This window comes from Clostridium saudiense, from assembly GCF_000577815.1.
GTDB lineage: Bacteria > Bacillota > Clostridia > Clostridiales > Clostridiaceae > Clostridium > Clostridium saudiense.
The window spans coordinates 57,672-173,014 of the sequence record NZ_CBYM010000002.1 but is presented as its reverse complement, the minus strand read 5'-3'; the positions used below and the strand labels follow the sequence as shown (position 1 = coordinate 173,014).

The following is a 115,343-nucleotide window of genomic DNA, read 5'->3' as shown; positions in this document are numbered from 1 at the left end:
TTTTTAGTTAATTTAAAAAAGAATTTGTTTCATAATATACATATGATTAAAAATATAGTATTATCTTTAATGTAGATTATTACTTAGACTTTGCTATAAAAAATTTAAGCACTAAAAGCGAATAAAGTAATAGTAAGTAGTTTATTAAAATAAGATAATAAAAAAATTAAATAATAATTAATAAATTGTAATTTACATAAAAAACGAGGGAGATTTGCTATGAAAAAACCTGTAATTGAGTTCGTGGATTTTTCTTTTCAATACAGAGCTCAAGCAAAGCCAACATTAAATAACATAAATTTAACTATATATGAAGGAGAAAAGGTGCTTATAGTAGGGCCGTCAGGATCAGGTAAAAGTACTCTTTCGAATTGTATAAATGGGATTGTACCATTTTCTAATGAAGGTAAAATTTCTGGAAGTTTAAAAGTTAAAGGCAAAGAAACTAAGGAAATGAGTATATTTGAGTTGTCAAATTCAGTAGGAACTGTACTTCAAGACCCTGATGGACAGTTTATAGGATTGACAGTTGGAGAAGATATAGCTTTTAAGTTAGAGAATGATTGTGTATCTCAAGAAGAAATGAAAGAAAAAGTTAAAATTGTTTCTGAAATTGTTGGAATAGACACTCATTTAAATGCTGCACCATATAGTTTGTCAGGTGGACAAAAACAACGTGTTACATTAGCTGGAGTTATGGTTGGAGATGTTGATATACTTTTATTTGATGAGCCACTTGCAAGCTTAGATCCTGCAACAGGAAAAAGTGCAATTGAGTTAATAGATCAAATTCAAAAGGAAACTAAAAAGACTATATTAATAATAGAACATAGATTAGAAGATGTATTACATTGTGCTGTGGATAGAGTAATTGTTGTTAATAATGGTGAAATAGCTGCGGATATAACTCCAGCAGAATTATTAAGTTCAAATATTTTATCTGAAACTGGAATACGTGAACCATTATATATTACAGCTTTAAAATATGCAGGATGTACAATTACTCCAGAAATGAAACCAGAACATATTGATACTTTAAATATAGATTTATGCAGAGAAAAATTAAAAACTTGGTATGAAGAAACTTCTGAAGAGGAAAAGCAAACAACAGGTGAAGCTATCCTTGAAATGAAGGATGTAAAGTTCTCGTATGAAAGTGGAAAAGAAATATTACATGGTGTTTCATTTAAGGTTAATAAAGGTGAAATGGTTAGTATCGTAGGAAGAAATGGAGCAGGTAAATCAACTATTTCTAAATTAATATGTGGTTTTTATAAGCCAACAGAAGGTCAAATATTATTTGATGGTAGAGATTTAATAAATGATACTATTAAAGAACGTGCAGAAAAAATAGGTATTGTAATGCAAAATCCAAATCAAATGATATCTAAAACTATGATTTTTGATGAAGTAGCTTTAGGACTTAAGGTTAGAGGAGTTCCTGAAGAAGAAATTAAAAATAGAGTATTTGAGACGCTAAAGATTTGTGGATTATACGAATTCCGTAATTGGCCAATATCAGCTTTAAGCTTTGGACAAAAGAAACGTGTTACAATAGCATCAATATTAGTATTAAATCCGGAAGTTATTATTTTAGATGAGCCTACAGCAGGTCAGGACTTTAAACATTACACTGAAATTATGGAATTCTTAAAAGAATTAAATAAAAAAGGTGTAACTATAGTAATGATAACTCATGATATGCATCTAATGCTTGAATATACTAACAGAGCAATAGTACTATCAAATGGATTAAAATTAGCTGAGGATATTGCAGCTAATGTTCTTACAGATGAAGAAGTAATCAATAAAGCAAATTTAAAGGAAACATCTTTATATGAATTAGCTGTAAAGGCTAAACTAGAAAATCCAAGAATGTTTGTTAAGAAGTTTATTGATTACGATAGGAGGATTAGAAGAATATGAGTACGATGATTGGATATTCAGATATAGATTCACCGATTCATAGACTAACAGGGGCATCAAAACTAATTGCCTTAATTATTTGGGCAGTAGCTTCAATGGTTACATACGATACACGTGTACTTTTAGGAATGTTTGTTATAAGTATAATTGTATTTAAAATTTCAAAAGTAGAATTCAAACAAATTTCATTTGTTTTATATTTCATATTAATATTTTTATTACTAAATAATTTAGCTATTTTTATATTCTCGCCATATGAAGGGGTTGCGATATATGGAAGTAGAACTGATTTATTTAAGATTGCAGGACCATATACAGTAACTGCACAACAACTATTTTATCAATTTAACATAACATTAAAGTATTTTTCTATAATACCAATGGCCTTATTATTTATGGTAGCAACTAATCCAAGTGAGTTTGCATCATCATTAAATAAAATAGGTGTAAGCTATAAAATAGCATATTCGGTTTCTATAGCATTAAGATATATACCAGATGTTCAACGTGATTATCAAGATATATCATTTGCACAACAAGCTAGGGGAATAGATATGTCTAAGAAAGAAAAAATAGGTAAAAGAATTAAAAATTCAGCATCTATATTAATGCCATTAATATTCTCAAGTTTAGAGAGAATAGAAACTATAAGTTCAGCTATGGAATTAAGAGCATTTGGTAGTAATAAGAAGCGTACTTGGTATAATGGTAGGCCGTTTAAAAAAGGAGATTATATAACAATAATATTAGTTAGTATAATATTAGTAATAGCTATTATTGCAACAGTAATTAATGGCGGACGTTTTTATAATCCATTTATTTAAAGAATAATAAGTTAGCACTATTGAAAAAATAATAGTGCTAACTTATTCTATTATATAGGGAATATTAATGAGGAAAAATGCAAAAAAATATATAGGTATTTAAAAATAAATGCTAAATGTGATGTTTTTGTAACTATTTTGTAATTTAATTGTGTGTATATATAGTTATAATAAAGGTATAAATGATAGTAGAAAAAACTAGGGGGCAGTTTGAGTAATGAGAAATTCAAAGAGAATTACCAATAAAGATAGTAGTAAGAATCAGAAAATACTTATTGGAGTTTTAGCAATTACAGTAGTAATTTTAATTGGGGTAATTGCTTTGAATATTAATAAGGATGAAGCCAAGCAAGTAAGTGCGAAGCAAGGCACAGAATTAGGAATGGAAGAAAATGATGGAAGAGATTCAAATTCATCAGAAGAAAGATTAACATATACAAGTTATGAAAATGATATAAACGCAGATAATGCTAGAGAAATTGAAAATATGTTAAATAAGTGGAATTATCTAAGAACAGATGGAAAGAAAATTGCATATTTAACATTTGATGATGGTCCTTCAATTGAAACAACTCCAAAAATATTAGAAACTCTAAGAAATAATGAGATTAAGGCCACATTTTTTGTGTTAGGTAGTAATGTTGAAAAGAGTGATACTCAAAAAGAGTTATTAAAGGAGATGGTAAAAGAAGGTCATGCTATTGGAAATCATGGATATTGTCATAATTATAGTATTTTATATCCAGGAAGAGTTGCTGATACTACAGCATTTATAAATGATATGGAAAAATCAGAGAATGTAATGAAATCAGTTTTAGGAGATGATTTTAGTACTAAAGTGATTAGATTCCCAGGAGGGCATATGTCATGGAAGACAGGAAATCTTGATCCGGTTCTAGAACAACATGGATATACTTATATAGATTGGAATGTTTTAAATGGAGATGCTGAAGGAAATGGTAAAACTGTTGAGCAATTAATTAATAGATTAAAAGAAACAATAACCAATTTATGTGGAAATGATGATGTTTTAGTTGTTTTAATGCATGATACTGATGCAAAACCTACTACGGCAGAATCATTACAACAAAGTATAGACTATTTAAAGTCTTTAGGATATGAATTTAGAACTTTAAAATAAAAATGCTGGATAAATACAAATTTTATCCAGTATTTTATTTGCATAAAATTCAAATTATAAATAACAGATTATAATAATGTATATTTGTGAGGAAATAATGAAAAAGATATTAATAGTTGAAGATGAAGAAAGTATAAGAGGATTTTTAAAAATAAATTTGAAGAGAAATGGATATGAGGTTATTGAGGTAGATAATGGAGAGGATGGTATAAAAATAGCTATTAATGAAAAACCTGCAATAGTAATACTTGATGTAATGTTGCCAGGAATAGATGGCTTTAATGTATGTAAAAGAATTAGAGAAGAAGAAAAGAATATAGGGATTATTATGCTTACAGCAAAGAGTCAAGACATTGATAAAATAACAGGATTAGAATATGGAGCAGATGATTATATTGTAAAGCCATTTAATCCTATGGAGCTTTTATTAAGAATAAAGGCAATATTAAGAAGAATTGGTGATGAAGAAGAAAAAAGAACTATAGAGCAAGGAAGATTTAAAATAGATACTTATGCAAAAAAAGTATTTAAATCAGATAAAGAAATTGATTTAACACCTAAAGAATATTCTATAATAAAATTATTTTTAGAAAATCCAGAGAAGGCATTTTCTAGGGATGAATTAATGGATTTAATTTGGGGAGAAAATTATATTGCGGATCCTAAAATTGTTGATGTTAATATAAGAAGATTAAGAAGTAAAATAGAATCATCTTCATCAAAACAAGGATACATAGAAACTATATGGGGATTTGGATATAGATGGAGGGGCGAAGAGGTTGAAGAGCATAAGAAGTAAACTATTAAAAAACTTTTTAATAGTAATAGTATCTACAGTATTAGTCTTTGATGTATTAACGATTTTATGTCTTAAGGCATATTATTATAAAAATACCCAGAACACATTAATTAATCAATTAGAATCAGCTATAAACTTTTATCAAAAATATTTTTCTAATAATAAATTAATGGAAAACATTTATGATAATGTAGATATTTTTTGGAATACAAAAGAAGAGCAAATTGAAATTTTAGATTCAGATGGGAATTTATTAATGGATTCTTACGGAATTAGAGATAATCAACTTTTAAGTACCCCAGATATAGCAAAGGCCAAAAGTGAAAATGTAGGAATATGGAGTGGGCATATTGATTGGTATAATGAAAAGGTAATGATTATTTCCAAGGGAATTAATTCAAAAATTGATGCAGATGAAATGATAGGGATAGTAAGAATTGTATTTCCACTAACTGAAGTAAATAGAATATTAGATTCATTTAGCATTTTAATATTATTTGTTTCTGTTGTAGTTATAGTATTAGGAGTAATAATGAGCTTAATAATAGCTAGAGATATAGTTAAACCTATAAAAAAAATAACAAAAGTAGCTAAAGAAATGGCTGATGGAAATTTGGATATAAGAAGTAATATTACAGATAATATTGAAATTTCGCAATTGTCGAAAACATTGAACTATATGGGAAGCGAATTAGAGAAGAGAGAAAAGTTGAAAAATGAATTTATTTCATCTATTTCACATGAATTAAGAACGCCATTAACATCTATTAAGGGATGGGCTATAACATTAAAGTATGATTATAGTGATGTTGATACACTTGAATTAGGATTAGATATTATAGAAAAAGAAAGTGATAGATTAACAGATATGGTTGAAGAATTATTAGATTTTTCTAAGTTAATCAATGGAGTTATTACATTAAATAAGAGTAATTGTGATATAAAAGAATTTATGCTTTTTATAGAAAATAACTGGAAGCCAAGGGCTATAAAAGAAAGAAGAAAATTCACTGTGTTAATCCAACCTAATATAGGATATGGTTATTTTGATGAGAATAGGTTAAAACAAGTGTTAAATAATATTATTGATAATGCATTTAAATTTACTGATAAAAATGGTGTAATAATTATAAAAGCAAGTAGAGTAAATAATACCTTCCAATTAGATATAGAGGATAATGGAATAGGTATAAGCAAAGAAGACTTACCAAGAATTAAGGATAAATTCTACAAAGGGAAAAATAGTAAATCTAAAAATGGAATAGGATTATCAATTGCAGATGAGATAATTATGCTTCATGGAGGGAAATTTAAAATAAATAGTAAGGAAAATGAAGGAACAACAATACAAATAGAAATTCCCTTAAGTGAGGGGGATAATCTATGATGAAAGTAAAAAGATATATAATAATATTAATTACAATATTTATATCAATGTTCATAAGTTGTAAAAGCGTAAATAAAAAGCTAGAAAAAATGAACAGTTTTAAATTTATAGGTGTTTGGAAGATAAATTCTGTAGAAGTATTTGATGAAGATGAAGCTGACTATACTGATAATATGTTAAATAAAGAAATAAAAATAGGAAGTAATGAAATAAAAATATTAGATAATAATAAAAAGCAAGTAAGGTATAAGTTAAAAGCTGTTAAAAGTGACTATATGCTATCATACGAAAAGAATGTATCTATAAGTAAATATATGAATGGGAAAGAATTTATAGATTTGATTTCAGTAATAGATAATAATCAAGTGGTAGGAGAGTTCTTTTTAAATTCAGATACAGAAATGACATTTATATATCATGGATATTTATTAAATTTAACTAAGATTAGTGAAAATGTGAGCTTCAGAAGTGATGAAGAAGAGAAAGATATAAATAGTGAAATTAAGTATGATGATTTTGATACATTAGAAGGAGTTATGTTAGGGTTAAAGACTCCTAGAGAAGAATTAGATGATATGAGTTATACTGAAGAAAGTTATAGAACACTTTGGATATCACACCATAATTATAGATTAGGATATGTATATGCAAAAGAAAATATAATATTTCCAAGGTTAAGTGGAATTTGGAGCTTGAGAGTAAAGGAAAATAGTAAAGATGGATTTGTTATTGATGAATTTAAGGTAGGAGTATATGGGGAAGTAAGTAGTGAAAAAAATGAAATAAGTAATAATTTTGTTACAAATATATATAAAAGTATACTTTTTGTTGGGAATGATTATATAGCTATTCAAAAGTATGTAGGAGATAATTTTCAAGGAAATTATCCAATATATGAAATAATTCCAGTAAGCAATATTAATATAGATAGTGGATTACAAGTTAATGAAATATTTAATGAAAAAGAAAAGGAAAAATATCTTAATGAATTAAAAAATAAAATAGATAGTTTGTCAGATGAGGAAAAAGAAAGATTGAATGTTGGGACTTATGATGAAAGTAATGTTGCTATTAAAAGAGAACTTGGAAAGTGGAGATTTATAGGAAAGATTTTGCCTAAAAATATGAATGAAGATGGAGAAGAATTTAATATAGGAATATTGCCAGAGAAGAGATTTATTAATTATAATACTATGTATATTTCTTGGAAAGATTTAAAGAGTGAGTTAGGGTTATTTAAGGATGCATTTATATCTCCGTTAGGTAAAATAGCATTAATTCAGTTTGATAAATATATATCTATATATAAAATAGAAAACGGAATGTTAATTACTGAACCTATAGAAATGATTCCAATTGATGAAAATGAAGAAGTAATAATGGCGGAATGGTGTGATGGTAGTTATGTGGAACAATGGGAAAAGGTATTTCTTGATGGAGATGTAATTTTAGATGATAATTATTAATTAGTAATTATGTAAAATGTTTAATATACACTTACAAAAGTATTGTAAAAAAAAAAATATATGGTATAATTAAGGAGAAGTCAATTTTGACAATAACAAGATTTAAAGTAGATTAATAAAATTTCTCCTTATTTTTTAAGAGTAATATTATTAACCATGATAAATCTTAAGAAAATGGAGGAATTTATAATGGCAGATAAGACTATTGTATGCAGAGATTGCGGAAAAGAATTTTTATTCACAGAAGGTGAACAAGCATTTTACAAAGAAAAAGGATTCGATAACGAACCAGTAAGATGCGTTGAATGCAGAAGAGCAAGAAAAGCACAACAAAACAATAGAAAGTAATTGAATTTTCAAGACTGTAAGAATTAATCTTACAGTCTTTTTTTATAAAAAGATAAATATAGTATAAAATATATTTAGATAAATTGGTTTCATAAAATTGTAACAAATTAACACATATAATAAAAAATATGGTAAAATGTATAAATGATATATAGTGCATTAATAGGGGGCAATAAAATTGAGCGAAAAAACAGTAAATAAGAAAAAGAAACCTAAAAAAAGAACAATAATTCTTTCGATAATATTTATATTGGTGTTTGCTATGGTTGGGATATCTGCAAGCTATTATAGTTATGTTAAAAGTAAGATATATACAGAATCTAATGAAATAAAAATTAAAACTGTTGATAAGAAAAGTGAAGATGAAGTTAATTATAAAGAAGTTGAAGGAATTACTAATGTATTGTTAGTTGGAACAGATGGTAGAGATGTAAATGAAAAAGCAAGAGCAGATTCTATTATAATTGCAACTTTAGATAATAATAATAAGGAAATAAGATTAACATCATTGTTTAGAGATACGTTAGTTGATATTGAAGGGTATGGACCGCATAAATTGAATGCAGCTATGGCCTTTGGGGGAATAGATTTATTAAAAGATACAATACAGGAAACATATGATATAAGCATAGATAAATATATAATAATAAACTTTTGGGGATTTGAGGCTATAATAGATCAAATAGGTGGATTAGAGATAGATGTTAAAGACTATCAATTAGATGAATTAAATAAGTATATAGGTGAATCTACAGGTGGAAATGATTGTCCCGTTACAGAATCAGGATTGCAATTATTAAATGGAAAGCAAGCTTTATCTTATTCAAGAATAAGAAAAGGTGTTGGGGATGAATTTGAAAGAACGGAAAGACAGCGAGAAGTATTATTTAAAATTGCAGAAAAATTAAGAGAAACAAACCCAATAAAATATTTAGGAATTGTAAATAGTATGCTTGATTATTTAAATACTAATATAGATCCCTTGGATGCATTAGATATGGCATATACAATTTATAAATTTCCTAGTTTAGATACGAAACAAATTCATATACCAGTTACGGAATTATCAGATGATATGAACTATGGTGGAGAAGTAGGTTGGGTATTTATAATGGATAGAAAGCAAAATACGCAAATTTTACATGATTTTATATTTAATGATATAGAGCCAGATGAAAGTCAATTCGATTATAGTTCATTAAGAGAAGCGCTTAGTGAATACAGAACTGGTGAGTGGATTGAAAATTACCAAGATGATTATGAAGATGATAAATCGAGCGCAAGTGTAAATAATCAAGAAGATGATGAAGATATAATCTATACAGGTGATTGGGAATAATTAAGAAGGAAAATTGTTTATAATTAATTTAATAATTATGGACAATTTTCTTTTAATAAATAATAGTGGTTTACAATAAATTAAAATATATTAATAAAATTGCATTTGATTGTAGATAAGTCATAAAAAATAGTATAAAATTAAATATATGTTCGGAAACGTTTCCGAAAATTATAGTAAATGAATGAACTTTATGGTGGGGAGAGAGAGTATAATGAGTACTAAATTAAATTTTAATAATGATTTTGATAAAATATATGGTTATGATGGAGATTTAGGAGCTATTTATTCTAAAGATAAATGTAAATTTATATTATGGGCGCCAACAGCAGAAAATGTTCAATTAGCATTGTATGGTGATAATGGATATGATTTTGATTGTGAAGCTAAAGAAGTTTATACAATGAGTAAAGGTATTAATGGGACTTGGATAGTTGAAATAAATGGTGATTTTAATGGACAATTTTATAATTATTTAATTAATATAAATGGAAAAATTAGTGAAGTTGTGGATCCATATGCAAAAGCAGTAGGGGTTAATGGTAATAGAGGTATGGTCATTGATTTAAATACCACTAATCCAGAAGGATGGGAAAAGGATACTAAACCAGAATTAAAAAGTGCTACAGATTCAATAATTTATGAAGCTCATGTAAGAGATTTATCAATTGATGAAACATCTGGAATAAGTAACGAATATAAAGGCAAATTTAAAGCCTTAACTATTTGGGATTCATGTATTCCTGGAACAACTGTTAAAACAGTAGTAAATCATATAAAGGATATGGGATTTACTCACATTCATTTATTACCGGCTTTTGACTTTGGATCTATAGATGAAAATAAATTAGAACAGCCTCAATTTAATTGGGGGTATGATCCTAAAAATTATAATGTTCCTGAGGGTTCTTATTCTACTAATCCTTATTTAGGGGATGTTAGGATAAAGGAATTTAAAGAAATGGTTAAAGCATTACATGAAGCAGGAATAAGAGTGGTTATGGATGTTGTATATAATCATACTTATAACTTAGACTCTTGTTTAAATAATGCTGTACCAGGATATTATTATAGACAAGACGAAAATGGTGAATATAGTGATGCATCGGCATGTGGTAATGAAACTGCTTCAGAAAGATATATGTTTAGAAGATATATGGTTGATTCTGTTGTTTATTGGGCTAAGGAATATCACATTGATGGATTTAGATTTGATTTAATGGGAATACATGATATAGAAACTATGAAATTGATTAGGGAAGAGTTAAATAAAATTGATTCATCAATAATTATGTATGGAGAAGGATGGACTGGGGGTCCGAGTCCTTTAAAAGAAGAATTAGCAGCTTTAAAGAAAAATACTTATAAATTTGATAAGTTACAAATAGCAGCTTTTAGTGATGATTGTAGGGATGGTGTTAAAGGTCACGTTTTTTATGATGAAGAAACTGGCTTTGTAAATGGGAAAGATGGACTTGAAGAAACAATTAAATTTGCTGTAGTTGCATCAACACATCACAAGGATATAGACAAGGAAAATATAGTTTATTCTAATGAGTTTTGGGCTAATGAGCCATATCAAACAATAAATTATGCTTCAGCTCATGATAACTATACTCTTTGGGATAAACTTCAGATATCTACACCTAACTGTACAGAAGAAGAATTAATTGCTATGAATAAATTAATAGCAGGAATTATACTTACGTCTCAAGGAATTAGTTTTGTGCATGCAGGAGAGGAAATGGCAAGAACAAAAGAAGATGAAGAAGGAAAATTAGTAGAAAATAGTTTTGAGTCATCAGACAAAGTAAATAAAATTTATTGGGACAGAAAAGTTAAATATAAGGATTTATTTGAATATTATAAGGGGTTAATATCATTAAGAAAAGAATATAAAGCATTTAGGATGAATACAAATGAAGAAATTAAAGAAAATATTCATTTCTTAAAAAAAGGTGTAAATTTTAGTGAAAATAATTTAGTAGCATATATTATTGATGCTAAAAATATAGATATTAAGTGTGAGAAAATTGCAGTTATTATTAATGCTAATAATAAGGATGTTGATGTAGAACTTGAGGAAAGTAATTGGCATGTTATGGTTGATGAAAAAACAGCAGGAAATGAAATTATTGAAACAATAAAAGATAGCAAAGTAAATGTTTCAAGAAAATCAATAAAGGTATTAATTAAATAGGATATTATTTTAAAAAAATAAGAATAAATTGTATAGAATGCTTCTTTATTATTTATATAGTAGCATTCTATATATTATATTTAGGGAAAAAAGGAGTGAGATTTTATGGGAATGAACATGATTGTATATCAACTAGTTAACGAATTTAAGCGATTAAATGAAGTAGTTGCTATAGTATTAGCAGGTTCATGTGCAAGTGGAAGAAAGGACACTTATTCAGATATAGATATAGATATTATCATAGATAAAGAAATATCGATTAAGAAAAGGGAAGGTATTGCAAAGAAGTTTTCAGATTTAATGGAAATAAATAATACATTTTGGGGACCATCTGATGAATTTATAATTAGAAATTCATCAATAACGGTAGATATAGCATATTTTGAGTATGAATGGTTAGTTGATCAATTGAGAGATGTAGTTGATAATCATGTTGCACACATTGGATATACTACTTGTTTTTGGAATAATGTAATAAGCTCTTCTATAGTATATGATAGAGATAATAAGTTTAAAGATCTTCAAGAAAAATATACTATACCATATCCTGAAGAATTAAAGATAAATATAATAAAAAATAACTATCCAATTTTAAAAAATAATTTTTCAGCATACTATAATCAAATAGAAAAAGCGATAAACAGAAATGATATAGTAAATATAAATAACAGAATTTCAGCTTTTTTAGATAGCTATTTTGATATAATTTTTGCAATAAATGAAATACCACATCCAGGTGAAAAAAGGTTATTAAGTATTGTAGAAAAATCATGCGAAAAGTTGCCGGTTGATTTTGAAAGTAATATTAAGAAATTATTTGATAGTATAAGTAAGTGTGATATTAGTATATTGAGTAATATTGATAATATTGTAAAGCAGTTAGAAGTGATTTTAAAGGATGAAAAACTAATAAGTTAATTTGGGAATGTTTACACATGAAAGAGGAATTGGTATAATTAACTTTGAAATTGTTTTTAAAGAGGAGAGAAATATGGGAATTTTAAGAGAAGAAATGGAGAACAAAATTGATAATAAATCGATTTATATTTATACTTTAGAAAATAATATTTCAAAAGTTAGAATTACTAATTTCGGAGGTATAATTTTATCATTTGAAACAAGGGATAAAAATGGACAAAGTGATGATATTGTATTAGGATATGATAATTTTGAAGATTACAAAACAACTACAACATATTTGGGTGCTATAATTGGACGTTGTGCGAATAGAATAGCAAGTGCGTCTATAGACATTAATGGGGAAAAATATGAGTTAGCAAAAAATGATGGAAATAATCATCTTCATGGTGGAACTAAAGGATTTAATCGAGCAGTATGGGATTCTGAGATATTAGAAGATGATAATGGACAATATATAAAATTATCATATTTAAGCAAGGATGGGGAAGAAAATTATCCGGGAAATTTAAATGTTAATGTAGAGTATAGATTAACAGATGAAAATGAATTAGTTATTAATTATTTTGCAAAGAGTGATAAGGATACAATAGTAAATTTAACTAATCATTCATATTTTAATTTGAGTGGACATTCATCTGGAGATATTTTAAATCATAGAGTTAAGATTAATTCAAAAAAAATAACAGTATCAAATTCAGAAAGTATTCCAACAGGAGAAATAAGAGATATAATAGGAAGTCCTATGGATTTTACTGAATTTAAGTGTATTGGTAGAGATATTAATAAAGAATATGATCAATTAGTAAATGGTAATGGTTATGATCATAATTGGATTATAGATGATTATAATGGTGAACTAAAAAAGGTAGCAGAAGTTATAGATGATAATAGTGGAAGGGTATTAGAGGTATTTACAACTAAGCCAGGTATACAATTTTATACTGGAAATTTCCTGAATGAAAAAGAAGTGGGAAAAGGTGGGGTTAAATATAAAAAGAGACAAGGTTTATGTCTTGAAACTCAATATTTTCCGGATAGTTTACATCATAAAAACTTTACAAATGTAATATTAAATTCAGGAGAAGAATATAACCATACAACTATATACAAGGTTAGTACAAGATAAGAAAATAAAATAAATTTAAATGGCTCGTATCATAATTATACGAGCCATTTAAATTTATTTTTTATTTTTTTTACAGTTTTTACAGTAGCCATAAATTTCAAGTTTATGGTCAGTTACATCAAAATCCATATCATCTTTTAAATGTTTTTCATAAATGCATAAGGGACAATCGTTTAATGGAAAAACCTCTTTACACTGTTTGCATATTAAATGATGCATATGAGTTGAAGAGGTAATTTCATAAGAGGTTTTATTATCATCTCCTAATATACATTTAGATATAATGTTTTTATTTGATAAAGAATCAAGAATTTTGTAAATCGAAGATAAATTAATTGAAATTGAATTTTCTTTTAATTTTAGGTAAATTTCTTCAGCACTAATAGGCTGCTTACTTTCTACTATTATCCTAAGAACTGAAGTCCTATGTTTTGTAACCTTTAAACCATTTGATTTAAGGAGGTCACTAAAATTAATATCATTGTTCAATGTAATACCCCCATAAAAATGCTATATAAATTTACGTTTAGCAAGTAAAGTTATAAAGAATATAACTGATGCAACAAGAACTATAGTTGCACCTGTAACAGTATTAAGATAGTAAGATATTATTAGTCCAACAATTCCAGAAAAAATAGCAATCAATATTGAAAATAAATGATATTGACGAACGTTTTTTGAAATATTACGAGCAGCAGCTGCTGGTAAAACTAAAAGTGAATTTATAATTAATAAACCTACCCATCTTATAGTTATTGTTACAATAACAGCAATAGTACAAGTAAATATAATTTCTATTAATAATGTATTCATACCACGACTATTAGCAAGTGAGGTATTTAAGCTTGTAACAAGGAGTTTATTAAATATTAATACCCAAAGTGTAATTACAGCTATGAATACAAATATTAATAATACTATTTGCCCTTGAGAGATACTAAGTAAATCACCAACTAAATATGATGAAAATTTACTTAAACTACTTGAAAAACTCATAAGTACTAATCCTAAAGCAATAGACATAGAAGAGAATACCCCTATTATTGTATCGGTAGAAGAAGTTCCTTTATTTTTAATTACAGTTATTGCAATTGCAAAACAAACTGAAAATAAAGTAGCTCCCCACATAGGATCCATTCCACCTAAAAGTATACCAAGAGCTATTCCAGTAAATGCTCCATGTCCTAATGAATCTGCAAAAAAGGACATTTTATTACTTACAACCATCGTGCTTAATAAACCGAATAGTGGGGTAATAATTAAAATAGCTATAAAAGCATTTTTCATGAATGTATGAGAAAGCCACTGAAATGGTAAAAGAAAATCAATGGCATTATATAAACTGTCAAACATCTTTTAAAGTCCTCCTGTTTTAGATGAATCTTCATTTGAAGCATTAAATGATAATCCAAATATTTTTTTTGTAGCTGGATCATTAAATACTTGATTAGGAGTACCGGAACATACTACTGTACCGTTTATAAGTGCTACACGATCTGAATACTTATATACTAAATCTAAATCATGAGAAACTAAAATAATAGATAAATCATAATTCTTTTTAATATCTAGTAATATTTGATAAAATAAATCTAAACCATTTTGATCTACACCAGAAACAGGCTCATCAAGCAAAAGTATATTAGGAATAGGGTCTAATGCTAGTGCGAGTAAAACTCTTTGCAGTTCTCCTCCAGATAAAGCACCTAAACGTCTATCTATTAAATAGGGAACTTTAACTCTATTTAAACTTTCTAATACTTCTTCACGCAACTTTTTTTTAGGCTTAATCCATGAAGGTTTTGTTGTTTTACAACAGACAAATAAATCAAGCACGCTAATTGGTGTATTCTTATCAAAAGTTAAATATTGAGGTACATAGCCAATTATAGGTTGGTGATAAGTATTATCATTTTGACCAGTAAAGGTTAAGTTTCCAGTATGTTTAACTTCACCAAGTAAAGCTTTAAGAAGTGTACTTTTTCCAGCTCCATTAGGTCCAATAATGGAAGTAAGCTCTCCACAATGAATGTGGAGATTTACATCTTTAAGTATTTCATTATTACCAATAGTAACAGAAAAATTATCAATCTTTGTACAGCAAAAGTTATTACAGCTGTTATTTTTATTAAAGTTAGCTTTTTTTATCATTTTAACGCCTCTTTTAAAACATCAAGATTTTTTTGCATTTTATTTATATAATCATCATATGCATCAGAATTAGCATCCCCAGTTACTATAGGATCTAATTCATAAACTGTAGCTCCAGTTTCATTAGCTATAGTTTGTGCAACTTGAGATGAATATTGAGGTTCGGTAAATAGAGCCTTTATATTGTTTGCTTTTACAGTAGCAATTATATTTTCGATTTCCTTAGCAGATGGTTCAGAATCAGGTTCTATTTCTATAACACCAACAATATTTAAATTAAATTCTTCAGCAAAATATGGGAATGCTTCATGGAAAGTAATTATATCTCTGTTTGGTAAGCTATCTAATTCAGCATGCATTTCAGTTTTTAATGCCTCTAATTTAGAAACATAAGCATTAGTATTTGCTTCATAAGCATCTTTATTTTCAGGATCTAAATTTTCAAGTTGAGAAGCAATATTTTTTACTTCAGCTATATTACCTGAAACACTAACCCATATATGAGCATTGTATTCATGATCGTGGTCGTGGTTGTCATCAGTATCAGCATCGTGATCGTGGTCGTGGTCATCATCAGCATCAGCATCGTGATCGTGGTCGTGGTCATCATCAGCATCATGATCATCATCATGACTATGTATATCATCTTCTAAAAGATTAAGTCCAGAACTAGCATCTATTATTTCAAGATTTGGATATTGAGAAATTATAGTATCTAAGAATGATTCCATTCCAGCGCCATTTATAATTAGAATATCAGCATTTTCTAGTGTTTTTAAATCTTGAGGTGTAAGCTGATAATCATGTAAACAACCAGTTTGAGATTTTGTCATATTTGTAAGTGTTACATTAGGAATATCCTTTACAATATTTAACGTTGATATATATATAGGATAGAATGATGTTACTATATTTAAAGTATCATCTTCGCTAGATTTATCAGAAACTTGAGTGTTATTACAACCTATAAATAATAATGAAGTTACTAATAATATTGATAATAGTTTTGGTATTTTAAATTTCATAATTTGTCCTCCTAAAGTCAAATGATAATAATTTGCAATTATAATATTAATTATACACTTTTTAGTTTAAATGTAAATTATAATTTTTTTTATTAAATTGATAGTATAATAAAAGTTTCGACAGTAAAATATAAAAATGCATAAAAAAATTCAAATATGAATAAAAAAGTATAAAAATAAAAAAATGTTCGTAAAAACTATTGGATTTTTAAAAAATTCTGTTATTATATATAAGGTAACTCATTCTTCAATTCGATGAATGAGTAAATTTGGAGAAGAAAATAAAATTTGAACTATAATTTTAAAACAAAAGAAAAAGGTGATTTAATGAACAAGTTTTTAGATAATTACTTTAAACTTAAAGAAAACAATACAAATACAAAGCAAGAATTTATTGCAGGTATTACAACATTTATGACAATGGCATATATACTTGTAGTTAATCCAAGTATTTTATCAGCAGCTGGTATGGATTCTGGAGCTGTATTTACAGCAACAGCTTTATCATCTATAATTGCAACATTAGTGATGGGATTATATGCAAAATTACCATTTGCGTTAGCTCCTGGTATGGGATTAAATGCATTCTTTGCATATACTGTAGTTTTATCAATGGGATATTCATATCAATTTGCTTTAACAGCAGTATTATTAGAAGGAATAATTTTCTTATTATTAACAGCATTTAATGTAAGAGAAGCCATTGTTGATTCGATTCCAGTAAATATAAAAAGAGCTATTTCTGTTGGTATAGGATTATTCATAGCCTTACTAGGACTAGAAGGCGCAGGGATAGTTATTCATCCAGCAGATGGAGGGACAATAGTATCTTTAGGAAATATTACTTCAGGAACAGGACTTTTGGCAATTATAGGAATAGTAATTACAGGTATATTAGTTGCGAGAAAAGTTAAGGGGGCATTATTCTTAGGAATGATAATAACTGCTATAATAGGTATACCTATGGGAGTAGTAAATCTTCCAGATAAGATTTTTAGTATGCCACCATCAATAAGTTCAACATTTATGCAGTTTGAATGGCATAATATTTTTTCTTGGGATATGGTAATAGTATTATTTACTTTATTATTTATGGATATGTTTGATACTATAGGAACTTTAGTTGGAGTTGCAACTAAAGCAAATATGTTAGATAAAAATGGGAAAGTACCAAATATTAAGAAGGCGTTATTTGCAGATGCAATAGGAACAACTGTTGGTGCATGTCTTGGAACAAGTACAGTTAGTACTTTTGTTGAAAGTGCATCAGGTGTTGCAGAAGGAGGAAGAACTGGATTAACAGCAGTATCTACAGCGTTTATGTTCTTCTTAGCATTATTCCTATCACCAATATTTGGAGTGTTTACTTCAGCAGTTACAGCTTCAGTTTTAGTTATAGTTGGATTATTTATGATAGAAAATATAAAAGAATTAGATTTAGAAGATTATACTGAAGCAATTCCAGCATTCTTGACAATAATAATGATGCCATTTGCATATTCAATTTCAGATGGTATAGTATTTGGGGTTGTATCATATATACTATTAAAGTTATTTACAGGTAGATGGAAAGAAGTTACTTGGCCAACAGTAATGGTTGGAGTAATATTTGTATTAAAATTCATATTTATATAAAAAGTTTAGTTTAAAACAAATTAGGGCAAAGGCTCACTTGATAAATTATCGAGTGAGCCTTTGCCTTTGCACATTTTTTTTATTATAAAATATAGTATAAGAGTAGTTTTAAAATTTCTTTATTACAGATAATAATGATTCTAAAGAAGTAGATAAAGTATTTATGTCCTCATCATTTAAAGAAGAAAGTTTTTCTTTGATTATTTCTTTAACATAATCTTGAGTTTCTTTTAAGAATTCTAGGGCTTTTGGCGTAGTTTGTATTAATATAACTCTTCTATCAGTAGGATCATAGTCTCTTGTAACAAGACCTTCTTCAACTAATTTATCGATTACAGGAGTCATATTAGGTTTAGAAATACAAAGTTCTTTAGCCATTTTAGAAATTGATATTGGTCCATGGTGTATTAAATAAAATAATACCTTTATATGTGAATGCGGAACATTAAATTTTTTTGTAAGAACAGTAGGATTAAAAATATGTCTATTTAGAGATAATAATAGTAGATATAGATTATCAGATATTTCGTTTAAATATAAAGTAGTCATTTTAGCCTCCTTACAATAATAACTGATAATATTATAATCTATAAAAAAACAGTTTACAATACATAGTTATATAAATATAACTATTATAAAATGATAATTATTGTGTTGACAGATAATAGTTATAAAAATATAATTATTATAAAAATAGAAATATATTAATTTAAATAAGGAGAAGAGAGCTTATGCTTAATTTATTAAAACATCTAAAGCCTTTTGTTGGGTCAATGATACTTGCAGTAGCATTATTATTTGTTCAAGCTATATGTGACTTATCATTACCAGACTATATGTCGGATATAGTCAATGTGGGAATACAACAAGGTGGAGTAGAAAATGCTGTTCCTAAAGTTATTAAATCATCAGAAATGAAAAAGTTATTTATTTTCATGGATGATAATCAAAAGACAGTCGTAGATGATAATTATATTTTATTAGATAAAGATAATCTTACTACTGATGAGTATAATAAATATCTAAAAGACTATCCGGAACTAGAAAATGAAAGTATTTATAAGTTAAATACTAAAGAGAAAGAAAAACTAGATAAGTTAAACAACATATTTGGAAAACCAATGCTTATTGTTTCAATGTTAGAATCTAAAGGGTTAAGTGGAGTTCCAGGTATTGATGGCATGGCTACACAAGGTATGGATTTATCTACTATGGATCCTTTTGAAGTGTTAAATATGATGCCTCAAGATCAAATTGATAGTATGTTATCAAATGTTGATGAAAAATTAGCTGATATGCCTGAAAGTATGATAACTCAATCAGCTACTAGCTATGTAAAAGAACAATATAAAGATATTGGTATTAATACTGACAAGCTTCAATCTAATTATGTAATCGTAGCTGGAGTAAAAATGGTTGGTATTGCATTAATTAGTATGGTAGCAACAGTGTTTGTAAGCTTTATAGCTGCAAGAGTTGGTGCTGCATTAGGTAGAAATTTAAGAAAAGATGTATTTAATAAAGTTGTTGGTTTCTCAAATACGGAATTTGATGAATTTTCAACAGCATCACTTATTACTAGAACAACTAATGATATACAACAAATTATTATGCTTGTTGTAATGGGATTAAGAATTGTATTCTATGCACCTATATTAGGTATTGGTGGCGTTATTAAGGTTATTAATACTGGAGCATCAATGGGATGGGTAATTGGAGTTGCAGTAATATCGATATTACTTTTAGTAATTGTATTATTTACCTTTGCTATGCCGAAATTTAAAAGTGTACAAAAACTTGTTGATAGATTAAATCTTGTTACAAGAGAAAGTTTAACTGGTATGCTTGTTATACGTGCTTTTAGTACTCAAAAGTATGAAGAAGATAAATTTGAAGTTGCAAATAAGAACTTAACAAAAACAAACCTTTTTGTTAATAGAATTATGACAACAATGATGCCATTAATGATGTTTATAATGAATGCTATAACATTATTAATAGTATGGGTTGGAGCGCATAGAATTGATGAAGGTATTATGCAAGTTGGTACAATGATGGCATTCATGCAATATACTATGCAAATAATTATGGCATTCTTAATGATATCAATGGTTTCAGTTATTTTGCCAAGAGCTATGGTTTCAGCTCAACGTGTATCTGAAGTTTTAAATGTTGATGTAGTAGTTAAAGATTCTGATAATTTACAAACATTTAACCATGATGAAAAAGGAACTATTGAATTTAAGAATGTTTCATTCAGATATCCTGGAGCTGATGAGGATGTAATAAGTAATGTTAGTTTCAAAGCTCTTCCAGGAGAAACTACTGCATTTATTGGTAGCACAGGTAGTGGTAAATCTACATTGATCAATTTAATACCTCGTTTCTATGATGCAACTGAAGGTGAAATATTAATTGATGGCGTAAATATAAAAAATGTATCTCAATATGATTTAAGAGAAAAGATAGGATTTATCCCTCAAAAAGGACTTTTATTCTCAGGTACAATTGAAAGTAACTTAAAATATGGTGGAGATCATATAAGTGATGAAGATATGATAAAAGCATCTGAAATTGCTCAAGCAATGGAATTTATAAATAGTAAAGAAGAGAAATTTAATACAGAAATTGCTCAAGGCGGTACAAATGTTTCAGGTGGTCAAAAGCAAAGATTAGCAATTGCACGTGCTATAGCTAAAAAACCAGAAGTATTTATATTTGATGATAGTTTCTCAGCATTAGATTTTAAGACAGATGCTAAGCTTAGAAAAGCAATAAATACTGAGTTAAGAGAAAGTACACTTTTAATTGTTGCTCAAAGAATAAGTACTATAATGAATGCAAATCAAATTATAGTTCTTGATGAAGGTAAGGTTGTTGGTAAAGGAACTCATAAAGAGCTTATGAAAAACTGTGAAGTTTATCAACAAATAGCTCTATCACAACTTTCAAAGGAGGAGCTTTCAAATGAGTAAGCACAGAATGAGAGGCCCAATGGGTGGAGGTCCGATGGGTGGAATGGGAAAAGGTGGCGAAAAGGCTAAAGATTTTAAAAAGACTATGAAGACTCTTGCAAAATATCTAAAGCCTTATAGTTTATCTATAATAATTGTTATAATATTTGCTATTGGTTCTGCTGCATTTTCAATTGTAGGACCAAAGATATTAGGAGAAGCAACTACAGAAATATTTAATGGATTAGTTAAAAAAGTTACAACTACTAATACTGAAGGAATTAACTTTACTCGTATAGGTGAAATTATTTTATTCTTAGTAGGATTATATTTAATTAGTGTAATTTTCTCGTTGATACAAGGATGGGTAATGTCAGGAGTTGCTCAAAAAGTATCTTATAATATGAGAAAAGAAATCTCTGAAAAAATTAATAGAATGCCACTTAAATATTTTGATACTAAAACACATGGAGAAGTATTATCAAGGGTGACAAATGATGTTGATACAGTGAGTCAAACTTTAAACCAAAGTTTATCACAAATGTTAACAGCGGCAACTACACTTATTGGTGTACTTATAATGATGTTTTCAATAAACTGGATAATGACATTAGCTTCATTAATTGTAATTCCAGTTTCTGTAGGATTAATTGCTGTTGTTGTTAAAAAATCTCAAAAGTATTTTAAAACTCAACAAGAGTATTTAGGATATGTTAATGGTCAAGTTGAAGAAGTTTATTCTGGTCATAATGTAATGAAGGCATTTAACGCAGAAGAAAGAGAAATAAATAAATTTACTGAACTTAATGATACGCTTTATAATAGTGCTTGGAAATCACAATTTTTATCAGGTATGATGATGCCTATAATGACTTTTGTAGGTAACTTAGGATATGTTATAGTATCAATACTTGGTGGATGGTTAGCTATAAAAGATGTTATTCAAGTTGGTGATATTTTATCTTTTGTTCAATATATTAGATCATTTATGCAACCAATAAGTCAAACTGCACAAATAGCAAATGTACTTCAATCAACTGCCGCAGCTGCTGAAAGAGTATTTGAATTCTTAGATGAAGAAGAAGAATGTTTAGATGTTGAAAATCCAGTAAGCACTGATAATATAGAAGGAAAAGTTGATTTTAAGGATGTTCACTTTGGATACAATCCAGAAAGAACAATAATTAATGACTTTACAGCACATATAAAACCAGGTCAAAGAGTTGCAATAGTAGGTCCAACTGGTGCTGGTAAGACAACAATGGTTAAACTTCTTATGAGATTCTATGATGTTAATGACGGAGCTATTTTAATTGATGGTCATAATATTAAAGACTTCAAAAGAAATGACTTAAGAAAAATGTTTGGTATGGTTCTTCAAGATACATGGTTATTTAATGGAACTATAATGGATAACTTACGTTATGGTAGATTAGATGCTACAGATGAAGAAGTTAAAGAAGCCGCAAAAGCAGCACATGTTCATAGCTTTATAAAAACATTACCTCATGGGTATGATATGGAATTGAATGAAGAAGCAAGTAACATATCACAAGGACAAAAGCAATTATTAACTATTGCTCGTGCAATATTAGCAGATCCTAAGATATTAATCCTTGATGAAGCTACAAGCTCGGTTGATACAAGAACTGAAGTGTTAATTCAAAAGGCAATGGATAACTTAATGCATGGAAGAACAAGCTTTATAATTGCTCATAGACTTTCTACAATTAGGGATGCTGATTTGATTTTAGTTATGAAGGATGGAGATATAGTAGAGCAAGGAAACCATGAAGAGTTATTAGCTAAGGGTGGATTCTATGCAAATCTTTATAACAGTCAATTTGAAAATGCAGAAGCATAGATTAAAATATTATATTATTTAAGAGGGAAACTCCAATTTACTGGAGTTTCCTTTTTAGCATAACCTTATTTTTAAGCCAGGTTTTAAAACATCTAAGTTAGATATATTATTAATTTTAATTAATTCTTCAATGGATAAACCAAACATAGATGCTATTTCCTTTAATGAATCTCCCTCTTTTAATAGATATATTCCTGAAGAATATATCTGAAGAACTTCATGCTTGTTAATAATGTTTGGATTTTCAATATTATTTAACTTGGCAAGTTTTAAATAGCTTATATTAAATTTTTTTGAAATATCAATAAGCGTATCATTATCCTTCACAACATATGTGAAAGGATATTTACAGTTTTCTATTTTCCAGTTTTGAATTGTAAGGTTATGAGATAATGGAGAAATGTTAAAAGTTTTTTTTATAGGCATGCCTTCAATACTAATTGAAATATTATCAGTATTATAGAAATCTTTTAGTGTATTATAAATTGAATAATAAAATAAAGTATTATATTCTGAATTATTATTTAAATTAAGCAATATATCCTTAGAAAAATCTATACTAACAGAATTATTATTTAAATTATAATTCATTTTATTAATTACAGTATTTCTATTAATTAGTGGTAATAATCCTTTAGGCGAAGATTCGAACTCTTTAGAAAAAACTATTGAAGGGTCATCATTAGTATTAAAAATTATAGGTTTTTCAACAGACCAAATAGTATTTAGATTTTTATCAGGATAATAAAATTTTATTTTTTTTAAATAAGGAGTATCTTCTAAGATATCTTCTAATTCAAAGAAAAGAAATCCTTTTTTCTTGATATAGTAAATGCTTTTTACTAAACCTATACCTAGTACATAATAGTTTATTGAAAATTGAGAATTGTTTTTTGCTGTTGTAACAACTTCTATGGCTGAATCATAAAGCTTAAATTGGGTTTGGACCTTCACATCGATATTTGTAATACAGCGTTTGCTACCATCAGATAAAATCCAAATATTATCTTTAGAGATAGGATCTTTTATCAAATAGTTATTTATACAACCTGTATGAGTTGTAAAGTCTTGACGATATAATGATTTGCCTGTGTAGTAGCAAAGTTTAATACCATCAGGAGTGTATTCATAAACATTAACAAAAGAATTTATACCATTATCAAATTTAATTTGAATTTTATCATTATTAATATATTCAATATATCTTTTAAAGGTAAAAGTATCATTGTTTATTCCTTTATAGATATAAATTGAATTTGATTTAGGTGGAAGATAGTCTTTTGATTGTATTATCATAGTTACTCACCTCGTAATCATTTGTGTAATAATTTTTTTGATTGTTATTATAGTATATGAATTTGATAACAGCTGTGATTAAAGGCTTATATAAGTTTTTTGGTTATAAAAATTTGAATAAACTCATTATTTATCTTTACTAGTATAAATAAGTATTAAAAAATAAATTTTAATTTTATTTATAGTAAAAAAGCTACTGCTAATAGTTATTAGCAATAGCTTACTAAATATGTTAAATACTAAAAATCTCTTTCTAACATACTGATTTTTTGAGGATCTTCAAAATCTTTTAATGATGTAATTCCTATCTTTTCTAATACGTCATCAAGGATTTTGCTATGAACAGCAACTTTGATTGAAGCATCATAAGCAAATTTATCAACTGCTTTTTTTGCATCATCAGGAGGTACTAGAATTTTAGGACCGCCAACACAACCGCCAACGCAGCCCATTCCTTCAAGGAAACTTGCATCTAATTCTCCTTTCATTGCTTTATCAAGAGCTTCTTTACATTCCTTTACTCCTTCTACTTTTTTAGCTTTAAAGTACTTAATCTTATCAGGATATAATTCTTCTACAGCTTCTGAAACTGCAATTGAGACACCACCAGTTCTAGCATATAGTCTTCCGCCTCTTGAAGTATATTCTATAGAAGGGATTCCTTTTAAATCTCTTGGATGGAAATCAAATGCTTTAAATATATCATTTAACTCTTGGAAAGTTAGTACGAAATCAATAGCATCTGCAACATCTGGAGCTTTAGCTTCAGCTTTTTTTGCAATACATGGACCTATAAATACAACTTTTGCATCTTTATTAAGGGCCTTTATCACTCTTCCGGCTGCGATCATAGGTGATACAGAAGGAGACAGATTAGGAATTAAATCTTTGTAAACTTTTTTTAGCATTCCAACCCACATTGGGCAACAACAAGATGTAATCATTAAGTCCTTTGGACTTTTAACATGTTTATTAAATTCTACAGCTTCTTTAATTGTTAGCATATCAGCAGCAAAAGCTACTTCAATCATATCTGTAAAGCCTATTTTTATAAAGGCAGCTCTTAACTGATCCATAGTAACATCTTCACCAAATTGTCCCATGATAGCAGGGGCAACAGCTGCTATGACTGTTTTATTATTTTTTATTAAATCCATAATAGGTAAAAATTCAGTTTTATCTAAAATACGTCCATCTTTACAAGAGTCAACGCAAATTCCACAATCAATACAAATATCTTTATCAATGACTGTTGTTTTATTTTTATTATCGTAAACTATGGCATTAAAGGGACAGGCTTTTTGGCAACTGTAAACATTGTTTTTATCTGGTTTGCAAGTTGCACCAGAACATTCAAGTTTTTCAACTATTTTTTTATTAACATTATATTCGGTAATTGCCTTTTTTAAATTATAAACATAATTATTATCAAATTTAATATCAACACCACATAAAGAAGTTATTATTGCAAAGGTTTCTTGTGGAGACTTTTCGTGACAAGTGATTATTTTATTTAATGTTTCATCAAAATTTCCATCATAATAGGATTTGATTAATATATCAAATAAATCAACATATTTATTATTCATAATATACCTCCCAAAAATAAATAATGTTTGTATATTTTAGTATTTCTCTTTATAGATAAAAATAAACAGATAAAGCTTATAAAATAAAACGATTTTTTAATAGTATGAAAATTATTCGAAATATAGTATAATTTTAACTAAATATGATGAAAAAGAGGGAAAAATGAAGAATATATTTACTAAAATTGGAATTATATATTTAATAATATTATTATGCAACAAATGTATAAATATATATGCTTTTGATAAAAATAGTATAAATTTTGAAAGTATAACTATAGATGACGGTTTATCCCAATCCTTAGTTGAATATATATACCAAGATAGTTTTGGTTATATATGGATAGGAACTAATGATGGTTTAAACAGATATAATGGAAATGATATTAAAGTATATAAAAATATTAAAAATGATACTAATAGTATTAGTAATAATATGATTAGTTCTATTGTAGAAGATAGTGAGCAAAACTTATGGATAGGTACTGATGGAGGATTAAATAAATTAAATTTAGTTACTGGTGATATAACGAGGTATTTAGTGTCGGACGAAGATAAAAGTATATCTAATACAGTTGTTGATGAAGTATTTATAGATTCGAAAGGAAGACTTTGGGTTTGCACTATTAATGGACTAAATTTATATGATAAAAAGAATGATAAATTTATAAAAGTAGCTACAGAGTATTTAGAAAATAAAGGGCTTCAAGATATTACTGAAGATCATGAAGGGAATATTTGGGTTTCTACAAGAGAAGGATTATATAAATATAATCCTAATAATAAATCTGTAGAAGAATTTTTACATGATGAAAATAACAAGGATACAATTAGTGAGAATAATATATTTTCTATATATTATAGTGAAAAAAAACTATGGATTGGAACTAAAACAGGTGGCCTAAATGTTATGAACTTAGAAGATAATAGTATAAAGGTATATACTAATAATCCTGATGATCCAAATTCCATTCCTAGTAATTTTATAAGAGATATACTTATAGATAGAAATGGGTATATGTGGTTAGCTACAGATCAAGGTTTAGCTTTGTTTGATCAACAATATGATAAGTTTTATACATTTAAAAATAATTTAGGTAAATATAGTATTTGTGATGATAATACTATTAGTTTATATGAAGATAAATTAGGGGTAATATGGGTAGGTACATTTAATGGAGTAAGTAAGTTCTTACCAAACAAAGATTTTAAAGTTTATAGAAATAATTCAAGCGATAGTAATTCATTAAGTAGTAGCAGTGTTTGTGGGATATATGAAGATAGTGAAGGTATGTTATGGGTTGGAACATTTAATGCTGGAATAAATAAAATAAATAAAGCTAATGATGAAGTAACTAGATATTATAGTGATCTTAATAACAATAATTCATTAAGTAGTAATAGAATAAAAGACATAACTGGAATAGATAATGAAATTTGGATTGCTACTGATAATGGATTAAATAAGTATGATAAAAGTAATGATAAATTTACTATTTATAAAAAAACAGATGATGAGAATAGTATTGTAAATAATGAAATAAGAGTATTATATATTGATAAAGCAGGAATACTTTGGATAGGTACTAGAGGGGGAATATGTACCTTTGATAGAAAAGGAAATTTTACTTCATATAATGAAATATTAGAGCAAAATGGGATATATGAAAAAACTATTAGTGCTATATATGAAGATAATGAAGGAACAATGTGGTTTGGGCTTGGAAATGAAGGAGGATTAGTAAGATATAATAAGGAAACAGGCGAGATTAAGAATTATTTAGCTGATGATAATAATATTAATTCATTGAGTTTTAATAATGTAAGAGCTATAGCAGAAGATAGTTCGGGTTATATATGGATAGGCACACAAAGTGGGTTAAATAGATTTGATAAGCAAAGAGAAGAATTTACAACATATACGTATAGTGATGGTTTATCTAATGATTTTATTTATGGTGTAATAGTAGATGATAATGATAATGTATGGGTTAGTACTAACTATGGAATATCTATGTATGACCAAAAAGAAGATAAATTTATAAGGTATTACGAAGATGATGGACTAGCTACCAATGAATACAATGGATTTTCATATCATAAAAATTCACAGGGAAATATATATTTTGGAGGAGTAAATGGATTAACTGAATTTAATCCATTAGATATTAAGATAAAAATGAATACTAGCAATGTAATAGTTGATAGTATAAAGACAAGTGCAGGAATAGAGGTAAATGAAAAAGATAATATTGTTTTAGAGTATGATTCTAGAGAGTTATATATTAAGTTTTTTGTTCCGGAATATAAAAATATAAGCCAAATGCAATATGCATATAAGCTTGAAGGAATGGATGATGAATGGACATTTTCTGGTAATGAAAATTACGCAAGATATGCAAGCCTAGCGCCAGGGAAATATAAAATGCTTATAGCTGGAAGAAATTATAATGGTGTTTGGTCCGATGTGTTAGAGATAAATATTAAGGTGAAGAATTCGATTTGGAGAACACCAATAGCATATTGTACATATATAATTATAATACTAATTATAATATATATATATTATAATCAGGTGAAAATATTAGATGCATTAGTAAGACAGAGAACTCAAGAACTAAATGATAAATTAAATGAAAATAAGAAATTATATGAAAGACTTATAGAGTTAGAAAAATATAAGAATAATTATTTTGTTAATTTATCTCATGAACTTAGAACACCATTAAATGTTATTTTATCTATAGAACAATTAATAAGTTCATTAACTAAATCTGGAGTTCAAATATCTATTGAGAAAATGGATACATATATGAGTACTTTAAAGGGAAATTCTCAGAGGCTTTTAAATTTAATTAATAATATTATTGATACATCTAAGATAGATTCTGGGTTTTATAGATTAGATAAGGAAGAGGTAAATATAGTAACACTTGTTGAAGATACTGCTTTATCAATGGTTGAACTTGCGGAAGTTAAAGGCCTAGAAATTATAATTGATCCAGAAATAGAAGAGTTATTTATAAATTGTGATAAATTAGATATAGAAAGATGTATAATAAACTTAATTGGAAATGCTATTAAATTTACTGACGTGGGTGGTACTATAACCGTTAGTATTTGTGAATTAGAAGGAAAAGTTAAAATAGGGGTTAAAGATACTGGAATAGGTATAGATGAAAAGTATCATAAGAATATTTTTGATAGATTCGGTCAGGTTAATAGTGTGTCTTCTGAGGTATTTGGAGGTAGTGGATTAGGATTAACTTTAACTAAGAATTTAATTAATCTTCATGGAGGAGAAATTACTGTAATTAGTGAAATTGGAAAAGGGAGTGAGTTTAGTATTATATTGCCTATACAAGAGTAAAAAGGAATGCATTATATGGAGAGTATAATTAAAATAATAAAAAAAAATCAATTATTTATTGGATTAAGTGATGAGAACATAAGAAATGTTTTAAAGGAAATAAAGTATTATATAAAGTCTTATAGTAAAGGTGAAATAATTGCACATGAGGATGATGAGTGTGGAAGTTTAGCTTTGGTCTTAGATGGGGTTGTAGAAATACAAAGACTATATTCTAACGGCAAATACATAGTATTAAATAGATTAGATGAAGGAGATGTGTTTGGAGAAGCATTAGTATTTTCAAAAGCAAAAACTTATCCAGCTACTGTTATTGCTTTAAGTGAATGTAAGATACTTTTTATAAATAAAAATGATGTTTTAAAGATATGCTCAAATGAAGAAAAGGTATTAGAAAATTTTGTTTCTTTATTGAGTAATAAAGTTTTTATTTTAAATTCGAAAATAAAGAGTATATCCTTTAAAAGCATAAGACAAAAGGTCGTTAATTATATTTTGAATGAAGTAAAAGAACAAAAAAGTAGTTCTATTATATTGAAAAACACAAAAGAAGAAATAGCAGCGTTATTAGGAGTTCCAAGACCATCCTTATCAAGAGAATTGATTAATTTAAGAGATATGAATTATATTGAATTTAATAGAAAAGTAATAAAAGTATTAGATATTGAAGGTTTAGAGGAAGAATTATTTATGTAAAAAAAAGAATTCGTAACAAATGTTACGGATTCTTTTTTTATATAGATATAGAATAAGCACATGAGGTTAAAAAATATATTTCAAAAGGAGATTTTTAAATATGCAAAATAAGATGTTTTGTTTTCAATGTCAAGAAACAGCAGGATGTAGTGGATGTACTAAATTTGGTGTGTGTGGAAAAAGTCCAGAGCTTGCAAATATGCAAGATTTATTAATATATGTTACTAAGGGATTATCAGAAGTAACAACAAGATTAAGAAAAGAAGGAAAGAAAATAGATAAAGAATTAAATCACTTTATTACATTAAATTTATTTACAACTATAACAAATGCTAATTTTGATAATGAAGTATTTTATAGTAGAGTTAAGGAAACTTTAAGAATAAAGGCTGAATTAATGGCTAAATTAGATAATAAAGAAGGTTTATCAGAGGTAGCTTTATGGGACGCTTCTTCAAATGAAGAAATGGACAAAAAAGCAGGTATTTTAGAAAAGATTAAAGGTATTGTAGGCGTAAATAAGGAAGTTAAGTCATTAAATTTAATATTAGAAGAAAAGTCAAATAGTGATGAAGTTGGTGTTCTTGCAACAAAAGATGAGGATATAAGATCATTAAGAGAACTTATAACTTATGGATTAAAGGGATTATCAGCATATTCAAAGCATGCTAATGCTTTAGGGTATGATAATGAAGAAATAGATACATTTATGCAAGAAACTTTGGCTAAATTAGTAGATGACACTTTAACTGTAGATGAGTTAATTGCTTTAACATTAGAAACAGGTAAAGTAGGGGTTGATGGTATGGCATTGTTAGATACTGCTAATACTAAGACTTATGGTAATCCAGAAATAACTAAAGTAAATATAGGAGTAGGTAAGAATCCAGGAATTTTAGTATCTGGACATGATTTAAAGGATATAGAGCAATTGTTAATTCAAACTGAAGGAACTGGTGTAGATGTTTATACTCATTCAGAAATGCTACCAGCTCATTATTATCCAAATTTAAAGAAGTACAAGCACTTAGTAGGTAACTATGGTAATGCATGGTGGAAGCAAAGAGAAGAATTTGAAAGCTTTAACGGACCAATATTAATGACTACTAACTGTATAGTACCACCAAAGAATGAAAGCTATAAATCAAGAATGTATACAACAGGAGCAGCAGGATTTGAAGGTTGCGTTCATATTGAGGCTGATGAAAATGGTAAAAAAGATTTCACTGCAATAATTGAACAAGCTAAGAAGTGTAAATCTCCAACAGAAATAGAACAAGGTGAAATCATTGGTGGATTTGCTCATGCACAAGTTTTAGCGTTAGCAGATCAAGTTGTTGAAGCTGTTAAAACAGGAGCCATAAAGAAGTTCTTTGTAATGGCTGGATGTGACGGAAGAGCTAAATCAAGAAATTACTATACTGATTTTGCAAAGGCTTTACCAAAAGATACAGTAATATTAACTGCAGGTTGTGCTAAATATAAATATAATAAATTAGATCTTGGTGATATAAATGGAATTCCAAGAGTTTTAGATGCAGGACAATGTAATGATTCATATTCATTAGCATTAATAGCATTAAAATTAAAAGAGGTATTTGAGTTAGAAGATATTAATGAATTACCAATAGCATTTAATATTGCTTGGTATGAACAAAAGGCGGTAATTGTATTATTATCATTATTATACCTTGGCGTAAAGAATATTCATTTAGGACCAACACTTCCAGCATTCCTTTCACCAAATGTAGCAAAAGTTTTAGTTGAAAACTTTGGAATTGGTGGAATAACTAATGTAGAAGATGATATGAAAATGTTCTTAAGCTAATAATATTAAAAATGATAGAAGTTTAATAAACTTATAAGAAATTCCTAGAAGTATTATTTTACATAAATTACTTCTAGGAATTTTCTGATTTTGTAAGGAAATTAATAAGAAGGTTAAGTGATTATAATGATAAATTGATAGTTATAATTACATTTCTTTATTGAAATTTACTAGCTTTTTTTAGGTTAAGAGCAAGTTTTATAAATTTATAATTTATCATGTATTATGTGGAGTAAAGTGTGATTATTAATAGTTGATTTGTGTATATTATAGTAGGTAAGTAAAAAATAAGTTAAGTTTTTTATTTAATGAATTAAGAAAATAACATAAAGAGGGAGGAAAAATGTTATGTATAAAAGTAGGATAAGATCATTTGGGAAATGCGTTATGTATGCGGCAATACTAATTGCAGTATTAATTCTTACTGCATTGGTAATTACTAAAATTGCAATGTGTCCATTAAATGATGCACTTTTTATGGAAGGAATACTTTTTATCATGTTAGGAGTTTTTTCTTCTATAGGAGGGAATCCTATTGGATTATCATTTCAAGTAATGGAACAAAACAATGCACAATATTTAGCTAAGGTTGATAATGAAAACTTTGAACTAGAAAAGAAAAATGAAGAATCACCAAAAATAGAAACAACTATAAGTATAAGTACAACAATGATTTCTTTAGTTATTGCAGGAGTAGTATGTATATTAATTAATTGTATAATTTAACAATAGTAAACGTTTACCGAGGCTTTAAATAAATAAAAAGTTCCTAGAATATTTACCGGGGGATGGTATCTTCTAGGAATTTTTTGTATTAGGGGAAATTTTTTTGTTTCACTTTATGTATTTAGTATAATATTTAAATTTGTCAATTGTGTTTCAATTTGGTGAAAATAATATGATTTAAATTTACATAGGAATTTTTTGTTGGGTAATAATGTAAAGTGATTTATAATAATGTTATATTAATTAATATAAAAAAGAGGAGATTATTCCATGAGGAATTTAGTTGTGTTTTATTCATTAGAAGGAAATACAAGGTTAATTGCAGAATCAATAGCAAAGGCTATAAATGCAGATGTATTAGAACTAAAAACAAAAAAGAAGTATAGTGATAAAGGTTTTAAAAAATATTTCTGAGGAGGAAAAAGTGTAATTTTTAAAGAAAAACCAGAACTTTTGTATTTAGATAAAGATATTAATCAATATGATAATATTTTTATTGGAACACCTATATGGGTAGGAACTTATGCACCACCGCTTAATACATTTTTAAAAAATAATAAAATTGAAAAAAAGAATATTGGATTATTTGCATGTCATGGTGGGGGAGGAGCAACTAAATTTTTTAATAATATAAAAAAAGAAATTCCTAATAATAAGTTTATAGGAGAAATTGATTTTATGGAGCCTCTTAAAAATAATAAAGAGGAAGATGTTAGAAAAGCAATAATGTGGGTAAAAGAACTAATAGGTTAGCGGAGGAATTATATGAAAAAGAATGCAACACTAAGAGAGTTTAAAAAGTTAAAGAGTCAAATTAATCAAATAGAGGAAATAGCGCATCATTCAAAAGTAGGAGCGTTAATAGAGCAAGAAACTTCAATTAGAAAGAAGATTAGATTATTAAAAGAAATGGAGAATGAAGGCTTTAAGGACTATCAAGATGTATGTGATAGATATGAAGAACTTTTAGAAGATATTTCTAAGAGGATGCTTGAAGATTATAATAAAAAAAATAATACTGATTTTGATTTTTATGAGGTAGTTAGGGGAAACTATAATACTTTTTTAAATTCAGGTGTTATGACAGTTCTTACAAAAAGACATATACCAAAACTGATTGGAGAAGCTTTTGAAGAGGCATTTCCAGATAATCCTAAGGATGAATACATGGTAACAAGAAGAATGAAAAGAAAGATTTATGTTCATCTGGGGGATACCAATACAGGAAAGACTTATAATGCAGTAGAAAGATTAAAAACAGCTAAAAAAGGTGTTTATTTATCACCACTTAGGATATTAGCATTAGAAAATTATGAAAAGTTAAATAGTGAAGGTGTAGTTTGTGATTTAATGACTGGAGAAGAAGAAATAATTAATGAAAATGCAACACATGTTTCATGTACTATTGAGAAGGTTAATTTAAAGCAAAATTATGATATTGCAGTTATTGATGAAATACAAATGATTAATGATTCTCAAAGGGGTATAGCATGGACTAGAGCATTATTAGGGCTTAGATGCAATGAAATTCATGTTTGTGGAGCAATGAATGCTAAGGAGTTATTAATTAAAATTCTAGATGATTGTGAAGATGATTATGAAATAAAAGAATATCATAGAAGTATACCACTAGAAGTTGAAAATAAAAACTTTAGTTATAATGATGTTCAAGAAGGCGATGCTATTGTAGTTTTTTCTAAAAAGAGGGTTTTAGAAATAGCTCAAGATTATTCAAATAAAAATATTAAGACTAGTATTATTTACGGTGATTTACCACCAGAAGTTAGAAAGATGCAATATGAACAATTTATAAATAAAGAAAATAAAGTGCTAGTTACAACTGATGCTATTGGAATGGGGGTTAATCTTCCAATTAGAAGAGTTGTATTCATGTCTATAAGAAAGTTTGATGGTGAAGAAATGAGAGAGTTAACTTCACAGGAGGTAAAGCAAGTAGCAGGTAGAGCAGGTAGAAAAGGTATATATGATGTTGGATATGTTGCAGGGGTTTCAGATACACATAATTTTCTAAGTAGAAAGTTAGAAGTAAAAGATGAAGTAATTAAAGAAGCAGTTGTGGGTCCATCAGAGGCAATACTTACTATAAAAAGCTTACCATTAAATGAAAAGCTAGTTTTATGGAAAACTAGAGAAGAAAAGCTGGATTATTATACAAAAATGGATATTAGTGAATATTTATTGATATTAGAAAAAATTAAAAGATATAAGCTTAAGGAAGAGGATCAATGGGATTTATTAAAAGTTCCTTTTGATGTTGCTAGTGAAGAACTTATGAATAAATTCCTTGAGTATGTAGAGGAGGTTTTTGTTGCTAAGGCTAAAGAAATAACAAAGCCAGAATGTTTTACAGGAAACCTTGATGACTTAGAAATTTATTATCAAAAGATTAATATGTATTATTCTTTTTCTAAGATATTTAATTTAAAATTTGATGTAGATTGGGTTTATAGTGAAAGGCTTAAAGTAAGTGAAGATATAAATGAGATTTTAGTTAAAATTTAGTTTTATAATCTTATAAAAGTTATGAAATTATTAAAAATACCATGGGAATATTACGCTCATGGTATTTTTATAGCATTAGGTACAATAATATTTTTATTGAAGAAAAATAATTAAACAAAGATTAATATGTATTTAAGAGTATTAATGTGAAAAAATAATAATATTGGTAAATAAAGTTGATAAGTGTTGAAAGGTGGATATTAAATAAGGTAAAATTTATATATAAGTATAATTTTTAGAAAGTAAGAGGAAGATAAATGGCTATAAATTTAAAAAACATAACAATGTATATGTTTAGAACTATTTACGAACGAGAGGATACATACAATAAGTTTAAGCCATATTTTTATAGATTTATAGGTGTAGAAGATAGTTCTAACTATGATAATTATATAAAGACAATTCAAAATAAATGCTTAGAAGAAGAAGATAAATGTATTATATTTGATGCTTCTATACCTTTAAGTGGAGAAATGGAGTTAATTCAATATATATTTAATGAACTTGCATTTATGGATGTATATAAAATGTCTTCTCAAGAAATTACTATATTTGAGGAATTTGAAATTAACTTAAAATTTTTGAAGGCATTAGAATATGTTATTCCAATGGCATGTAATAAAGAAAATTTCTTTAATGATAATGTGAGAAACAATTTTATAACTAAGTTAATTGTTTGGACTTATACATATGCAAAGAATATAAAGTATGATTCAAGTATAAATCCTAAATGTATTTATTATGGAAATATTGAAAGACATGAAATTTATTTTCTAATTATGCTTTATAAAATGGGATATGATGTTATTTATATCAATCCGTTAAAAGAAGAATTTTGGAGTGAGATAGAAGAAGATAGATTAAGTGAATGTATAAAAAGTATGGGAATTTTGAGTATAGAATCATTTAATGAAAGGGCTAGCAAAGGAAAAGCTATTGATAATTTTGAAACAATTACTAAGCAAATTCAAAGAGAAGTAGAGGAACAATTATTTTCTAGAACAGGAGTTTTTAAGCCATGGCAATTTAGAAAGGGTTATACTAAGAGTGTATTATTAGATACTATTTTAGAGGATATATATATTTATTGGAATGAACCTTGCAAATTAAGAAGTGGATTTAAGGTTGAAGGAGATACAGTTAGAGTGCCATGCTTCTTTAAGAAAATAGATGGAATGTATAAAGATGAGTTTGAATATCAAAAGCTTGTAAAATATTGCACTTCATCATCTAATACTTTAGTGTTTAATGGAATATATTTTTCAGAGGACGTAAAGTTTACAGATGATATGTATCAGATTATGTTTTGTCAATTAAGTGATGGTACTTTTGATATTGAAGCAATCAAAAAACTTCCTATATATAAATTTTCTAAATATAGTGAAGATGTTCAAAATTTTTTGCTTAAAAAATTTAATGAAACTATTACTAGTAAGGAGTTATATAATAAAAGTTTTAATAAAGAAGAAGTATTAAGATTACTTGTATTAGTTTTAGGTTTAAATGAAAGTATTGTCAGATTAGTAGATAATTTTGATTTTACAGGTGCTGTTCCTAAGATAGTTATTTATCTTGAAAAGGAAGAGGTTTTACCAGAATCGATGCAACTACTTTTAGGATATATACATACTATTGGCATAGATATAGTGATTTTTAATCCATCTGGATTATTTAACATTAATAATGTAATAAAAGAAACAGTATTAAATGATTTTAGGTTGGAAGTAATGAAATATGATTCAACCTATAAAGAGTTAATTAGTATGAAGCAGGGGATTTTTTCAAAGTTTTTAAAAAAATAAATAAAGGTGGGAGTGATAGTGATGAATAATTATAATAATGATAATATGGGACAATCATTTAATGGAATAAATAGTGATTTTCAAAATAATAATAATTATAATGCATATCAAAATGCACAGATGAATTACCAAGGGCAATCAGGTGAGCAAATAAACATAGAAATGGGGTATCAAAATCAATATGGATATATGAATCCTCAAGAAAGTATGCAAATACAAAATCAAGAATTTGATATGGCTACAATTTCAGAGTATAAACAAAGATTAAGAAACATGGAAGAGGTTCAGAAGTTAACAGGAGAAGTTGAAATTCAAAATCCAAATTCTATAGTAATGTTTGGGCAAAAAGCAAGTGAAAATATTTCTAAGGTATCAGATGAATTATTAAGTTCAATGAAGGCAGTAAAATCAGAAGAAGTTAGTGAAATGTTAGTAAACTTAACCAAAATAATGGATAAATTTGATGTCAAAGAATTAGAAGGTACAGAAAAACAATCAATGTTATCTAAACTTATGAAAGGTGTAGGTAATAGTGTGGCAAAGTTATTTCAAAAATATGATACTATGGGGTATGAAGTTGAAAAGGTGTATCTTTTATTAAAGAAATATGAAAATGACATACGAGAATCAAATGCTAATTTAAAAAAATTATATGATGCTAATCTTCATTACTATCAATTGCTTGAAAAGTATATTGTTGCAGGTGAATTAGCATTAGAAGAAATAGATTTATATATTTCACAAATTTCTATTAATAATGATATTAATCAAGAAGAAAAACAGATGTTAACACAAAAACTTGAAATAAGTAAAGAGATGCTATCACAACGTGTTTATGATCTTCAAATTGCAGAAAATGTTGCCATTCAAGCAGCACCAATGATTCAAAGTATTCAAATGTCTAACTTTAATTTAATGAGAAAAATTAATTCTTCATTTATAGTTACATTGCCTATATTTAAACAATGTTTAGCTCAAGCAGTTATTTTAAAAAGACAAGAAATACAAGCTAAATCAATAAAACAATTGGATGATAAGACAAATGAGCTTATTATGAGAAATTCTCAAAATACCGCTAGACAGTCTGTGGAAATTGCTAAAATGGCTTCAGGAAGTTCTGTTGCTATATCTACATTAGAAAAATCATTTGAAACTATAATGAAAGGAATTGAAGATACAAAAGCAATTCAAGAGTCTAATAGAATTCAAAGAATTGAGAACTCAGCTAAACTTGAAAGAATTAAACATAGCATGAAGAAAAATATAGCACAAAGTTAATTTTATAATAGGATGAAAAATAAATAATTAAGATATAAAGCTGGCATAATGCCAGCTTTAAATTAAATATTAATAAAAAATAAAAAAATGAATTAAAAAATTTTATTTGATACTGTAAAAAGAGTTGAAAAGCATTTTGTTAAATGGTATAATTTATCACATAAGATAATTATAAATAATACTTAAATCCTAAGGGGGTATAAAAATGGGAATTAATTTAGGTTCAATGATGAATAATATTTACTCAGGTTCAAGTAATAACAATGTTAATGCCTTAAATTTAAAAAAGAATGATGTGTTAAATCTGACTAAGAAGAATCCAGGGCTTAAAAAGGTAATATTAGGTGCTGGTTGGGATGTTGCAACAATAGGGCAAGACTTTGATTTAGATATAGCAGCATTTTTATTAAATGCAAATGGCAAAGTACAAAATATTCCAGATGATGTTATATTCTTTAATAATATGCAGGGGCAAGGAATTTACTTAGAAGGTGATAACAGAACTGGTGCAGGTGAGGGCGACGATGAAAGAATCAGAATAGATTTAGAAGCTATTTCGCCACATGTTCAAAAAATAGTTTTTGTTGTTACAATTCACGAAGCACAATCTAAAAGACAAACTTTTGGAATGGTTGAAAATTCATATGTAAGAATTTTAGATGAAGAACATAATGAAAGAGAAGTTTGTAGATTTAATTTAAAAGAAAATGGATCAACTGTTACTTCTGTAATTTTTGCAGAGTTGTACAAACAAAGTGGTGAATGGCAATTTAAAGCTATTGGAGAAGGTAAAATTGCTGATTTAAATGGAATTTTAGGACTTTATATGTAGTTATTAGTTAATGAATAAAGTCTGCTTTAGCAGACTTTAAAAAATATAAATTATTAGAAACTACTATGGTAGTTTCAACTGCAACTATTAACTAAATATGCCGTGTAGGGGTTAAATAAATAATTTATAGGAGGAAATATATGGTAGGAGTTTTGAATTTAAAAAAGAATGATGTCTTAGACTTAACAAAAACAGAGCCAGGATTAAAGAATGTGATGTTAGCAGCGGGATGGGATGTTGCTAAAAAAGGTTTCTTCAAATTAGGTGCTGATTATGATTTAGATTTAATTGCTATATTATTAAACGAAAATGATAAACTTATAAATAGAGGAGTAATTTACTTTGGAAATTTAAATGGTCAAGGTATATATTTACATGGTGACAATAGAACAGGCGCAGGTGATGGAGATGATGAAAAGATATCAGTTAATTTAGATAAGCTACCAGGTAATTGTAGTAAAGTGATTTTTGCTCTTAATATTTATGATGCAGTAGCAAGAAAGCAAAGCTTTTCTAAGGTGAAAAATGCTTATATTAGATTATTAAATGAAGATAGTGGAAATAAAGAAATTTGTAGATACAATCTATCCGAAGATGGTGGAGATAATACCGCTTTACTTTTTGCAGAGTTAGAAAGAAAAAATGGAAGCTGGCAATTTAAAGCAAGAGGAGAACTACTACATGCAACGGTTTCTTCTTTAGCAAATATGTACAAATAGAGGTGTAAGAAATGGGAATTAATTTAGGTTCAGGATTTGGAAATTTAACAGGAAATTCAAATAGTACTTCTCAAACAGGAGGAATTTTAAATTTAAATAAAAATGATATTTTAGATTTAACAAAGAGAAATCCAGGATTAAAAAGAGTAAAACTTGGTGCTGGTTGGGATATATCAAATAATGGGTTTGATTTTGATTTAGATATAGCTGCTTTTTTATTAGATTCAAATAATAAATTCAATACAGTATCAAATGTTATATTCTTTAATAATAAAGAAGGGCAAGGAATTTCATTAGCAGGGGATAATAGAACTGGTGCTGGTGAAGGTGATGATGAAACTATAAACATAGATTTAGAAAATATTAATCCTAATATAGCTAAGATTGTATTTGTTGTTACTATACATGAAGCTATGGCTAAGAGACAAACATTTGGAATGATAAATAATTCATATGTGAGATTAATAGATTTAGATCAAAATGAAAAAGAAATTTGTAGATTTAATTTGAAAGAAAATGGTTCTACTGCAACATCAGTAATTTTTGCGGAGCTTTATAGAAGTGGTTCAGAATGGCAATTTAAAGCAGTAGGAGAAGGTAAAATAGCAGATTTAAATGGAGTATTAGCTTTATATCAGTAATGAAGGAAATACATGCAAAAGATAAAGATGCTTTTGCGTGTATATTTTTAGATATATATTAATAATGTTTTTAATATGTAATAATAAGTGATAATATAGTAGATATACTATATTTTATAAAAAATATGTAAATTTATATTAGGGAGAGGAAGTAATGATTAAAGGACTTAATAAAGGTCAAGTAGAGGAAAGTAGAAAGCTCCATGGAGATAATATAATTCATGAAGCTAAACCAGAAACGTTTTGGGACAAGTTTAAGGGTGCATTTGATGATCCAATGATAAAGCTATTACTTGCAATTGCAGCAATTATGGCTATTATGGCATTTATGGGATATGCAGAGTTTGGAGAACTTATTGGGATAGCTGTTTCTGTATTACTTGTTACTGGAATTTCTGCAAAAACTGAAATGGCAAGTGATAATGAGTATAGAAAGTTAAAAGATTCTACTAAGAAAGATGTATGTAAGGTACATAGAGATGGAAAAATAGTAGAAATTGAAATTGATGATTTAGTTGTTGGGGATATGGTAATTCTTCAAAGTGGTGATAAAATTCCAGCGGATGGATATCTTTATCAAGGTGATTTAAGGGTTGATAATTCAGCTCTTAATGGTGAGGCAGAAGAGTGTAAAAAGTTTGCAGTTAATGATTCTAAGGCTTATAAAGAAGCTGCAATGACTGCAGATGTAACTGGTGATACTTTTGTTGATGCGCATTCTTTATTTAGAGGTGCAGTTGTATTCAATGGTGAAGGTATAATGGAAGTTACTAAAGTTGGTATGAAAACTATGATGGGTGCAATGGCAGAAGATATGGCTGATGATGAAGTAGATAGTCCATTAAAAGTTAAGCTTTCTAAGCTTGCATCACAAATTTCAATGTTTGGTTATATAGGTTCAGTTGTTATAGCTTTAGCATTATTAGGTCATAAGGTAATTGTTGCAGGTGGATTTTCTGATTATTTTGCCAGTGGTGGTGTAATGGTATTTAAGGATGTATTAGAAGCTATTATGCTTGCGGTTGTTATAGTTGTTATGGCTGTTCCAGAAGGATTACCTCTTATGATTGCTATTGTTCTTATGAGAAATACATCTAAGATGTTACAAAACAACGTACTTGTTAGAAAACCAATAGGAATAGAGACAGCAGGTTCTTTAAATATTTTATTTTCAGATAAGACAGGTACAATTACTAAAGGGCAATTAGAAGTAGTAGAATTCTTTGATGGTAACTTAAAAGATAGTTACAAAGAGGGTTCTATGGTAAAAGAAATGATGAAACTTTGTATTGGTAAAAATACAGGTGCAATGTTTGACGCTGAAGGTAAAGTTATTGGTGGTAATGCTACAGATAAAGCATTATTAAATTTTTTAACTCAAGAAGAAATGAATAAATTAACTAATATTACAGTAGAAAAATCTCAAGGATTTAATTCTGCTAATAAATATTCTGCAAGTCAGTTAGATGGAAAAACTGTATACAAAGGTGCTCCAGAAAGATTACTTGCTAAAGCTACTAAAATGATAGATGAAAATGGAAATGTTGTAGCTATAAATAAAGATAAAATTAACGAAAAAATTGATGGACTAGCTGTAAGAGCAATGAGAGTATTATCTTTTGCTTATAGCGAAAGTGAATTAGTTGATGATACATTACCAGAAGATTTAGTTATAGTTGGTTTTGTCGGTATTAGAGATGATGTAAGACCAGAAGCTAAACAAGCTATAGAAGAAGTTCAAAATGCAGGTATTCAAGTTGTAATGATAACTGGTGATAGAAAAGAAACTGCAGTTGCTATAGCAAAAGAAGCTGGATTATTAAAATCTAAATCTGATGTTGCATTAACATCAGAAGAATTAAACAAGATGTCTGATGATGAAGTTAAATCTATTATACCTAATTTAAGAGTTATTGCTAGAGCATTACCAACAGATAAATCAAGGATGGTAAGATTAGCTCAAGAATTAAACCTTGTATGTGGTATGACAGGCGATGGTGTAAATGATGCTCCTGCATTAAAGAGAGCAGATGTTGGTTTTGCAATGGGTAGCGGTACAGATGTAGCAAAAGAAGCTGGTGCAATAGTAATTTTAGATGATAATTTTAAATCAATTGAAAATGCTATACTTTATGGTAGAACGATTTATAATAATATCTTAAAATTTATTAAATTCCAATTAACAATAAATGTAGGTGCAGTTGCTGTTTGTGCTATAGCTCCATTCTTTGGTATTGAAGAGCCACTTAAGATTACACATATACTATGGATTAATTTAGTTATGGATGGGCTTGGTGCTTTAGCTTTAGGTTCTGAACCAGCACTTAAAAAGTATATGTTAGAAAAACCTAAATCAAGAACTCAAAGTATAGTTTCTAGTACTATGATGAATCAAATTCTATTTGCTGGTGCTTGGGTAACAATCTTAAGTTTTATATTCTTAAAGACTCCATTCTTTGTAAATATGTTTTCAAATACAGAAGAGCATATGACAGCGTATTTTTCAATGTTTGTACTTTGTGCAGTATTTAATGGATTCAATGTAAGAAGTAATACAGTAAATATATTTGAACATATTAAAGAAAATATAAGCTTTTTAAAGGTGATGGGAATTATAGTGGTAGTTCAAGTTATATTAACTATTGTTGGTGGTGACTTCTTTAGTTGTACACCAATCACATCAGGACATTGGCTTGTTATAATAGCTATGGCATTCACAATAATTCCAGTGGATATGATAAGAAAATTTATATTTAATAACTTAGTTAAGGAAAAAACTTCAGAAAGTATTGTAGAAGCAGCTTAATAAAAAGGGTAGTGTATTTTTAAAAGATACACTACCTTTTTTGTGAGTTTTATAAAAGAAGGTATATAACACAATAAAAATAAGAAATTAAGATAAAAATTCCTAATTTCTTATTTTTATTTTTTATTAAATATTTAAAAGCATTTATTAATAAGATAAGTTTAAGCTAGTGATTCCCACTCTTCATAAAGATTAGCAATAGTTTCTTCTAATTCTTTAATTTCGTTATTAACTCTTTGGCTTTCAGATGGATTAGAATATATTGATTCAAGACAAAGTTGTTCTTGCAATTGAGTTAATTCATCTTCTTTTTCAGAGATAGTTTTTTCTAGATTTTTAATTTTAAGTTGCATAGCTTTAGCTTCTTTTTCAGCTTCACGTTTCTTTTTCTTTTCGTCTTTAAGTTGAGTTTTAGTTTTTCCATTAGCTAATTCTTCATAACTTTCAAATCTACTAGGATTAAGCTTTTTCTCTTGGTAATAGCTATAATTTCCTAAGTATTCAGTTACTCCATCTTCTTTTAATTCAAGTATACGTCCAATTACTTTATTTAAGAAGTATCTATCATGAGATATTACCATTAATGTGCCATCATATTCTAAAATTGCATCTTCTAAAGCCTCCCTTGACATAATATCAAGGTGATTTGTAGGTTCATCTAATAGTAAAAGATTAGATTTAGAGAGCATTAGCTTCAACAAATTAATTCTACATTTTTCTCCACCGCTAAGAGTTTTTATTACTTTAAATACATCATCACCAGTAAAAAGGAATGAGGCTAAATAACTTCTAAGTTTTGATGTTGTTAAGTTAGGGAATTCATCCCAAACTTCATCAATAATTGTTTTATCTAAATTTAAATCAGATTGTTCTTGATCATAGTAGCCAACATTAACATTAGTACCTAATACTTTTACTCCAGTATCAGACTCTACAGTATCCATTATTATTTTAAATAAAGTAGTTTTACCACGGCCATTTTCACCAATTAATGCTACTTTTTCTCCACGTTTTAAGTCTAAATTTAAATTTGAAAATAAAGTTTTTTCACCATAAGATTTTGCCATATTTTCTATATGTAAAACATCATATCCACTTTTTACTGAAGCTTCAAATTTAATTTTAGAGGCTTCTTTTTCATGAGCAGGAGCTTCAATTTTTTCCATTTTATCTAGAGCTTTTTCTCTACTTTCAGCAGCTCTTATACTTTTTTCACGGTTAAATGAACGGAACTTTTCAATTATGGCTTCTTGTCTTTTAATTTCAGCTTGCTGTAAATTATAAGCCTTTAGTTTAGCTTCATAATTCTTTTTTCTTAAATCTATAAATTTAGTATAAGGAACATTATAACATTCTATTTTACCACTTATTACTTCATAAGTATGTGTAGTAACAGAATCTAAGAAAAATCTATCATGTGATATCACTAAAACTGTTCCCTTATAATTTTTCATATAGTCTTCTAACCAACTTATAGCTTCTAAGTCTAAGTGATTAGTAGGCTCATCAAGTAATATTATATCAGGTTTACGTAATAACAATTTACATAATGCAACTCTTGTTTTTTGTCCACCACTTAATGTAATTATTGGTTTATAAAAATCATCTTCAGTAAAGCCAAGACCTTTTAATACTCTTGAAATTTCACCTTTATAGACATAACCACCTTTATGTGAATATAAATCTTGAAGAGTAGTATAATCTTTAATAAGCTTTTCATGATATGCTGCATTTTTATCATCATAGGGCTCACTCATTTTTATTTCTAATGATGAAAGTCTCGATTCAATATTTAATATTTCTTCAAAAACTGAAATAGCTTCTTCGTAAATATTTTTATCAGAGTCAAGTGATAAATTTTGAGATAAATAACCTAGTGTTTTATTTTTGTCTATAAAAACTTCACCAGAATCTTGAGATATTTCTTTTGTTATTATCTTAAAAAGGGTAGATTTTCCCTCACCATTGGCACCAATGATTCCAACTTTATCGCCTTCATTAATTGAGAAGGTAATATCTTTAAGAACATCCCTTACTCCATAGCTTTTACATATATCTTTACAACTTAGTATTATCATAATTTCCTCCGTAATATAGTGAAGTCTTATAAGTAATATGAGGCTGTATCAAAATTTAACTGTGAAGTTTAGAAAGTTATAAGTGCTAAGTCAAACATAAAACTTTAGTATCACTTTTTAAAAATTCAGTTAAGCTGAATTTATTCTTAAACTTAAAACTTTAAACTTGAGACTATAATAAGCTTTTGATATAATACCTCAATTTAAATTATACCTTTTAATTATACTATTATACTAAAACCTTATCAAATCTAAAAAAGGAGATGTTTAAAAAACAACTCCTTTTTTTAAATTAAATCTTCAGTGAGCAAGTAACCTATAACTGGTTTTCCGTTAAATACTCCAAGTATATAGATTGTATAAAATTTTCCACCGACTAAAGTTATATTTTTTATATATTTTGCTGTAACATCTGAAGATGCAAATAATACTTCAAAATTATATATTCCAGGAGAAAGTTGATAGTAACTAGTAGTTTCTAAATATTCAGCTTCATTAAATAAGATGAAATTATTAGGTAATGATAAAGTTAATAATGGTGAATTGTGTGAAAGATTTATGAATCTTAAATATGCCTGAGATTTTGTTACGGGAACATTATCATCTTTTAACCTAAATAAAAACAAATTATTAGATAATGTAACTAATGAAATAGTATAATTTGCATTGGCAATTAACTGAATATCTTGAGAAAGTATAGGTTTATCATAAGTGCCTGTTAGATAAAGTTGAAAGTTATACTCTCCAGGTGTTATAGTAAAATACTTAGAAATTTTTCCAAATCCAACATTACTTGCTAAGAGTGAACCATTTATATAAACATCTATATTAGATGTAGTTGGATTAGCATGAAGAATTCTTATATTAGTATTTACTCTAGGTAGAGATTTATTAAATTGTTCCATAAAACTCACCTACTTATTATAATTGTCTAAAGAAATTTTAATAATCTTTTTAATTAATAGCTTTGCTATTGGATAAGGAACCCTATAGGCTTTCATAGTAGCTAATATTCCAGAATGATCACTTTCAATTATATCAAAAATTTTATTCACATCTTCTTCAGTACAATTGTTTTTACGAGAATCTGTTGAAATATAATCTAAAGAAAGATCGAAATTCCTTAATATATCGACAGCATTAACAGGATTATCTAAGTATCTTTCGTTAAGTGATGGTTCATTGTATGAATGAAGAAAATCATCATCTGATTCCGCTGGATATTCTAGATAGTTAGAATTATTGTTTTGGTTTTTAGCATTATTATTATTATTATTATTAGGTTGTTTTGTTTTAGGTGTATAAGGGGTATTATCATCATTTATAGTAGGTATATTTTTAGGATAAGGTGTAAGTGGTGCAATTACAGAAGTTGTTGATCCAACTAAGTCTAATGGAATAGGAGTGGCATTAAGATTTGAAAAACCTAATGACATTCCACCGTACATTCCTGAAAGTGATATTTCATCAAAATTAAGAAGCAATGGAAACTTTGAACCATCTGGTGAAAGTGTAGAATCAATATTTAAAGGTATAAAATTTAAATCATCATTGTCTTTATTATTTTTTTTTGAACTCATTATTCCCCTCCAAATAATAAATTTATTAATAATATATGTATTTTAAACACATATGTTACTTTATAGAATATGAGTATTATAAAGGAGATATTACAAATAAGGGTGCCAAGAAAGTGGATGTAACAATCGATGTAACAAGGAATATATTGTATTGGAGGGAATTGTTATGCATAAGGATAATAAAGATGATTTAAGAAAACTATTTGTAGGGTTGGATAAAAAGGTTAATGTAGAAGGTAAGGGAAGGATTATTCCTATAAACTTTGATAATGCAGCGACTACACCGCCTTTTAAAAGAGTTATGAAAAAAATTTTAGAAACAAGTGAATATTATGGGTCAATTGAAAGGGGTGATGGACAAAAATCATTATATTGTAGTGATTTATATGAAGAGAGTAGAAATTATCTTTTGAAGTATTTTAATGCGCCAGAGGATATCTATACAGCAATTTTTGTTGCAAATACTACTGATGGATTAAATATGCTATCTAATATATTAATCAATAGCAAAGATGACATTGTAATTACAACAAGAATGGAACATCATTCAAATGATTTACCTTGGAGAGGTAAGTGTAATTTAAAGTATGTAGAAGTACGTGAAGATGGAAGAATAAATATTAATGATATAGAAGAGTTAGTGGATAAGTATAGGGAACGTATAAAATATATAACAATAACAGGAGCTTCAAATGTTACTGGATATATAAATGATATAAAAAGAATAGCCAAATTAATTCATAAATATGGAGGTAAAATCATAGTTGATGGGGCACAATTAGTTCCTCATAAAAGGGTATCTATGTGCCAAGAAGATAGTTCAGAAAATATAGATTTTTTAGTTTTTTCTGGACATAAAATATATGCTCCATTTGGAAGTGGTGCAATTATTGGATTAAAGGAAAGTTTCAATATGAACCCACCAGATTCAAAAGGTGGTGGTACTGTAGATCTTGTATTAGATGATAGAGAAATATGGTTAAATACTCCTGAAAAAAATGAAGCAGGAACACCTAATCTTTTTGGGGCTGTAGCTATTATGGAAGCTATGAAAGAAGTTGAGAGGATAGGATTTGATACTATAGAGAAAAATGAAAAGGAATTATTAAAATATATAATTGATGGACTTAAAGATTTAAGTAGAGTGAGATTATATGCTGATAATGAAAATATTAATGATAGATTAGGAATTTTAGTATTTACTATTGATGGAATGAGCTATGAAGAGGTTGGAGAAAAACTTTCAGAAGTTAGGGGTATTGGAGTAAGGCAAGGAGGATTTTGTTCACATCCATATACAAGAAGAGTATTAGGAATAGCAGATAATGAACTTCAAAATTATGTTAGTAAAAATGGAGTACCGGGATTAGTTAGAGTAAGTTTGGGAATATATAATACCAAAAAGGAAGCAAATATATTTTTAGAAACTATAGAGTATTTATGTAGGAGGTATGCTAAATAGTTTTGAGTTGGTAGTTAGTAGTTAGGGAAGAAACTCTAGAGCGAGCTTCTTGGATAATATGTTTTAAAACCATCTTAGCTAAATTTATACCTAAGACTACTAACTACTAACTTATAACCATTGATTAACCTTAAGTTATTTGTTAAATACCTTAAATACTGGCATTGGAAGTGATGAAATAACTGATGGAACTGAAGAAACTAAAGGAGATAAGTATTCAAGAACTTCAGCTTTTAAATTATTTCCTTCTTCATTTATCCATTCAGTTGGGAAATATTTAACATTATTTGCAATCTTATCAGCTTCTATTAAGAAGTATGATGATTTGTAAGGAGTATTGCTTTCACGTTTTATACCTATCATATACCCACATTTTCCAAGAGAAGCTTGTCTTAATGCTTCATATCCAACTTCATAAGCCTCTTCTATGTCGATATTAGAGGCACAATGCATTGCACATCTTTGTAGAACTCCAAGTTCTAAAGATTTTACTCTGCTAGTTATACCAGAAGAAATTATTAAGTTTTTAAGATAATTACCAACGCCACCTAATTGTGCATGTCCGAATTTATCATGAGCTTGTGCGTGAGCTTCAGCAACAAACTTACCTTCAGCAGTTCTTATTCCTTCAGAAACTACTATATAAACTTGATTTTGTTCTTCAAATTTATTTTTTACATCTATTAAAAATTTATCAATATCAAATGCAGTTTCAGGTAAATATATGAAATCAGCAACTTGCTTTCCATTTAATTGAGCTAATGCTGCAGCAGAAGCTAACCAACCAGTGTCACGTCCCATAGTTTCTAATATGAATATTCCATTGTTTATATACACTGATGAATCTAAGTAAGTTTCAAGTACAGAAGTAGCTATAAATTTTGCTGCACTACCAAAACCAGGTGTGTGATCAGTATACATTAAATCATTATCTATTGTTTTAGGAATACCTATAAATTTAATATCTATTCCAGTTTTTTTAGCATAGGCGCTTAATTTTGCAGTAGTATCCATAGAATCATTTCCGCCAACATAAAAGAAGGCTTTAATATCATTAGCTTTTAATATTTCTAATAATTTGTCATATTCTTCAGTAGATTCTTCTAGTTTTTTCATTTTATATCTGCAAGAACCTAAACCAGATGAAGGTGTATATCTAAAATTATTTATTTCTTCTTGTGAAAATGAAGAAAGTTCAATTATATTACCGTTTAAGATACCCTCTATTCCATTTAAACCTGCAAAGACTTTGTTAAAAGTTCCTAAAGTATTATTTGCCTCTAATAATCCAACAACGCTAGAATTAATTACTGATGTTGGTCCTCCTGATTGTGCTATGATACAATTAGCCATTAAAATACGCTCCTTTTATTAAAATTAAAAATTTATAGTTTTATGTAAATATACATTAATATCTAATACTTAAGAATTAATGTGATATACTATTTCGTTAATTAGCGAATACAATATATACTATACAACAAAAAAGAGTAAATTAAAAGATAAAAAAATAAAATTTACAATATGAATCATAGGTAGAGAAAATATATAATAAAATTATACAAATACTGTAAAATGGAGGATGGGATGAATTTCAAGGATTTAATTATAGTAGGTGTAGCATTGGCTATGGATGCTGTAGGAGTAAGTATAAGTATAGGAGTTAATTCAGCTATAAAAAGAATAAATAAAATAGGCTTTATTATTTCCTTTGCTTTTTTTCAATTTTTATTCTTTTTTTTAGGCGGAGTTTGTGGACATCTATTTGAAACTTATATTACTACAATTCCTAAAGTCGTAGGGGGAATAGCCATAGCTGTTGTAGGGATACTAATGATAAAAGATGGATTTGATAATGAGGAGAAAGATGAAAGTTTATTATTAAAAAAAGGTATAGTATTAATATTGGGGATATCTGTAAGTATTGATGCATTTGTAGTTGGATTTACTGGATTTAGTTACATAAGTAATATAATAAGGGTAATAGGTGATTGCTCAATTATTGGATTTATAACACTAGTATTATGTACATTTGCATTTTATTTATGTAGATATATTAGAAAGATAGAATTTGTTTCTAAGTATGCAGATTTTTTTGGAGGGATAACACTAATTATTTTTGCTATAAAAATGATATTTTTTTAAATCATATACTTAAAAAGTTGGAGAAAGTTAATCTATAATTTTGAATGTACTCACAAAATTATAGATTTTTTTTTAAAATAAAATTTGACATTATGTAAATAATAGGGTATAGTGAGTATTAATGAAAGACAAGTGTGTTTTGTTGGAGGACAAATAAAGGGGGCAAGTTCAATGAAGAAACTATCTTTAATTACAAAAATATTTATATGTCTAGTATTAGGAATTAGTATTGGATTATTATGTGGGGCTAATAATATTCAATTTCCAGTAAAAATACTAGCAACCTTTAGTGGGTTATTCGGAAATTTTTTATCTTTCATAATTCCACTGATAATAGTAGGTTTTATAGTTCCAGGAATAGCTTCATTAGGAAGTAAATCTGGAAAAGGTCTTCTTATAACTACAATAGTTGCTTATTTATCTACATTATTAGCTGGGTTTGCTGCATATTTAATTGGAGCAGGAATTTTACCTAAATTAATAAGTGGAAGTATAGCATTGAGTGAAGAAGGACAAACTATTGAACCTTATTTTACAATTGAAATTCCAGCAATTATGGGAGTTATGTCTGCATTGACATTAGCTTTTATATTGGGAATAGGATTATCTAAAATAAAGAACAGTGCTATGTTAAAAGTAGTAGATGAATTTAATAAAATAGTTTTAATGATAGTAACTAATGTTTTAATTCCATTAGTACCTATATATATTGGATGTGTTTTTGCAAAGTTAAGCTATAGTGGAGAGATTTTTAATACATTAAAGTCTTTTGGAATAGTATATATTTTATTATTTTCATTACAATTAGCTTATATACTTATACAATACTGTATTGCAGGAGCTATTAAGAAAGAAAATCCATTTAAATTAATAAAAAACATGATACCAGCATACATGACTGCTGTAGGAACTCAATCTTCGGCAGCTACTATACCAGTAACACTAGAATGTGTTAAGAAAAATAATATTAGTGAAGAAGTTTTAGATTTCGTTGTACCTCTAGGAGCAACAATACATTTAGCAGGGGACACTATTACTTTAGTTCTTACTTCTATGGCAGTTATGTATATGAATGGTCAAACACCTACTTTTGGTATGATAATGCCGTTTATATTTATGTTAGGTGTTACAATGATAGCAGCTCCAGGAGTACCAGGGGGTGGCGTTATGGCAGCACTTGGACTTTTAGAATCAATGCTTGGATTTGGGGCAGTGGAGAAACCAATTATGATTGCATTGCATGCAGCTCAAGATAGTTTTGGTACAGCAACTAATGTAACAGGCGATGGAGCTATAGCAATAATTGTTGATTATATTATAAATAAGCGAAAAAGTAATAGTGCTCAAAATGAAAGTAATGAATCGATAATAGCATAAAATTATGAGTTATAAAGACTATTTTAAAATTAATATTATAAAACTATAGTTTCATATTATAATTTAAAATAGTCTTTTTATATTTTATAAAACTAAAATAGTAATAAAAAAGTAATTTTGTTTTCAAGTGGATCAAAGTATTGGTTGCCTATTAAGAATGGATATTATAAAATTGAGCAACTAAATTAATAAGATATTGGTAAATATGAAATGAGAAGTTTTTATTATTAAGGAAATATTATAGAAATGTGGGTATATATAGTATTAAAAAGTTAATGCTATTAATTGAAAAATGATATATACTTAATAAAGAGAAACGCTATATAGATGCTATGTTAGTGATTTAGCATTTATTTGCGTTTCTTTTTTTATTTTAACTACAAAGGAGAAAATATGTTATTTAAAGATTTAGATATAATAAAACCAATTTTAAGAGCAGTGGAAGAGGCGGGATATGAAAAGCCTACTGAAATACAAGAGAATTCAATTCCTGTAGTATTAAAAGGAAAAGATATTTTAGGATGTGCACAAACAGGAACTGGTAAGACTGCTGCTTTTGCAATTCCAATATTACAAAATATAGTTGCTGATAAGGAAAAAAATAATGATAGAAATATAAAAGCTTTAATTGTAGCACCTACAAGAGAGTTAGCTATTCAAATAGAAGAAAGTTTTGCTGAGTATTCTAAGTATTTAGATATAAAAGATACAGTTATATTTGGTGGAGTAAATCAAAGTTCTCAGGTTAGAAAGATAAAAGCTGGTATAGATATATTAGTTGCAACTCCAGGGAGACTTTTAGATTTAGCAAATCAAAAACATGTTGATTTAAAAAATGTAAAATATTTTGTTCTTGATGAAGCAGATAGAATGCTTGATATGGGAATGATTCATGATGTAAAGAAAATAATATCAAGACTTCCGAAGGAAAGACAAAATCTATTATTTTCAGCTACTATGCCAAAGGAAGTAATGAAACTTGTAAATTCTATTTTGAATAATCCTGTAAAAGTGGAGGTTCAGCCAGTTTCTTCAACTGTTGAAATTATTTCACAAGGTGTATATCATGTACCTAAAAAGAATAAAAAGTCATTACTTACACATTTATTAAAGGATGAAAGTATAAAATCTGTAATAGTATTTTCAAGAACTAAACATGGAGCAAATAAAATAGCAAAAGATCTTGAAAAAGCTGGAATAACAGCTGCAGCTATTCATGGAAATAAATCTCAAAATCAAAGACAGTTGGCATTAAATAATTTTAAAGAAGGAAATATAAGAGTATTAGTTGCTACTGATATTGCAGCTAGAGGTATAGATATTGATGAATTATCTCATGTTATAAATTATGATTTGCCAGATGTAGCTGAAACTTATGTGCATAGAATTGGGAGAACAGGAAGAGCAGGATCTTCAGGGATTGCTATAACATTCTGTGATGAAGAAGAAAAGGAGATGTTTAGAAATATTGAAAAGCTTATAGGAAAATCTATTCCGGTGTTAGCAGAAGAGGAATATGAAATAATTAAACCAATAGTTAACGTAGAACACAGGGGAAATAATAATTCAAGTAATAGAAGTAATAAAGGAAATAGTAAAGTAAATAGAAAGAAGACAGGAAATCATAGAGAAAAAAGGTATATCAAAAATAAACCTAAAAATAATAAATAAAAGTGAAAAGGTGTTGTAGTATACATGAACTATAACACTTTTTATATATTATATAAAAATGAGTAAAGGTAGTAATTACTAAAAAGGTTTTAGTTTAAAATAATTTTAGAAAAGGTGGGGACAATTACGGAAAATAAAGTGTATAAAGAATTAAATAAAGATTATAGATATTTAAATAATTATATAGTAGCTATGGAAAAGTCATTATTTGAGGATGCCAATATATCAATATCAAAGGCAAAAATATTTTCAGAAAATTTATCGCAAGAGGTAGCTAAGCTTGAAAGTTTAGGATTGCTTATGGGAATGAATCAGAATGATAGATTAAAAGAGTTAGATAGTAAAACGAATATAGATAAAAATGGACTAGAAATATTTAATAAAATAAGAAGAATAATTAATATAGCCTCTATAAATACTGGAGATAATACTGAATCAGCGTTATTATTACATAGATGCTCCTATGATTTAACTTGTTGGTTTGTTAATAAGTATATAAATAAGGAATTTAAGATTGAAGAATACATAATTCCAAGAGTTAAGTTATAAATTAGTTATACATTATTTTGAAAGATATAAGTAAAGGATTTATAAATTATATTAAAAATAAATAAAAAGTTTGTAATATAATAAATAGTATGTTATACTAAATGAGTAGCAAAAATGCTAACAAAAAAATAGGTTTCATTTGGATAGGTAGTTTCTCGTAAATTAGGGATTATATTATCGATTTAAAATCTTTTAATTTTAGGAGGAATAATTATGACAGATAAGACACTTGTATGCAGAGATTGCGGAGCTGAATTCGTATTTACAGTAGGAGAACAAGAATTCTACAAAGAAAAAGGATTCGATAACGAACCTGTAAGATGTATTGCTTGCAGAAGAGCTAAAAAAGAACAAAGTAGAAGATAATTTTAGATTATTATAAGCTGTAGTTTTAAACTACAGCTTTTTTTAGTTTATATTTTGTTAATTCAAGATTAGTATACTATAAGTAAATTTTAATTAATCTAAATTAACTTACCTTTATGGGTGAGAGGTAATAGTGAGTTTTTCTTTAAATAAACAGAGAATGTTAAATGTGGTGTTAGATTATGTTATAATTTTTATATTAATGAATTAATAAGAGGATGATATCATGGATGAAAAAACAAATGTAATGAGAATTTTAGAACAGAAAAAAATTAAACATGAAACACACAGTTATGTTGGAACAGGAGCCGTAAGTGGGAGTGAAGTTGCATCAGCATTGAGCCAAAATCCAAAGCGTGTGTTTAAAACATTAGTTACTGTTGGTAAAAGTAAGAATAATTATGTATTCGTAATACCAGTTGAAAAAGAGTTAAATTTAAAAAAAGCAGCAAAGATAGTTGGTGAAAAATCTATAGATATGTTAAAATCAAAAGATTTATTATCTTTAACAGGATATATTCATGGTGGATGTCCTACACTTTCAATTTAAACCAAAAAAATAACGAACAAAAGTCCGCTATTTAAATGAGAATTCAAATGTATCCTCTTTAGGATCATAAGTTATTTCTTTAAATATATTCATACAACAAGCTCTTTTTTCATCAACTGTCATATTATCATTAAAATTACTAATATTATAAAAAACAAAATCATGATTATTATTAATATTCTCTAGTTCATGCATTTCTAATGAAAGAATTTCATTTTTTATATTAGATTTTTCTTTAACTAGAGTTTCTATTTTATTAATGAATATAATAGAAGCTTCATTACTTAAGAGTGAAAGTTTATCTGTAAGATTATTTATATTTTTATCTATAGATTTAATTTTTCTTTCAAGTGATGCAATTAATTTTTTGTTATCTACAGAATTAACATTATATGCAGCATTAAAATTATCTATATCTTTTAATGAGTATATTAATTCTGAAACTCTAACCTCTAAGTAATCCTTTTTTACTCTTTTAGTATTGGTACAAGTTTTCAATTTACCTCTTAGCATATCTCTACACATATAATAATAAGTTGTAGATTCATATATTTTTTCAGTACCATCTTTTTTATAATATCTAGTTTTTGTGCTTTTAGTATGCCCACAATAAGTTTTACCACAACATTTACAATGTAGAGTTTTAGTTAACCAATACTTTTCACTAAATCTATTACCAGTACGAGTAATATTTTCATCCATTCGTTTATTAATATCCAGCCAAACTTCTGGATTTATCAATCCAGGAATATTACTAACTACAGCATATTTATTATCTTTATCTGTATATGTTAGATAGGAGTTAGTAAGATTTTCTTCTCCTAGAACTGTATAGCCTTTATGTTTTAAATATAAGCTAACACTTTCAGAACTTTTAACATAAATAGGTTTTCTAAATGCATTGGCTAAAGTAACACCAGTAAATTTATGATTATGTTTTTCTTCAGCGTGAGTAATTATTTTAGAATTTAAGGTATTATGATATTTCATATCAAAAATATCAAGAATTAATTCACCATTAGAAATTTCAATTCCTCCATTTTCTCCATGCATAAATCCAGTAGGAGCACTACCACCAGTCCAACGACCTTTTTTAGCAATAGAAAGCATGTTATCAGATACTCTTTGCTGAATATTACTTCTTTCCATTTCAGCAAAAGAAGCCAGTAAGGTTAACATCATTTTTCCTATTTGAGTGTTTGGATCAAAACCTTCACTTACTGAAATAAGTTCTACATTTTTATTCTTAAATTTTTCTAAAGTATTTAAGAAGTCTAAAGTATTTCGAGCTATTCTATCAATTTTATAACAAATTACAATATCTAATTGATTAAGCTCTATAAGTTTAAGCATTTTTTGAAAAGCTGGTCTATTGGTATTTCCACCACTAAAGCCTTCATCTTCAAAAATTTCAAAAGTAGAATTAGAATACTTTTTATTAATATAATCTTTACATAGATTAATTTGAGTTTCTATTGAAACAGATCCTTCAACAAAAACAGATTTTCTACAGTAAATTGCAACTCTAATTTTAATCACCTCATTTTACTAAAATAAAATATTTATATATTAAAAAAGGAGAAATTTAAATTCTCCTTTTATTTTGCTAGCCTTTCAACAACTGAAGCTATTAGCTCCCAATCGTCTTTGTTTTCTATTTCTAGCATAGCTTTTATGATTCTCTTTTTAAAGTCATTACCTTCTGCTGCAAAAGCACCAACTAAAAAAGCGAACTCTTCATCAGAGGTCATTTTAGCTTCCATTTCACCTTCGCCATTTCTAAGCCATTCTTCATTGATTTTGAATTCTCTACAAATATCATTTATAGCTCTGTCTGTGACATTTTTAGCTCCAGTTTCATATCCGGCTATTTGGCTTCTTGAAAGATTTATAATTCTCCCAAATTCATCCTGAGATAAGTTTTTAGATGTTCTAACAAATTTTATTCTATCTTTAAGTTCTTTCATTGTAAAAACCTCCTAAAATAATAATACACAAAAAAATGTTCTTTAGCAACAATTATAATTTTAAAAAATAAAATTTTTTGAAAAAAAGCTTGAAAAAAGTCCTAAAAGAACTTATTATAAAAATATAAGGTTCTTAAAGAACTAAAAATGTAGAAAGGAAGTGGAAAAATGACGTTGCAAGAAAAACAAGATTTTATAACAAGGATATTTAATGCAACTAATAAAATTCCTGAATATGCAAAAGAAAAAACAGAGACATTAATTGAAGGAATAATAATTGGGGTAACTCTTAGAGATCAAATGGAGAGAGAACAATTAGGGGGAGTTAATAATGGCTAGAAAAAAGAAAGAAAAGGATTATGATCCTAATTTACCAAAGCCTAAGCTAGAGTGGAGAGATGGAAAACCATTTGTTACAGATGGGTGGATTATGGGAAGTAGAGTAATAATAAAGGAGCAACCATCTATAGAAACTATTAAATATGTAAATGGATTATTTGCTAAGCAAGCTAAAAAAATGCAGAGTAGAAAAGTTAGTTAAACCAATTAACTTAAATAAATATTCAGTGTGAGGGTTATAGAATGAGTAAAACTAAATTAATGTTGGATAAGGCAATCAAATATTGGGGAATGAATGATATAGTAACAATTATGTTAAGTCAAAGAAGAGATAAAGAGATAATAGAAGTCCAAAGAAGAAGGTTAGAACAATGGGGAAGGAATTAAGAGAATTAGATCAGGTACATAAAGTTGCGTCAAAGTTTATTGATACTGGAAAGTTTGGATGGAGAGAAGCTATAGAAATAGCAAAGAAAGAAGTAAGGTTTGATGAAAATTTAGATTTGGATAAAGGAGAAATCTATTTAGTCAAAACTGGTGAAACAATTGGAGAAGTATAAACACAAGATAATTATTACCATTACAAAGGGAAAAACACATTGATATAACCATGCGACCGGTGATCAATGTGTTTTAAAAAAATCTTTTTTTCTTGGATACCTTATTTAAATTATATCTAAGAAAAGTATTAAAGTCAAATATAGGCTAAGGACAAGATTTTAACGCCCTTGTAATAGGTATTATCTTAACGACTATTATAAAAAATAAGAAGAGTAGAGTTGGTAATTATGGCTATAAGGGAGAAGAAATATAAGTGTGGTAAGTATTTAGAAATAGAAATATATCCTATATCAAAAATAGAACAAAAGAAGAGTAGGAAAAGAAAAAAGAAAGAGAGTAGAAAAGAACAAAAAAATCTTAATGATAAAAATGCAAGAAAAAAATTAAGAAGAATAATAAATGCGAACTTTACTAATAAGGACCTATTTATACATTTAACATATGATAATAATAATTTACCAGATAGTGAAGAGAGAGCATTAAGGGATAGGAATAATTATTTAAGAAGAATAAAGAATTATAGAAAAAGAAATAATTTACCAGAGTTAAAATATATAGCTGTTTTGGAATATAAGGAAGCAAATAAAAATGATAAAAGAACTAGGACAAGAATACATCATCATATTGTTATGAGTGGAATGGATAGAGATAAGGCAGAGGAATTATGGGGAAAGGGTAGAGCAAATGCAGATAGACTTCAGCCTAATGAGTTAGGATTTGAAGAGTTGGCCAACTATATATCTAAAGACCCTAAAGGAAAGAAAAGATATTCACCAAGCAGAAATCTAATAATTCCAGAAGCTGAAATTAATGATTATAAATACACATATAAAAAGGTGTATGAATTATCAAGAAACCAAGGTGATAAAGAAGAGTTTGAGAAATTATATCCTGGATATATTTATACAAGTCATGAGGTCCAAGTGAACGATATAAACTCAGGAACTTATATTTATATAAAAATGCGGAAATTAGATTAATGGAGGGAGAAGAATGACAGAAGCACAAGAACAAAGATTTTTATTTCAATGGGCAGGGTTAGCAGAACAACAATACCCAGAGCTTAAATTATTACATCATATACCTAATGGTGGAAAGAGAGATGCGAGAACTGCAGCAAATCTAAAAAAAGAGGGCGTTAAGGCAGGTGTACCGGATATATGTTTACCAGTTGCAAAAGATGCATATTGTGGATTGTATATAGAACTTAAGGTAGGTAAAAATAAGCCAAGCATAAAACAGAAAGAATGGATAGAAGCTCTTAAGGAGCAAGGATATAAAGTTGAAGTTTGTTACGGATGGATAAAAGCAAGGGAAGTTATAGAAACGTACTTAAAGTGTGAAAAGACACTTACAACAGTAGTATTTTTTTAGGAGGTATTTAATGTGAAAAATACTAGAGAGTTATTAAATACAAAGGAATTGAAGGAAAGATTCACAATAAAAGATAGACAAGCTGTAGATAAATATACTAAGAAATTATACTTTTGTCCAAAAGATTTAGGATTTAAGTTTACATTTGAAGATTGTCAAAATTCTTTATGTAGAGATTGTTGGAATGAAGTAAAAGATTATTTAGAATTTAGGATTAAAAGTGAAGAGGAGCACTAAAATATGGAAATAATTTGTTTATATAAGGAAAAGTGGAACGGAGAAAATAAAAATAAGAAATTTGATAGTTATGAGAGTTTTGGTAAGTGGGTAGCAGATAATGCGGTAGAAATATCGATACTAGATGTTATTCAAGAAGAGGATTAAGGAGAAAATTATGGCAAAAATAAAATTTAAGATTTATGACAAGAATAGAAAAAGACTTTTAAGTGGTACAGGATATAGCATAACAGGAGATGGAGAGGTGCAAACATTTAATAGTCATGGATTGCCAGAAGGAACAGTTAACAATAGACACTTAAAGCCTATTTTATATTCTGGAAAAAAAGATATTACAGGCAGGGATATATACGAAGGTTTTATTGTGGAGAGAATAGGAGCTGTGCCAGGAGATGAAGAGATAACAGGAGTAGTAGTTTTTGATGAATATTCATGGTTAATCCAAAATGATAAAGAGAAAAGAGCAGTGTTTTTATTTTCTGAAACTGCAATGGATAAAGTTATAGGGAACATATATGAAGATATTGTATTGGCCAAAAGAATAATTGGAGATAATTCGTAAATGTTAAATGAAGTAACAATAAGTACAGTAATAGATCATTTAAGTGAAGGCGAAATAGATAGATTCAATCAAGAAGAAATAAAAACAAGAATTAAAAATATTTTTGAGTTAAACGATGCAGAAGCAGATAAAGTTTATAGAATGTGGAAACATAAATATTTAAATAAAGTTAACGAATAGATATTAATGCTAAATGCATTTATATAAATAAAAAAATATTAAAAGAAAGGACCTTTGGACAGGCTATTAAGAGTAGTGGGGATTACAAAGTTAGAATGTTTTAAGATCCTTTCCATCAATATTTATTAGGAGTAGATTATGGAGAAAGATATTTTAGAAAAACTTTAATAAAAGCAGTTAAGTAGTATTTCAAAGGATTAAGTGCTAAAGAAGCTGTAAGTAAAGCGTTAGAAGAAATAAAAGAATAGTTTGAAATTATTGTGAACTAAGTGATCTTAGAAAATTGAATAATACGGTGTTAAAAAATATATCATAATTAACTTATAATAATAATACTATAGTATTGTTAAGTTTTATAAAGAGGTAAGAGGAGAATTAATATGAGTAAACTTATTGATATATACTTAGAAGCTGTTTTCTTTGTTGTTTCAGTAATATTGTGGTTATACGTACTTTTAATATCATCTGATATTCCAGTAAACATATCCAAAAATGAATTTATCATTTCGATAATAAGTCTATTATTATTTGGATTATTCTATAGGTTTTATGTGAGAAAGTCTAAAAGAGAAGTAATAGGGGTACCTCTATTAATACCATTAGCATTTTGGCTATTATCTATGGTTGATGCAATTAAGTATAATTACCAAATATATAATACTATTATATCAATAATAGGTTTTACTATTACAGGATATTGTATTGGATTATCAATACATAGATTATTGACAAAAAAGCATACAGTTTAATATATTTATAAATTAACAATCCTAGCTTATCAAAAATAAAATTCAATATAAATTAATAAAAATACCGTATTATTCAATAAAGAATATGCGGTATTTTTTAGTTAACAATTCAATTATATTAGGAGGAAAGAAAATGGAGAATATAAATATTAAAAATGAAGAGGTATTAGTAAAAAGAAATAGTCAAGGGGAGTTAGTTGTAACCAGTAGACAAGTTGCAGATCATTTTGGAAAGAGACATGCAGATGTAACTGAAATTATAAGAAAATTAACTACGGAAAATTCCGCAGTTAAAAATATGATGATTATGAGTAGCTTCCAACATAAAGGAAATGAATATATAGAATATTTGTTAACTAGAGATGGTTTTAGTTTGTTAGTAATGGGGTTTACTGGAGCAAGAGCTTTAGAATGGAAACTTAAGTATATAGAAGCATTTAATCAAATGGAAGAAGCTATTAAAAACCCATATGCTCATTTAAGTAAAGAGTTACAAGCTATATTTACATTAGATATTGAGCAGCAAAGAATAAAGAGTGATGTAAAAGAATTAAAAGAAGGTATGCCATTATTTAATGTTGAGTGTAAAGAGCTTCAAGCGTTAGTTAGGAAGAAAGGTATAGAAATATTAGGTGGCAAAGTAAGTCATGCATATAAAGATAACAGTATAAGAGGTAAAGTATATTCAGATATTCAACATCAAATTAAAAGAGAGTTTGGAGTTACCAGATATGAAGCTATAAAAAGAATTCAGTTAGATAAAGCTAAAGAAATAGTAAATGGATATAAAGCTCCTTATGTATTAGAGTATGAAATTAAGAAAGTTAATTCTCAAATTAATTTTGGAGAGGTGATCTAAAGTTATGATATATGAAAGTAATGAAGTTAAAAAGAAAAATGGATTCGAGTATAAGGAGCAGAGAATGGCAATAGATACAGGGGATAGAGTTAATGATATTAATATACAAAATGCAGTAATTCATGTATTAGATATGAATGCTGAAGAACCTATATTAAACGAATATGCTTTAGATTTAACAGAAGATACTTATATGTTTTTATACAAGCATATAGATAAAATATTTAAAAGTGATAATTTAGTACCTGCAATATTTAATGATGAAAGAAATATAGTTAGGGAAATATCAGAAGAATTCTTAAATGGATTAGAAGGTAATCTTATAGAAGTGTCTAAGGCATTAGCAAGACAATTATTCTACATTATGAAAGAAAACATATATATTCCAAGTTGTGATCTTATAGTAACAGTAATATATACTGACCAAGGGCCAATGATAGGAATACTTAAGTTAGATTATGTTAATAGTTTTACACACCAAGTAGAGTTCAATGATGATAAAATCGCAGTTGGGTTAATAAAACATTGTGCAGCATTACCAGGAGGGAGTCAAAGAATTAAACAAGCAGCGTTTATAAAACCTAATAAAGAAGGTCAGAAGTTTGATTTATGGGTACTAGATGATAAGAAAAATACCAAGAAAGAAGATGAATATTCTGCAAATTACTTTATGAATAGTTTTTTATGTTGTAGTCAAATTAGTGATAGCAGAACATTAACTAAAAAATTTATAAATGCAGTAGAAATATGGACTAGAAGTAATATAACAGAAGATGCAGGACAAGCAGAAAAAGTAAGAAGTACAGTTAAAAAGGAATTAATAAATAAAGATAGTGTAGATGTTGAGGAGTTATCACAAAAGTTATTTAGTAATGATACTGATAAAAAGCAAGGTTTTGAAGGTTTTATTAAATCAAATGGGATAGAAGAGGAAATAAAACTTGATAAGGATTATGTAAAAAAGAAACTTAAAAAGGTTAAATTAAAAATAGATAATGATATAGATTTAACTATTGATAAAGAAGCTTATAATGATCCAAGCAAATTTGAAATTCATCATAATAATGATGGAAGTATTAATATGATAATTAAACATGTAATGAATTATATAGAAAAATAAAGAAGAATAAGGAGAAATGATGGATTACAAAAAGATATATATAGAAGAGGTAAAAATATTTAATGATATATCCAATAAGTTTGACAATTTAGTAGAAGAGGATATAGCAGGAGCATTTGAGCTACAGAAAGAAAGTATACAGGCTTATAATAGATGGTCAAATATTAAGTACAGTATAAAGAAAGAATTAAAAAGAGGACAAGCAACAGCAACAAAAGAAAGACTTGAAGAAATATGTATATATCTTAAGCATATACATACAGTTACTAAAGCGATATGGCTAAAAGCAAAAGAAGATTTAAGACAACATAATTAGGAGAGTGTGATTATAGAATGAAAGATAAAGAAAGAGTAGCAAAGGCAATTATAGATATGCATGATAAATTAGGACATGAAAAATTTAATACAGTGGTTAAAATATTCATGGATTCTATAGAAGTTAAAAAAGAAAAGGGAGAAAATATTGACTTTAAAACTATAAAGATAACATTAGAAGATTCAATAAAAATAGCCAATACAATGCATGATGAATAGAAGAGGTGTAATCATGAAGAAGATAGCAAAGAGAATTAAAAGATATAAAGAGTTAAAAGCAGATATAGTAGACATAGATTTAAAATTACAAGAGTTAGAAGAGGATATGTTAGGAATAACAGAACAACCAAGTGGAGAAAGAACTGGGAAAACATATAAAATTACTTCTAGTGTAGAGCTTCAAGCTGAAAAACATTTAGAGGAAAAAGAAGGGCTGTTAAAGCAAAGAGCAACTAAGATAAGAGAGATAGCAAGAATAGATAATGCATTAACAGTATTAAAAGAAGAGGAAAGAGATATAATAGAAACAGCTTTAATAGAACAAAAGAGATATAGTTTACTAGAGATAAAATATAATAGAACTTACTCTAGGATAAAACAAATAGAAGGGGAAGCAGTAAAGAAGATGGAAAAGTATCTAGCTTAAGGGGAATTTAGATAATATAAAAGAAAATTATAGAAAAACTATAAAATAGCTGTAAGTATTCTAAAATAATATGGTTTATAATTTAAAATGGACATTGATAAAACCTCCTAATAAATATATAAAAAGCACTTAACAAGAAAAAGTTAGGTGCTTTTTGTATTTTATTAAATAATGAAAGGAGTTCAATATATTTAAATGCCATTAAAGAGTTGTAAGTATTGTGGAAGAATACATAAAAAAGATTTTGTATGTCCAATGAAACCTAAGAGTAATAAGTACAAAACAAGTGAAGCAGATAAATTTAGATGGACAAAGGCATGGCAAAGGAAGAGAGAAGAGGTAAAGAGAAGAGATAAATTTTTATGTCAGGTATGCATAAGGAAGTTATATAACACAATAAAGAAGTATAACTATAATGACTTAGAAGTACATCATATAGTACCAATTAAAGAGGAGTATGAACTAAGATTAGAAGATAGCAACTTAATAACTGTGTGTGAATATCACCATGAATTAGCAGAGCAAGGAACTATACCAAGGGATGAGTTATTGGCTATTGTACAAGCACAAGAAGAGGAGAAAAATACTTAGATATACCCCCGGGTATTATGACACTTTCAGAGGGGTCCTTAGAACACCACGTGTCCACCTCGGAACACAAAATATTCCCACATCAGATTTTCAAAAGATAATTTTTAAGAAAGGAGGTTTATTATGCCTACACCACCAAAACCTTTTACAGTTTTAAAAAATGAAAAAAAATCACATAGGACAAAGAAAGAACTTGCATTAAGAGAAAAAGGAGAAGCAGCTTTAGCTACTGGTGTAGCTATAAGAGAACGACCCGAAGTTAAAAATAATCCAGTAGCACATAAGGAATTTTTAAGGATAAACAAGTTACTTAAAAATATAGAAAAGAACGATTCAATTTATGAAGCAGTTATAAATAGATATTGTTTATTACAAGCTGAATGTGCTGATTTTGAAAAGAAAAGAGAAGAGATTTATAATCTAATTCAAACGTTAAAAGAAAAATTTTATTCGTTGGTTGATGAATTAGAGGGAAAAGAAAAAGCAATAGAGCTAAGAAGTTTTAGTGACAATATGGCTTCTTTATCTAGCACCATTATTAGTATAGATAAGCAACTACAAAGTAAGCGTAAAATGTTACTTGACATAGAAAAAGAAAATATAATGACAATAGCTTCGGCCCTTAGAAGTATACCTAAGAAAGTAGATACTGAATCTAATAAGGAAAAATTATTAAGGGCGATAAATGGAAATTAAAGAAAGTAAAGCTTATAAATATGCAAAGTGGTGTGTACCAGATGTTAATCAAAAAGTACCTATATATGTTAAGAAACAGGCGCGAGATTGGTTAAATAAAGCTGATGGAATAGACGAAGAAGCTTATGTTGATGAAAAAGAATTAAATAAAATAAATAGAATATTGGGGTTAATGGTTCATCCGGATTTAATGTGTCCTATGAATGAAGGATTAGAGGATTATGCATGGTTCTTAATAGTTGCAACGTTATGCACAAAACTAAGAAATGGTGAAAATAAAGATATAAGATATTATATAACAGCTGTACTAGAAATAAGTCGTAAAAATTTTAAGACTTTTAATAGTGCAGTTATTTTTATACTTTTATTAATAACTGATAAGCCATTTTCACGTTTCTTTTCAGTTGCACCAGATTTAAAATTATCTTCTGAGTTAAAAATAGCAATAAGAAAAATAATAAAAGTTAGTCCTTTGTTAGCAGAAGAGGATGTATTTAAAGTTCTTAGAAGTGAGATAAGATGTTTATTAACTGATAGTGAGTATATTCCATTAGCTTATAGTGAAGATAAAATGGATGGTAAACTTGCCAATGCTTTCTTAGCTGATGAAGCAGGAGCTATGGATAGTTATCCAATAGAAGCTATGAGATCTTCTCAAATAACTTTGTTTAATAAGCTTGGAATTATTATTAGTACCCAATATCCAAATGATAATAATGCCATGATAGATGAAATTGATATATCTAAAAAGGTGTTAGATGGATTAATAGATAATAAAAGAAGATTTTCTTTATTATATGAACCGGATAGCAAATTTTTAGTTGAGGATCTATGGCAAACAGAAGATTTAGTTATATATCAAAGCAATCCAGTAGCAGTAAATAATAATTATATATTTGAAGCTATAAAAGAAATGAGAGAGATGGCTATATTATATGAAAATAAAAGAGAAAATTATCTTTGTAAACATAACAATATAAAGTATAAAGGCCTAGGAGTAGAAGGATATATAGAAGTTACTAAAGTTAGGGAGTGCAAAACAATAGAAAATCTTAAGTTTTGGACAGGGAAAAAAGTATATCTAGGTGTAGATTTATCACAATCAGATGATAATACTGCGGTTGCTATGGTAACCCAATATGAAAATAAACTTTATGCTAAGATATGGGGGTTCCTACCTACTGATAAAATAAAAATTAAGAGTAAAAAAGAAAATGTAGATTATAAAAGGCTAATTAAGGATGGCGTATGCTTTAGTTGTGGTGATGAAGTAATAGATTATAGTTTTATTGAAAAGAAAATACTTGAGTTAGAATCAGTTTATGGAGTAGAAATAGTACAGATAGGATATGACAGATATAATGCGTTAAGTACAGTTCAAAAGTTAGAAAATGAAGGTTATGAGTGCGTTGAGATTAAACAACATAGTTCAGTATTACATATGCCAACTAAGTTATTAAAAGAATGTATATTAAGTAAAAACTTTAGCTATGATGAAAATTTAATGTTAGAGATTAATTTCCAAAATGCTAGATGTACGGAAGATACAAATTTAAATAAATATGTGAATAAGAAAAAATCAACTGGAAAGGTTGATATGGTTGTAGCCTTAATAAATGCTATCTATCTATTGCAACAAGAACAGTTAAGTGGAAGTGATTTTACTATCCAGGTTATATAGAAAAATGAGGGTGTAAATATGAATTTAAAGTTTTGGAAAAGAAAAAAAGAAGAACGGTCAATCTTGGAGCAAGATGAAACTGGATTAAAGGATTTATTGTTAGCTGCAGGATTGATTGAAGATAGTATAACGAGAATAGAAGCTTTGAATATTCCTACTTTAGCAGGATGTGTTGAGTTAATATCATCATTAGTTTCAAGTATTCCTATTAAACTTTATAAGGAAGAAAATGAAGAAGTAACAGAAATAAAAGATGATATAAGGCTTAAACTTTTGAATGAAGAAACCGGAGATACACTTACTTCATTTGAAATGAAAAAGGCTCTAGTTATAGATTATTTGCTAATGGGAAATGGATATATCTATATAAATAAAGAAATGGGAAAGATTAAAAGTTTACATTATGTTAAAGAAAGTGATGTAAGCATAAATAGAAATGTAGATCCAATATTTAAAAATTATGATGTATTAGTAAATGGCCATATATATAAGCCTTATAATTTTGTTAAATTATTAAGGCATACAGATAATGGTTTTGATGGATATGGAATAATAGAAGAGAATATTATATTGCTTTCTGTTATATATAATTCTCTTAAGTATGAGAATATATTAAGCAAAACTGGAGGAAATAAAAAAGGATTTATTGAATCAGAGGGCAAACTAGGGATTGAAGCTATGCTTAATTTAAAAGAGCAATGGAGAAATATGTATTCAAATAATACTGAAAACTGTATTGTACTTAACAAAGGATTAAACTTTAAAGAAAGCCAAGCTACTCCAACAGAGCTACAACTTAATGAAAATAAAATTACTAATGGTTCAGAGATTTGTAAAATATTAAATATTCCACCTAGTATAATAAGTGGTGATGGTAAAGCAAATGAAGGCGATTTTGATAAAATGTTCAAAATGGCAATATTACCTATACTTAATAGTTTAATATCAAGTATTAATAGAGACTTACTTCTAGAAAAAGAGAAGAAGTCTTTTTATTTTGGATATGATGCAAATGAATTGTTAAAAGGTGATATAGAAAAGAGATTCAAGGCTTATGAAATAGGCATTAAAAATAAAGTTATGGGAGTAAATGAAGCGAGATACAAGGAAGATTTACCACCACTTGAATTATTTGAAGATACTATCTTATTAAGCTTAAGTGATGTTCTTTATAATACTAAAACAGGACAGGTATATACACCAAATACTGATAAAACATCAGATATGAAAGGAGGTGATGATAATGAGAATAGAGATTCGTAATGACAGCGTAATCCTTGATGGGTACGTAAATGCTGTTGATAGAGAAAGTAAGCCTATTCCTTCTGTAAAAGGTAGGTTTGTAGAAAAAATAAAGCCAGGAGCATTTCAAAGAAGTTTAGAAAGAAGAGCTAATGTGGATTTATTATTAAACCATGATAAAAATAGAAAGCTTGGGTCTACTTCAGAGGGAAATCTTGAATTGTTTGAAGATAATATAGGATTAAGAGCAATATGTACTGTAACAGATGCAGATGTAATTGAAAAAGCTAAAAACAAACAATTAAGAGGATGGAGCTTTGGTTTTTATGCAGAAAAAGATAGCTGGGAAACATCAGAAAATGGGTGCGAGAAAAGAACTGTAGAGGAATTAGATTTATTTGAAGTAACTATAGTTGATGATACAAGAAATCCAGCATATTCAGCTACATCTATTGAAATGAGAGATGATAAAGAAGTCTTAACAGAAAATAGAGTAACTGATTTTAAAGCTATAACAATAGATGAATCTAAAACCAAAGAGAAAAGAACAGATAGTGTGGTAGCTGAAACTAAAAAATTAATAGAAGAGCTTAAAAAACCTTTTAAATAAAGGGTTTTTATTTTATAAAAATACACAAAAGGAAGGTAGATAAAATGATAAAAAATAAATTAGCAGAATACAGAACTTTACCAATAAATGAGAAAGGATTAGAAGAACAAAGAGCAGATTTAGCTTTAGAGCTTACAAGAATTGTTGAATCAGTAGAGGCTGAACAAAGAGCGTTTACTGATGAAGAGATAGCAAGAGTAGATGAAATAAAAAAAGAAAAAGAAAAAATAGAAAGAACATTAATTTTAATAGAAGAACAAAGAGATTTTAATAATATTCCAGCTAAGAAGAGTGCTTCAGAAGAGGGGTTAGAATTAGAGGAAAGAGCATTTGCAAACTATATAAGAGGAGTTGTTGAAACTAGAACAGCAACTAATTTAGCAGTAGGCGATAATGGAGCAGTTATTCCTAAGACAATTGCTCAAAAAATTATAAAGAAGGTTTATGATATATCTCCAATATATCAATTAGCTACTAGATACAATGTAAAAGGAGATTTAACTATTCCATACTATGATGAATCTTCATCAGCAATTACAACAGCATATGCAACAGAATTTACTGATTTAGAATCAAGTTCAGGTAAATTTTTAAACATAGAATTAAAAGGATATTTAGCAGGGGCATTAACAAAGGTGTCTAAGTCATTATTAAACAATTCTAATTTTGATTTAATATCATTTGTTATTACTGCTATGGCAGAAAGTATTGCTAGATTTATTGAAAAAGAGTTATTAAAGGGTTCTCCAAGCAAGATAACAGGTTTAAGTACAGTTAAGCAAAAAGTAACTGCAGCAAGTGCTACAGCTGTAACTGCTGATGAATTAATAGATGTGCAAGAAATGGTTCCAGATGTTTATCAAGCAGGAGCAATATGGATAATGAATAAATCTACTAGATCAGCTATAAGAAAATTAAAAGATAATGATGGAAACTACTTATTAAATAAAGATGTGTCAGCGAAATGGGGGTATACTTTATTAGGAAAAGATGTTTATACATCAGAAAATATGGATGCCATTGCAACTGAAAAAACATCTATTTACTATGGTGATATGTCTGGACTAGCTGTTAAGTTAAGTGAAGATATAAATATTGAAGTTTTAAGAGAAAAATATGCTACACAACACGCTATTGGAGTAGTTGGATGGGTTGAATTAGATTCTAAAATAGAAAATGAACAGAAAATCGCTGCTCTAGTAATGGGAGCTTAATTGAGGTGATTGAATGAAGGTAAAAGCATTAGTAAGTTTTGCTGGTGCTTTTTCTATGTATAAAGGGGAGGAAAAGGAGTGTAATGATAAAGTTATACTCCAAGATCTTCTTAAAGCAGGATATGTAGAAGAGGTAAAGGCAACTAAAAAGAAGGTGAAAGCTAGTGAAGATTAGTGAAGTAACTATTACTGATTTAAAAGAGTATGCAAATGTTGATCATGATTATGATGATAAGATATTTAGCAATATATTATTAGCTGCAAAGAGCTATATAAAAAGTTATACAGGATTAAATGAGGAGCAAATTGATAATAAGGAAGATTTAACAATAGCTTTAATGGTGCTGTGTAATGAAATGTATGACAATAGAGTATTTTCGGTTCAAGATAATAAAGCTAATACTGTAATCACAAATATATTAGATATGTATGCAGTTAATTTATTGTAGGTGATCTTATGAGTAGATATAGAATTAATCCAGGAGAATTAAGGCATAGAATAACAATTCAAAAACTTAATAATTCTCAAAATGAATATGGGGAAGTTTCTGAACTATGGGAGGATATATTAAATGTTAGAGCTGGAATATATCCGATTAGTGGGAAAGAGTTTTTTGCAGCAGAAACAGTAAATAGTGAGATAAGCCATAAGGTTAAAATAAGGTACATTGAAGGAATAATGCCTAACATGAGAATAAAGTTTAATAATAGGATATTCTCTATTGAATCTGTAATTAACTTTCAAGAAAGAAATATAGAACTACAACTTTTATGTAAGGAGTTGATATAATGGCTAATTTCAAGATAGAAGGCATGAAGGAGTTGCAAAAGTCCATCAAGAAATTAGGACAAGTTCCTCAAAAATGTGTAACTCCAGCAGCTAAAAAAGGTATGAATATAGCTCTTAAAAGTGCTAAGAAAAATGCCCCAGAAGATACTGGAGAATTAAAAGCTGGAATGAAGTTAATAGGTGAAAAATCTAGAACTAAAGGTAAAAAAGTTTACCAAGTTGTTTTTGATAGAAGTAAAAATGATATATTTCAAAAGAAAAATAAAGAGGGGAAAGTTACAGGCTATTATCCAGCTTCTCAAGAGTATGGATTCTTTGCGAGGAATGGAAGGTATATACCAGGATTTCATTTCATGAAAAGGTCTATGGAAGATAATAGTGGAGCTATAACCAAGAAAATAGTTAATGAAATGAGTAAAAATATAGATAAGGCATTAGGTGGGAAATGATAGAGAAAGCTTTAAGATATGAATTAAATAAAGTTAGTGAGTTAGAAAATAAAATATTCCCTATGAATGCTCCAGAAGGTCAAAAGCCACCTTATTTAGTTTATATAACAAGAAAGAAGCCTTTAAAAGATTTGGGTGGAGTAACAGAAGATAGAGAGTGTTACTTAATACTTAACATTTTATGTAGTTCTTACTTTGAAATGAAAGATATAACTAAAAAGATTGAAGATATAATCATTAAGGGCTCACTAAAAAGTATAGGCAAAGAAAATTTATATATTCAAGATATAGATATTACTGATATATCAGAAAGTTATGAAGAACAATTAAAGTTACACAGAGGTATTATAACTTTTACAGTTTATTATAAGGAGGAATAAGAATGGCAACAAGAAGTTTAGGAACTGTTTTAAAAATAGGAGAAACAGCATCAGCTGTAAAGGTTGGTGGATTAACAGAAATAGGCGGTATTGAGTTAAGCGCAGATACTCTAGACACTACTACATTGGATAGTGACGGAGGATATAGACAATTTATAGGTGGATTTAAAGATGCAGGAGAAGTTAGTTTAAGTGGATATTTAGAAATAACTTCAACAGATGGACAAAAAAAGATGTATGATGCATTTGAATCTGGAGAAGAACAAAGCTTTGCTATAGAATTTCCAGAGAGTATAGGAGCTAAATGGGCATTTAAAGGAGTTGTTACTGGATTTTCTACGGGAGCAAGTTTAGAAGATTTAATTAGCTTTGGATCAACAATTAAAGTATCTGGAAAACCAACTCTAACAGTTAAAGGAGAATAATAAATATGATAGAGATTATTAGAGAAAAGGGAATAACTAAGAAAATCTTAATTGATGGAGTAGAGCAAAAGAATGTTACTGGATATGTTCTTGAAGAGAAAGCTGATGAAATAAATACTATAAAAATAACTTATGTAGATCGTGTGAAGTTTAAGGAGGAATAAATATGTATGTACCAATAGAATTAGATAAAACAAGAAACTTTAGATATGGTATGAAAGCTATGTCATACATAGAAGAAAAGTTAAAGAAACCAATAGCAAAATTAGATTTAGAGGGATTAACTATGAAAGATACAGCTATAGTTATATGTGCAGGATTAATGCATGAAGATAAAAAATTAAATCCAGATAAGGTTATGGATTTAATAGATGAAAAGGGAAATTTCTTAGAAGTAATAGAAGCAATGGGAAAAGCCTTTAATGAAGCTTTTGGTGGCAATGAAGTAAATGAAGAAAAAAACGATTAGAGGGTAACGATGAAGAATTTTCTATAAAGGAAAGTTTGAAAATCGCTACCCTTTGTGGTTTGTCTCCTTTAGAGTTTTGGGAGCTAACACCATATGAATTTAGCTTAGTGGTTAATGCTTATGCAAAGAGAAGCGAAGAAGAGGCAGAAGAGAAATTAACTCTAGCTTATATTAATGCAATGTGGACTATTCAATTCTTAGGTAAAAATAAACCTAAGCTTGATGATATTTTAAAGAAAAATCATAAAAAAGAAATGACAGATGAAGAAATGTTAAATCAAATCAAACTCTTAAATAATATTTTAGGAGGTGAGATAACTGGCAGTTAAGAATTTGCTTATTAGAGGTGGAGCAGACTTTAGCAATATGCAAACTGGACTTAATAAAGCTCAAAAAAGTCTTTCCAACTTTCAAAGAAATGTAAGCAGTATAATGGGGAAAGTTGCAGGTATTTTCGCAGCTATAAAGATAGGGGAACTTATCAAAGATAGCGTTGAAGATGCCATGAGCGTTGAAAGCTCAATAGAAAATATAAATAGGACTATGCAAGGTAGTGCAAAAGCTTTTGGAGATTGGGTTAAAAGTCAATCACAAGCATATGGGATGAGCATTCAAGAAGGATATAAGTACGGTTCAACTTATAGTAACTTAATATCAAGCTTTCAAAGCAATACTAAAGAAATAGCTAATAGTACACAAGAATTAATGAAAGCAACTTCAATAATAGCTAGTAAAACTGGTAGGACTTTTGAAGATACAGCAGAAAGAATTAGATCTGGTATGCTTGGTTCAACTGAAGCCATTGAGGATTTAGGAGTTTATACACAAGTTTCTATGCTTCAGAGTACGGAAGCCTTTAAACAACTAGCTAATGGGAAGTCATGGCAACAATTAAATTTCCAAACACAACAACAAATAAGACTTGCAGCTATATTGGAACAAACATATGCAAGGTATGGAAATACATTAGCTGATACAACCCAAACAAGGCATAATCAATTTATTGCAAGTTTAAAAAATGTTCAGCTAACACTAGGACAAGCTTTTTTACCAATTTATAATGCTATACTACCACCATTAACTACTTTTATGAATGCATTAAGCAAAGCTATATCAATAATTGCTCAATTTACAACAGCTTTATTTGGTAAACCTAAAGCAGCACAACAACAAACTGAATCTATAGCTAGTCAAACAAGTGCTGTTAGTGGATTAGGAGATAGTTTAGACGATACTACTGACAGTGCAAATAATGCTAAAAAAGCTATTAAATCATTAGCTGGATTTGATGAAATAAATACATTAAATCAATCGAGTGGAAGCTCTGGAAGTTCTGGAGGGAGTTCGGGTGGTGGAATAGATACATCTGGACTAGACTTAGGAGAAGGTGGCTTTCTATCATCAGTAACAGAAGTTAGTGAAAAGATACAAGCTTTTGCTGATAAAATAAAAAAATGTTTTAATACATTAAAAGAATTTATTATAACAAATAAAGATGTAATAATATCAGCTTTAGCAGGAATAGCAGCTGCTTTTACAACTTATTTTGTAATGTCAAATTGGACAAAAATAATAGAAAGTGTACAATTAGCATTTTATGCATTAGGATATGCAATAAGTGGTATAAGTTGGCCGATAGTAGCAATTTCAACAGTGATAGGGTTATTAGTGGGTAATATAGTTTATTTATGGAGAACTAATGAACAGTTTAGAGATTCTGTAATAGAAGTGTGGAATAACATAAAGGAATTTATAAGTACTGTTACAACAGACATAGGAACAATATTAACTAATCTTTGGGATAAGTACGGGAAAACATTAATAAAAAATATAAAAGATTTCTTTGGAACTATACAAAGTTTTATACTAAATGCCTGGGAGAATGTAATTAAACCTATAATAGAAAATGCGTTAGATATGCTTACGCAATTATGGAATAAACACCTTAAAGGATTAGTAGAAGAGCTTGGAGAATTTATTATGAAATTAACAAATGGAGTTCTTGAAATATGGAATAAATTTATATCTCCTATTGTTGATTTTTTAGTAAAGACATTAGGGCCAATTTTTGTTACTGTATTTAACTATATAGTTGATAGTGTAGGAACTGCTATTGCTTTTATTTCAGATTTAATAAAATCTCTATTACAAGTATTTAATGGATTAATAGATTTTATTCTTGGAGTATTTACTGGGAATTGGAGCAGAGCTTGGCAAGGTGTAGTAAATATATTTTCAGGAATATTTAATGGAATAGTAGGAGTTGTTAAATGGCCTTTAAATCTGATAATAGATATGGTTAATGCAGCTATTTCCGGAATAAATACTATGATAAAAACAATAAATAAAGTTCCAGGTGTTAGTATACCAACTATAGGTAAAATTCCTAAATTAGCAAAAGGAGGAATTATAGATAGTCCAACAATTGCAATGGTTGGTGAAGCAGGAAGAGAAGCTGTAATGCCACTTGAAAATAATACTGGTTGGATAACTGATTTAGCTAATAAGGTTGCTGAAAGATTACCTTCACAATCAAGTACTAATAATAACAATGACCAGCCTATTAATTTTACTATTCAGGTCGGGCAAACTACTTTAGGTAAGATTGTTATAGACAGTATAAACAAAGTACAAAGACAATCTGGAACTAATTTAATAAGAATATAGAGGTGATAATTTTATATGTTAAAGATAAATGGCGTAGCAATAGCTACGCCTAAAGCTTTTGAAGTTACAATTTCAGATTTAGATGGAGAAAGTAACAGAAATACAAATGGAGAATTAATTAGAGATAGAATTGCAGTAAAAAGAAAATTAAATTGTGAGTGGGGGCCACTATCTCAAAGTGAATGTTCAACTTTATTAAAAGCTGTTAAAGATGTATTTTTTCAAGTTACTTATCCAGATCCTGAACTAGGTGTAGTAACCAAAACAATGTATGTTGGTGATAGAACATCCCCAGCTTATTCAGCAATAAATGGAGTAGTTAAATGGAATGGAGTTAAATTTAATTTAGTTGAGAGGTGATGTAATTGATAAATGTAAGCAGTCAGTATAAACGAGCTATTAAAGAACCTTCTAGATTACTTAAGTCTACTATATTAATTAACAACAAAACTTATAGTGATAGTGAAATAATTTCTATAAATTATGATGAAAATTTATTTATGGAGAGTGAGTTTTCAATAGGTTCTGCAATTATGTCATCTATTGAAGTTGAGTTAAAAAATATTCAGGATGTTATTGATGATTTTATAGAAGGAAATGAATTTGAAATAAGATTAGGTATTGAAGTAAGCGACAATAATTTTGAGTTTATTTCATTAGGTTTTTTTATTATTGAAGATATAGATAAAAATAAATTTAGTATAAAAATCTATGCTAATGATAGAATGATTAAATTTGAAAAAGATTATTCAACGGGTTTAACATTTCCTGCAACTATAAAAGATATTACTTTAGATATAGCAAATAAAGCTGGAGTTCAATTAAAAACAACAAGTTTTATTAATAGTGATTATTTAGTATCTATAAAGCCAGATTTAACAGATATAACATTAAGAAAAGCTTTAATGTATATAGCTGAACTTGCAGGAGGATATTCAAGAATAACACGAGATGGATATTTAGAAATATTTAATATAGATGTTAGCGTTGAAAATAATTTTAACTATGCAAGCGAAGACTTATATACTGATGAAATAATAAATGATGAATTAAGTAATTATGATTATAACACTGTTACTGGAGATAATCTTATTACATTCTCTAATAAAGCATTTACAATAGCTAAAATAGATAAAGTAATAGTTGAGATTCCTGGTATTAAGGAAGAAATAGGGGATGGAGAAAACACTTATTATATTACTGATAATTTATTTTGTCAGAATCCAGCTGCAGTAATACAAAACATTTATAATATTTTAAGCAAAATAAGTTATGTTCCTTATGATATTAAATTGCAAGGCAATCCAGCTTTACAAGCTGGAGATAGTATCACTATAAAAAATAATGGAAGCTTAATAAATACTTTAATCACTAGTAGAACTCTTTCATATGCCGGTGGGTTAACTGAACAATATAAAGCTGTAGGTAAAAGTAATACAGAGAAACAAAGTACTGGAAAAGGTAATGTATCAGTTGAAGTTGCTAAGGTTAAAACTGAAATAAAGGTTGTTGCTGGGGAAGTAGAACAAAAGGTAAGCAATGAAGACTTTGAAAGCTACGTAAAGCAAACTGCTGAAGAAATTGCAACAAAAGTAACTGGTGAAGATGTTGAAGTATTAGTAAAGCAAAATGCTGAATCATGGGAGTTATCTATTAAAGGTAAGTTAAATGGAAAAACATATAAGTTTGATGGTGAAAATTTTACTATAGGAAGTAGCGAAAATGGAGATAAAGTAGAACATAATAATTCTCATTCAATTTATTATCATGAAGATGGTTCTTATACTAAGATTAGTGCAGATGGATTAGAGAGATATGTAAATGGAGAATCTAAAAAGTATAATTATTTAACTTATACAGGTTCTGTTTGGGTTGATAGCGGAGTTGCAACAAAAATAAATATACCTGATGAATTTAAAAATAAACCATATAAAGCGTTAGTTAGTGTTGTAAGTCTAGATGGTGAATACACTAGGCATGGAATGAGATTAAGTTCATTTTATTTGAAGAAACTTAATGTTGGTAATACTGGAATAGATGTTACTGCTGTTAGTTATTATACATGGGTTGACATTGATGATAAAGAATATTATGACCAATGTGGAAGAATATCTTTATCATATATTTTAACGTTATAGGAGGGATTAGATGGTAATAACTTATATAAAAGAAACTGGAGAAATAGTTTCTCCAGTTCAGACAAGCTCCAAGGCATTAACTATGGAAGATGTTTTTGGAGAAAAAACATCTATAATGAGCAATATTTATGATGTGGTAAATATTGTTGATAATATGGATGTTTTTAACTCTATATTTAATTACTGTGTAGATATTAATACTAAAGAGGTTAAATTAAAAAATGGCATTAAAATACAAAGGATGGAGGGAGATTAGATGGCATACAAAAAAACTCTTTGGAAAGATAGAGTTGTAGAGAAACCAAATACCTATAGATCTGTAGAAAATCCTGATGGGACAATTACTCTTTATCCTATAACTGGACAAGTTATTGAAAAAGGTACACCAGTAAGTGCTGCTAATTTAAATAAAATTGAAAATGGGATTGTAGAACTTAACGAACAATTGGATAAAACAGTTCGCAAAGGAGAAGGTGGATCTGTTACTTGGGCAATGGCTTCACAAGATTTTAGAGAAAATGTCACTGGTGGAAATACTGCTGTTGTAGGTAAAGACAGTGTATTAAAAGAAAATATAGTTGATGGAGAAGTTATTAAAAGTAAAGCCAGTTTTTATAAAAAGACTAGGAATCTATTTGATAAAGAAAAAGCTATATATGGTAAGTATGTTAGTTCTACAACAGGAGAACTAACCACCCCTTCTGTGGAAGGAACTTTTTATGCTAGTGATTATGTGGAAGTTATAAATGGTAGTAAATACAATTATAGAGCTAAAGATAATTCTTATACTTTATATGCGTTTTATAATAACGACAAACAATTTATAAATGGAGGAAATAGTAACGGTACAGATATTATATCACCAGTTGATGGATTTATTAGAGTTTCTGTATGGAAAAATGTTGATGTAGCTACAGTTCAATTTGAATTAGGAGATGCAACAGAATACATAGAACCTTATATATTAGAAGTAGAAGAAGAAGTTGCTAATATAAAACCAAAGATTGAAAAAGTATTAGAAAATCAGGTTGATTATTCGGATTGTAATAGAAATAAATTTAATCCCAATATAGCAATAATAAATAAACAGGTTAGTCCAAGTAATGGATCAATTATAGATGTTACAGCAGAAGGAATTTTTTATGCTAGTGAGATGATAAATGTGAAAGGACATGAAAAAATTAACTGCATAAAAAATGATTTTACTACAATGTATTCAACATATGCCTTCTATGATGTTAACGGAGGATTTGTAAGCGGGGGGAGTGGTGAAATAAATGGTATAGATATACCGTCTAATGCAACAGGCTTCAAATTTACAGTATGGAAAAATATATTGCCAGAAAATATAATGATAGAATTAGATGGTTTAAACAGTTTTATTAGATTTGATGATGATTCAAGGAATCAAGAAGTTTATTTAACTAAAATGAAGTTTAAAGACATTATTATTAATTGCATTGGTGATAGTATAACATATGGATTTTTAACATCGGATACAAGAATGCAGTCTCCTTATCCGTCTAGTCTAAAATCACTATTAGGGGCAAAAGAAGTTAGAAATTACGGTTTAAGTGGTACAACTGTAGCAAATGATAGAACTGTTATTGGAAGTTTTGAGCCGATGTCATCTCCTACAAGAGTTGAAACTTGGGATAATAATGCAAATGTGAATATTGTACTTGGTGGAGTAAATGATTTTATTAAAAACGTTGAGCTAGGAACAATAGATGATGAGGTAGATACTACTTTTTATGGAGGTTATAAATCTTTAATTAGGCAACTTTATAAAAAATACCCTAATAAGAAAATAGTTATAATGACGCCTTTACACTACAATTTAGAATATACCCCCAATAGTAAAGGATATATATTAAAGGACTATGTTAATGCTATAAGAGAAATTGCTGAAATGTTTGGAATTTATTTAATTGATTTATATGCAATTTGTGATATAAATATTAACACTGGGGGTAAGTATCAAATTGATGGGCTACATACCAATCAATTTTATGTAAGCAATATAATGACACCACTTATAGCGGATGGATTAAATAGAGCTATTCAATAGTATAATTCGCAATTGATAACTATTTTTCGTAAAAATTAAATATTTAAAATGTTATAAGGAGTAGTTAAGAATAGTCTTTTTTTATTGTTTAAATTTGCCTTTTATAGTTGTTCATTGTAAAATAAAAAAGAATTCACATTAAGGACTGCCATCCAGTGAATTCTTTATAATAGAGGACTATTTTGTTACCTCTATTATATCACATTTATTTATAAAGATAAATTATAATGGAGGATTAAAGAATGAATAACAGTGTAGACGAAAGAATGATTGAATACTTTTTAAGGGAAATTAAAAGGCAATGTGAATATGTTTTTGCATCTGTAAATATTTTAAATGATTCACTAGAGCCAAATGGAAATGCGCAAGGGGTGTTTTATGCTTTGCAAAATATGTTTACCTCATTAGGGAATATATCTAAGATATTATATCCTACAGTAAACTATAGAGCTAGAGGCAACGCTTTGAGAGATAAACTTGAAATTAGAGAAGATACTCAGTTTTTCTATAATGCTAATTCAGAAGTTGCAAGAAAATACAGAAATATTTTAGAACATTATGATGAGTATTTTGAAGATTGGTACAGAGATGAAGAAAATAATATTATATGTGAATGTAATGTAGGTCCTAGGAATATGATAATGATAGGAGATAAACCAGCAAAAACATTAAGACATTATGATAACACAAATCATAGTTTTATATTTTTAAATGATGAATATAGCTTACTACCAGTAATAAGAGAAACAGAAGAGATATATAATAAAATTTTAGAAATTGAAGGTGAAAGGTTTGGATATAGACAAGAATGAAATTGAAGAGATAGTAAATGTAATTGATTGGGCCATTTCTGCAGGATATAATATAAATAAAAATAAAACTATAATAAATATTTTAGAGAAAATGGTAAAAGAAGAAAATCTTAATAAAAAAACAGACAATTACTATGAACAACGATATGGAATAAAATAACTTTTAGATAGGAGAAAATATGGGAGATGTATTTGAATTACCTATAGTTAAAGCGATTAAAGAAATAGAAGAATTAGCCCAAACAATAAAAGCTAAAAAAAATGAATCAGAGGATTTTAAGTCTGAGTTAAAAGAACTTAAAAGAAAATGCCTTAAATACAATTTAAACTTACAGGATTATTATACTTCTGAAAGAGATTTTGCTAGTAAAGGTATGTGGGGATAATAATTGGAGAGTCAGAAATGGCTCTTTTTTAATACAAAAAAATAAAAGGTAGGTGTGAAAATGGAAACAATAAGCATTGCATTAGCTTGTACAATCGTAGGAGCTGTTATAAGTTATTCTACATTTCAAAGAAACAAAGGACGAGATATAAGAGCAGATACGAGGGAGGAAGCAGATACAAAAGCTAAATTAGATTATATTAGTCGAGGAGTAGACGATATTAAATTAGATAATAAGCAAAGAGATAGAGAAATGCTAAAAATGAATGAAAGGCTTATTAGAGTAGAAGAAAGTGTAAAGTCAGCTCATAAGCGTATTGATGGAATAGAAGAAGAAAGAGGAGTGTGTTAAAAATGGAAAATTTAATGACTTTCATACCAGAATTTTTAATTATCGTTATTGTTGCAACATATGTAGTAGGAGTATTTCTTAAAAAGTTAGAAACTGTACCTGATAAGTTTATAACTTCATTGCTAATGCTATTTGCAATTACTATAGCTGTATTATTAAATATTATAAATACTCAATACAAAGTAGCTTTAGATACCATTGTTAATGGAATTTTATATGGAATACTTTGTTGGGGAGTATCTGTTGGAGTAAATCAAACATACAAACAATTAAATAAATCAGAATAATTTTGAGGGCCAATAGGCTCTCTTTTATTTTATAAAAATATATTAAGAAAGAAGGAATTTAAAAATGAAAATTGGAGTAAATGATGGACATACTTTAAGAGGTGCTGGAACTGGAGCAGTAGGAATTATAAAAGAAGGGGAACATACTAGATTAGTTGGAGAAGAAGTAAGAAGGTTATTAAAGGAAAGAGGTAATGCTGTTTATAACTGTACTGTGGATTATGCAGCAACTACATCAGAAAGCTTAAGCTTAGTAGTTCAACAAGCTAATAGAGAGGACTTAGATTGGTTCATAGCAATTCACTTTAATGCAGGAGGTGGACAAGGTGTTGAGGTGTACACTTACGAAGGTAGACAATATCAAGATGCTATTGATGTTTGTAATAATATAGCTGCATTAGGATTTAATAATAGAGGGGTTAAAGCTGGTACAGGGCTTTATGTAATCAGAAGAACAAAAGCTAAATCTATGTTAATAGAAGTTTGCTTTGTTGACACAGAAGATGCAAATAAATATCTTTCAGTTGGATATAAGGCAATCGCAAAGGCTATAGTAGATGCATTAGATAATCATATAGTTAGTGATCCAGTAGTAGATACAAATACATCATCTACATCTCAAACTCAATCTACTGTAACAACTACAGGTGATGATTGGGTAAGAAGATTACAACAAGAATGTAATAACCAAGGATTTTCAAAACAAAATGTTGATGGCATAGCTGGACCAGCAACATTAGCTGGATGTCCTACACTTAGAAAAGGTGCAAGTGGTAATATAACTAAGTTACTTCAAGAAAAATTAGTTAAACTAGGCTACAATACTAATGGAGTAGATGGAATATTTGGTAGTGGTACTTATTCTGCAGTAAGAGAGTTTCAAAAGACTAGAGGTTTATCAGTTGATGGAATTGTTGGTCAAAATACTTGGAGAAAATTATTAAATTTATAATTATCAAGGCTAGATACTCATCAATTTGGGTATCTAGCCTTTTTTGTTTTTATAAAGCAAAAGTGGACAAACTTTCCATTTTATAATAAAATAAAAAAAGCTACTAAGACAATGATTTAAAAGTAGCTTTAAGTGTAATTGAAATATTTGATTTTCTTATTTCTATTATACTTGATTTATTTTTGAAGTGCAATAATAGGAGGGAAGTATGGCATATAATTATAATGAAAACTACTTTTTAGTAGTAAAACCCAATATTAAAAATAATAAAAATATTAGAACTCCACAAATTGAAGCTTATTATAAAATTATGGAGTATTATAGTAATGAATATAAAAATAGAAATTCGTTGATAGTTTTACCAACAGGAGTTGGCAAAACAGGTGTAATGGCGATGGCACCATTTGGATTAGCTAAAAAAAGAGTTTTAATAATAACACCAGCAACTTCAATAAGAGATACAGTTTTAGAGGCTATAAGCCCAGATAATCCAGAAAATTTTTGGTATAAATGCAAAGTAATAACCCCAGGGTTTATTTTACCTAATGTTATTGAATATGAAGGTTCTAGTACTCCTATTGAAGTATTAAATTCTGCTAATATAGTTGTATTAAATATTCATAAATTACAAGAACGTTTAAATTCTTCATTAATAAATAGAGTAGGAAATGACTTCTTTGATCTTATAATTATAGATGAAGCCCATCACTCTACAGCTATGACATGGGTTGAGTGTGTAAATTATTTTAAAGAAGCAAAAGTATTAAAGCTAACAGGAACTCCGTTTAGAACGGATGGAGAAAAGATAACTGGAGAATTAATATACAAATATTCATTAAGTAGAGCTATGGTTCATGAATATGTTAAAAGTTTAAGTAATATAAAATATGTACCTGATGAATTGAAATTAACAATAGATGGAGATAGTAAGCTATATACAGTTGATGAAATTTTAGAGTTAGGATTAAGAGATCAAGATTGGGTTACAAGAAGTGTTGCATATTCAAAGGAATGTTCTGAAAAAATAGTAGATGAAAGTATTAAGGCTTTAGAGGAAAAGTTAGAAAACTCATCAATACCACATAAAATAATTGCAATAGCATGTAGTATTAAACATGCTAAGGATATAGCTGAAATATATGAATCTAAAGGAATAAGTACGGCAATAATTCATAGTAATTTAAGTAAATATGAAAAAGAAAAGGCATTTAAAGATATAGAGAATCATAGAGTAAAAGCAGTTATAAATGTAGCGATGTTAGGTGAAGGATATGATCATAAATATTTATCTATAGCTGCTATATTTAGACCTTTTAGAAATGAATTGCCATATGCACAATTTATAGGTAGAGTATTAAGAAAAATTAATGAGGGAAGTGCTAAAGATAATATAGCTAAAATAATATCTCATCAACATTTATATTTAGATATATTATGGGAAAAATATAAAAAGGAAATTCAAGAAAGTGAAATAATAAAAAACCTAAAAGATTATGACGAAATTTTAGATTATACTTTTGATGATAATACTCCTAGAAGTGATAGACAAGAAGTGGAATATGGAACAGTTATAGAATCTAATAAACACTCAATAATGGAAGAAACTTATTTAGATACAGAACTTATCAATAAAAGTAAAGCAGAAGATAAGGTTTTAAAAGAAAAATTAAGGCAATTACAAGAAGTATTAGGAGTTAATGAGGAACAAGCAAAAATATTATTACAACAAACACAAGTCAATAAAACTCATCTAGGAAGACCAGATTTATTATATAAGAGCAAGAAAAGGAATTTAGATGAAGAGATTAGAGAAAATATAGTTCCTAAATTTATAGAAAAGTTTGATATAAATCCAGATTTAGATGATTTAAAAGATTGCGGATTATTTATAGGGAAATATTGGTGGATTCCTAATAATATAAAAGGTAATAAAGGGAAAAATACAGCAATGCTAGCTATGTATTATAATAGTTATCTTAAAAATGCAGTAGGATTACCAAGAAATGAATGGTCTGATGCGGATTTTGATAATGCATTTAGAAAATTAGAAATGTTGAATGAAGTTATTGATGAAACTTTAAATACGTATTATAATGAAAGAAATAACTAATTTATTTTATTTATATAAATTTTAATGGAGGTGAAAAGAATTAAAATGTTTAATGAAATATATGACTTAACATATTTACCTTTGCTTACTCCTTACAATTTAATAGATAATTTAAAGTTAGATAACTATACAGGAATAAGTTATATTAAAGTTGAAAATGGCATATTAGCTGAAATAACATGTTATATTAATGAAGTTCTTATGAAATTTTACTATGAGTTTAATAGTGAAAATTATTTAGATAATATATACTATTACGAAAATGAGCAAAAAGAATATTTATTTAATAGGAAAGATATGTTAGAAGGATTAAGAAGTGAATATATTAATACTAAAAAAGTAGGAAATATGTAAAAAGAGAGAATAAGTTTAAGAAACATTTTTATAAAAATACAAAACAATATCCTAAATAAAAAGCACCAGGAGCAATCCAGGTGCTTTTATCATATCAAGACTAAAAGTATCATAATAAAACTTTTAAAAAGTTCATAATGAACCACAATCTATATTTAATTATTTATATTTATTATATATTAGCTATATAATTAGCTAATACACTTCGTGATTTGCTTATATATAAAATAAAAAGGCCTTAGATTACACTAAGACCTTTTCTCCCATTTAATATCATAACCAAGTATATCGGCAATCTCTAATACTTCACTATATTTAAGAGATTCTCTTCTTATTTTGTTTGATAAATTTTGCATAGTAAATTCAGTTCCAGTACGTTTATTCAATTCTTCAGCTATATCAGTTATTGTAAAGCCATTTGATACTATATAACCTTTGATTTCATCTTTTAGAGCCATATAAACACCTCCTATGATTAAAATTATACCATAGAGTTTAATAAATAACAAAATAATTTAAAAATACTTAAATAAGTTTAATATAAATATTGACTAATTAAACTCTATGGTTTAAAATAAAATTATAAATAAAATATATAAACAAATATGTATAGGAGGTGACTACAAATGCAATTCTTAAAATTATCACATGAATTAATAACAGATAAAAATATCACATCTAATGAATTTAGAGTATACACATATCTTTTAAGTTTATATAATGCAGAAAAACAATGTAGTTATCCTTCGATTGATATTATTTCTGAAAGACTTAATATATCTATCTCTACAGTAAAGAGAAGTATAAAAAGACTTGAAGAACTTGAATATATTTCTATAGAAAAAAGAAAAGGGTTAGCAGGTAATTTTAATATTTATAAAAAATTAAAACATCTTATAACTACCAAAGTAATTAATAAAAAAGATAAAACTCCTAAAGTAGGAATTGATAGTAATGGAGAGAAACCGTTAAATGGACAAATTTCAGTTGAAGAAGCTTTAGAAAATATTGAGGAAGAGCCAAGGGTTCAAAGTAAACAAGCTTCTATAGATAATCATAATAATGTTAGAATGGCTAGAGCAGTTACAAATATAGATAATAGTAATTTTGCTAAAAAGATATTAACTATAGCTGATGAAGAGTTATTAAGAGAAGCTATAAGAAATTTTAAGAAGAGAAGAGGTAGAAATGCAACATTCTTAATTCAAATGTTAGTAGATGAATATTATAAAGCTGGAATAAAGTTCTCACAAGGAATGTTGAATTTATTAAGAAAAGGACTAAAGTTCCAAAATATAGATCAAGTAAGTGTAGCTTATTGTTATTAAAAAAGTTTTAGATTTTAAAAAGCGGAATAAAACAAGAGGAGCTATTTAAGTAAAATAATAGCTTATGAAATTATTCAGAGAGAGGTGGAATTAAATGTTTGAAAATATACCACATGATCTATTAGAAAGATTTAATAAATATCATGAGAAAGCTAAAATCTTAGATTTTAAAATTAAAGAAGATGATTGTTTTAAAACAGAAACAATATATTATGAGTATTTTAATGTTCTGGGTGCATTAAAAAAGACTACTTTTTTAAATAATGGTCATATTTATATTAATGATAATTCTTTACTTGCAGGAGACATACAAGTATTTTTAGAAAAAGCATATGGTTTAGGTAACTCTTTGTAAATGATCTTTAAAAATTTAATAATACTGTATTAATAAAATTATGTTATAATTATATTAATATTTTTTATTACGGAGGGGATAAAATGCAAGAAGTTAGAACGAGACAGGCACTACCATCAGTGTATTACAGAAATTTATTAGGAAGTGCAATTTGTACTTTTAATTCAAATAATGCTTTTATTATAGAAAATATATTAAGAAATGATAATGACTCTTCTTATAATTGGAGTGATTTAATTAATGTATCATCAGGAGAATTACTTGCTCCAATAAGTAAAACTATAACTAAGAATTCTAATACTAAAATTGCAAGAAAGTTTGAAGGTATTTTATCTAAAAGAAATAGAATTATTCATAGCTTTCAAATTACTGATAAAGATGGAGAGCAAAGATTAGCAACAAAAGATAAACATAATAATCAATTTGTTATTACGGAGAATTATTTAATAGAATTTATTAAAGAAAATGAAGAATTAAGTTCAGAACTTCATAAATTTAGAGGATACTAGATAAAAACTAATTAATATAATTATTTATTGAAAGACTTAATTACTTTAATATAGAACATATCATATATTTTTATTTTAAATTAGTAAAAAAATAGAGAAGAAAATTGCAGAAAAACTAGATATATTTCAATAATATATCTAGTTTTATTTTATATAAAATGCGAACGTATGTTTGCAATACGAACAAATGTTTGCTATAATTAATATAAATTATACAAAGGATGTGATATTTTGTTAAAGCCGCCTATTTGTAGAGTTGGAGGAAAATATAAACTAAGGAAAGATATTATAGATTTGATTCCAGAGCATACATGTTATATAGAACTGTTTTTTGGAGCAGGATGGGTTTACTTTGGAAAAGAACAGAGTAAGATAGAAGTTATAAATGATATAGATAAAGAATTAATTAATCTATTTAAAATGATAAAATATCATTCTCCAGAGATAGAAAGATTATTAGAGTATGAGTTTTCTGGAAGAGATATTTTTGAAGAGTATAAAAACTACAATGTAAATTATTTAACTGAAATACATAGAGCTATTAGATTCCTATATTTAATAACTCAAAGTTTTGCTGGTAAGGGTAAGGTGTATGGATATGGAACTACAACTAAGCCTAGTCAAAAAATATTTTATAAAAATATGTTAAATGATATAAAGGAAAGATTAAGTAACACATATGTAGAGAATTTAAGTTTTGAAAAAATTATTGATAAATATGATAGAGAACATAGTTTTTTCTTTTGTGATCCTCCGTATTTTGAAACTGCAGGATATGATAATAAGTTTGAAGAAAAAGAACATATTATTTTAAGAGACAAGCTTAAAAGTTTAAAAGGTAAATTTTTATTAACTATTAATGACCATGAAAAAGTGAGAGAGTGGTATAAAGGATTTAATATAAGAGAGGTTGAAGTTAATTATTCAGTTTCGAGATCTGCTGAAGGAAGAGGCAAATATAAGGAATTAATAATAACTAATTATTAAAAGAATTGTTTGAAGAGGTAGAAGTCATGGATAATATTAAAGAAATAGATAGCTTAAATATAGTTGAAGCATGTTCAGATCTAAAGTTAGTAGGATTTATAAATGGGAAGGAGCAAACTATTGAAATTGATAAAATCTGTAAAGCTATGATTATTGGATATTTAAGCAAGAAAAATAGAATTAAACACTAATTTATATATTAATGAGCCGTAATAGGCTCTTTTTTATTTGTATTAATTTATGTAAAATAATGTTATGATTTTGAGGAGGAGAGTGATAAGCATGTCTAAAGAAAAAGTTGTAAAAACAAATGCAATGAGAATACTAGATTCAAAGAAAATAAATTATGAAATGATTACTTATGAAAGTAAGGATGGGAAAATAGATGGTATATCAGTAGCACATAAAATTGGAATAGATGAAGCAAATGTATTTAAGACTTTAGTATCACAAGGAACAAGTAAAGAGTTGTATGTTTTTGTTATTCCTGTAGCAGAAGAATTAAGTTTAAAAAAAGCTGCTGTAATAACTGGTGAGAAAAAAATAGAAATGATTAATGTTAATGATATTATGAAGTATACCGGATATATTCGTGGAGGGTGTTCACCAATAGGACAAAAACGTGAATATAAAACATTTATACATGAGAGTGCTAAAGAATTAGAGTTTATTATTGTTAGTGCTGGAAAAATTGGATATCAAATAAAAATAAATCCTAATGATTTAATAAATGTAGTATCGGGAAATTTTGAATATATAATAAAATAATTTAGTGCATAAATAAAAAGTGGCGGTTGTTCAGTAATAGGGCAAAAATGTGAATATAAAACATCTATACATGAGAGTGCTAAAGAATTAGAGTTTATTATTGTTAGTATTGGAAAGATTAGATATCAAATAAAAAAACGTTCTAATAATTTAATAAGTGTTGTAAATGTGAGTTTTGAGTTTTTAATAAAGTAATAATTATATAAGTAAAAACGTATAATTTAATCCAATTTATATTATTTAGATATATAAATAAGTCACAAATTAAAATATAAATAAAATTGTATTAAAAAGTAAAATATGGTAATGTTGTTGTATCAAAAATTATTTTAAGGAGAGAGAGTATGGATATAAATGAAGCTATTTTTCATATATTAAATGGAGATGCGATATTGTTTGCAGGTGCAGGTTTTTCTCACGGTGCAAAAAATATTAATAATGAAGAATTTCTTCTTGGAAATGGATTAAGTAAAAAAATGATAGATGATGCTGATTTGGATGAAGATGATTTAGATTTAGAGTATATTTCTGAACTATATATTGAAGAAAAAGGAATAGATATGTTTATTTCGTTTTTAAAAAAGGAATATATTTGTCAAACATATACTGATAGTCAGAAAATAATTAGTAATTTACCTTGGAAAAGAATTTATACAACTAATTATGATAATATTATTGAAAAAGCATCTTTAGATTCTGGTAAATATAGACCTACAATTACTGCGAATGATAAAATAAGATATTATAATAATAAAAATGATGTAGTAATTCATTTGAATGGATATATAGAAAAATTAAATGAAGATACAGTATTTAATGAATTTAAATTAACGAATGAATCATATATGAGTAAGGAAATCGTTAATCAATGGAGTTTTTTATTAGAAGAAGATTTGAATAATTCAAAATGCATTATTTTTGTAGGTTATTCTCTAGAATATGATAGGTCTATTCAGGAATTAATAGCAGCTACAGAAAAATTAAAAGAAAAATGTTTCTTTATAACATTTAACCCAAGCAGAAAAAGCTTAAGGCTTATGAGAAAATACGGACAAGTATTAGAAATTGGAACTGAAGGGTTTGCTGAAAAAATACAAGAAATAAAAAAATGTTATAAAGAAAAAACTATAAAACCTAAACTAATGTGTTTTAAAAAATTTAACCCTAAAGAATATAAAAGCTCAGAATTTTTAGATAAAGATACAATGGACCTGTTGTTTTATGGAAAAATAAATTATAACCATTTGGTTAATAATTCTAAGAATGAATATATTATAAAAAGAGATATTACTGATAGAATAGTTAAAGAGCTTTTAGCTGATGTTGAATTAGAAATAATAACCTCAGACTTAGGGAATGGAAAGACTATATTTCTAGAATATTTAAAAAAGGAACTTTCAAATTATGGAGATATATATACATTAACAGAAATTAATAGTTACTTTATTGATGATTTAGATATAATAAGTAAAAATACAAATCGAAAGTTTATATTTGTAGAAAATTACAATTTATATTTAAATTCAAAATATTTCAAGTATTTTAATTTACATAAATCACAGAGTATGAAATTTATTTTTTCAGCGAGAAGTTATATTAATGATAATTTTTATGTTAAATTAGCTGACAAGCTACAAATTCATGAAAATAATATTTCTATTAATAATATTAACAAACTTTCTGATAATGAAATAGAAAAAATGATTAATTTGATAAATGAATATAACCTTTGGGGAAAAAAGGCAAATGATACATTCAAAAAGAAAAAGAAGTTTATTGTTGAAGAATGTAATTCTCAAATAAGAGATATTTTACTTTATCTATTTGAATCAGAGGTAATATCTAAAAAGGTTGATAAGATAATAGATAATTTAAAAACAAAAAAAGAGATAAAAGAATTAATAATAATTGTGTTTGTAAATAGCATTATTAATTTGAATCTAACTTTAGAAAATATATTATTGATTCTTGGTATTCCTAGATTGAGTGCTAGTATTACAAAACATAATAATATAAATGAATTATTTAGCTTTGGTTCTAATGAAATTTCTATAAAATCATCTATAGTAGGATATTATATTTTACAGAATAATAAATTTGATTTGGAAGTAGTTGATATATTAGTTAAAATGATGATAAATATAAATAAACAAACTTATATTTATAAATATAGAGAAATAATGAAAATAATATTAGCATTTTCAAATCTAAGAATTATTTTAAACTCAAAAGCTGAAAATTTTGCTGAAAATATTATTTCTTTTTATGAGAGAACAAAAAATTTAGAGTTTAATAAAAATAATCCATTTTTTTGGTTACAATATGCTATAGCAAGAATGGATATTAAAAATTATAAAGAAGCAAAGTTATATTTAGATTCTGCATACGCATATGCAAGTAGTGAAAAAAGTTTGGATGCATATCAATTAGATTCTCATAAAGCACGATTTTTATTAGAATCAACATTGTTTTATAATAATCGTGATGATGCATATAAAAATTTTATGGATGCGCATACGTTAATTTATTATAATAGTAACAAACCAGCTAATTTACATTATCCTTTAAAGCAAGCTATATTTTATCATGAATTTTATGTTAAATTTTATGAATATTTTGATCAAACTCAAAAAGCAATGTTTTTATTTTGTTGTAAACAAATAAAGGATAAAATTAATGAATATAGTTCGGCATTAAGAAAAGAGGGAAGAGATAAAAATATAGATATACAAAAGATAGATAGAAAAATAGACTATGTAATTAGTGATATTATAAAGGAGATTAAAGAAGAGCCTGTACTAGTTTGATAAAATATATTTATATTAAAATAATTGATTATTAGTATATAAATAAAAAGTGGTGGATGCTCACCAATTGGAATGAAAAAGTTTTTTAAAACTGTTATAGATATTTCAGCTGAAGATTATGACACGATTATATTTAGTGCTGGAAAAATTGGATATCAAGTAGAAATGTCTCTTTCTGAGCTTTCAAAAGTAATAAGATTCACTACTGCAGACATTATATAAATTATGCATAAATTTAGTTAGTAGTTAAGGATCAAATTGCTAGTAGTTTTTTTTGGTTATATATTTTTAGAATTCAGTTAGCTGAATTTATTCCTTAACTACTAACTGAAAAAAGTGAACAACACTTTTTTTAGTTAAACAATTGCTTGAGAATCAGATTTGATGAAGCTTAATAGTGATTCGGAATCTTTATAACCTTTATTATAAAGTTGTAGTAAATTTTCTGATTTTTTAGTTAATGTATTTACACCACAGCAATCAGCAGGAGCTATTATTAAAGCTTTGTTTTGAGATTGATATTTTAATGCTATTTCAATACCCTCGTTATATTTTTTATGTCTATTAAGAAGTTTTTGAGAAGCAATTGGATAAGTTTTATTAAGTAATTTTGCTAATATTCTATCAGTTTTATCAGGTTCATCAAAGCCAACAGGCTTAGTAAGTATAAGTACTATTTTATCACATCCATCATTAATAGCTTTTTTTATAGGAAGAGGGTCTGAAAGGCCACCATCAAAATAATTAATACCATCAATAGTGTAGGGCTTACAAACAATAGGTATACAACAAGAAGCTTTAAAAACATCATAGTCATCCTTAGATAATGAACTTTTATCAAAATAAATAGTATCTCCGGTTAATGAATTAGTAGCTACAATTTTAAAAATACTATTTGATTTTATAATTCCATCATAATTAAGGGGGTTTTCACAATTAGAATTTGAAAGTCAACTATAAACATAATCTAAATCAATATAAGAACCATTCCTAAAAAGGTTGTGAAAGCTCATATATTCTTTTCTAAAAATGTATTCAGAGTAAAACTTTAAGTTTCGTCCCTTTTGTTTTCCTAAAAATGATGCAATATTAGCACTTCCAGCAGAAACACCTATTCCATAATCAAAATTAATATTATTATCTAGGCAAAAATCAAAAACTCCTGCGCCATATATTCCTCTAAGTCCACCACCTACATCAATAACTCCTATCAAAGATATAACCTCCTTTAATAAAATTCCAAAAATAACCATAAAGATATTTTATATCATTAAATTTAAATAGTAAATAATTTGAAATATTTAGGGGATTTGTAATATGGAAAGGGTTGAGGAATGCTAGTGTTATATTGTACCATTTAAGTAGTAATAAATAATTAAATATATTATTAAAATAATTAGGAGATAAGATATTAAAAGCTGATTTTTAATTTGATGAATTAACGATATATTACTAATATATATTATGTGAAATGGTAATTGGTTATTATAATGCAAATACAAGATAAAGAATGGGTATTGGAGGAGAGAGTAGATTAATAATGAGAAAATATGATATAAAGGATAAATATAAGAAGATTAATAAATGTCTTGATATTATAGGATTAATTTTAGCTGTAGCATTAGTAATTATGACTTTTATATACTGGGGAAAGGCACCAGATATAATACCAACTCATTACAATTTTAAGGGGGAAGTTGATGCTTATGGTTCTAAAAATACAATATTTATTTTGTTGCCTATAGCATTAATGAGTTATATAGGAATAGCAATTTTATCTAAGTTTCCACAGGTATATAATTATCCGGTTGAAATAAATCCAAGAAATAAAGAAAAGCAATATTTAATGGCAAGTACTTTTATTAGGGTACTAAATGTAGAAACAATAGCAATTTTCTTTTATATTCAAATGAGTATATCAACAGCAATGAGTAGTGGTAAAAATTTATCAATAATATTTTTGCCTATATCTTTATTTATCTTATTTGGTAGCATTGGATTTTATATTTATAAAGCTATTAAGTATAAATAGTAAAAAGTGAAGTAGAAAAATAAATCTACTTCACTATGTAAGAATAGAAAGTAATGCAGTAAGTTATAATAAAGAAATGATACCACTTAGTGAAAGTATAAAGTATGCTGTAGCACCGTTAAAAGTAAGTGCTAATGATAAAAATCAAAGTATAGAGTTAGCGCTTAATAGTGAAGGATATTATTTTCATGATAAAAAGTGGATTGCTGAAGGCTTAAGTAATATAATAAAAAATGCTATAGAGCATACTAGTATTGATGGGGAAATTAAAATTATTCTTGAAGAAACACCTATGTCTATTAGTATTACAATAGGCGATAATGGTGAAGGTATAGATGAATGTGAACTTAAAAATATATTCAAGAGGTTTTATAAAGGAAAAAATTCTATAAATCCTAAGAGTATAGGAATTGGATTATCACTAAGTAAAAAGATAATGGAAGCTCATGGTGGAAGTATAAATGTAAAAAGTGAGCTTGAAAAAGGTACAATTTTTAATATAATATTCTTGAAAGTAATAGTATAAGGAGAAGAACATGACAAAAGATAAAGTTGAAAAATTAATGGAAAGCTATGATACATTAGTAGAATTAGGAGTAATATTTCACTATGGTAGTGAAGAAATAGAACAAGGAGAAATTACTAGTATCGAATTTACTGAAGATGATACTGTTAAGATTGAATTGGATGAATTTACTGAGGTTGAAGTTAATTTAGAAGATTTTATAGAAAATCACACTAAAGAAGGAAATAACTATCATACTTGGAATGTAAGTAGAGAGTTTGATAATTTATTAGAATCTTAATAAAAAATGCACACCATTTTATAGGTGTGCATTTTTTATATTAATTAGTAATAACATCTTCTTCATTTTCTATTTTAGATTCTTCATTTTTAAGTTTGACTGATTCCATATGCCAACGCCCTTTATCATCTTCGATAAAAGTTCCAATTAAATAAGTCTCTTTGTAAGGTTTTTTATAAGCAAATCCATAAGCTTCTATTTCAACAGTATTATTAGTTTTAGATAATACAGAAAAAGAATCAACTTCAATAAGTCTAAGATCTTTATCTTTCCAATGTGTAAAATAATAATCTAGAGAATAAATAAAATCAGAACATCTGAAATATACATACATATTTTTTATGGAGGTTCCTATAATAAGTAGTGATAGCAATATAATACAGAGTGTTGCAAACTTTTTAGTTTTTTGAATACGTAGTTTTTTACTGCGTAATTTTTTACTACGTAATTTAATTACATTTTTATTTTTTAATGTATTTACAGTATCCATAAAGCTACCTCCATTAAAGAAACTATATATTTATATATTACCATAATATGTAAATAAGTAAAGAAAATATTGTATATTTAATACACTAAACTTATAATGAAGATACAATAAATTAAAATACAAATTAAAAAAGATAAAGATAAGTAAAAGGAGAATATTATTATGGATTATTCAAGCTTAATATTAATGGAAAAAGATAAAGAAACAGGTTTTGTAGTTAAGGAAATTGGAAGTTACAATGTATCTGAAGGTGCAGAGTATATAAAAAGCTTTTACGTTTTAGATGATAAAGTTTATATAAAATTTGATACAAATAAAGATGTTGAAGAATGGGAATACTCTGCAATATATGATGTATTTAATATGAACTTATTTGAAGAAGAAGGATTTGAAATTGAAGAGGTTGAAGATGAATATAATCCTACATATTTAGTAAAATTTAAATATGAGGATAATCGTGAGTACATAAGTGAAAAATTAGCATTATGTATTGATTTAATCGAAGAAGCAATGGAAAAAGCTTTTAGTGACATTGAAGGCAAAGAAGAAGAGTATAATTAGAAGGGAGGAGCCTATAAAGATAGGCTAGGAATTGATATGGAAAGTAAGGTTGTGAAGAAAAGAGAGGAAATACAAGAAAAGGATAAGTGGACTGTAAATGAAATTTATTCTAGTGATGAGGCTTGGGAAAAGGAGTATAAGGAATTACAAGAAGAAGCTCCCAAACTAAAAGAATTTGAAGGCAAATTAGGAGATGGCAAAACTTTAATTGAATATTTTGAAGTAAACGAAAAAATTTCAAGAAAAGCAGAAAAAGTATATATATATGCTCATTTAAGAAGTGATGAGGATACTAGTAATACAACTTATCAAGCAATGATGAATAAAATAGATGCATATATGGCTGAATATGCAACATACACAGCTTATGTTGTACCAGAAATTTTATCACTTCCAGATGGAACAATTGAAAAGTTAATGAATGAATATAAGGAATTAGAACCTTATAAATTCTTATTGGAAAATATATTAAAAGAAAAACCACATGTATTGAATAAGCAAGAAGAAGAATTATTGGCTGCTGCTTCAGATTGTTTAGATGCACCGTCAGCAATACACAATATAATGACTAATGCAGATATGAAGTTTGGAAATATCAAAGATGAAGATGGAGAAGTAGTTGAATTAACAGAAGGGAATTATTCTTCATTTATAAAATCAAAAGATAGAGAAGTTAGAAAAGTAGCATTTGAAAAACTATTTGGTGAATATAAAAACTTTGAAAATACATTGGCAACAACATTATCTAGTTCTATTAAGGTATTTAACTTTGGGGCAAAAGTAAGACATTATAATAGTGCATTAGAAGCATCATTAAAGCCTAATGATATTCCATTAGAAGTTTATACTAATGCAATTGCAACTATAGATAAAAATTTATCATCACTTCATAGATATGTAGCATTAAAGAAAAGACTATTAGGTGTTGATGAAATGCATATGTATGACTTATATGTTCCAGTTATTGAAGTGCCTAAAGAAAGAGTGGAGTTTGATAAAGCCGTTGAAATGGCAGTAGAAGGGTTACAACCTTTAGGTAAAGAATATTTAGACATATTCCAAGGTGGAATAAATGATGGATGGATAGATAAGTATATTAATAAAGGAAAACGTGGAGGAGCTTATTCATGGGGCGGATATGATACTAAGCCATATGTTTTATTAAATTATAACTATGAACTTAATGATGTATCAACATTAGTACATGAAATGGGTCATTCAATACATTCTTATTATTCAAGAAAAGAACAAAGTTATTATTATGCTGGATATACTTTATTCTGTGCTGAAGTTGCATCAACAACAAACGAAGCATTATTGATCCACCATTTAATAAATAAAGAAACTGATAAAAAGAAAAAGCTTTATTTAATAAATCAAGAATTAGAGCAAATAAGAACTACAGTATTTAGACAATTAATGTTTGCAGAATTTGAATTATATACACATGAAAGTTTTGAAAAAGGTATTCCACTAACTGCAGAAGATTACAATGCAAAGTGGCATGAACTAAATGTTAAATATTTTGGCCCAGATATGGTAGTTGATAATGATATCGATATTGAATGGGCAAGAATACCACATTTTTATAGTGATTTTTACGTATATCAATATGCAACTGGTTATGCAGCAGCTTCAGCATTTGCTAAGAGTATATTAAATAATGAACCTAATGCAGTTGAGAAATATGTTGGATTCCTAAAGAGTGGTGGAAGTGATTATCCAATAGAAATTTTAAAGAAGGCAGGGGTAGATATGACTACATCTAAGCCTTTAGAAGCAACAATTGACAGATTTAATGAATTGTTAGATATGTTAGAGAAAGAAATATAAGTATGAATAAATTAGAAAAAACATTATTTGAGGATTTAACCAAACAGGCTGGATTTTACATTAAGGATTATTATAGTGAATATTTAAAAAATAATAAATGGATTGCTATAATGGAAAATAAAGATTTTATTTATGCAGTTATAGTATGTAAGGATAATGAAAGTAATTTTGAATATTACGAAGCAAGGGCCTTTCTAGAAAAGCATTATTCTTTAAGGATAGTACTTAATGTAGTAATTTGTGCAATAGGAGAATATGAATCATTTATTCATCAGGGATATAATAAAATAATTTATTCAGAAAAAGAACAACAAGTAGTTTACAGCGATAATAGCTGTAAACCACTTGTTTCTATTCTTAATAATAGTAAACAAAAAGAAATAAAGAAAAAGTTAAAATATAAGGATAATCTAATCACATATATATTAATTGCTATAAATGTTTTAATATATTTATTAACAGCAATTATATCTAGAAATATATATGATATAGATTCATATACTCTTTTAGTATTTGGTGCAAAGGTAAATGAATTAATAAATAATGGACAACCGTGGAGGTTAATAACATGTGCCTTTTTACATGGAGGATTAGCTCACATAGCATTTAATATGTATGCATTAAAAATAATTGGTTCAGAGGTAGAGTATGCTTATGGTAAGGTTAAATATATCGGAATATATTTAATTTCAGCTATAGGAGCTAGCTTGTTTAGCTATATATTTAATTCAGACTCTATAAGTGTAGGAGCATCTGGAGCAATATTTGGCTTATTTGGAGCCATGCTTATGTTTGGAATTGAAAATAGAGACAGAATAGGAAAAGAGTATATAATAAATTTATTTAAGGTTATAGTTATAAATATTATAATAGGTGTAACAATAAGTAATATAGATAATTCAGCTCATATAGGTGGATTAATATTTGGAATGATTTCAGCGCTCATATTAAAAAATAAGAAAATATACTAATTTTCAAAGGAGTTTTCTAATGAGATTTGTCAAAGATAAGGCTCTTATAATAAATATAATCACAATGGTAATATTAATAATTACAGCAGTATGCAATTTCATATTTTATGATGGAAGTAAGTTATTTAGAATAGGGTTAATGGCAGTAGCATTATGGCTTATGTATTTTGTTTATAAAAAAACATTTTTAAGAAAATCGAGAATAAGTTTTTATTTAATATTTTCTTTTATAGTTGGATCAATGTATTTAGGAAATGTTTTTAATTTTTATGAAATAATTCCGATGTATGATAAAATATTACATTTATTATCGGGAATTATTGTAGGAATGATAGGGTTTATATTGTTTTTACATATAACTGATGGAAAAGGAATGAGCACATGTAAAAGATATGCACCGGTGTTATTTTCTATTATATTTTCTATAGCAGGAGCGGCTGTTTGGGAAATATGGGAATTTTCAACGGATCAATTATTTGGTTTTTTATCACAAAATAATAGTTTGCATGATACTATGTGGGATATTATTTGTGGTTCTATAATGGGGATTATTTCAAGTATACCAATTTATTTATATATTAAAGGTAGAAAAATTAAATATATAGAAAAAATAATTGAAGAGATGAAGCAATAAATGAAAAGTAAAAATAATGGGTTAATTTCATTATTTTTACTTTTTTGCTTCGTTATTAAGAAAAACTTAAGGAAATTTATAAGTAATTGTTAACAAAAAATTAACTCTTTATAAAATATATATTATATAATATAGTTATGGAAAGAATATTAATAAGGGCAAAAATACTATGGGGGATGAAATGGTTGAATATTTTAGAAAAAATAGATAAAAGAGCATTGGAGTACATAAGTGAAAAGTGTAAAACAAAGACACTTGACAAAGTTATGCCTATTATAACGATGATGGGTAATTTAGGAATTATATGGTTTATAATATCAACATTATTAATTTTAAAGGTTGAGTATAGGGTTGTTGGTATTGGAGTAATTTTAGCATTAGCATTAACAACAATAATTGGAGAAGGGGTAATTAAACATATAGTGAAAAGAAAAAGACCCTTTGAAGAAAATGAAGAAGATTTATTAATTAATAAACCAATAACATATTCATTTCCATCAGGACATACAGCCTCTTCATTTGCTGCATTAGCCGTATTTATTCAAATGAATAGTAAGTTAGGATTAATAGTAAGTCCAATTGCAACTTTAATTGCATTTTCGAGAGTTTATTTAAAGGTTCACTATCCTACTGATGTTATATTTGGAATGATGCTAGGATTTACATGTGGTATAAGCGTAGTAGGGTTTATGGGTAGGATAGTATTTTAATATTTAATTTTATGATATAATGGTTAATTGACTAATTAAGTAAATTTAATTGTTAGGGGGACTTTAAATGAATATTCTTATTTTGTCTGCATCTACTGGAGGCGGACATATGAGGGCATCTAAAGCAATAGAGGGTTATATGACCCAACAAAATAAAGATATTAATGTGAAAATTGTAGATAGTTTATTATATATTAGTCCGATATTAAATAAAACAATAACATCAGGATATGTATATTTAGCAACCAAAACTCCTAAATTATATGGAAAGCTATATGATTTAACAAATAAGGAGCATAGGCTAGCAAACTTTGTTACAAGATTAAATAACATATTTGCTAATAAGCTTTTACCATTAATAGATGATTTTAGACCGGATGTAATAATTACTACACATCCATTTCCAACAGAAATGGTTTCAAGATTAAAATCAAAAGGAGAAATAAATATACCATTAATTTGTATAATGACAGATTATGCACCTCATAAGGCATGGATAAACAAGAAAGTTGATGCTTATATTGTTGCTAATGATGATATGGTAGGAAAAATGATTAATGAAGGTGTAGATGTTAATACTATTTATCCATATGGAATACCTATAGATGAGGTATTCTTTGAAGAAAAGGAAAAGCAATTAGTACTAGAAGAATTAGGATTTGATAAATCATTGCAAACTATTTTGATGATGGCAGGGAGCTTTGGTGTAACTAATGTATTTGATGTATATGAAAATATAATAGATATTGATTTAGATTTTCAAATTATTTTAGTTACAGGAAGAAATCAGAAGCTATATAACCATTTTGAAAAGGTAATAGATGATAGTCCTAAAAAGACTAAATTAATATATTTTACTGATGAAATCAATAAGTATATGCAGGCCTCTGATATAATCATTACTAAACCAGGGGGATTAACTGTTACAGAAGCTTTAGCATGTAACATACCAATGGCTGTGTTTGATGCTATACCAGGTCAAGAAGAGGAAAATGCAGAGTTCTTATTAAAGCATAATATGGCGGTAAGAATTAAGGACGGAGATAGCTGTAGAAATTCTATAGTAGAATTGTTAAAAGATGAAGGCAAATTAGAAAATATGAAAGAAGCTTGTAAGTCTTTTGATAAAAATGATTCTACTAAAAATATATTTTTGTTAATAAATGAACTTATAGCTAATAATAATTTAATAGAAAATGATAATTAGCGTATATAAATTTAATATTCCTCTGTTGACTAGACAGAGGAATATTTATTTTTATATATTTTTTTATAAAATATTTAAAAAGTTTATTTGAGTTTTATTTAGATTGTAACTTATTTGAAATTGATATTTTAATAAAAATAAGATTAGGATAGTGGAAAAGTTAAAAAAGAAGATAAATAATTATATTTATATGGGAAAGATAAGTAAAATAGTGTAATATTATAATTGGTAATAAAATTTTAAGGGGGTAAACTTATGACAGGAAAAGAATATGTTTTAAGTGTATTAGAACAAGTAGAAAAGAGAAATAGTAATGAAAAGGAATTTTTGGATGCAGTAAAAGAGGTTGCGCTTTCTTTAGTACCAGTATTTGATAAACATCCAGAATATATCAGAGAGGGTTTACTAGAAAGAATTGTAGAACCTGAAAGACAAATAATGTTTAGAGTACCTTGGGTTGACGATGCCGGAAATGTACAAGTAAATAGAGGTTATAGAATTCAATTTAATAGTGCAATAGGGCCTTATAAAGGTGGATTAAGATTCCATAAAAGCGTTAATGCAAGTATAATTAAATTTTTAGGATTTGAACAAATATTTAAGAATTCATTAACTGGTTTACCTATAGGTGGAGGAAAAGGTGGATCTGACTTTGATCCTAAAGGAAAGTCAGATAGAGAAGTAATGAGATTCTGTCAAAGCTTTATGGCTGAATTATGTAAGCATATTGGTTTAGATACCGATGTACCAGCAGGAGATATTGGTGTTGGTGGTAGAGAAATTGGTTATATGTATGGATATTATAAGAAAATAAGAAATGCAAATGATCAAGGTGTTTTAACAGGAAAAGGATTATCTTATGGTGGAAGCTTAACAAGAACTGAAGCAACTGGATATGGTTTAGTTTACTTCACAGATGAAATGATGAAGGATAATGGACTTTCTTTAGAAGGGAAAACAGTTGTAATTTCAGGATCAGGAAATGTTGCTATATATGCAACTCAAAAAGCAACAGAATTAGGGGCAAAAGTTGTTGCGTTAAGTGATTCAAATGGATATATTTATGATGAAAATGGAATTAACCTTGATGCTGTGAAAGAAATTAAGGAAGTTAAAAGAGGAAGAATAAAAGAGTACTTAGATTATGTTCCTACAGCAAAATATACTGAAGGATGCAGAGGAATCTGGACTATTAAATGTGACGTGGCTCTTCCTTGTGCAACACAAGGAGAAATAGATGCAGAATCAGCTAAAATATTAGTTGAAAATGGAACTAAAGTTGTTGCTGAAGGTGCAAATATGCCATCAACATTAGATGCTATTGAAGTATTACAAAGTAATGGAGTATTATTTGGGCCAGCAAAAGCTGCTAATGCAGGTGGAGTTGCTTGCTCGGCTTTAGAAATGTCTCAAAATAGTATGAGAATGGCTTGGACATTTGAAGAAGTAGATGCTAAGCTTAAGAGTATTATGATTAATATTTATAATAATTCTGCAGCTGCAGCTAAAGAGTATGGGCATGAAGGCAATATCTTAATGGGAGCTAATATAGCAGGATTTAAGAAAGTTGCTGATGCTATGATGGCACAAGGAATTGTATAATAATTTGAGTTTATAATATATTTTTAAAAATCAAACTTTCATTTAGTGAAAACTATAAGAAAGTTTGATTTTTTTGCGTAAATAAAAAGTATATTAAATTGAATGAGATAGGAAAAAAGTAAAGACATGTTAAAAAAATGAAAATAAAATTTTTGAAATATTTATAATAAAAGAAAAAAGATTTGATGGGAAAGTTTGATTTTAATTTTAAATTATTTACTATAAAGTTTGTACTTATAGATTTTTTGAAATATAATGCATTAGTGTAAGTAAAATACTTTGTATTTTTAAATAATAAGGATAATATATAAATAAGTTAAGCAAATGAATTAAACTAAATTAAATTTTTGTAATGGCTAATTACTATATAATAGATTATAATTAAATACCGTGAAATATAAAGGATTTAAAATTAAATAAATAAAAAATTTCTTTTAAATAAAAAAATATGATAAAATTATAGGGTTAATAAAGAACATTAGTTTGATTTTGATATTAGGAAGCTATATAATTATATCTAAATTATTACTTAAATGTGAATAGGTTATAATTTTGGAGGTTTATATGAATAATGAAGTTAATAGTAAATATGATGTAATGGATTTGACATCTTTAGAAAAACTGGAGCCTGTAAGAGTAAGACCAGGAATGTATATAGGGTCAACTGGAACAAAGGGATTACATCATTGTATATGGGAGATTTTAGATAACTCCATAGATGAAATATCTAATGGATTTGGCGATAAAGCAACTATAATTATAAATAAAGATAAAAGTGTAACTGTTATAGATAACGGTAGAGGAATACCTACAGGAATTCACCCTGTTAAAAAGAAATCAGGGGTTGAAATGGTATTTACTGAATTACATACTGGTGGTAAGTTTGATAATAAAAATTATAAAACTTCTGGTGGATTACATGGTGTAGGTGCTGCAGTTGTAAATGCATTATCTAAATGGTTAGAAGTTGAAGTTCATCAAAATGGGAAAATTTATAAGCAGCGATTTGAATATGCTTATGATAAAGAATTAAAAAAAGATATGCCAGGGACAGCTGTTACAGCATTAGAAGTTGTAGGAAAGGCTAATGATACAGGTACAAGAGTAACATTTAAACCTGATAATGAAATATTTTCAACAACAGATTTTAAATTCGATATCATTGATGAAAGATTACAAGAATTAGCATTCCAAAATAAAGGAATAAGATTAGAGCTTATTGATAATAGAAAAGATGAAGAAGTCAGAAAGGAATATTATTCAGAAAGAGGATTGCTTGATTTTATCGATTATTTAAATGAAAGTAAGACTCCGATTCATGCAACTCCTATTTTATTTGAAGGAGAAAGAGCAATAAATAATATTTCAATGTATGGTGAAGTTTGTATGCAGTTTACAGACTCTACAACTGAATATATTGCAAGTTATGTTAATAATATTCCAACGACAGAAGCTGGAACTCATGAATCAGGCTTTAAGACAGGTATGACTAGAGCGTTTAAAGAATGGGCTAAAAAGTTAGGGCTTGTTAAGGAAAAAGATAAAGATTTTGAAGGTGATGATTTAAGAGAAGGTATGACAGCAATTGTTAGAATAAAAATAACTAATGCTGTTTTTGAAGGCCAAACTAAAACTAAACTTGGAAGTTCTGAAGCTTATACTATGATGAATGATTTAGCTTATACTAAGCTTTGTGAATGGATAGAAGATAATAAAGAGGTTGCTTCAAGTCTTATAAATAATGCACTTGCAGCTGCGCAAAGAAGAGAAAAAATTAAGAAGATTAATGAAGCTGAAAAGAAAAAAATAGGTAAAGGTACTGCACCATTAGCAGGAAAAGTTGCAGTATGTACTTTAAAAGATAATACTGTTAATGAATTTATCGTAGTTGAGGGAGATTCTGCGGGAGGATCGGCAAAGCAAGCTAGAGATAGAAGATTCCAAACTATTATGCCTTCTAAAGGTAAGATAATGAATACTGAAAAGCAAAAGCTTGAAAATGTACTAGCATCTGAAGAGCTTAAAATATTTAATACAGCTATTGGAACAGGGACTTTAGATAATTATAAAGAAGAAGATTTAAAATACGATAAAATAATTATTATGAGTGATGCTGATGTAGATGGATTCCATATTAGAACTTTATGGATGACTTATATTTATAGATATATGAGACCTTTAATAGCAAATGGTCATCTTTATTTGGCACAACCTCCTTTATATAAAGTTTATAAAACTACTAAAGGAAAAGAAATATCTAAATATGCATATAGTGATGAAGAACTAGAAAAAGTTAAGAAGGAAATAGGAAAAGGTGCTTTAATACAAAGATATAAGGGATTAGGAGAAATGAATCCAGATCAGCTTTGGGATACAACTTTAAATCCAGAGACACGAACACTTTTCCAAGTTACTATTGAAGATGCTGCAAAGGCAGAGAAAATGGTATCACTTCTTATGGGAGATGTAGTTGAACCAAGAAAGAATTATATGTATAAGTATGCAGAGTTTTAAAGCAAGGAAGGAGATAAATTATGGCTAAGAAGGTACATAATATACCAAAAGATAATAATATTTTACGAATACCAATTGAAGAGGCAATGCCAGACAATTATCTTCCATATGCTGTTGAAGTAGCAAAAGATAGAGCACTTCCAGATGTAAGGGATGGGTTGAAGCCTGTTCATAGAAGAATTCTTTATGGATCATATTTATTAAAAGCTTTTCCAGATAGACCATACTATAAGTCGGCTAGAATAGTTGGGGATGTATTAGGTAAATTCCATCCTCATGGGGATTCATCTGTTTATGATGCAATGGTACTTATGGCTCAAGACTTCTCTACTAGAGAGCCATTATTTGATGGACATGGAAACTTTGGTTCTATGGATGGTGATGGAGCTGCGGCTATGCGTTATACAGAAGCAAGGCTTTCACCAATAGCTATGGAAATGCTAAAAGATATTGAAAAAGAAACAGTAGATATGGTTCCAAACTATTCAGATAGTGAAATGGAACCAAAGGTTTTACCAGCGAGATATCCTAATCTTTTAGTTAATGGTACTTTTGGAATAGCGGTTGGATTAGCTACTAATATTCCACCACATAATTTAGGTGAAGTTACTGATGGGGTTTTAGCGTATATAGATAATCCAGAAATAACTACAAAAGAGCTTATGGAGTATATAAAGGCACCAGATTTACCAACAGGTGGTGTGCTGATAGGTAAAAATTCATTATTATCTGCATATGAAACAGGAGAAGGTAAGGTTACATTAAGAGCAAAGACAGAAATTGAAAAGCTTGAAAATGGACGTTATGGAATTGTAATAACAGAATTCCCTTATAGAAGAAATAAATCAAAGATTCTTCAAACGATATCTGAAATGACTGGAGATAAAAGACACCAAAAGGCTTTAGAAGCAATTACAGATATTAGGGATGAATCAGATAGAACTGGTATTAGAGCTGTTGTTGAGTTGAAAAAGGCAGCAGATTATGATACAGCAGATAAGATATTAAAATATTTATTTAAAAAGACTGATTTACAGTGCAATGTAAGCTTTAATATGGTGGCTTTAGCAAATGGAAAGCCACAAACTATGGGATTAAAGACAATAATAACTCATTATGTTAATCATCAAAAGGATATAGTTACAAGAAGAAGTATAAAAGAGCTTGCAATGGCAGAAAAAAGATTCCATATAGTTGAAGGGTTCATTAAAGCAATTGATGTTTTAGATGAAATAATTAAGACTATTAGAGAATCAAAATCTAAAAAGGATGCAGGAATTAACCTAGTTGAAAAGTTTGGATTTACAGAAATGCAAGCAGAAGCTATTTTAGAACTTATGCTTTATAGATTAACAGGTCTTGAAATAAAAGTGTTCCAAAAGGAATATGCAGAACTTGAAAAAACTATAAAGAGGTTAAGAAAAATATTATCTGATGAAAAGACTCTTTTAAATGTTGTAAAAACTGAATTAAAAGAAATAACTGATAAATATAGAAATCCTAGAAGAACTATGATAGTTGAAGATGATAGTGAAGCTAAAATTGATTTACAAGAGCTTATTGTAGTTGAAGATGTTATGGTTACTTTATCAAAAGATGGATTTATTAAGAGAATTCCAGTTAGGACTTATCAAAGATCTAATGCAAAGGCAGAAGATATTGAATATAGAGAGGGAGATGAACTTAAATTCTTATTTAAGTCTAATACTACTGAAAATATTCTATTATTTACTGATAAGGGAAATATGTATCAAGTTAAAGGTATAAATATTCCTGAAGGTAAGTGGAAAGAAAAAGGAGAAAGAATAGATTCTATAATTAAAACTTTAAATTGTGATGATGAAAAAATAGTTGAAGCTATATCAGTAGGAGTTTTAGATTCTAATAAGAGTGTTCAGTTTATAACTAATAGAGGTATAATCAAAAAGAGTACTTTAGATAAATTCCAAACTAATTACAGTAAAATTCAAGCTATTAAATTAAAAGAAAATGAATTTGTATTAGATATAGAGATTTTAGATAATAATGAAGAAAAAGAATTCTTAAAAGTAGAAACTAAATTAGGATTAAAATTTAGCTTAGAACTTCCTAAGATAGAAGATACACCTAGAAATATTTTAGGTACACAATTATTCAATCTAATAGAAAGTGATGAAATAATTAAAGTTGAATATCTAAATGAATTTGAGTTTATGACATTTAGTGTTGGGGTAACGGCTAAAGGAAGTTTAAAAGGTTTTGCAAGAGCAAAAGCTAGTGATAGATTAAAGGTAAATACTGATTCTATAAGTACTTTATTATTATTTACTAATAAGGGGAATGTTTATAAGATACCATCATTCCTAATTTCAAATGTTGTTAAAGAAGAAATTTCATTAGAAAATATTATTGATGGATATTCTAAAAATGAAAAAATAATCGATGTGCATTCAATAAAGAATTTTGATGAAAGAAATATGCTTTATTTCTTTACTAAAAAGGGAATGATAAAGAAGACTTCGTTAAAAGAATATGATGGAAATTATTCAATATGGCAGGCCTATAAATTTAAATATGAAAATGATGAAGTAATTTCTGTATGTATTGAAGATTATTCTGAAAGAGAAGTATTAATAATAAGCAAAAAAGGTATGGCAATTAGATTCCTAAGTGATAATGTTAATCCAATGGGAAGAATAGCAGCAGGGGTTACTGGAATAAGTTTAAAAGAAGATGATGAAGTAATTTATGGTAAAATAATTGATATAACATCTAATAATAGCGATGAAATAGCTGTAGATACTAGCAGAAGTTTTGAAGTTGTTTTAATTACAAGTAGCAAAGAGAAAAAGACTATTTCAACTGAAGAAATAAGAATTCAAAATAGGGCAGGAAGAGGTACTAATGTTATGGTCATTAGCTTAGATGATGAAATAATAGAAGTGCAATTTAGTTAATAGTTTTGAGTTAGGAGTTAAAAGTTATATATGATGGATACTTGTTACAATAGTAAGAAGTTTTTAGATATTATATAACAAATAGGTATGCCTAATATAATGAATGTTAAAAAAGAAGTTCCTTAGGAGATTTCATTTATAACTCCTAACTATAAACTTATAACTATAAATTAATATAAAGGGGTGTTTTAAAATGAAAAAAGTTGCAGTTTTATTAGCAGAAGGCTTTGAAACTATTGAAGCATTAACAAGTGTAGATATTTTAAGAAGGGCAGGTGTTACTTGTACTACCTTTGGAATTAATGAAGTAGAAGTAACAACATCTCATTCAATTACAATAAGAGCTGATGAAGTTTTAAATGATGAAATTTATAATTATGATGTAGTGATATTGCCAGGTGGTATGCCAGGGGCTGTTAACTTAAGAGATAATGAAAAAGTGAATGAAATTGTAAAGAAATTTTATGATGAAGGTAAAATAGTTGCAGCAATTTGTGCAGGGCCAATTACATTTGGAAAATTAGGAATTGTGAATGGAAAAAATGCTACATGCTATCCTGGATTCGAAGATCAGTTAGTAGGATGCAACTATAAAGATGAACTTGTGGTTGTAGATGAAAACATAATTACAGGAAGAGGACCAGCAGCTGCTATACCATTTGCATTTGAAATATTAAATCATATATTACCAGAAAAGGTTGAACAAATTAAAAAAGCAATGCTTTTTAATAGTTAATAGTTTTGAGTTAATAGTTAAGAATTATGGAAATAAAGTCAGCTTAAGCTGACTTTATTTTTAACTACTAACTATTAACTATCAACTAAAGTAACGGGGGTGTTTTTTTGGAAAAATGGATGGTTAGAAACGTAAAGTTTGATACTGTAAAATTTGCACAACAATTAGGTATTAGTGATACAGTTGCAAAGCTTATGGTTAATAGGGGAATATATAATTTAGATATAGCAAAAGAATACCTAAGCTCATCTATAGGTGAACTTCATAATCCAACAGATATGCTTGGAATGAGCGGAGCAGTTGAATTAATGAGGAATAGTATTATTAAAGGTGAAAAAATACTTATAGTTGGAGATTACGATGTAGATGGCGTAATAAGTACATATGTCCTTTATATAGCTATAAGTAAATGTGGTGGAAATGTAAGTTTTCATATTCCTGATAGGATAAAAGAAGGATATGGAATTAATGAAAGTATAATTAAAAAGGCTAGTGAGGATAATATTGATATTATAATTACTTGTGATAATGGAATTGCAGCAATAGAACAAGTAAAGTTAGCTAAAGAATTGGGAATTAAAGTAATTATTACAGATCACCATGATGTACCATTTATTGAAGAAGATAATGTAAGAAAGTATGTAGTTCCAGAAGCTGATTATGTATTAAATCCTAAACAAGAAAATTGTAATTATGAATTTGATAAAATTTGTGGTGCTGGAGTAGCATATAAATTTGTACAATGTCTTTATAAAGAATTTAATATTCCTAATGAAGAGTTATATGATTTAATTCAATATGTAGCCATAGCAACGGTTTGTGATGTTGTTGATTTAGTTTCTGAAAATAGAATATTAGTTAAAGAGGGACTTAAAAGAATTAATAATACGAGTAATATAGGACTTAGAGCTTTATTTAAAGAAACTGGATTAGAAGGAAAGGAAATAACGGTTTACTCATTAGGATTCGTTATAGGACCTAGTATAAATGCATCAGGGAGGCTTGAACAGGCTGAATGGGCATTGAAGTTATTAATTACAAAAGATAAAAATGAAGCTGAAGAATTAGCTAAAAAATTAAATGAGTTGAATAAGGATAGGCAAGAACTTACTCAGACAGGATTAGAGGAAGCCATAAAGATAATTGAAGAAAATAATATGGCCAAAGATAAGGTGCTTGTTGTTTATTTAGAAGATGTTCATGAAAGTATTGCAGGTATAATTGCAGGTAGAATTAGAGAAAAATATAACTTGCCAACAATTATATTAACAAAGGCTCATGAAGGTGCTAAAGGATCTGGTAGGTCAATTGAAGAATATAATATGTTCGAGGAATTATTAAAGTGTAAAGATTTGCTTGGAAAGTTTGGTGGTCATCCAATGGCTGCAGGAATGTCTATTCCAAGTGAAAATATAGATAAATTTAGAGAAAAGCTAAATGAGGTAACAACATTAAGTGATGAAGATATTATACCAAAGGTATCAATTGATATGCCGCTTCCGATTAATAAAATAAATTATAAGTTAATAGATGAAATAGCATTATTAGAACCATATGGAAAGGGAAATCCAAAGCCTAATTTTGCTGTTAAAGGATTAATGGTTAAAGCGGCTAGGATTTTAGGAAAGAATAATAATGTTTTAAAATTAAATCTTACTGATGGATACTTAAATATAGACGGAATTTATTTTGGTGATATTGAAGTGGCCTTAGAAATAATTAAAAATAAATTTGGCGAGTATGAATATAATAAAATGCTTAATGGGCAGACTAATATGGTAAAAATAGATATAGTATATTTTCCAGATATCAACGAATATAATGGTAGAAAAAGTGTCCAGTTATTGATACAAAATATAAGGGTATAGTAGTTATAAAATCCAAATAATAAATAAAGGTATCTATATAATAAGATACCTTTATTTATTATTAAAATATTTACAATATTAAATTCCTTTTTCGTATTGTTCAACCATACGTTTAACCATTTCTCCACCAACGCTACCGCATTGTTTTGAAGTTAAGTCACCATTGTAATCAGTAAAAGGAACTCCCATTTCAGTTGAAACTTGGTTTTTGAATTTTGCTAATTTGTCTTTAGCTTCTGGAACTAATTGTGCCATTTAAATCATCTCCTTATATCTTTATGTTAATAGCTTATCCAATAAAAAAGTTTGTATAATATTTAATTGGAGGAAAAGGTGGAAAAATACTGGGTTAGTGGTAGAATATATATTGGCGAGTGAGAAAATTAAATATAAATAAAAAAATAAGGAATTAAGACATATAATTTGGTTAAAAATTAAAATAAATGAGTTATTTTTTTATTTTATTTCTCTTAAAATATTAATTGTATAAATTTATGAGGTTTTAACAATTAAGATTCATAGTACAAATAATTAATGAGGTGTTTTAATGAGTAAGTATAAAATCATAATGACTGGTGGGGGTACTGCAGGACATGTAACTCCTAATTTAGCCTTGGTTCCAAAGTTAAAGGAAAAAGGATTTGAAATAAAATATATTGGGAGTTATGAAGGTATTGAAAAAGAAATTATTGGTGATGCAGGGATACCATATTTTGCAATTTCATCAGGTAAATTAAGAAGATATTTTGATATGAAAAACTTTACTGATCCATTTAAAGTGATGAAGGGAATAGTGCAAGCAAATAAAATATTATCTAAAGAGAAACCAGATGTTATTTTTTCAAAAGGTGGTTTTGTGGCTGTTCCAGTTGTTATAGCTGCATCAATGAAAAAGATACCAGTAGTTTCGCATGAATCAGATTTAACACCAGGTCTTGCAAATAAGTTATCAGCTCCATTTTGTGATAAACTATGTGTTACATTTAGGGAAAGCTTAAATTATATTAAAGATGGAAAAGGTGAATTAACAGGAACACCAATAAGAGAAGAAATATTAAAAGGTAGTAGAATTACTGGAAAGAAGATTTGTAATTTTAATAATGACAAAGAAGTAATTTTAGTTATTGGGGGAAGTTTAGGAGCAAAAAGTATAAATGATGAGGTAAGATATCATATTCATGAAATATTAAAGGACTTTAATATTATTCATATTTGTGGAAAGGGAAATTTAGATAAGTCATTAGAAGAATTAGATGGATATAAGCAATTTGAATATGTAAAAGAAGATTTGCCACATTTACTTCAATATGCTGATTTTGTAATATCAAGAGCAGGGGCAAATGTAATATTTGAATTACTAGCGTTAAGAAAGCCTACTTTATTAATTCCGTTATCTAAAAAAAGTAGTAGAGGGGATCAAATATTAAATGCTAATTCATTTGCTAAAGAAGGATATTCATTAGTGTTAGACGAAGATGAGATGATGGAAAAACATAATTTGCTAGAAAGATTGTTTGAATTAAGAAGTAAAAAAAGTGAGCTTATAAAAAACATGACAAATAGTGAAATGAAAAATGGTGTTGATGCAATTTTAAATGTTATTATGAAAAGTATAAATAAAAAGTAATTTGTGTGTTTAACCGTTTTCAATGAAAATATTTTTAAAATATGAAAGTAAAGAACTTGAAAAAAAAAAATACTGTTATATAATGAAAGTAATGGAAAATTTAACAAAAATAAAACAAAAGTATAAGAGGTGCTGAAAATGAAAAAAGTTTCAATAATATATTGGAGTAATGGTGGAAATGTAGAAATTTTAGCAAATGCTATAAGTGAAGGTGTTAATTCTAAAGAAGTTGAAGTTGAAACAAAACACGTTGCAGATGCTACTATTGAAGATATATTAGAAGCTGATGCTGTTGCATTAGGAAGTCCAGCAATGATAAACGATGAAATAGAAGAAATAGATATGAAGCCTTTTATTAATAGCTTAAGTGAATTAAATATTAAAAATAAACCTTTAGTATTATTCGGATCATGTGGATGGCGTGATGCTAAGTTTATTGATAAATGGGGGAATTTGATGGAAGATTGTGGATTTGAGATTTTGTCAAAATTTACTGTTAAAGATTCCGTTGAAAAAGAAGATTTAAAAATTGCTAAAGAACTTGGTAAATTATTAAGTCAACAATAGTTTTAATAAATTTTTATTGTCAAATAGTGTTTAAGCCTGTGATAAATTTCACAAAGTTGAAACGAAGGATAAAAAGCAGAGGTTAGATTTTATCTATTAAGCTTAGAATGTATTAATAATTGCAAGCAACAATGATATTTAAAAGATATCATGATTTATATGCTTAAATTTTTTTGAAAATGGGAAGCGAGGTAGACGAGATGAGAAAAATGAAAACTATGGATGGTAACACTGCTGCTGCACACGTGTCATATGCGTTTACAGAAGTAACTGCTATTTATCCAATCACTCCATCATCACCAATGGCAGAACACGTTGATGAATGGGTTGCACAAGGTAGAAAAAATATTTTTGGACAACCAGTAAAAGTTATGGAAATGCAATCAGAAGGGGGAGCAGCAGGTGCTGTTCATGGATCATTACAAGCTGGAGCTTATACAACTACATATACAGCTTCACAAGGTTTATTATTAATGATTCCTAATATGTACAAAATAGCTGGAGAAAGACTTCCAGGGGTTATACATGTATCAGCTAGAGCATTAGCTACATCTTCATTAAATATTTTTGGAGATCATCAAGATGTTATGGCAGCTAGACAAACTGGTTTTGCTATGCTAGCTGAAGGTTCAGTTCAAGAGGTTATGGATTTATCAGCTGTTGCACACTTAGCTGCAATAAAGACTAGAATTCCATTTATGAACTTCTTTGATGGATTTAGAACATCTCATGAAATTCAAAAAATAGAAGTTTTAGAATATGATGAATTAGCTAAGTTAGTTGATTGGGATGCTGTTAAAGAATTTAGAGCGAGTGCTTTAAATCCGGATCATCCAGTAACTAGAGGTACAGCTCAAAATCCAGATATATATTTCCAAACAAGAGAAGCTGTAAATAGATTCTACGATGATATCCCAGAAGTAGTTGAAAGTTATATGGCTGAAATTACTAAATTAACAGGAAGAGAATATCATTGTTTTGATTATTATGGAGCACCAGATGCAGATAGAATAATTATTGCAATGGGTTCAGGAACAGACGTTGCTGAAGAAACAGTAGATTACTTAAATGCAAGAGGAGAAAAAGTTGGGGTTGTAAAGGTTAGACTTTATAGACCATTCTCAATAGAAAAATTATTAGCTGCAATTCCAGATACAGTAAAGAAAATTGCAGTATTAGATAGAACTAAAGAACCGGGATCAATTGGTGAACCTTTATACTTAGACGTAGTAAGTGCATTTGCTGGTAAAGAAAATGCTCCTTTAATAGTTGGTGGTAGATATGGATTAGGTTCTAAAGATCCAAATCCATCAGATATAGCAGCTGTTTATGAAAATCTTTCTAAGGACGAGCCTAAGAATGGATTTACAATTAGTATAGTTGATGATGTTACTAATACATCATTAGAAACAGTAGAAGATATTGATGCTACTCCAGAAGGAACTAAGGCATGTAAGTTCTGGGGATTAGGATCAGATGGTACTGTTGGTGCTAACAAGAGTGCTATAAAGATAATTGGCGATCATACAGATATGTATGCCCAAGGATATTTCTCATATGACTCTAAGAAATCAGGTGGTATCACAGTTTCTCACTTAAGATTTGGTAAGAAACCAATTAAATCACCATATTTAATAGATAAAGCTGATTTCGTAGCATGCCACAATCAATCTTACGTTTATAAATACAACGTATTAGATGGATTAAAGAATAATGGTAAGTTCTTATTAAATACAATTTGGACACCTGAAGAATTAGATGAAAAATTACCAGCTGAAATGAAGAGAACTATAGCTGAAAAAAATATAGAATTCTACACATTAAATGCTGTTAAGATAGCTCAAGAAATTGGACTAGGTGGAAGAATTAATATGATAATGCAAGCTGCATTCTTTAAGTTAGCTAACATTATTCCAGTAGATGAAGCAGTAGCGTATTTAAAACAAGCTGTTGTTACTTCATATGGTAAAAAAGGTGAAAAAGTTGTTAACATGAACAATGCTGCAATAGATTCAGGTGTTGATGCTATTGTTAAGATAGATGTTCCAGCATCATGGGCTAATGCAGTAGATGAAGAAGTAGCTGCAACAAAAGAAATTCCTTCATTTATTAAAGAAATAGTTGAACCTATGAACAGACAAGAAGGATTTGGATTACCAGTTTCTACATTTGTTAAACATGGTATGGAAGATGGTACATTTATGGCTGGTACAGCTGCATATGAAAAGAGAGGAATTGCAATTAATGTTCCTGAATGGGTTCCAGAAAATTGTATTCAATGTAATCAATGTGCTGTAGTATGTCCACATGCTGCAATAAGACCATTCTTATTAACTAGTGAAGAAGCTGAAAAAGCTCCAGCAGCAATGAAAACTACTGATGCTAAAGCATTAAGGACAGAAACACCATATAAGTTCTCAATAGGTGTTACACCTCTTGATTGTACTGGTTGTGGAAACTGTGCTGAAGTATGTCCAGCTAAGAATAAAGCTTTAGTTATGAAACCACAAGATACTCAACATGATCAAATTGAAGCTTGGGATTATGCAACAACAGAGGTATCAGCTAAGAAGAACCCAATGAATAAGAATACATTAAAGGGAAGCCAATTTGAACAACCATTACTTGAGTTCTCAGGTGCTTGTGCTGGATGTGGAGAAACTCCATATGCTAAGCTTGTAACTCAATTATTTGGTGATAGAATGATGGTAGCTAATGCTACAGGATGTTCTTCAATTTGGGGAGGATCAGCTCCTGCAACTCCATATACAGTTAATCATAATGGACATGGACCAGCTTGGGCAAATTCATTATTTGAAGATAATGCTGAATATGGATTAGGTATGTTCTTAGGAGTTCAAGCTATAAGAGATAGAGTTGCTGAAAATGTAAAAGTTGCATTAGAAAGTGATTTATCAGAT

Annotated in this window: 119 protein-coding genes and 1 pseudogene (1 of these 120 only partly in view); 102 read left to right on the top strand and 18 right to left on the bottom strand. The window is 27.7% G+C overall.

Annotation, left to right across the window (positions count from 1 at the left end; translation table 11 throughout):
• The first annotated feature begins 219 nt into the window (after positions 1–219).
• The 11 genes from TY07_RS02130 to TY07_RS02080 all read left to right on the top strand — a co-directional run bounded on the left by TY07_RS02130 (position 220) and on the right by TY07_RS02080 (position 13,477).
• Positions 220–1,926 (top strand): ABC transporter ATP-binding protein, encoded by a 1,707-nt coding sequence (locus tag TY07_RS02130; protein ID WP_042394592.1) that lies wholly within the window; start codon positions 220–222, stop codon positions 1,924–1,926.
• Positions 1,923–2,750 carry an energy-coupling factor transporter transmembrane component T family protein gene (locus TY07_RS02125; RefSeq protein ID WP_042394590.1) on the top strand — a complete coding sequence of 276 codons (828 nt, stop codon included), beginning with the start codon at positions 1,923–1,925 and terminating at the stop codon, positions 2,748–2,750. Before TY07_RS02130 ends, TY07_RS02125 begins: the two co-directional genes overlap by 4 nt.
• A 217-nt stretch (positions 2,751–2,967) precedes the next feature.
• Positions 2,968–3,891 carry a polysaccharide deacetylase family protein gene (locus TY07_RS02120; RefSeq protein WP_042394586.1) on the top strand — a complete coding sequence of 308 codons (924 nt, stop codon included), beginning with the start codon at positions 2,968–2,970 and terminating at the stop codon, positions 3,889–3,891.
• Positions 3,892–3,988: 97 nt separating this feature from the next.
• Positions 3,989–4,690: a response regulator transcription factor gene (locus TY07_RS02115; RefSeq protein WP_042394583.1), complete on the top strand. Its 702-nt coding sequence runs from the start codon at positions 3,989–3,991 to the stop codon at positions 4,688–4,690.
• On the top strand, positions 4,671–6,077 hold the full coding sequence (locus TY07_RS02110; protein WP_042394581.1) for a sensor histidine kinase: 1,407 nt from the start codon (positions 4,671–4,673) through the stop codon (positions 6,075–6,077). The genes TY07_RS02115 and TY07_RS02110 overlap by 20 nt, the downstream gene beginning before the upstream one ends.
• Entirely contained in the window at positions 6,074–7,543 is a 1,470-nt protein-coding gene (locus tag TY07_RS02105) for a hypothetical protein (RefSeq protein WP_042394577.1), read from the top strand. Before TY07_RS02110 ends, TY07_RS02105 begins: the two co-directional genes overlap by 4 nt.
• A 189-nt stretch (positions 7,544–7,732) precedes the next feature.
• Complete coding sequence (locus TY07_RS02100; RefSeq protein WP_042394571.1) at positions 7,733–7,891, top strand: zinc-ribbon domain-containing protein; 159 nt, start codon at positions 7,733–7,735, stop codon at positions 7,889–7,891.
• A 178-nt stretch (positions 7,892–8,069) separates the two neighbouring features.
• Positions 8,070–9,230 carry an LCP family protein gene (locus TY07_RS02095; protein WP_052330580.1) on the top strand — a complete coding sequence of 387 codons (1,161 nt, stop codon included), beginning with the start codon at positions 8,070–8,072 and terminating at the stop codon, positions 9,228–9,230.
• A 214-nt stretch (positions 9,231–9,444) separates the two neighbouring features.
• Positions 9,445–11,430: a type I pullulanase gene (gene pulA, locus TY07_RS02090; protein WP_042394568.1), complete on the top strand. Its 1,986-nt coding sequence runs from the start codon at positions 9,445–9,447 to the stop codon at positions 11,428–11,430.
• Between the two features lie 105 nt (positions 11,431–11,535).
• Positions 11,536–12,348, top strand: coding sequence for a nucleotidyltransferase domain-containing protein (locus TY07_RS02085; RefSeq protein ID WP_042394565.1), 813 nt, complete (start codon positions 11,536–11,538; stop codon positions 12,346–12,348).
• 73 nt (positions 12,349–12,421) lie between these two features.
• Positions 12,422–13,477, top strand: a complete 1,056-nt coding sequence (locus TY07_RS02080) for an aldose epimerase family protein (RefSeq protein WP_042394740.1) — start codon at positions 12,422–12,424, stop codon at positions 13,475–13,477.
• Positions 13,478–13,531: 54 nt separating this feature from the next.
• Here TY07_RS02080 and TY07_RS02075 read toward each other — a convergent pair whose 3' ends face one another.
• The 4 genes from TY07_RS02075 to TY07_RS02060 are packed head-to-tail and all read right to left on the bottom strand — an operon-like array spanning position 13,532 to position 16,653.
• The gene (locus TY07_RS02075) at positions 13,532–13,966 is read right to left on the bottom strand and encodes a Fur family transcriptional regulator (protein ID WP_042394560.1); all 435 of its coding nucleotides are present in this window, start codon (positions 13,964–13,966) and stop codon (positions 13,532–13,534) included.
• A 21-nt stretch (positions 13,967–13,987) separates the two neighbouring features.
• Positions 13,988–14,830: a metal ABC transporter permease gene (locus tag TY07_RS02070; RefSeq protein ID WP_042394558.1), complete on the bottom strand. Its 843-nt coding sequence runs from the start codon at positions 14,828–14,830 to the stop codon at positions 13,988–13,990.
• Between the two features lie 3 nt (positions 14,831–14,833).
• Positions 14,834–15,628 carry a metal ABC transporter ATP-binding protein gene (locus TY07_RS02065; RefSeq protein ID WP_042394555.1) on the bottom strand — a complete coding sequence of 265 codons (795 nt, stop codon included), beginning with the start codon at positions 15,626–15,628 and terminating at the stop codon, positions 14,834–14,836.
• Positions 15,625–16,653, bottom strand: a complete 1,029-nt coding sequence (locus TY07_RS02060; protein ID WP_042394553.1) for a metal ABC transporter substrate-binding protein — start codon at positions 16,651–16,653, stop codon at positions 15,625–15,627. The genes TY07_RS02065 and TY07_RS02060 overlap by 4 nt, the downstream gene beginning before the upstream one ends.
• Positions 16,654–16,980: 327 nt before the next feature.
• On the opposite strand from TY07_RS02060, the gene TY07_RS02055 reads away from it, so the two are divergent.
• Complete coding sequence (locus TY07_RS02055; RefSeq protein WP_042394737.1) at positions 16,981–18,288, top strand: NCS2 family permease; 1,308 nt, start codon at positions 16,981–16,983, stop codon at positions 18,286–18,288.
• A gap of 108 nt (positions 18,289–18,396) precedes the next feature.
• Here TY07_RS02055 and TY07_RS02050 read toward each other — a convergent pair whose 3' ends face one another.
• On the bottom strand, positions 18,397–18,837 hold the full coding sequence (locus tag TY07_RS02050; RefSeq protein ID WP_042394551.1) for a MarR family transcriptional regulator: 441 nt from the start codon (positions 18,835–18,837) through the stop codon (positions 18,397–18,399).
• 182 nt (positions 18,838–19,019) lie between these two features.
• Between TY07_RS02050 and TY07_RS02045 the strand changes: the two genes are divergently transcribed.
• Both TY07_RS02045 and TY07_RS02040 read left to right on the top strand, forming a co-directional pair.
• Positions 19,020–21,263: an ABC transporter ATP-binding protein gene (locus TY07_RS02045; RefSeq protein WP_042394548.1), complete on the top strand. Its 2,244-nt coding sequence runs from the start codon at positions 19,020–19,022 to the stop codon at positions 21,261–21,263.
• The gene (locus tag TY07_RS02040; RefSeq protein WP_042394545.1) at positions 21,256–23,106 is read left to right on the top strand and encodes an ABC transporter ATP-binding protein; all 1,851 of its coding nucleotides are present in this window, start codon (positions 21,256–21,258) and stop codon (positions 23,104–23,106) included. Before TY07_RS02045 ends, TY07_RS02040 begins: the two co-directional genes overlap by 8 nt.
• Positions 23,107–23,160: 54 nt before the next feature.
• On the opposite strand, the gene TY07_RS02035 is transcribed toward TY07_RS02040, so the two are convergent.
• Both TY07_RS02035 and TY07_RS02030 read right to left on the bottom strand, forming a co-directional pair.
• Positions 23,161–24,402 carry a LysM peptidoglycan-binding domain-containing protein gene (locus TY07_RS02035; RefSeq protein WP_042394544.1) on the bottom strand — a complete coding sequence of 414 codons (1,242 nt, stop codon included), beginning with the start codon at positions 24,400–24,402 and terminating at the stop codon, positions 23,161–23,163.
• 239 nt (positions 24,403–24,641) lie between these two features.
• Positions 24,642–25,991: a [Fe-Fe] hydrogenase large subunit C-terminal domain-containing protein gene (locus tag TY07_RS02030; RefSeq protein WP_042394542.1), complete on the bottom strand. Its 1,350-nt coding sequence runs from the start codon at positions 25,989–25,991 to the stop codon at positions 24,642–24,644.
• 163 nt (positions 25,992–26,154) lie between these two features.
• Between TY07_RS02030 and TY07_RS02025 the strand changes: the two genes are divergently transcribed.
• From TY07_RS02025 to TY07_RS01970, 12 genes and pseudogenes are all read left to right on the top strand, one after another.
• Complete coding sequence (locus TY07_RS02025; protein ID WP_042394539.1) at positions 26,155–29,361, top strand: ligand-binding sensor domain-containing protein; 3,207 nt, start codon at positions 26,155–26,157, stop codon at positions 29,359–29,361.
• Positions 29,362–29,376: 15 nt separating this feature from the next.
• Positions 29,377–30,057, top strand: coding sequence for a Crp/Fnr family transcriptional regulator (locus TY07_RS02020; RefSeq protein ID WP_042394736.1), 681 nt, complete (start codon positions 29,377–29,379; stop codon positions 30,055–30,057).
• Between the two features lie 100 nt (positions 30,058–30,157).
• Complete coding sequence (gene hcp, locus TY07_RS02015) at positions 30,158–31,885, top strand: hydroxylamine reductase (RefSeq protein WP_042394535.1); 1,728 nt, start codon at positions 30,158–30,160, stop codon at positions 31,883–31,885.
• A gap of 348 nt (positions 31,886–32,233) precedes the next feature.
• Positions 32,234–32,611, top strand: a complete 378-nt coding sequence (locus TY07_RS02010) for a hypothetical protein (protein ID WP_042394531.1) — start codon at positions 32,234–32,236, stop codon at positions 32,609–32,611.
• Positions 32,612–32,881: 270 nt separating this feature from the next.
• Positions 32,882–33,364, top strand: a pseudogene (locus tag TY07_RS02005) (flavodoxin family protein).
• Positions 33,365–33,376: 12 nt separating this feature from the next.
• Positions 33,377–35,134 carry an SUV3 family DEAD/DEAH box RNA helicase gene (locus TY07_RS02000; protein ID WP_042394529.1) on the top strand — a complete coding sequence of 586 codons (1,758 nt, stop codon included), beginning with the start codon at positions 33,377–33,379 and terminating at the stop codon, positions 35,132–35,134.
• A 257-nt stretch (positions 35,135–35,391) separates the two neighbouring features.
• Positions 35,392–36,936, top strand: coding sequence for a YceG family protein (locus tag TY07_RS01995; protein ID WP_042394525.1), 1,545 nt, complete (start codon positions 35,392–35,394; stop codon positions 36,934–36,936).
• Between the two features lie 21 nt (positions 36,937–36,957).
• On the top strand, positions 36,958–38,214 hold the full coding sequence (locus TY07_RS01990) for a toxic anion resistance protein (protein ID WP_242833219.1): 1,257 nt from the start codon (positions 36,958–36,960) through the stop codon (positions 38,212–38,214).
• A gap of 205 nt (positions 38,215–38,419) precedes the next feature.
• Positions 38,420–39,046 (top strand): TerD family protein, encoded by a 627-nt coding sequence (locus tag TY07_RS01985; protein ID WP_052330579.1) that lies wholly within the window; start codon positions 38,420–38,422, stop codon positions 39,044–39,046.
• Between the two features lie 140 nt (positions 39,047–39,186).
• Positions 39,187–39,765 carry a TerD family protein gene (locus tag TY07_RS01980; protein WP_042394523.1) on the top strand — a complete coding sequence of 193 codons (579 nt, stop codon included), beginning with the start codon at positions 39,187–39,189 and terminating at the stop codon, positions 39,763–39,765.
• A gap of 11 nt (positions 39,766–39,776) precedes the next feature.
• On the top strand, positions 39,777–40,406 hold the full coding sequence (locus TY07_RS01975; protein ID WP_052330578.1) for a TerD family protein: 630 nt from the start codon (positions 39,777–39,779) through the stop codon (positions 40,404–40,406).
• Positions 40,407–40,560: 154 nt separating this feature from the next.
• Positions 40,561–43,212, top strand: a complete 2,652-nt coding sequence (locus TY07_RS01970; RefSeq protein WP_042394520.1) for a cation-translocating P-type ATPase — start codon at positions 40,561–40,563, stop codon at positions 43,210–43,212.
• A 161-nt stretch (positions 43,213–43,373) separates the two neighbouring features.
• Here TY07_RS01970 and TY07_RS01965 read toward each other — a convergent pair whose 3' ends face one another.
• The 3 genes from TY07_RS01965 to TY07_RS17125 form a co-directional block, all read right to left on the bottom strand.
• Positions 43,374–45,290 carry an ABC-F family ATP-binding cassette domain-containing protein gene (locus tag TY07_RS01965; protein ID WP_042394517.1) on the bottom strand — a complete coding sequence of 639 codons (1,917 nt, stop codon included), beginning with the start codon at positions 45,288–45,290 and terminating at the stop codon, positions 43,374–43,376.
• 287 nt (positions 45,291–45,577) lie between these two features.
• A complete protein-coding gene (locus TY07_RS01960; RefSeq protein WP_042394513.1) occupies positions 45,578–46,195 on the bottom strand; it encodes a DUF4397 domain-containing protein in 618 nt (205 codons plus the stop codon).
• A gap of 9 nt (positions 46,196–46,204) precedes the next feature.
• Positions 46,205–46,870, bottom strand: coding sequence for a hypothetical protein (locus TY07_RS17125; RefSeq protein WP_052330577.1), 666 nt, complete (start codon positions 46,868–46,870; stop codon positions 46,205–46,207).
• Positions 46,871–47,036: 166 nt separating this feature from the next.
• On the opposite strand from TY07_RS17125, the gene TY07_RS01950 reads away from it, so the two are divergent.
• The gene (locus TY07_RS01950; protein WP_042394512.1) at positions 47,037–48,332 is read left to right on the top strand and encodes an aminotransferase class V-fold PLP-dependent enzyme; all 1,296 of its coding nucleotides are present in this window, start codon (positions 47,037–47,039) and stop codon (positions 48,330–48,332) included.
• Positions 48,333–48,467: 135 nt separating this feature from the next.
• On the opposite strand, the gene TY07_RS01945 is transcribed toward TY07_RS01950, so the two are convergent.
• The gene (locus TY07_RS01945) at positions 48,468–49,685 is read right to left on the bottom strand and encodes a 6-phosphofructokinase (protein ID WP_042394509.1); all 1,218 of its coding nucleotides are present in this window, start codon (positions 49,683–49,685) and stop codon (positions 48,468–48,470) included.
• 234 nt (positions 49,686–49,919) lie between these two features.
• Between TY07_RS01945 and TY07_RS01940 the strand changes: the two genes are divergently transcribed.
• From TY07_RS01940 to TY07_RS01915, 6 genes are all read left to right on the top strand, one after another.
• Positions 49,920–50,477, top strand: coding sequence for a manganese efflux pump MntP (locus TY07_RS01940; protein ID WP_042394507.1), 558 nt, complete (start codon positions 49,920–49,922; stop codon positions 50,475–50,477).
• A 171-nt stretch (positions 50,478–50,648) separates the two neighbouring features.
• Complete coding sequence (locus tag TY07_RS01935) at positions 50,649–51,854, top strand: dicarboxylate/amino acid:cation symporter (RefSeq protein WP_042394505.1); 1,206 nt, start codon at positions 50,649–50,651, stop codon at positions 51,852–51,854.
• A gap of 393 nt (positions 51,855–52,247) precedes the next feature.
• The gene (locus tag TY07_RS01930; protein WP_042394503.1) at positions 52,248–53,525 is read left to right on the top strand and encodes a DEAD/DEAH box helicase; all 1,278 of its coding nucleotides are present in this window, start codon (positions 52,248–52,250) and stop codon (positions 53,523–53,525) included.
• Positions 53,526–53,663: 138 nt separating this feature from the next.
• Entirely contained in the window at positions 53,664–54,074 is a 411-nt protein-coding gene (locus TY07_RS01925) for a hypothetical protein (RefSeq protein ID WP_042394500.1), read from the top strand.
• A gap of 213 nt (positions 54,075–54,287) precedes the next feature.
• Positions 54,288–54,440, top strand: a complete 153-nt coding sequence (locus TY07_RS01920; protein WP_042394497.1) for a zinc-ribbon domain-containing protein — start codon at positions 54,288–54,290, stop codon at positions 54,438–54,440.
• 226 nt (positions 54,441–54,666) lie between these two features.
• Positions 54,667–54,990 (top strand): YbaK/EbsC family protein, encoded by a 324-nt coding sequence (locus tag TY07_RS01915; protein ID WP_042394720.1) that lies wholly within the window; start codon positions 54,667–54,669, stop codon positions 54,988–54,990.
• A 27-nt stretch (positions 54,991–55,017) separates the two neighbouring features.
• On the opposite strand, the gene TY07_RS01910 is transcribed toward TY07_RS01915, so the two are convergent.
• Together TY07_RS01910 and TY07_RS01905 are read right to left on the bottom strand one after the other, a co-directional pair.
• Complete coding sequence (locus TY07_RS01910; RefSeq protein WP_242833218.1) at positions 55,018–56,529, bottom strand: recombinase family protein; 1,512 nt, start codon at positions 56,527–56,529, stop codon at positions 55,018–55,020.
• Between the two features lie 59 nt (positions 56,530–56,588).
• Entirely contained in the window at positions 56,589–56,957 is a 369-nt protein-coding gene (locus TY07_RS01905) for a helix-turn-helix domain-containing protein (RefSeq protein ID WP_042394495.1), read from the bottom strand.
• 168 nt (positions 56,958–57,125) lie between these two features.
• Here TY07_RS01905 and TY07_RS17955 point away from each other — a divergent pair, with 168 nt between their 5' ends.
• From TY07_RS17955 to TY07_RS01705, 44 genes are all read left to right on the top strand, one after another.
• Complete coding sequence (locus TY07_RS17955) at positions 57,126–57,296, top strand: hypothetical protein (protein WP_157029127.1); 171 nt, start codon at positions 57,126–57,128, stop codon at positions 57,294–57,296.
• A complete protein-coding gene (locus TY07_RS01900; RefSeq protein WP_042394492.1) occupies positions 57,289–57,498 on the top strand; it encodes a hypothetical protein in 210 nt (69 codons plus the stop codon). Before TY07_RS17955 ends, TY07_RS01900 begins: the two co-directional genes overlap by 8 nt.
• Before the next feature lie 41 nt (positions 57,499–57,539).
• The gene (locus TY07_RS17950) at positions 57,540–57,683 is read left to right on the top strand and encodes a hypothetical protein (protein ID WP_157029125.1); all 144 of its coding nucleotides are present in this window, start codon (positions 57,540–57,542) and stop codon (positions 57,681–57,683) included.
• A complete protein-coding gene (locus TY07_RS01895; RefSeq protein WP_042394489.1) occupies positions 57,668–57,856 on the top strand; it encodes a hypothetical protein in 189 nt (62 codons plus the stop codon). The genes TY07_RS17950 and TY07_RS01895 overlap by 16 nt, the downstream gene beginning before the upstream one ends.
• Positions 57,857–58,084: 228 nt before the next feature.
• The gene (locus TY07_RS01890) at positions 58,085–58,837 is read left to right on the top strand and encodes a rolling circle replication-associated protein (RefSeq protein ID WP_042394485.1); all 753 of its coding nucleotides are present in this window, start codon (positions 58,085–58,087) and stop codon (positions 58,835–58,837) included.
• Positions 58,838–58,850: 13 nt separating this feature from the next.
• A complete protein-coding gene (locus TY07_RS01885) occupies positions 58,851–59,231 on the top strand; it encodes a VRR-NUC domain-containing protein (RefSeq protein WP_042394483.1) in 381 nt (126 codons plus the stop codon).
• Positions 59,232–59,243: 12 nt separating this feature from the next.
• The gene (locus TY07_RS01880) at positions 59,244–59,468 is read left to right on the top strand and encodes a hypothetical protein (protein WP_042394480.1); all 225 of its coding nucleotides are present in this window, start codon (positions 59,244–59,246) and stop codon (positions 59,466–59,468) included.
• Between the two features lie 3 nt (positions 59,469–59,471).
• Positions 59,472–59,615 (top strand): hypothetical protein, encoded by a 144-nt coding sequence (locus TY07_RS17945; RefSeq protein WP_157029123.1) that lies wholly within the window; start codon positions 59,472–59,474, stop codon positions 59,613–59,615.
• A gap of 10 nt (positions 59,616–59,625) precedes the next feature.
• Positions 59,626–60,030, top strand: coding sequence for a YopX family protein (locus tag TY07_RS01875; protein WP_042394477.1), 405 nt, complete (start codon positions 59,626–59,628; stop codon positions 60,028–60,030).
• A complete protein-coding gene (locus tag TY07_RS01870; protein ID WP_042394474.1) occupies positions 60,031–60,210 on the top strand; it encodes a hypothetical protein in 180 nt (59 codons plus the stop codon).
• Between the two features lie 380 nt (positions 60,211–60,590).
• Entirely contained in the window at positions 60,591–60,959 is a 369-nt protein-coding gene (locus tag TY07_RS01865; RefSeq protein ID WP_042394471.1) for a hypothetical protein, read from the top strand.
• Positions 60,960–61,092: 133 nt separating this feature from the next.
• A complete protein-coding gene (locus TY07_RS18260) occupies positions 61,093–61,818 on the top strand; it encodes an ORF6C domain-containing protein (RefSeq protein WP_042394469.1) in 726 nt (241 codons plus the stop codon).
• Positions 61,819–61,882: 64 nt separating this feature from the next.
• A complete protein-coding gene (locus TY07_RS01855) occupies positions 61,883–62,938 on the top strand; it encodes a nucleoid-associated protein (protein WP_042394715.1) in 1,056 nt (351 codons plus the stop codon).
• 16 nt (positions 62,939–62,954) lie between these two features.
• Positions 62,955–63,254: a hypothetical protein gene (locus tag TY07_RS01850; protein ID WP_198133962.1), complete on the top strand. Its 300-nt coding sequence runs from the start codon at positions 62,955–62,957 to the stop codon at positions 63,252–63,254.
• 17 nt (positions 63,255–63,271) lie between these two features.
• Entirely contained in the window at positions 63,272–63,472 is a 201-nt protein-coding gene (locus TY07_RS01845) for a hypothetical protein (protein ID WP_042394465.1), read from the top strand.
• A 13-nt stretch (positions 63,473–63,485) separates the two neighbouring features.
• Positions 63,486–63,899 carry a hypothetical protein gene (locus TY07_RS01840; protein ID WP_042394463.1) on the top strand — a complete coding sequence of 138 codons (414 nt, stop codon included), beginning with the start codon at positions 63,486–63,488 and terminating at the stop codon, positions 63,897–63,899.
• 195 nt (positions 63,900–64,094) lie between these two features.
• On the top strand, positions 64,095–64,490 hold the full coding sequence (locus TY07_RS01835; RefSeq protein WP_052330576.1) for an HNH endonuclease: 396 nt from the start codon (positions 64,095–64,097) through the stop codon (positions 64,488–64,490).
• 123 nt (positions 64,491–64,613) lie between these two features.
• Positions 64,614–65,186: a hypothetical protein gene (locus tag TY07_RS01830; RefSeq protein WP_042394461.1), complete on the top strand. Its 573-nt coding sequence runs from the start codon at positions 64,614–64,616 to the stop codon at positions 65,184–65,186.
• Positions 65,176–66,867: a terminase TerL endonuclease subunit gene (locus tag TY07_RS01825; protein ID WP_042394459.1), complete on the top strand. Its 1,692-nt coding sequence runs from the start codon at positions 65,176–65,178 to the stop codon at positions 66,865–66,867. The genes TY07_RS01830 and TY07_RS01825 overlap by 11 nt, the downstream gene beginning before the upstream one ends.
• An 18-nt stretch (positions 66,868–66,885) precedes the next feature.
• Positions 66,886–68,130, top strand: coding sequence for a phage portal protein (locus TY07_RS01820; protein ID WP_042394454.1), 1,245 nt, complete (start codon positions 66,886–66,888; stop codon positions 68,128–68,130).
• Complete coding sequence (locus TY07_RS01815) at positions 68,111–68,719, top strand: HK97 family phage prohead protease (RefSeq protein WP_042394452.1); 609 nt, start codon at positions 68,111–68,113, stop codon at positions 68,717–68,719. The genes TY07_RS01820 and TY07_RS01815 overlap by 20 nt, the downstream gene beginning before the upstream one ends.
• Before the next feature lie 44 nt (positions 68,720–68,763).
• Entirely contained in the window at positions 68,764–69,933 is a 1,170-nt protein-coding gene (locus TY07_RS01810) for a phage major capsid protein (protein ID WP_157029119.1), read from the top strand.
• 13 nt (positions 69,934–69,946) lie between these two features.
• Positions 69,947–70,108, top strand: a complete 162-nt coding sequence (locus TY07_RS18255) for a hypothetical protein (RefSeq protein WP_198133961.1) — start codon at positions 69,947–69,949, stop codon at positions 70,106–70,108.
• Positions 70,098–70,382 carry a head-tail connector protein gene (locus TY07_RS01805; RefSeq protein WP_042394447.1) on the top strand — a complete coding sequence of 95 codons (285 nt, stop codon included), beginning with the start codon at positions 70,098–70,100 and terminating at the stop codon, positions 70,380–70,382. Before TY07_RS18255 ends, TY07_RS01805 begins: the two co-directional genes overlap by 11 nt.
• 8 nt (positions 70,383–70,390) lie before the next feature.
• On the top strand, positions 70,391–70,723 hold the full coding sequence (locus TY07_RS01800; protein ID WP_042394444.1) for a phage head closure protein: 333 nt from the start codon (positions 70,391–70,393) through the stop codon (positions 70,721–70,723).
• A complete protein-coding gene (locus TY07_RS01795) occupies positions 70,723–71,172 on the top strand; it encodes an HK97 gp10 family phage protein (RefSeq protein ID WP_042394441.1) in 450 nt (149 codons plus the stop codon). The genes TY07_RS01800 and TY07_RS01795 overlap by 1 nt, the downstream gene beginning before the upstream one ends.
• Complete coding sequence (locus TY07_RS01790) at positions 71,169–71,552, top strand: hypothetical protein (protein ID WP_042394438.1); 384 nt, start codon at positions 71,169–71,171, stop codon at positions 71,550–71,552. Before TY07_RS01795 ends, TY07_RS01790 begins: the two co-directional genes overlap by 4 nt.
• A 2-nt stretch (positions 71,553–71,554) precedes the next feature.
• The gene (locus TY07_RS01785; protein ID WP_042394437.1) at positions 71,555–71,977 is read left to right on the top strand and encodes a phage tail tube protein; all 423 of its coding nucleotides are present in this window, start codon (positions 71,555–71,557) and stop codon (positions 71,975–71,977) included.
• A 5-nt stretch (positions 71,978–71,982) separates the two neighbouring features.
• The gene (locus TY07_RS17940) at positions 71,983–72,141 is read left to right on the top strand and encodes a hypothetical protein (RefSeq protein ID WP_157029116.1); all 159 of its coding nucleotides are present in this window, start codon (positions 71,983–71,985) and stop codon (positions 72,139–72,141) included.
• A gap of 2 nt (positions 72,142–72,143) precedes the next feature.
• Positions 72,144–72,446, top strand: coding sequence for a hypothetical protein (locus TY07_RS01780; RefSeq protein ID WP_042394435.1), 303 nt, complete (start codon positions 72,144–72,146; stop codon positions 72,444–72,446).
• A gap of 35 nt (positions 72,447–72,481) precedes the next feature.
• Complete coding sequence (locus TY07_RS01775) at positions 72,482–72,775, top strand: phage tail assembly chaperone (RefSeq protein WP_198133960.1); 294 nt, start codon at positions 72,482–72,484, stop codon at positions 72,773–72,775.
• Between the two features lie 4 nt (positions 72,776–72,779).
• Positions 72,780–75,113 (top strand): phage tail protein, encoded by a 2,334-nt coding sequence (locus tag TY07_RS17120; protein WP_052330575.1) that lies wholly within the window; start codon positions 72,780–72,782, stop codon positions 75,111–75,113.
• Between the two features lie 15 nt (positions 75,114–75,128).
• Positions 75,129–75,473, top strand: coding sequence for a DUF6711 family protein (locus tag TY07_RS01760; RefSeq protein ID WP_042394429.1), 345 nt, complete (start codon positions 75,129–75,131; stop codon positions 75,471–75,473).
• Between the two features lie 5 nt (positions 75,474–75,478).
• Positions 75,479–77,251, top strand: coding sequence for a hypothetical protein (locus TY07_RS01755; RefSeq protein WP_042394426.1), 1,773 nt, complete (start codon positions 75,479–75,481; stop codon positions 77,249–77,251).
• Positions 77,252–77,261: 10 nt separating this feature from the next.
• Entirely contained in the window at positions 77,262–77,507 is a 246-nt protein-coding gene (locus TY07_RS01750; protein WP_042394423.1) for a hypothetical protein, read from the top strand.
• Complete coding sequence (locus TY07_RS01745) at positions 77,508–79,322, top strand: SGNH/GDSL hydrolase family protein (RefSeq protein ID WP_042394419.1); 1,815 nt, start codon at positions 77,508–77,510, stop codon at positions 79,320–79,322. It begins immediately after the preceding gene.
• Between the two features lie 242 nt (positions 79,323–79,564).
• A complete protein-coding gene (locus tag TY07_RS01740) occupies positions 79,565–80,134 on the top strand; it encodes a hypothetical protein (protein ID WP_042394416.1) in 570 nt (189 codons plus the stop codon).
• Positions 80,115–80,294 (top strand): hypothetical protein, encoded by a 180-nt coding sequence (locus TY07_RS01735; protein WP_042394414.1) that lies wholly within the window; start codon positions 80,115–80,117, stop codon positions 80,292–80,294. The genes TY07_RS01740 and TY07_RS01735 overlap by 20 nt, the downstream gene beginning before the upstream one ends.
• 19 nt (positions 80,295–80,313) lie before the next feature.
• Complete coding sequence (locus TY07_RS01730; RefSeq protein ID WP_042394413.1) at positions 80,314–80,520, top strand: hypothetical protein; 207 nt, start codon at positions 80,314–80,316, stop codon at positions 80,518–80,520.
• A 60-nt stretch (positions 80,521–80,580) separates the two neighbouring features.
• The gene (locus tag TY07_RS01725) at positions 80,581–80,871 is read left to right on the top strand and encodes a hypothetical protein (protein ID WP_042394410.1); all 291 of its coding nucleotides are present in this window, start codon (positions 80,581–80,583) and stop codon (positions 80,869–80,871) included.
• Positions 80,872–80,873: 2 nt separating this feature from the next.
• Positions 80,874–81,158 (top strand): phage holin family protein, encoded by a 285-nt coding sequence (locus tag TY07_RS01720; RefSeq protein ID WP_042394407.1) that lies wholly within the window; start codon positions 80,874–80,876, stop codon positions 81,156–81,158.
• 64 nt (positions 81,159–81,222) lie between these two features.
• Positions 81,223–82,110 carry an N-acetylmuramoyl-L-alanine amidase gene (locus TY07_RS18510; RefSeq protein WP_042394403.1) on the top strand — a complete coding sequence of 296 codons (888 nt, stop codon included), beginning with the start codon at positions 81,223–81,225 and terminating at the stop codon, positions 82,108–82,110.
• A gap of 208 nt (positions 82,111–82,318) precedes the next feature.
• Complete coding sequence (locus tag TY07_RS01710) at positions 82,319–84,220, top strand: DEAD/DEAH box helicase (protein ID WP_042394390.1); 1,902 nt, start codon at positions 82,319–82,321, stop codon at positions 84,218–84,220.
• 45 nt (positions 84,221–84,265) lie between these two features.
• Complete coding sequence (locus TY07_RS01705) at positions 84,266–84,574, top strand: hypothetical protein (RefSeq protein ID WP_042394385.1); 309 nt, start codon at positions 84,266–84,268, stop codon at positions 84,572–84,574.
• A 248-nt stretch (positions 84,575–84,822) separates the two neighbouring features.
• Here TY07_RS01705 and TY07_RS01700 read toward each other — a convergent pair whose 3' ends face one another.
• A complete protein-coding gene (locus TY07_RS01700) occupies positions 84,823–85,032 on the bottom strand; it encodes a hypothetical protein (RefSeq protein ID WP_042394384.1) in 210 nt (69 codons plus the stop codon).
• Positions 85,033–85,200: 168 nt separating this feature from the next.
• Between TY07_RS01700 and TY07_RS01695 the strand changes: the two genes are divergently transcribed.
• The 8 genes from TY07_RS01695 to TY07_RS01665 all read left to right on the top strand — a co-directional run bounded on the left by TY07_RS01695 (position 85,201) and on the right by TY07_RS01665 (position 91,550).
• Positions 85,201–85,902, top strand: a complete 702-nt coding sequence (locus TY07_RS01695) for a helix-turn-helix domain-containing protein (RefSeq protein WP_042394382.1) — start codon at positions 85,201–85,203, stop codon at positions 85,900–85,902.
• A gap of 94 nt (positions 85,903–85,996) precedes the next feature.
• Positions 85,997–86,257: a hypothetical protein gene (locus tag TY07_RS01690; protein WP_042394380.1), complete on the top strand. Its 261-nt coding sequence runs from the start codon at positions 85,997–85,999 to the stop codon at positions 86,255–86,257.
• Positions 86,258–86,340: 83 nt separating this feature from the next.
• Positions 86,341–86,766, top strand: a complete 426-nt coding sequence (locus TY07_RS01685) for a hypothetical protein (RefSeq protein WP_042394378.1) — start codon at positions 86,341–86,343, stop codon at positions 86,764–86,766.
• A 231-nt stretch (positions 86,767–86,997) separates the two neighbouring features.
• Positions 86,998–87,753 carry a DNA adenine methylase gene (locus TY07_RS01680; RefSeq protein ID WP_042394377.1) on the top strand — a complete coding sequence of 252 codons (756 nt, stop codon included), beginning with the start codon at positions 86,998–87,000 and terminating at the stop codon, positions 87,751–87,753.
• A gap of 26 nt (positions 87,754–87,779) precedes the next feature.
• Positions 87,780–87,944, top strand: a complete 165-nt coding sequence (locus TY07_RS17935; RefSeq protein ID WP_157029112.1) for a hypothetical protein — start codon at positions 87,780–87,782, stop codon at positions 87,942–87,944.
• 91 nt (positions 87,945–88,035) lie between these two features.
• The gene (ybaK, locus tag TY07_RS01675) at positions 88,036–88,521 is read left to right on the top strand and encodes a Cys-tRNA(Pro) deacylase (RefSeq protein ID WP_042394376.1); all 486 of its coding nucleotides are present in this window, start codon (positions 88,036–88,038) and stop codon (positions 88,519–88,521) included.
• Positions 88,522–88,865: 344 nt separating this feature from the next.
• Entirely contained in the window at positions 88,866–91,328 is a 2,463-nt protein-coding gene (locus TY07_RS01670; protein ID WP_042394373.1) for an SIR2 family protein, read from the top strand.
• Positions 91,329–91,400: 72 nt separating this feature from the next.
• Complete coding sequence (locus TY07_RS01665) at positions 91,401–91,550, top strand: YbaK/EbsC family protein (protein WP_367657472.1); 150 nt, start codon at positions 91,401–91,403, stop codon at positions 91,548–91,550.
• A 134-nt stretch (positions 91,551–91,684) separates the two neighbouring features.
• On the opposite strand, the gene TY07_RS18795 is transcribed toward TY07_RS01665, so the two are convergent.
• The gene (locus TY07_RS18795) at positions 91,685–92,176 is read right to left on the bottom strand and encodes a DUF6363 domain-containing protein (RefSeq protein ID WP_341349566.1); all 492 of its coding nucleotides are present in this window, start codon (positions 92,174–92,176) and stop codon (positions 91,685–91,687) included.
• Between the two features lie 102 nt (positions 92,177–92,278).
• Positions 92,279–92,542, bottom strand: a complete 264-nt coding sequence (locus TY07_RS18505; RefSeq protein WP_242833217.1) for a patatin-like phospholipase family protein — start codon at positions 92,540–92,542, stop codon at positions 92,279–92,281.
• Between the two features lie 326 nt (positions 92,543–92,868).
• Between TY07_RS18505 and TY07_RS01655 the strand changes: the two genes are divergently transcribed.
• The 3 genes from TY07_RS01655 to TY07_RS01645 all read left to right on the top strand — a co-directional run bounded on the left by TY07_RS01655 (position 92,869) and on the right by TY07_RS01645 (position 94,166).
• Entirely contained in the window at positions 92,869–93,360 is a 492-nt protein-coding gene (locus TY07_RS01655) for a DUF1648 domain-containing protein (protein WP_042394698.1), read from the top strand.
• A 76-nt stretch (positions 93,361–93,436) separates the two neighbouring features.
• Positions 93,437–93,886, top strand: coding sequence for a sensor histidine kinase (locus TY07_RS01650; protein WP_052330574.1), 450 nt, complete (start codon positions 93,437–93,439; stop codon positions 93,884–93,886).
• Positions 93,887–93,896: 10 nt separating this feature from the next.
• Positions 93,897–94,166, top strand: a complete 270-nt coding sequence (locus TY07_RS01645; RefSeq protein ID WP_042394368.1) for a hypothetical protein — start codon at positions 93,897–93,899, stop codon at positions 94,164–94,166.
• A 40-nt stretch (positions 94,167–94,206) separates the two neighbouring features.
• On the opposite strand, the gene TY07_RS01640 is transcribed toward TY07_RS01645, so the two are convergent.
• A complete protein-coding gene (locus TY07_RS01640) occupies positions 94,207–94,656 on the bottom strand; it encodes a hypothetical protein (protein ID WP_042394365.1) in 450 nt (149 codons plus the stop codon).
• A 162-nt stretch (positions 94,657–94,818) separates the two neighbouring features.
• Here TY07_RS01640 and TY07_RS01635 point away from each other — a divergent pair, with 162 nt between their 5' ends.
• The 11 genes from TY07_RS01635 to recJ all read left to right on the top strand — a co-directional run bounded on the left by TY07_RS01635 (position 94,819) and on the right by recJ (position 110,228).
• Positions 94,819–95,217: a DUF6762 family protein gene (locus TY07_RS01635; RefSeq protein WP_042394361.1), complete on the top strand. Its 399-nt coding sequence runs from the start codon at positions 94,819–94,821 to the stop codon at positions 95,215–95,217.
• Positions 95,218–95,253: 36 nt separating this feature from the next.
• Positions 95,254–97,050, top strand: coding sequence for an oligoendopeptidase F (gene pepF / locus TY07_RS01630; protein ID WP_042394357.1), 1,797 nt, complete (start codon positions 95,254–95,256; stop codon positions 97,048–97,050).
• Between the two features lie 2 nt (positions 97,051–97,052).
• The gene (locus TY07_RS01625; protein ID WP_042394354.1) at positions 97,053–98,021 is read left to right on the top strand and encodes a rhomboid family intramembrane serine protease; all 969 of its coding nucleotides are present in this window, start codon (positions 97,053–97,055) and stop codon (positions 98,019–98,021) included.
• Positions 98,022–98,040: 19 nt separating this feature from the next.
• Entirely contained in the window at positions 98,041–98,655 is a 615-nt protein-coding gene (locus TY07_RS01620; RefSeq protein WP_042394351.1) for a DUF2238 domain-containing protein, read from the top strand.
• Positions 98,656–98,831: 176 nt separating this feature from the next.
• On the top strand, positions 98,832–99,365 hold the full coding sequence (locus TY07_RS01615) for a phosphatase PAP2 family protein (protein WP_042394347.1): 534 nt from the start codon (positions 98,832–98,834) through the stop codon (positions 99,363–99,365).
• Positions 99,366–99,432: 67 nt separating this feature from the next.
• Complete coding sequence (locus TY07_RS01610) at positions 99,433–100,572, top strand: MGDG synthase family glycosyltransferase (protein ID WP_042394345.1); 1,140 nt, start codon at positions 99,433–99,435, stop codon at positions 100,570–100,572.
• A 255-nt stretch (positions 100,573–100,827) separates the two neighbouring features.
• Positions 100,828–102,174 carry an NADP-specific glutamate dehydrogenase gene (gene gdhA / locus TY07_RS01605; RefSeq protein ID WP_042394341.1) on the top strand — a complete coding sequence of 449 codons (1,347 nt, stop codon included), beginning with the start codon at positions 100,828–100,830 and terminating at the stop codon, positions 102,172–102,174.
• Positions 102,175–102,738: 564 nt separating this feature from the next.
• Positions 102,739–104,688 carry a DNA gyrase/topoisomerase IV subunit B gene (locus tag TY07_RS01600; protein ID WP_042394338.1) on the top strand — a complete coding sequence of 650 codons (1,950 nt, stop codon included), beginning with the start codon at positions 102,739–102,741 and terminating at the stop codon, positions 104,686–104,688.
• A 20-nt stretch (positions 104,689–104,708) separates the two neighbouring features.
• Entirely contained in the window at positions 104,709–107,624 is a 2,916-nt protein-coding gene (locus tag TY07_RS01595; RefSeq protein ID WP_042394335.1) for a DNA topoisomerase IV subunit A, read from the top strand.
• 193 nt (positions 107,625–107,817) lie between these two features.
• Complete coding sequence (locus TY07_RS01590) at positions 107,818–108,360, top strand: DJ-1 family glyoxalase III (protein WP_042394332.1); 543 nt, start codon at positions 107,818–107,820, stop codon at positions 108,358–108,360.
• Between the two features lie 119 nt (positions 108,361–108,479).
• The gene (gene recJ / locus TY07_RS01585) at positions 108,480–110,228 is read left to right on the top strand and encodes a single-stranded-DNA-specific exonuclease RecJ (protein WP_042394693.1); all 1,749 of its coding nucleotides are present in this window, start codon (positions 108,480–108,482) and stop codon (positions 110,226–110,228) included.
• 78 nt (positions 110,229–110,306) lie between these two features.
• Here the strand turns inward: recJ and TY07_RS01580 are convergent, their stop codons facing one another.
• Positions 110,307–110,483 carry an alpha/beta-type small acid-soluble spore protein gene (locus TY07_RS01580; protein ID WP_042394329.1) on the bottom strand — a complete coding sequence of 59 codons (177 nt, stop codon included), beginning with the start codon at positions 110,481–110,483 and terminating at the stop codon, positions 110,307–110,309.
• A 292-nt stretch (positions 110,484–110,775) separates the two neighbouring features.
• On the opposite strand from TY07_RS01580, the gene TY07_RS01575 reads away from it, so the two are divergent.
• From TY07_RS01575 to nifJ, 3 genes are all read left to right on the top strand, one after another.
• The gene (locus TY07_RS01575; RefSeq protein WP_042394326.1) at positions 110,776–111,855 is read left to right on the top strand and encodes an undecaprenyldiphospho-muramoylpentapeptide beta-N-acetylglucosaminyltransferase; all 1,080 of its coding nucleotides are present in this window, start codon (positions 110,776–110,778) and stop codon (positions 111,853–111,855) included.
• A 138-nt stretch (positions 111,856–111,993) separates the two neighbouring features.
• A complete protein-coding gene (locus TY07_RS01570; RefSeq protein ID WP_042394321.1) occupies positions 111,994–112,422 on the top strand; it encodes a flavodoxin domain-containing protein in 429 nt (142 codons plus the stop codon).
• A gap of 200 nt (positions 112,423–112,622) precedes the next feature.
• Positions 112,623–115,343, top strand: the 5' portion of a protein-coding gene (gene nifJ, locus TY07_RS01565; RefSeq protein WP_042394317.1) for a pyruvate:ferredoxin (flavodoxin) oxidoreductase. The gene runs 798 nt beyond the window's last position; 2,721 of the gene's 3,519 nt are visible here — the first part of the coding sequence; its start codon is at positions 112,623–112,625; the stop codon falls past the right edge of the window.

Coding starts and splice junctions, on each gene's coding strand:
- TY07_RS02130 (WP_042394592.1), top strand. CDS start 220: ATGAAAAAACCTGTAATTGAGTTCGTGGATTTTTCTTTTCAATACAGA.
- TY07_RS02125 (WP_042394590.1), top strand. CDS start 1,923: ATGAGTACGATGATTGGATATTCAGATATAGATTCACCGATTCATAGA.
- TY07_RS02120 (WP_042394586.1), top strand. CDS start 2,968: ATGAGAAATTCAAAGAGAATTACCAATAAAGATAGTAGTAAGAATCAG.
- TY07_RS02115 (WP_042394583.1), top strand. CDS start 3,989: ATGAAAAAGATATTAATAGTTGAAGATGAAGAAAGTATAAGAGGATTT.
- TY07_RS02105 (WP_042394577.1), top strand. CDS start 6,074: ATGATGAAAGTAAAAAGATATATAATAATATTAATTACAATATTTATA.
- TY07_RS02100 (WP_042394571.1), top strand. CDS start 7,733: ATGGCAGATAAGACTATTGTATGCAGAGATTGCGGAAAAGAATTTTTA.
- pulA (WP_042394568.1), top strand. CDS start 9,445: ATGAGTACTAAATTAAATTTTAATAATGATTTTGATAAAATATATGGT.
- TY07_RS02085 (WP_042394565.1), top strand. CDS start 11,536: ATGGGAATGAACATGATTGTATATCAACTAGTTAACGAATTTAAGCGA.
- TY07_RS02080 (WP_042394740.1), top strand. CDS start 12,422: ATGGGAATTTTAAGAGAAGAAATGGAGAACAAAATTGATAATAAATCG.
- TY07_RS02070 (WP_042394558.1), bottom strand. CDS start 14,830: ATGTTTGACAGTTTATATAATGCCATTGATTTTCTTTTACCATTTCAG.
- TY07_RS02065 (WP_042394555.1), bottom strand. CDS start 15,628: ATGATAAAAAAAGCTAACTTTAATAAAAATAACAGCTGTAATAACTTT.
- TY07_RS02060 (WP_042394553.1), bottom strand. CDS start 16,653: ATGAAATTTAAAATACCAAAACTATTATCAATATTATTAGTAACTTCA.
- TY07_RS02055 (WP_042394737.1), top strand. CDS start 16,981: ATGAACAAGTTTTTAGATAATTACTTTAAACTTAAAGAAAACAATACA.
- TY07_RS02050 (WP_042394551.1), bottom strand. CDS start 18,837: ATGACTACTTTATATTTAAACGAAATATCTGATAATCTATATCTACTA.
- TY07_RS02045 (WP_042394548.1), top strand. CDS start 19,020: ATGCTTAATTTATTAAAACATCTAAAGCCTTTTGTTGGGTCAATGATA.
- TY07_RS02040 (WP_042394545.1), top strand. CDS start 21,256: ATGAGTAAGCACAGAATGAGAGGCCCAATGGGTGGAGGTCCGATGGGT.
- TY07_RS02035 (WP_042394544.1), bottom strand. CDS start 24,402: ATGATAATACAATCAAAAGACTATCTTCCACCTAAATCAAATTCAATT.
- TY07_RS02030 (WP_042394542.1), bottom strand. CDS start 25,991: ATGAATAATAAATATGTTGATTTATTTGATATATTAATCAAATCCTAT.
- TY07_RS02025 (WP_042394539.1), top strand. CDS start 26,155: ATGAAGAATATATTTACTAAAATTGGAATTATATATTTAATAATATTA.
- TY07_RS02020 (WP_042394736.1), top strand. CDS start 29,377: ATGGAGAGTATAATTAAAATAATAAAAAAAAATCAATTATTTATTGGA.
- hcp (WP_042394535.1), top strand. CDS start 30,158: ATGCAAAATAAGATGTTTTGTTTTCAATGTCAAGAAACAGCAGGATGT.
- TY07_RS02010 (WP_042394531.1), top strand. CDS start 32,234: ATGTATAAAAGTAGGATAAGATCATTTGGGAAATGCGTTATGTATGCG.
- TY07_RS02000 (WP_042394529.1), top strand. CDS start 33,377: ATGAAAAAGAATGCAACACTAAGAGAGTTTAAAAAGTTAAAGAGTCAA.
- TY07_RS01995 (WP_042394525.1), top strand. CDS start 35,392: ATGGCTATAAATTTAAAAAACATAACAATGTATATGTTTAGAACTATT.
- TY07_RS01990 (WP_242833219.1), top strand. CDS start 36,958: ATGAATAATTATAATAATGATAATATGGGACAATCATTTAATGGAATA.
- TY07_RS01985 (WP_052330579.1), top strand. CDS start 38,420: ATGGGAATTAATTTAGGTTCAATGATGAATAATATTTACTCAGGTTCA.
- TY07_RS01980 (WP_042394523.1), top strand. CDS start 39,187: ATGGTAGGAGTTTTGAATTTAAAAAAGAATGATGTCTTAGACTTAACA.
- TY07_RS01975 (WP_052330578.1), top strand. CDS start 39,777: ATGGGAATTAATTTAGGTTCAGGATTTGGAAATTTAACAGGAAATTCA.
- TY07_RS01970 (WP_042394520.1), top strand. CDS start 40,561: ATGATTAAAGGACTTAATAAAGGTCAAGTAGAGGAAAGTAGAAAGCTC.
- TY07_RS01965 (WP_042394517.1), bottom strand. CDS start 45,290: ATGATAATACTAAGTTGTAAAGATATATGTAAAAGCTATGGAGTAAGG.
- TY07_RS01960 (WP_042394513.1), bottom strand. CDS start 46,195: ATGGAACAATTTAATAAATCTCTACCTAGAGTAAATACTAATATAAGA.
- TY07_RS17125 (WP_052330577.1), bottom strand. CDS start 46,870: ATGAGTTCAAAAAAAAATAATAAAGACAATGATGATTTAAATTTTATA.
- TY07_RS01950 (WP_042394512.1), top strand. CDS start 47,037: ATGCATAAGGATAATAAAGATGATTTAAGAAAACTATTTGTAGGGTTG.
- TY07_RS01945 (WP_042394509.1), bottom strand. CDS start 49,685: ATGGCTAATTGTATCATAGCACAATCAGGAGGACCAACATCAGTAATT.
- TY07_RS01940 (WP_042394507.1), top strand. CDS start 49,920: ATGAATTTCAAGGATTTAATTATAGTAGGTGTAGCATTGGCTATGGAT.
- TY07_RS01935 (WP_042394505.1), top strand. CDS start 50,649: ATGAAGAAACTATCTTTAATTACAAAAATATTTATATGTCTAGTATTA.
- TY07_RS01930 (WP_042394503.1), top strand. CDS start 52,248: ATGTTATTTAAAGATTTAGATATAATAAAACCAATTTTAAGAGCAGTG.
- TY07_RS01920 (WP_042394497.1), top strand. CDS start 54,288: ATGACAGATAAGACACTTGTATGCAGAGATTGCGGAGCTGAATTCGTA.
- TY07_RS01915 (WP_042394720.1), top strand. CDS start 54,667: ATGGATGAAAAAACAAATGTAATGAGAATTTTAGAACAGAAAAAAATT.
- TY07_RS01905 (WP_042394495.1), bottom strand. CDS start 56,957: ATGAAAGAACTTAAAGATAGAATAAAATTTGTTAGAACATCTAAAAAC.
- TY07_RS17955 (WP_157029127.1), top strand. CDS start 57,126: ATGACGTTGCAAGAAAAACAAGATTTTATAACAAGGATATTTAATGCA.
- TY07_RS01900 (WP_042394492.1), top strand. CDS start 57,289: ATGGCTAGAAAAAAGAAAGAAAAGGATTATGATCCTAATTTACCAAAG.
- TY07_RS17950 (WP_157029125.1), top strand. CDS start 57,540: ATGAGTAAAACTAAATTAATGTTGGATAAGGCAATCAAATATTGGGGA.
- TY07_RS01895 (WP_042394489.1), top strand. CDS start 57,668: ATGGGGAAGGAATTAAGAGAATTAGATCAGGTACATAAAGTTGCGTCA.
- TY07_RS01890 (WP_042394485.1), top strand. CDS start 58,085: ATGGCTATAAGGGAGAAGAAATATAAGTGTGGTAAGTATTTAGAAATA.
- TY07_RS01885 (WP_042394483.1), top strand. CDS start 58,851: ATGACAGAAGCACAAGAACAAAGATTTTTATTTCAATGGGCAGGGTTA.
- TY07_RS17945 (WP_157029123.1), top strand. CDS start 59,472: ATGGAAATAATTTGTTTATATAAGGAAAAGTGGAACGGAGAAAATAAA.
- TY07_RS01875 (WP_042394477.1), top strand. CDS start 59,626: ATGGCAAAAATAAAATTTAAGATTTATGACAAGAATAGAAAAAGACTT.
- TY07_RS01870 (WP_042394474.1), top strand. CDS start 60,031: ATGTTAAATGAAGTAACAATAAGTACAGTAATAGATCATTTAAGTGAA.
- TY07_RS01865 (WP_042394471.1), top strand. CDS start 60,591: ATGAGTAAACTTATTGATATATACTTAGAAGCTGTTTTCTTTGTTGTT.
- TY07_RS18260 (WP_042394469.1), top strand. CDS start 61,093: ATGGAGAATATAAATATTAAAAATGAAGAGGTATTAGTAAAAAGAAAT.
- TY07_RS01855 (WP_042394715.1), top strand. CDS start 61,883: ATGGCAATAGATACAGGGGATAGAGTTAATGATATTAATATACAAAAT.
- TY07_RS01850 (WP_198133962.1), top strand. CDS start 62,955: ATGATGGATTACAAAAAGATATATATAGAAGAGGTAAAAATATTTAAT.
- TY07_RS01845 (WP_042394465.1), top strand. CDS start 63,272: ATGAAAGATAAAGAAAGAGTAGCAAAGGCAATTATAGATATGCATGAT.
- TY07_RS01840 (WP_042394463.1), top strand. CDS start 63,486: ATGAAGAAGATAGCAAAGAGAATTAAAAGATATAAAGAGTTAAAAGCA.
- TY07_RS01835 (WP_052330576.1), top strand. CDS start 64,095: ATGCCATTAAAGAGTTGTAAGTATTGTGGAAGAATACATAAAAAAGAT.
- TY07_RS01830 (WP_042394461.1), top strand. CDS start 64,614: ATGCCTACACCACCAAAACCTTTTACAGTTTTAAAAAATGAAAAAAAA.
- TY07_RS01825 (WP_042394459.1), top strand. CDS start 65,176: ATGGAAATTAAAGAAAGTAAAGCTTATAAATATGCAAAGTGGTGTGTA.
- TY07_RS01820 (WP_042394454.1), top strand. CDS start 66,886: ATGAATTTAAAGTTTTGGAAAAGAAAAAAAGAAGAACGGTCAATCTTG.
- TY07_RS01815 (WP_042394452.1), top strand. CDS start 68,111: ATGAGAATAGAGATTCGTAATGACAGCGTAATCCTTGATGGGTACGTA.
- TY07_RS01810 (WP_157029119.1), top strand. CDS start 68,764: ATGATAAAAAATAAATTAGCAGAATACAGAACTTTACCAATAAATGAG.
- TY07_RS18255 (WP_198133961.1), top strand. CDS start 69,947: ATGAAGGTAAAAGCATTAGTAAGTTTTGCTGGTGCTTTTTCTATGTAT.
- TY07_RS01800 (WP_042394444.1), top strand. CDS start 70,391: ATGAGTAGATATAGAATTAATCCAGGAGAATTAAGGCATAGAATAACA.
- TY07_RS01795 (WP_042394441.1), top strand. CDS start 70,723: ATGGCTAATTTCAAGATAGAAGGCATGAAGGAGTTGCAAAAGTCCATC.
- TY07_RS01790 (WP_042394438.1), top strand. CDS start 71,169: ATGATAGAGAAAGCTTTAAGATATGAATTAAATAAAGTTAGTGAGTTA.
- TY07_RS01785 (WP_042394437.1), top strand. CDS start 71,555: ATGGCAACAAGAAGTTTAGGAACTGTTTTAAAAATAGGAGAAACAGCA.
- TY07_RS17940 (WP_157029116.1), top strand. CDS start 71,983: ATGATAGAGATTATTAGAGAAAAGGGAATAACTAAGAAAATCTTAATT.
- TY07_RS01780 (WP_042394435.1), top strand. CDS start 72,144: ATGTATGTACCAATAGAATTAGATAAAACAAGAAACTTTAGATATGGT.
- TY07_RS01760 (WP_042394429.1), top strand. CDS start 75,129: ATGTTAAAGATAAATGGCGTAGCAATAGCTACGCCTAAAGCTTTTGAA.
- TY07_RS01750 (WP_042394423.1), top strand. CDS start 77,262: ATGGTAATAACTTATATAAAAGAAACTGGAGAAATAGTTTCTCCAGTT.
- TY07_RS01745 (WP_042394419.1), top strand. CDS start 77,508: ATGGCATACAAAAAAACTCTTTGGAAAGATAGAGTTGTAGAGAAACCA.
- TY07_RS01740 (WP_042394416.1), top strand. CDS start 79,565: ATGAATAACAGTGTAGACGAAAGAATGATTGAATACTTTTTAAGGGAA.
- TY07_RS01730 (WP_042394413.1), top strand. CDS start 80,314: ATGGGAGATGTATTTGAATTACCTATAGTTAAAGCGATTAAAGAAATA.
- TY07_RS01725 (WP_042394410.1), top strand. CDS start 80,581: ATGGAAACAATAAGCATTGCATTAGCTTGTACAATCGTAGGAGCTGTT.
- TY07_RS01720 (WP_042394407.1), top strand. CDS start 80,874: ATGGAAAATTTAATGACTTTCATACCAGAATTTTTAATTATCGTTATT.
- TY07_RS18510 (WP_042394403.1), top strand. CDS start 81,223: ATGAAAATTGGAGTAAATGATGGACATACTTTAAGAGGTGCTGGAACT.
- TY07_RS01710 (WP_042394390.1), top strand. CDS start 82,319: ATGGCATATAATTATAATGAAAACTACTTTTTAGTAGTAAAACCCAAT.
- TY07_RS01705 (WP_042394385.1), top strand. CDS start 84,266: ATGTTTAATGAAATATATGACTTAACATATTTACCTTTGCTTACTCCT.
- TY07_RS01700 (WP_042394384.1), bottom strand. CDS start 85,032: ATGGCTCTAAAAGATGAAATCAAAGGTTATATAGTATCAAATGGCTTT.
- TY07_RS01695 (WP_042394382.1), top strand. CDS start 85,201: ATGCAATTCTTAAAATTATCACATGAATTAATAACAGATAAAAATATC.
- TY07_RS01690 (WP_042394380.1), top strand. CDS start 85,997: ATGTTTGAAAATATACCACATGATCTATTAGAAAGATTTAATAAATAT.
- TY07_RS01685 (WP_042394378.1), top strand. CDS start 86,341: ATGCAAGAAGTTAGAACGAGACAGGCACTACCATCAGTGTATTACAGA.
- TY07_RS17935 (WP_157029112.1), top strand. CDS start 87,780: ATGGATAATATTAAAGAAATAGATAGCTTAAATATAGTTGAAGCATGT.
- ybaK (WP_042394376.1), top strand. CDS start 88,036: ATGTCTAAAGAAAAAGTTGTAAAAACAAATGCAATGAGAATACTAGAT.
- TY07_RS01670 (WP_042394373.1), top strand. CDS start 88,866: ATGGATATAAATGAAGCTATTTTTCATATATTAAATGGAGATGCGATA.
- TY07_RS01665 (WP_367657472.1), top strand. CDS start 91,401: ATGAAAAAGTTTTTTAAAACTGTTATAGATATTTCAGCTGAAGATTAT.
- TY07_RS01655 (WP_042394698.1), top strand. CDS start 92,869: ATGAGAAAATATGATATAAAGGATAAATATAAGAAGATTAATAAATGT.
- TY07_RS01650 (WP_052330574.1), top strand. CDS start 93,437: ATGATACCACTTAGTGAAAGTATAAAGTATGCTGTAGCACCGTTAAAA.
- TY07_RS01645 (WP_042394368.1), top strand. CDS start 93,897: ATGACAAAAGATAAAGTTGAAAAATTAATGGAAAGCTATGATACATTA.
- TY07_RS01640 (WP_042394365.1), bottom strand. CDS start 94,656: ATGGATACTGTAAATACATTAAAAAATAAAAATGTAATTAAATTACGT.
- TY07_RS01635 (WP_042394361.1), top strand. CDS start 94,819: ATGGATTATTCAAGCTTAATATTAATGGAAAAAGATAAAGAAACAGGT.
- pepF (WP_042394357.1), top strand. CDS start 95,254: ATGGAAAGTAAGGTTGTGAAGAAAAGAGAGGAAATACAAGAAAAGGAT.
- TY07_RS01625 (WP_042394354.1), top strand. CDS start 97,053: ATGAATAAATTAGAAAAAACATTATTTGAGGATTTAACCAAACAGGCT.
- TY07_RS01620 (WP_042394351.1), top strand. CDS start 98,041: ATGAGATTTGTCAAAGATAAGGCTCTTATAATAAATATAATCACAATG.
- TY07_RS01615 (WP_042394347.1), top strand. CDS start 98,832: ATGAAATGGTTGAATATTTTAGAAAAAATAGATAAAAGAGCATTGGAG.
- TY07_RS01610 (WP_042394345.1), top strand. CDS start 99,433: ATGAATATTCTTATTTTGTCTGCATCTACTGGAGGCGGACATATGAGG.
- gdhA (WP_042394341.1), top strand. CDS start 100,828: ATGACAGGAAAAGAATATGTTTTAAGTGTATTAGAACAAGTAGAAAAG.
- TY07_RS01600 (WP_042394338.1), top strand. CDS start 102,739: ATGAATAATGAAGTTAATAGTAAATATGATGTAATGGATTTGACATCT.
- TY07_RS01595 (WP_042394335.1), top strand. CDS start 104,709: ATGGCTAAGAAGGTACATAATATACCAAAAGATAATAATATTTTACGA.
- TY07_RS01590 (WP_042394332.1), top strand. CDS start 107,818: ATGAAAAAAGTTGCAGTTTTATTAGCAGAAGGCTTTGAAACTATTGAA.
- recJ (WP_042394693.1), top strand. CDS start 108,480: ATGGTTAGAAACGTAAAGTTTGATACTGTAAAATTTGCACAACAATTA.
- TY07_RS01580 (WP_042394329.1), bottom strand. CDS start 110,483: ATGGCACAATTAGTTCCAGAAGCTAAAGACAAATTAGCAAAATTCAAA.
- TY07_RS01575 (WP_042394326.1), top strand. CDS start 110,776: ATGAGTAAGTATAAAATCATAATGACTGGTGGGGGTACTGCAGGACAT.
- TY07_RS01570 (WP_042394321.1), top strand. CDS start 111,994: ATGAAAAAAGTTTCAATAATATATTGGAGTAATGGTGGAAATGTAGAA.